Origin of the sequence: Pseudosporangium ferrugineum (genome assembly GCF_003002065.1) — a bacterium.
Classification (GTDB): Bacteria; Actinomycetota; Actinomycetes; order Mycobacteriales; family Micromonosporaceae; genus Actinoplanes; species Actinoplanes ferrugineus_A.
This window is the reverse complement of the sequence record NZ_PVZG01000018.1, coordinates 1-114,176: the sequence shown is the minus strand read 5'-3', so window position 1 is coordinate 114,176 and position 114,176 is coordinate 1. Positions and strand designations below refer to the sequence as shown.

Sequence of the window (114,176 nt, the reverse complement as noted above, 5' to 3'; positions counted from 1 at the left end):
TTCTTCGCCGAGCCCACGATCGCCACCCTGGCCGGGCTCGTCGACCGGGAGCTGGCCGCCGTCGACCCGGACGTGCTGGCCGGGATCGCCGGGCTGTCCGACGAGGAGGCGGCCCGGCTGCTGGAGGCGGAGAGCCGCGACTGAGCGGCGGAGAGGGGATGCGATGGACGACGAGGACGACGACCGGGTCTTCCAGGTGGTGGTCAACCACGAGGAGCAGTACGCGCTGTGGCCGGCTCACCTGCCGCTGCCGGCCGGATGGCGGGCGAGCGGGTGCACCGGCCGTCGCGAGGAGTGCCTGGAGTACGTGGCCGAGGTGTGGACGGATCTGCGCCCGCGGAGCCTGCGCTGACGCGGACGTATCGAGCGGGAGGAAGCGATGTCGGAGACCGGTGAGCTGTCCCCGGTGAAGCGGGCACTGCTGGAGCAGCGGCTGCGGCGGGGCAGGGCGATCCCGCCGGTGCCCCGGGGCGGCCCGCTGCGGCTGTCGCACCAGCAGGAGGGGCTGTGGTTCCTGCACCAGCTCGGCGCGGGACAGGAGGTCTACCACATCCCCGCCGCCTGGCGCCTGCGCGGACCGCTGGACCTGGCGGCGCTGCGGGCGGCGCTGGGCACGGTGATCGGGCGGCACGAGGCGCTGCGGACCCGGTTCGGCGGTGACGGCGGGCGGCCGTACCAGATCATCGATCCGCCGCCTGCCGAGCCGGAGCTGCCGGTGGTGCCGGTGGCGGACGAGCGGGAGCTGGCCGCGGCGCTCGGCGCCGAGGCGGTCCGAGCGTTCGACCTGACCGCCGGGCCGGTCTTCCGGGCGCTCGTGCTGCGCCTCGGCGAGCAGGACCACGTCCTCGCGGTCACCGTGCACCACATCGTCGCCGACGGATTGTCGCTGGAGGTGCTCGTCACCGAGCTGTCCCGGCTGTACCGGGCGTCCGCACCGCCCGCCCTGCCGCGGCTCGTCGTGCAACCCGCCGACGTGGCGGCGTGGCAGCGCAGCCAGCCGATCGGCTCCCGGCTGCAGCACTGGCGCGAACACCTCGCCGGGGCGTCCACACTGGACCTGCTGCCGGACCGGCCGCGCCCGGCGGAGCGCACCGGGGCGGGGGCGACGGTCACCGTACGCCTGCCGGACGGTCTCGGCCCGGCCGCCCGCGAGCTGGCCCGGACCGAGCGCGCCTCGCTCTTCGAGGTCCTGCTGGCCGCGCTGACGGCAACCCTGTCCCGGTACGCCCGGCAGGACGACATCGTGCTCGGCTCCGTGCTGGGCGGGCGCAGCCGCGCGGAGATGGAACCGCTCATCGGCTACTTCGCCGACCCGGCCGTGCTGCGGGTGAGCACCGCCGGGAACCCGACCTTCCGCCGGCTGGTGGCCCGCAGCGGGGCGACGCTGCGCGACGCGATGGCCCACCACGTGCCCTTCACCCTCGTCGTCGACGCGGTCCGGCCGGAGCGGGATCCCGGCCGGAATCCGCTGTTCCAGGTGAGTTTCTCCCTCCAGTCCGCGGGCCGGCCGGGCCTGGACCTGGCCGGCCTGCGGGTGGAACCGGTCCCGTACGCCACCACGCACGCCCGCTTCGACCTGTCCATCGCCGCGGTCGAGGGCGACGACGGCTCGCTGAGCATCTCGATCGAGCACTCCACCGAGCTGTTCGACGCCGGGACCGTACGCCTGCTCGCCGAACGGATCGGCCTGGTGCTCGCCCAGGGCCTCGCCGACCCGGACGTCCGCATCACCGCGCTGACCCTGGTGACGCCGGCCGAGGCGGAGCGGATGCTCGAGGACTGGAACCCCGCGCCCGGGCCCGCTCCGGAGCCCGCGATGCTCGGCACGTGCGGCGGCCGGCCGGGCGATCCGGCGCTGGTGTTCGAGGGCCGGACCGTCACCTACCGCAGGCTGTCCGGGCGGGCCGCCGCGCTGGCCCGGCTGCTGCGCGACTCGTACGGCGTCACCGCGGACACCGTGGTCGGCGTCCTGCTCGACCGCGGCGCCGACCTGCCCGTGGCCCAGCTCGGCGTGCTCTGGGCCGGCGGGGCGTGGATGCCGCTGGACGTCTCGCACCCGCCCCGGCGCTGGGAATGGCAGTGCGCCGACGCCGGCGTACGCGTGGTGCTCACGACCCGGGCCGCCGCGGCCGGGCTGCCCGCCGGCGTCACCGCCCTCTGCCTCGACGAGCTCGACCTGCCGGCGGCCACCCGGCCGGTCGTCGCCACCCGGCCGGACCACCTGGCGTACGTCATGTACACGTCCGGCTCCACCGGCCGGCCCAAGGGCGTGCTCGTGCCGCACCGCGGCGCCGCCGACTTCGTGGCGTCCTCGCGCGAGCTGTTCCGGATGGTGCCCGGCGACCGGGTATTGCAGTTCGCCAACCCGTGCTTCGACGTCAGCGTCTTCGACGTCTTCGCCACCCTCGCCGCCGGGGCCACCATGGTCGGCGCGCCCCGGGAGGTGCTGCTCGACCCCGACGCTCTCACCGGGCTGCTGCGCGAGGAACGGGTGACCGTCGCGCACCTGCCGCCCGCCGTCCTGGCTCGCCTCGACCACACCGCCGACCTGCCGGACCTGCGGATGCTGATCGTGGGCGGGGAGGCGTACCCGGCGGCGCTCGCCGACCGCTGGTGCCGGCCGGGACGCGAGTTCCACAACAGCTACGGGCCCACCGAAACCACTGTGGACTGTCTCGACCACCGGCACCGGCCGGGGTCGGCCACCGTGGCGCTGGGCCGGGCGATGGCCAACCACCGCGCCTACATCCTCGACACCAACCTCCAACCACAACCACCCGGCATCCCCGGCGAACTCCACATCACCGGCACCGGACTCGCCCGCGGCTACCTCAACAAACCACACCTCACCGCCGACCGCTTCATCCCCGACCCCCACCACCCCACCCCCGGCACCCGCATGTACCGCACCGGCGACCTCGCCCGCTGGACCACCCACGGCACCCTCGAATTCCTCGGCCGCACCGACCGCCAAATCAAAATCCGCGGCATCCGCATCGAACCCGCCGAAATCGAACAAGCCCTCAACGACCACCCCCACATCCGCCAAACCCACGTCACCACCCACCAACACCAACTCATCGCCTACACCGTCACCACCCAACCCACCACCGACCACCACCTCCGCACCTGGCTCCTCGAACGCCTCCCCACCCACCTGGTGCCCGTGATCGTCACGCTGGACGCGCTGCCGGTCACCGCGAACGGCAAGATCGACGTACGCGCGCTGCCGCCGGCCGGGACCACCCGCGCGACGCCGGCCGAACCGCCGGGCACCGACACCGAGCGGGCCGTCGCCCGCATCTGGGCCGACCTGCTGCCCGGCGCCGCGCCGGCCGCGCGCGACGACACCTTCTTCACCCTGGGCGGCAACTCGCTGCAGGCCGTGCAGGTCGTGTCCCGCCTCCGCGACGCCCTCGGCGCCCACGTCGACCTGCGCACGCTCTACGCCGCCGATCTGCGCGCCCTCGCGGCGGAGGTGGACGACGCCCGGAGCCGGATCGAGACGGAACTCGCCGGACTGTCCGAGGAGGAGCTGGACCGGCTGCTGGCCGCGGAGACCCTAGGAGAGGACAGATGACCGATTCCCAGGTCCAGGACGCGCGGGAGGCCAAGCGCCGGGCGCTGGTGGAGCTGCGCCTGCGCCGCGCGGCCGGCGCCCGCCCGGCCGCCGCGCCGATCCCGGTCGTGCCGCGCGACGGCCGGCTGCCGCTGTCGTACCAGCAGGAGGGGCTCTGGTTCCTGCACCAGCTCGACCCGGCCTCCACCGTGTACGCCATGTCGTACGCCTGGCGCCTGCACGGCCCCCTCGACGTACCGGCGCTGCGAGCCGCCCTCACCGCCCTGGTACGCCGCCACGAGTCCCTGCGCACCCGCTTCGGCAGCGCCGGCGGGCGGCCGTACCAGATCATCGACCCGGCGCCCGCGGAGTTCCCCCTGCCGCTCGCCGACGGCCCGCCCGGCGCCGGGATCGCGCCGTTCGACCTGGAACGGGGGCCGCTGTTCCGGGCCGCCCTGCACCGCCTCGACGGCGGCGACCACGTGCTGACCCTGACCGCGCACCACATCGTCGCGGACGGCTGGTCCTTCGGCATCCTCACCCGCGAACTCGACCGGTTCTACCGCGCGGGCGGCGACGATCCGGCGCCCCCGCCCGCGGTCCAGCCGGCCGACGTCGCCGCGTGGCAGCGCGGCGGCGTGCTCGCCGGGCAGCTCGGCTACTGGCAGCGGCGGCTCGCCGGGCTGACCGAGCTGGCCCTGCCCACGACCCGGCCGCGGCCGGCCGTACGGACCTGGCAGGGCGCGAGCCTCACCGCGGAGCTGCCGCCCGGCGACGCCCGCGACGTCGCCGAGTTCGCCCGCACCGAACGCGTGTCGTTCCTGGCCGTCCTCTACGCCGCCTTCGCGGCGGTGCTCGCGCGCTGCACCGGGCAGGAGGACCTGGCCATCGGCTCGGTCTTCGGCGGGCGGACCCGGGCCGAGCTCGAGCCGCTCGTCGGCTACTTCGCCAGCACGGTGGTGCTGCGCACCGGCCTCGGCGGCGACCCCACGTTCGCCGAGATCGTCCGGCGCGGCAACGAGACCGTCCTGGAGGCGATCGAGCACCAGGACGTGCCGTTCGCGGCCGTGGTGGACGCGCTGAAGCCCGAACGCGACCCGGCCCGCAACCCGCTGTTCCAGGTCAGCCTCGCCTACCAGCCGGGCGGCACGGACGGGTTCCGCCTCGGCGGGCTGCGGACCGAGGCGCTGGCGGGCAGCACCAGCGCGTCCCGGTTCGACCTCGGCATCAGCGTCACCGAGTCCGCGGACGGCGGCCTGCGCGCCTCCGTCGAGTACGCCACCGAGCTGTTCGACGAGGACTTCGTGCGCGGGCTGGTGGAGCGCACGTTCCGGTTCCTGACCCGGGGCGTGGCGCAGCCCGGCGTACGGTTGTCCGGCCTGGAACTGGTCTCCCCGGACGAGGCCGCGACGCTGCTGCACGACTGGAACCCGCCGGCCGCCACCGCTCCCGCCGACGCGCTGCTCGGTGCCTGCGGGGGCGGCGACGCCGACCCGGCCGTGGTGGTTGCCGGCGGCCCCACCCTCACCTACGGGCAACTGACCGCGCGCGCCGCCGGGCTCGCCCGCCTGCTGCGGGACACCGCGGACGTCATCGCCGAGACCATCGTCGGGGTGCTGCTGGACCGCGGCGCCGACCTGCTCGTCGCGCAGCTCGGCGTGCTCCGGGCCGGCGGGGCGTGGATGCCGCTGGACGTGTCCCACCCGCGACAGCGCTGGGCGTGGCAGTGCGCCGACGCCGGCGTACGTCTCGTCCTCACCACCCGCGCCGCCGCGGCCGGGCTGCCCGCCGGGGTGACCGCGCTCTGCCTCGACGAGCTCGACCTGCCGGACGCGGACCCGCCGGACGTGACGACCCGCCCGGACAACCTGGCCTACGTCATGTACACCTCCGGGTCCACCGGGCACCCCAAGGGCGTCCAGATCCCGCACCGGGCCGCCGCCGAGTTCGCCTCGTCCGCGGCCGCCCTCTACTCCCTGCGCCCGGGCGACCGGGTCCTGCAGTTCGCCAACCCGTGCTTCGACGTCAGCATCTTCGACGTCTTCGCCACCCTCGCCGCCGGCGCCACCGTCGTGTGCGCCGCCCGCGAGGTGCTGCTCGACCCGGACGCTCTCACCGGCCTGCTGCGCCGGGAGCGGATCACCGTCGCGCCGATCCCGCCCGCCGTCCTCGGCCGCCTCGACCACACCGCCGACCTGCCGGACCTGCGGCTGCTGCTGGCCGCCGGCGAGGCGTGCCCCGCCGAGCTGGTCAGCCGGTGGAGCGGGCCCGGCCGCGAGTTCCACAACGGCTACGGCCCGACCGAGGTGACCGTGCTCTGCACCGACCACCTCTGCACGCCCGGACCCGGGCCGGTGCCGATCGGCCGGGCGATGGCCAACCACCGCGCCTACATCCTCGACACCAACCTCCAACCACAACCACCCGGCATCCCCGGCGAACTCCACATCACCGGCACCGGACTCGCCCGCGGCTACCTCAACAAACCACACCTCACCGCCGACCGCTTCATCCCCGACCCCCACCACCCCACCCCCGGCACCCGCATGTACCGCACCGGCGACCTCGCCCGCTGGACCACCCACGGCACCCTCGAATTCCTCGGCCGCACCGACCGCCAAATCAAAATCCGCGGCATCCGCATCGAACCCGCCGAAATCGAACAAGCCCTCAACGACCACCCCCACATCCGCCAAACCCACGTCACCACCCACCAACACCAACTCATCGCCTACACCGTCACCACCCAACCCACCACCGACCACCACCTCCGCACCTGGCTCCTCGAACGCCTCCCCACCCACCTCATCCCGGCGGTCCTGATCACCATGGACGCGTTCCCGGTCAACCCCAACGGGAAGATCGACGTGCCGGCGCTGCCGCGGCCGGCCCCGCCGGGGCGGGACGCGACGGCACCCCCGAGGACCGGCACCGAGCGGACCATCGCCGCCGCGTGGGCCGCCGTGCTGCCGGAGGTCACCGCCGCCGGGGCGGACGACAACTTCTTCGCGCTCGGCGGCAACTCGCTCCAGGCGTTGCAGGTCATCGCCCGGATCCGGGACACGCTGGGGGTCCGGCTCGGCGTGCGCACCCTCTATGCGAACCCGACGCTGCGGGAGCTGGCCGCGGTCGTGGACGGTGCGGCTCCCGCGCGTACGGCCGGGGAGGCGCTGGTACCGCTGCGCGGGTCCGGCACGCTCACGCCGCTGTTCTGCGTCCACGCGATCGGCGGCTCGGCCGGGCCGTACACCCCGCTGACCGCGCTGCTCGACCCGGAGCGCCCGGTCTGGGGCCTGGAGGCGCCGGGTCTGCACGGCGAGGAGCAGCCGCACCGCATCGAGGACCTGGCCGCCCGGTACGCCACCACCATCCGCGCCGTACGCCCGGACGGGCCGGTCCACCTGCTGGGCTGGTCCGCGGGCGGCCTGATCGCGCTGGAGATCGCCCGCCTGCTCGGGCCGGACACCGCGTCGCTGACCATGCTGGACACCGTGCCGCCGCGTCCCGGACCCGCCCCCGGGCACGCCGCGCTGCTCGCCCACTTCGCGGCGGACCTCGCCGCGCAGGCCGGCACCCCGCCTCCCGTCCTCGACGCGGACGCCCTGGCGGCGCTGCCGGAGGACGAGCGGACCGCCACGGCGCTCGCCGCGCTGGAGGAGGTCGGCCTCGTCCCGGCCGCCCTGCGCGCCGAGCTGACCGACCGGCTGCGGGTCTTCGCGGCGATCGCCGAGGCCATGGCGGCCTACCGGCCGGAACCGTACGGCGGCGCCGTCACGCTGCTGGGGCCGGCCGGGGTACGCGCCGAACGGCTCGCCGGCTGGTCCGCGTGGGGCCTGCCCGGCCTGGCGTACGGGACGGTGCCCGGCACCCACTACACGATGCTGCGGCCGCCGCATCTGCCCGTGCTCGCCGCCGAGCTGGCCACCCGGCTCGCCGCCCGCTGACACGACGAAGCCCGGCGGCCTCAGGGGCCGCCGGGCTTTCCCGTGCGCTCAGACCAGCGCCGGTTCCTCGGTGGACCAGTGGTGGCCGCCGGCGGCGAACCGGGTCTGGCGGCGTACCCCGGGCGGCGTCACGCCGGCCCGCACCCGGGCGAGGGCGATCGTGCCCCGGTAGAGGTCCACCTTCACCTCCCCGGTGGCGGGCTCGGCCAGCAGGTCGGCGCCCAGGATCGCGGCCCGCGCCGCCGGGTCGTCCAGCCGGCCCTCGTACGCGGCCCGCCCGAGCCGCCGCGACAGCGTGCCCATCAGGTCGACCGCCGCCTTGTCGAGCATCACCTGATACAGGCCGGCCACGGCGGCACCGAGGATCTCCAGGCCGGGCGCCTCGTACACGCCGCGGCACTTGGTGCCGTTGACCCGGTTCTCCACCACGCTGCGCAGGGCGACACCGTTGCGGCCGCCGAGCTGGTTGAGGCGGGTCAGGACGGCCAGGGCGGACAACGGCACGTCGTCGAGCGCCACCGGCCGGCCGGCCTCGAACCGGATGCGCACGCTCTCGCCCGGTTCCCGTGCCGCGCTCGGCCAGGTGCTCATCAGCGGCGTCACCGTGGACACCGGGGTGTCGAGCTCCTCCAGCTCGCCGCCGTCGTGGGAGAAGCCGGCCAGGGTGCCGTCCACCGAATAGTCGACGTAGTCGCCGAAGATCGCCGGCAGGCCACGTTGCCGCAGGTAGCCGGCCATCTCCCGGCGACCGGGGAACTGCTCGCGCAGCCACTCGTGCCGCCACGGCGAGAAGACGGTGAGGTCGGGGGCGTGCGCGGCGGCGTACCGGTGGAAGCGGCCCTCGTCGTTGCCGCCGCCCACGCACCCGTGCACCAGCACCGTGCAGCCGGCGTCGCGCAGCGGCTGGGCCAGCCCGGTGACCAGGGTGTGCCGGGAGCCGCTGGTGGTGTTCCAGTAGCCGCCGTCGTGGGTGGCCTGCCACCGGGCCAGGTTCACGGCCAGCTCGGCGGTCTCGGCGCGCAGGTCGACCACGCGGGCGGCCGGCCCGCTGCGGCCGAGCACCCGGGCCAGCTCCGCGGGCGGGAACGGCACCCGCTGCCCGAGGTCGGCCACGAACGGCACGACGTCCACGCCCTGCTCCGCGAGCCACACCCCGACCGCCGTGCAGGACAGTCCCCCGGACATCAGCACACCGACCCGGCGATGCCGCAGCTCGGCCAGTTTCATGACGCACTCCCACCTGTGAAGACGACGTGTCGCGCCGATTCTTCGCCGCCGCCGGGCCCGCGGCGTCCGGCCCGCGTCGAGCCGGCGGTACGCCACCGGGCGAGCCCGGGTAACCGCCGCGACGAGCCCCGGTACGCCGGTACAGTCGTTCTCCAGTGGACGTTCATCCCGGTCACCGAGGCTGATCCCAGCCCTTCACCCCGCTACGGTTTGGAGACCGGTGACGATGGTGGTGCGTGTACTGATCTGCGACAAATACGAGGTCGTACGGACCGGCTTGCGGGCCCTGCTCGCCCCGGAGCCGGACATAGAGGTAGTGGACACCACCGACAGCGGGCTGCACGCCGTCATGCTCGCGCGTACGCACAGCCTCGACGTGGTGGTGACGGGCCTGGAATTGCTCAGCCTCAGCGGCCTCGAGCTCGTCCGCCGGCTCGCCGAGCAGGACGCCGCGCCCGCGCCCCGGGTCGTCGTCTACGCGGCCGGCGACACCGAGGAGTCGGTGGCGGACGTGCTGCACGCCGGGGCCAGCGGCTTCCTGGTGCGCGACGCCGGCCGGGTGGAGCTGGCGGCGGCGATCCGCGCGGTGGCCAACGGCGAGGCGATGCTGGCGCCGGCCGTGGCGCAGCGGCTGGTGAACTGGTTCCGCAGCCGCGACGTCCGGCCGGAGCCGGCGCTGCACCGCGAGGCCGAGTCGCTGACGCCGCGCGAACGGGAGGTTCTGCTGCTGCTCGCCGGAGGGCTCCAGCCGGAGGAGATCGCCGGCCGGCTGTTCATCGGGGTGACGACCGTCCGTACGCACATCTACCGGCTGCGCGGCAAGCTGGGCCTGCGCGATCGCGCCCAGCTCGTCTCCTTCGCCTACCGGGCCGGCTTCATGAGCCCGGCCTGAGCCGTCACCGGCCGCGGACGGCGGGCAGCGCCAGCGACAGCGCCCGCTCGCCGTCCAGGAACATCAGGCCCCGGCGGGCGAACTCGCCGAACGCCTCGCGCACCGCGGGCACCGGCAGCCGGCCGCCGAGCCGCCGGTGCACGCCGGCCGCGGTCGCCGGGCGGTCGCTGCAGGCCAGGTACACCTCCGCCGCCGCGCCGCCGAACGCGTAGGTGCCCTCCTGCCCGGCGATCCGCTCGTCGTAGATCTGCAGCAGGCCGGGCGCGGACCAGTACGTGAGCGCGGGCCGTGCGCCCCCGTCCCAGCCGGCCCGCCAGTCGCCGACCGCGGTTGCCAGCTCCGCGTACGTCGCCGGCGGCAGCGCCTCGACCGGGTCGTACTCGAACATGTACGCCACCCGATCCAGGTCGACCGCCTCGGGGTACACGTACCGGTAGCTCAGCTCGGGCACCCGGGAGCGCAACGGGAAGGCCTCGCGCTCGGTGAACAACGGGCTGAAGCGTTCGAGCCACACCCGCCCGGCGGCGTCCGGCGGCTTGAGGTGGCGCAGGTGCGGCAGCAGCCGGGCCTGCGCGGCGTAGTCGTCGGCGGTCTCGCCGGGGAAGCCCCACAGGATGTTCCACGACACGTCGATGCCGTAATACGCGGCCCAGCGCAGCGTGTTGACGTTCTGCGCGGCGGTGATCCCCTTGCGCATCAGCTTGAGCACGTGCGTGCTGAGCGACTCGATCCCGGGTTGCACGCGGGTCAGCCCGGCCAGCGCGAACAGCTTCAGCTGCCGCCGGGTGAGGTTGGCCTTCACCTCGTAGAAGAACTCGTAGCCGGTCTCTCGCTCGACGAGGACCGGCAGCAGCGAGGTGAGGTACGCCGGGTCGATGATGTTGTCCACGGCCTCGAACCGGAAGCTGCGGTGCCGCCGGGCCTGCTCGCCGAGCTCGTCCAGCACCCGCTGCGGCGACTTGGCGCGGAACCGCATGCTGGTGCCGTTGAGCCCGCAGAACGTGCAGTGGTGCTTCTCGCCCCACCAGCAGCCCCGGGCCGACTCGAACGGGATCCACACGTTGCGCCGGCCCGCGGGCGGCAGGATGCCGAGCCGCTCGGCGCGGGCGAAGTACTCCGAGTAGTCGGGGATCGGCAGGTCGTCCAGGCTCGGCCGGGGCGGGTCCGGGGGTGTCGCGCGCACGGTGCCGCCGTCGCGGCGCGCCACCCCGGGCACCTCCGCCGGGTCGGTGCCGGCGGCGAGCGCGGCGAGCAGGCGCGGGAAGGCGGTGTCGCCCTCGCCGATCACCGCCAGGTCCACGCAGTCGACCGAGCGGACCAGCTCCAGCCCCATCTCGTCGTCGAAGTTGGCCCCGCCGAACACCGTGACCAGGTGCGGGAAGCGCTGCTTGAGCCGCCGGGCGAGCGCGAACGAGGCGGCGTTCTGGTAGTAGGTCGAGCTGAAGGCGGCGACCCGGGCGTGCTCCCAGTGCGGCTCGTCGGCGAGCGCGTCCAGGTAGTCGGGGATCACCTGCTCGCGCGTGTGCAGGAGCCGCTTGCGCAGCCGCTCCGGATTGTCGTCCACATAGGCCAGTTCCGCGGCGAACCGGTCGACGAAGGCGCCGTCCGGGTCGGGGGCCGCGTCGCCGAAGGCCGCGACCGAGAAGAGCCAGTCGCCGAGCATCCGGCCCCGCGGCTCCGAGAACCGGGTGTAGTAGTCCGGCCCGATCAGCGCGGCCAGGTCGAGGTTGGCATGCAGGGTGGCGGCCGGGAAGCCGTGCCGCTCGGCGATCGCCTTGAGCAACCCGATCTGGATCGACGGCCGGTACACGGCCATGAACGGCATCGAGACCAGCACCACCGGCCAGGACGCGTGCCGCTGCGGCGCGGCGGCGCCCGGGCCCGGTGGGACGGCCATGCTCAGTGCTCCTCGCCGGGCGGCTTGATGCTCTCCACGACCGGCGGGTTCCAGGTCTCGCCGGGGGTGAAGTCGTCGGCGAACTGGCCGCGGATGTCGCCCCACTCCGCATCCGGCCCGGGCGCCGCGACCGACACGCCGGCCTCGGCCGATCGGCCACTGTGGACAGTGAGATCGGCGGCAACCGGCACCCCGAACAGCGCGGCGGCGGCGAGCGCGCTGCTGAGCAGGCGGCGTTCGCCGCTGGTGAGCTGGGGCGCGAACGCGCGGATCTTCTCGGCAAGGCTTTCCGCGTCGGCGGTGCGCGGCTCTTCTGCGGTCATGATGGCTCCTCCCCCGCAAGTCGACACTCATGCTCGTCACTGCCGAGACCGGGTGTCAAGGCTCGCTACTGTCGGTCTTCCTACCCCGCCGCGTCGCCCGGCGGGGCCGCGAGTTTGGCCCGGATCTCGTCCGCCTCCGGATGCCGCAGCGGGGCCAGGCAGTCCAGCGCCTCGCGCCATGCGTCATGAGCACCGGCGACGTCGCCCCGGGCGGATTCGAGATCCCCGATCCGGTGCAGCGCGCTCGCCTCGTAGACGCGGTCGCCGAGGACCCGGCGGATGCGCACCGCCTGGCGGTAACAGGCGATCGCCTCGTCCCGATCACCGAGAAGATTGTGGATGTAGCCGAGGCTGTCCCAGGTGTGCGCCTCGCCGTCCTCGTCGCCGATCCGCTGATGCAGCGGCAGCGCCTGCCGGCACCACTCCAGCGCCAGGCCGGGGTTGCCGAGATGGGCGTGGAACCAGCCGACCGCGTTGCGCGCGTCCGCCTCCCCGACCGGCTGCCCGGCCGCCCGGAACAGGAACACCGCCTGCTCGGCGTGGCCGAGCGCCGCCCGCTCCCGGCCGAACCCCTGACAGATCCAGGCCAGATTCAGATGGGTACGCGCCTGACCGTCGGAATCCTGGACCTCCCGGTACAGCCGCAGCGCCTGCCCCAGGTGCCCGACCGCGCCGGGGCGGCGCACCTGGATGTACGCGCGGGCGAGCCCCCGGTGCGCGGTGGCGCGTACCCACCGGTCGCCCAGCCGCTCCGCCGCGCGCAGCCCGGCCCGCTGCGTGGCGACCAGGGCGTCCCAGTGCCCGCTGCGGTGCAGGTACGTCATCAGCGCCCAGGCCAGCCGCCAGGTGTGGCCGGCGAAGTCCTCGGCCTCCGCGAGGTCGACGGCGGCGAGCAGCATCGGGCGCTCCCCGGCCAGCCACGCCATCGCCGCGTCCCGGTCGGCCAGCCGGGTGACGGTCACCTCGGCGTTGACGTCCACCGTCGGCGCCCGCTCCCGGTGCGGGTTGAGCAGCCGGTCCGCGGCGTGGGCCGTGCGTACCCAGTGGTCCAGCAGCCGGTGCTGGGCGGCGCGGCGCTCCTCCGGGGGGTCGACCGCGTGGGTGAGCTCGGTGGCGTACCAGCGCAGCAGGTCGTGGCAGCCGTAGCGGCCGGACAGCGACTCGGTCATCAGGTGGGCCCCGACCAGGGTGCGCAGCAGTACGCGGGCCCGCGCGAGGCTCACCCCGGCCAGGCTGGCCGCCGCCTCGGCGGTGAGCTCCGGCCCCGGCGCCAGCCCGGACAGCCGGAACAGCCGGGCCGCCTCCGGCCCCAGCACCCGGTACGACCAGGAGAAGACCGCGCGTACGTCGGTCGCCGGGTCGTCGTCGGCGAGCGCGTCCAGGCTGCCGCTCTCCTCCCGCAGCTGCCGGGCCAGCGCGGTGAGCGGGAAGTCCGGCTGGGTGGCCGCCCGGGCCGCCATCACGGCCAGCGCCAGCGGCAGCCGCGAGCAGAGCCCGATCAGCTCGTCCACGGCCTCGGGCGCCGCCGCCGTCCGCGCCCGGCCCAGCCGCCGGGCGAGCAGCGCCCGCGCGTCGGCGAGCGAGGGCACGTCCAGCGTGACCGGCTGGGCGTCGTCGGTGGCCACCAGGCTGGTCAGCCGGCTGCGGCTGGTCACCAGCACCAGGCAGCCGGCCGAGCCGGGCAGCAGCGGCCGGACCTGCTCGGCGTCGCGGGCGTTGTCGAGCACCACCAGCACCCGGCGGTCGGCGAGCACGCTGCGGAACAGCGCGGTCAGCGCGTCGAGCCCGGCCGGAAGCCGCTCCGGCGGAATCCCGAAGGCGTCGAGGAAGCCACGGACGGCGTCGGCCGGGTCCATCACCGTGCCGCCCGGGTCGAAGCCGCGCAGATTCACGTAGAGCTGCCCGTCGGGGAAGCGGTGCCGGACCTGCTGACCGAAGTGGACGGCCAGTGTCGTCTTGCCGACACCGGCGGTGCCGGAGAGCACGACGAGCGGCATGCCGGCCGACGGCGGCCCGCCCGCGAGCTCGGCCAGCCGGCGCAGCTGCTGGCTGCGGCCCGTGAAGGCACCGCTCCCGGCGGGCAGCTGGGCCGGGACCGGATGCGCGGCGGGCTCCGGGTGCCGGCCACCGGTCCGTACGGGCTCCACGGTGTCGCCGCCGAGCACGGTCGCGAACGCGGCGGTGAGCTCCGGGCCGGGATCCACGCCCAGCTCGTCGGCGAGCCGCCGGCGCACCTCCCGGTACGCGGTGAAGGCCTGCCCGCGCCGTCCCGCCGCGTGATAGCCCAGGATCAGCCGCGCGTGCGCCGCCTCGTCCAGCGGCTGCTCGGCGACCGCCGCCTCCAGCGGGGCCAGCGCCTCCGCCGCCGCGCCGGAGGCGATCAGCGCCTGGCCGTACCCGGCGAGCGCGGCCCGCCGCTCCTCGACCACGGCGACGATCTTCGGGTGGCCGGCCAGCGCCGCGACGTCGGCCAGCGGGACGCCGCGCCACAGCCCGAGCGCCGCGCCGAGGGTGCGGGCCGCGCCGCGGTGATCGCCGGCCTGGTGCAGGTCGGTGGCCTCGGCGACCAGCGCCCGGAAGCGCATCAGATCGACCCGCTCGGCGGGCACGCTGAGCGCGTAGCCGTCGCCGACGCTGGGCAGCACGGTGCTGGGCGAGCGGGGCAGGCGGTCCGGTTCGAGCCGGTGCCGCAGGTTCTTCACCGAGGTCTGCAGCACGTTGGCAGCGGTCGGCGGCGGCGCGTCGCCCCACAGCGCGTCCACCAGCTCGGCCCGGGTCAGCGGCCGGCCGCCGGCGAGCGCCAGCAGCCCGAGCACCGCCCGCTGCCCGGCCCGCCCCAGGTCGACGTCGGTGCCGTCGCGGGCCGCCCGGACCGGACCGAGCACGTCGACCGTCAGAACCGCTTCCGGATTCACGCGCCTGAATGATTCAGGGGACGGCCACCGGTGTCCAGCCCATACCCGCCATTGTCCGGGCGGCGACGCAGAGGTTGCGCTTTCCCGCAACGCCGAGGCGCGGCAGCCGGGCCGGCGCGGCCCGCCGCCCGGGTGCCGCACTCAGGTCCCCGAGCCGCGGGCCGATCAGATGGTCACGGCTCGCCCGCGGCATCCCCGCCGCGGGCCGGCAGCCGCTGAGGAGAGCTCGTGGGCAAGAACCGGACCGAGGCCGCCGAGCAGGTCGCCGACCTGCTGCGCACCGCGCGCCGGGCGCTGGGCCTCAGCCTCGCGTTCATGACCCGGATGGACGGCGACACCCAGCACCTGGAAGTGGTCGAATCGGCGCTGCCGATGATCTTCCGCGACGGCATGACGCAGCCGCAGCAGACCTCGTTCTGCCAAGCGGTCATGGACGGCGCACTGCCGCCGGTCATGCCGGACGTCCGGGACTTCCCCGTGGCGATGCGGCTGCCCGCGGCCCGGATGCCGCGGGTACGCAGCTTCGTCTCCGTGCCGGTCGTGCTCAGCGACGGCACGGTGTACGGCACCTTCTGCGCCGCCGGGTTCACCGCCGACAAGCAGCTCACCCGGCGCGACCAGGCGCTGATGGAGGTGCTGTCGCACGCCGCGGCCATGATCATCGAGCCGGACGTGCGGCGGCGCGCCCGCGACGCCGAGATCGCCGGCCGCATCCTGCCGGTGATCGACGAGGGCGGCCCGGCCGTCCTGCTCCAGCCCCTCGTCGACCTGACCACCGGCCGCCGGGTCGGCGCCGAGGCGCTGAGCCGCTTCCCCGCGGCCTGGAACCTGCCGCCGGACCGCTGCTTCGCCGACGCGCACCTGATCGGCGAGGGCCACCGCCTCGAGCTGCTCGCGCTCCGCCGGGCCGCGGACCACCTCGACCGGGTCCCCGGGTACGTGGCGATGAACGTGTCGCCCGCGACGTTCCTCACCCCGGAGTGCGCCGCCCTGCTCGGGCGGCTGCCGCTGGACCGGGTGGTGCTGGAGCTCTCCGAGCACGAGGTCGTCGAGGACTACGACCTGCTGAAGGCCGCCCTGGCCCCGCTGCGCGCCCGCGGGCTGCGGCTGGCGATCGACGACGTCGGCGCCGGATACTCGTCGCTGCGCCACATCGTCATCACCGCGCCGGACGTCATCAAGCTCGACCGGGGCATCGTCACCGGCCTGGCCGGCGACCCGGTGCTGACCGTGGTCACCCGGGCGCTGGTGGACCTCGCCCGCGGGGTCGGCGCGGTCGTGGTGGCCGAGGGCGTGGAGACCGCCGCCGACGCCGCCGCGCTGGCGGGATCGGGCGTCGACCTCGGCCAGGGCTGGCACTTCGGGCGCGCGACCGCGCCGGAGGAGCTGCGGGACAGCTACCCCGTGGCCGCGGCGCCCGCCCCGGCCCGGACGGCGGCCCCGCTGCCCGGCCCGGTCAGGGCGCCGGCTCCGGTGCCCGCATCCGCCACGCGTCGGTGACGAGCTCCTCCAGCCGCTCCACCGTCACCTCGGCCAGCCGCACCATGACCAGCGGCAGGCCGTCGTAGCCGGGCGTGGTGAAGAAGAGCCGGGGCTCGCCCAGCAGCAGGGCCTGCTTCTCCGCCTCGTCGCCGACGTAGAGCACGGCGATGTCCGTACGGATCACCCGCGGCTTGCCGGGCAGGCGTTCGGGATAGGACCAGACGAATCCCTTGCCACCCACCCGGAAGTCGAACCCGTCGCTGTCGATCTCCACCACGTCGGCCAGGCTCAGCGCCAGCCGGCGTACGTCCTCGGCATCGGCCACCGGTCCCCTCCTGAAACTATCCGGATTGCTATGCTCACCGCATGAGTCGGCCTATCGCCCGGATGATGATGCCCTGCGGTCGGGGCCGACCATCCGTGGGACGTTAGCGCCACGCCCAGGAAGCCCCGGGAACACCGGGGCTTCTCCCATGTCGGAGCCCCGGCCCATGAGCTGGAGGTTCCGCGATGAGCTCTTCTCGCCGATACACCGTGATGACCGCGATCCCCTACGTCAACGGGCGTCCGCATGTGGGTCATGCGCTCGAACTCGTGCAAGCCGACGTCCTGGCACGCCACCGGCGACAGTGCGGCGACGAAGTGCGGTTCCAGACCGGCACCGATGACAATGCGCTCAAGAATGTGCAGGGAGCCGAGGCCGAGGGGATAACGCCGCAGGAATACGTGGCGCGTGTCGCCGAGCGTTTCGCCGGCCTTCGCGAACCGCTCGACCTGTCGTTCGACGACTTCATCAACACCAGTTCCGATCCTCGCCACCGGCCCGGCGTCGACAAGCTCTGGGCAGCGTGCGCCGCGCGTGGAGACTTCTACAAGAAGGCGTACTCGGGTCTGTACTGCGTGGGCTGTGAACGGTTCTACACCGCCGATGAACTCACGCCGGACGGGCATTGCGAGGAACACGGGACAGCGCCGGAACCGGTGGAGGAGAGCAACTGGTTCTTCCGGCTGAGCAGATACCAGGACGCGCTCGAGGAGCTGATCTCCAGCGACCGGCTCCGCATCGAACCGGCCACCCGCAAGCGGGAGGTGCTCTCCTTCATCCGGGCCGGCCTGGAGGACTTCAGCGTGTCCCGCAGCGTCGCCCGGGCGCGCGGGTGGGGAATCCCGGTGCCCGGCGACCCCGGTCAGGTCATCTACGTGTGGTACGACGCCCTGGCGAACTACATCACCGCGCCGGGGTACGGCACGGACGACCCGCAGTTCACGTACTGGTGGGACGAGAGCGAGCGCGTACACGTCATCGGCAAGGGAATCATCCGGTTCCACGCGGTGTACTGGCCGGCGATGCTGCTCTCGGCCGGGGTGAGCCTGCCCGGGACGATCTTCGTGCACGAGTACCTCACCGCCGGCGGAGAGAAGATCAGCAAGTCCGCGGGCAACGCCGAGGATCCCGCCGACCTCGCCACCCGGTACGGCACGGACGCCCTGCGCTGGTGGATGCTGTGCGAGGTCGCCCGGTTCGGGGACACGGACTACACCGCGCCCCGGCTGGTCAACCGGGCGAACGAGGATCTCGCCAACAACCTCGGCAACTTCGTGAACCGCACGGCGTCGATGATCCACCGCTACCGCAACGGCGTCGTCCCGTCCTCCGAGGCCGGCACGACGGAAGTTGCGGCGCTGCGCCAGGTCCGCTCAGGACCGTCCTTAGGGCCGTGTCACCACTCGCGTGGCGTGACCGGTGAGGGCTTGCGGCCGGCCGTAGGGGCGCGCAACAGGCGCTCCGCCCGGCGGTGCAGGTCGGGGTCGCCGCCGCGGGACGCCGCCCGCAACCGCTCCCGCAGGTCGGGCGGGATGCGGGCGACGTCGCGGGTGAGGTTCTTGCGGCTCTTCCAGCCGCACAGGTGCCGCAGCGCGCCCGCGTCGACCCGCGGATCGCCCGGGTGGGCCCGCAGCGCGGCGACGAGTTCGCCGATCGGCGTCTCGGTCAGCGCGTACTCCGGCAAAGCCTCATAGATGGGAAAACCCGAGTAGCGGCCGGTGCCGGAGCCGTACCAGACGAGGAGGGCGGCGGTCCGCTCGGCCGGGTCGGGCAGGGCCTCGATCAACCGCTGCCGGACCAGCTGGGAGACGCCGTGGGGCAGGACCCCGTTGCCGCTCGCGGCGGCCACGGCGAGGTCGAGCAGATCGCGTACGGCCGGGGGCGCCGCGGCGAGCCACCCGTCGCGCGCGAGTTTCTCCCGGGCGCGTTCCTCGTCGCGGGCGGGCGGGCCCTCGATGCCGTACGCGGCAAGCCACCGCAGCATCCGCGCACCGTCCCTGAGCTGGGCGTCGCCGTCCCAGCCCGGCCAGCGCACCGAGTCGGGGTAGTGGAACCCGATCACCGCGAGCCGCTCGCCACCGGGGCCGTCGAAGGCGAAGCCGAGATCGCCGAGGCACATGCAGGCGCCGTCGGTGACCCGCTCCACCGCCAGGGCCTCGCGCAGCTCCCGCAGGGCCGCCGGGTCCGTCAGGTCCGCGATCACCTCGCCGCCCTTGGTGACGCGCACCCGGGAGGCGCCGCTCAGCAGCTCGTCGAGCGCGTTCGCCGTGACCACCGCACCATCCTTCGTAGACGAAAGCCGATCGAATGCCGATCCAGTGCCGATCTTTCCGCGCTCGGGACGCCCGGATGTGCAGAAACTTCGATGCCAATTTCGCTTTGCGGGTTTCGCTGACCCCCTCCGTCACTGCATGCTGATCGAGGGGGCACTATGAGTGAACATAATCTGCCACCACACGTCCTGGCCGAGATCGTCAGTCCGCTGCGGGACTCGCGCCTCATGGGCGTCGGCGAGCTGGCCCAGCTGGCGACCAGCGCCGACCTCGCCGTGGCCGCCGATGCGATGCTCGCCCTGCAACACCTGGCCGAGGACGACAGCCGCAGCGTCGCCGCCGCGGCCGCCGCGGCGCTCGGGCGTACGGCGGTGCGGGTCAGCCCCGACCGGGTCGACTTCGGACAGGTGCCGCCCGGAACCCCGAAACTCGCCGCGGACGTGCTGGTCAACGGCCCGCCGCTGGCCGTCGCCACCGCCGCCGTCACCGCCTCCGGGCCTGGGCTGCGCGCCGGGCTCACCGGCAACCGCCTGCGCATCGAGTGGCAGCCGCAGACCGACTGGCTCGACGGCTCGGTCACCGTACGCGGCGCCGCCGGCTGGGCCGAGGTCCGCGTCACCGGCCAGGTCATCGCCGTCGGCGCTACCCTGCGGGCCGCCCTGGAGGAGCAGCTCGAGGCGGAGGCGGGCCTCACCGGCTACCCCGCCTCCCGGGTGACCGTGCTGGCGCCGCCCGCACGACGCCGGGCGGGCACCACCGTCCTCATCGGCGGCCTGACCGCGCTGGTCCTGCTCGGCGGCGCCGGTGCCGCCGTCGCCCTGACCGGCGGCCTGCCCCGGGACCGTACGCCGGCCGCTCAGCTCGCCGCCCCCACGGACCCCGCGCCGCGGTCCGCGCCCGCACCCCGGGCCCTGACCACGGTCGTGCCGCCGGCGACCGGCGTGGACCGGGTGCCGCTGGCGCTGCGCGCGGCGAGCATGAGCCGGCCCGCGGTCGTCGGCACGATCCGGGTGGGCAACGAGCCGGAGGGCGTCGCGGTCTCGCCGGACGGGCGCACCGTGTACGTCGCCAACCAGGCCTCCCGCGTGCTGTCGATCGTGGACGCGAGCAGCCGCCGGGTGACCCCGGTGACCCTGCGCAACACCCCGCGCTTCGTCACGACCTCGCGCGACGGCCGCCTCGTCTTCGTGTCGATGTACGAGAACGACAAGTCCGGCAGCGGCGTGGCCGTGGTCGACGCGAGAACCCGCAAGGTGGTGCGGTACCTGGCCACGGGCGTGCAGCCGTACACGCTGGCGGTCGGGCCCGACGACCGGCTGTGGGTGCCGATCCACGGCGAGGGCCGGGTGGAGATCTACGAGACCGGCGGGCGGCAGCGGGCGGACGCGCGGGTCACGGTGCCGCCGAACCCGCACGCCGCGGCGTTCTCGGGGAGCCTGCGGCGGGCGTTCACCGCCAACCACGAGTCGAACGCGGTGGCGGTGATCGACATGCGCACCGATCGGCTGCTGCGGTCCGTGCCGGTCAGCAGGTCCCCGCACAGCGTCGCCGTGTCGCCGGACGGCAGGACCGTGCTGGTGGCGGGGTACGAGGCGGACACCGCGGACCTCATCGACGCGTCGACGCTGCGGCGTACCGGGCCGTTCAAGGTCGGCAAGGACCCGCAGAGCGTCGCCTTCGCCGGGGACGGGCGGCACGCGTACGTGGTCAACGAGGGCAGCGGCTCGGTGTCGGTGCTGGACGCGCGGACCGGCGCGGTCACCTCGACGGTCCGGGTGGGGCGCAGCCCGCGTACGGTCGCGGTCTCCCCCGACGGCCGCCTGGCGTACGTGTCCAACGGCGACGACGACACCCTGTCGGTGCTGCGGGTGGCCGAATGACCACCGCCGGCTGGATCGCCCTGGCGATCACCGTGTCCGGGGCGCTGGCCTACGGCGCGGCCTCGATCCTCCAGGCGGTCGCCGCGCGGCGCAGCCACGGCACGGTGGAGACCCTGCGCCACCCGCTCTACCTCGCCGGCATCGGCTGCGACATCTTCGCCTGGGTCGGCTCGATGGTCGCCCTGCGGGAACTCGCCGTCTACGTGGTCGAGGCGGTCCTGGCCGGCTCGCTGGCCGTCACCGTCGTCGCGGCCCGCATCGTCCTCCGCTCCCACCTGCGCCGGCGCGACGTGGCGGCGGTCGTGGTGGTCATCGGCGCCCTCACCACCCTGGCCATGTCGGCCGGCCCGCAGCGCGACGTGGCGACCTCCCGGGAACTGCGCCTCGGCTTCTGCGTGGCGGCGGTCACGGTGGCCCTGCTCGGCTGGGCCGCCTGCAAGAAGGGCTCGCCGGGGGTCACCGCCGCCCTCGGCGGCCTCTGCCTCGGCGGCGCCGCCCTGACCGGGCGGGCGCTGCCGTCGGGCGCCATGGACATCGTCACCGAACCGCTCACGGCCGCGCTCATCACCTTCGCCGTGACCGGCATGATCCTGTACGCCCACGCGCTGCAGATCGGCCAGGTCGGCCCGGTGACCGCGGTGCACTGGACCGCCGAGGTCGTCGCCCCGTCCGCCGTCGCCCTGCTGCTGCTCGGGGACACCGTACGGGCGGACTGGCAGCTGCCGGCGATGATCGCGGGCGCCCTCACCATCGGCGCGGCGGTCCTGCTCGCCACGGCACCCGCCACCGGCGCGGCACACCAGCTCGAGGCCGCACCGGAACGCCAGGCCCTGCCCGGGGCGCCGCAGCCAGCCGCCCACCGGAGCGCCGAGCGGATCATCTGGTGGGGTCCGCCGCCGATCTGGATCCCGCCGGGCCGCCGAGCCACTGCCGCCGCTGCCCTGCCCGCGCCGCCCCGCGCCGCGCTGACCTGGAGCCCGCCGGCCGCCGAGCCGGGCTGGGCCGCGCCGCGGCCGTCGCAGGCCGGCCCGGCCGAGCTGACCCCGCCGGAGCCGGTCCGCTGGACCCCGCCGGAGCCGGCCCAGAGCCCCGTCCCCTCGGCCCACCGCGGCCCCTGGCACGACCTGTAGGTCAGCGCGCGGCGGTCACCGGCTCACCCGGCTCGCCCGGCCCGGCAGGTACCGGACCGGCCGGGTCCGGGCCGGCCGGAACCGGGCCGGCCGCGGTGGTGCGCAGCTGTTCGAGGCGGACCAGGGCGATGCCGGCGATGATGAAGGTCCCGCCGACGCCCTGCATGATCGTCGGCAGCTCGCCGAGGACCAGCCAGGCGATCAGGACCGCGAACAGCACCTCGGTCAGGCCCGCGAACGAGGAGAGGGCCGCGCCGAGCAGCCGGGCGGCGGCGATGCCGGTCACGTACGCGATCACCGCCGCGATCAGCGAGAGGCCCGCCACCGGGGCCAGCCAGCTCATGGTGTGGCCGGCGAACTCGACGGTGCCGAACGTCGCCCGCATGGGCAGCACGCCGACCACGCCGAGGGCGAGCAGGACCGCCGCGCCGAAGGCCATGCCGCCGCAGGCCAGGGCGATCGACGGGAGCTCCGGGTCGACCCGGGACGAGATGATGAAGTAGGTGGCCAGGCCCACCGCGGCGACCAGGCCCCAGATCAGGCCCACCGGGTCGATGGTGGCGCCGCCGGCGATGTTCAGCACGAGGATCAGGCCGACGACCGCGACCGCGGCGCCGGCGAGGGTCAGCCCGCGGGGGCGTTCGCCGTGCCGGACCCACATCCAGAGCACCACCAGGACGATGCCCGAATACTCCAGGAGCAGCGCCACGCCGACCGGCAGGTAGCGGACCGCGTTGAAGAAGCCGACCTGGGCGCCGCCGACCGCCAGCAGCCCGAACAGGCCGATCTGACCCGCCGAGCGGCTCAGCACGTGCCACCGGCCGCGCAGGGCCAGCACCGCGGGCACCGCGATGACGAGCGCGGCGATGCCGACCCGGGCGGCCACCGCGGCGTCCGCCGACCAGCCCGCGTCGATCAGCGAGCGGGCGAAGGTGCCCGAGGTCCCGAAGGTGGCCGCGGACAGCAGGGCCAGCCCGAGTCCCGCGCCGGTCGGCCGTGGCGATCCCATGACACCTCCAGGGGTAATGAGTGAAGAGGTAATATGCCCATGACGCTAACCCGGCGCATGTCAGGAGTCAACGTGGCCTTCGCCCATGACACAGAGGTGGCCCTGGTCGCGGCCGCCGCGCTGGTCAACACCGCCGGCCGGGACGGGGAGCGGCTGCCCGACGTGGCGGCGCTGGAGGCGTTCGTGCGGGCGTACGAATGGAGCGGGCGGCGGGAGGGCAGCGAGGCCGAGCTGCGCGCCGTGCAGCGACTCCGGCCCCGGCTGCGCAGGGTCTGGGAGGCGGACGAGGACGAGGTCGTCACCGTCGTCAACACGCTGCTGCGCGAGTCGCACGCGCTCCCCCAGCTCGTCCGGCACGACCACTGGCCCTACCACCTGCACGCGACGCCGGCCGACGCGCCGCTGGCCACCCGGATGGCCGTCGAGGCCGCGATGGCGTTCGTCGACGTGGTGCGCGACGGACAGCTCGACCGGCTGCGCATCTGCGAGGCCCCGGACTGCGACGACGTCGTGGTGGACCTCAGCAAGAACAGGTCCAAGCGGTTCTGCGACACGAGCTGCGGCAACCGTACGGCGGTGAGCGCGTACCGGGCCCGCAAAGCCGCCGCCCGGCAGTGAACCGGATCGATATCCTGGCCCGGTGTGCGCCGACGGAGGCGCACCGATGTCAGGGGGTAAGCCGATGTCCAGCCCGATCTCCCGCCGGACCCTGCTGCGCGTGACCGCGGGGAGCGCCGCGGCGGTCGCCACCGCGGCGCACGCCGGAGCGGCCGGTGCCACCGCGGCCCGGGTGCCGTCGGTCGTCCGCGAGCTCGAGGACAAGATCCGCGAGGGCATGGACCGGTACGCCATCCCCGGCGTCGCGCTCGGCCTGTACTACCGCGGCACCGGGTACGTCCGCGGCTTCGGCGTCACCGACGTCCGCGATCCGTCCCCCGTGGACGGCGACACCGTCTTCCGGGTCGCCTCCACCTCCAAGACCTTCACCGGTACGGCCGTCATGCGGCTCGTCGAGAGCGGCCGCCTCGACCTCGACCGCACCGTCCGCAGCTACCTGCCGGACTTCCGCACCGCCGACCCGGCCGCGTCGGCGCGGGTGACCGTGCGCCAGGTGCTCAACCACAGCGCCGGCTGGCTCGGCGACTTCTTCCTGGACACCGGCTCCGGCGACGACGCGCTCGCCCGGTACGTGACGGCGATGTCGGGGGTGCCGCAGCTCACCCCGCCGGGGACGGTGTTCGCGTACAACAACGCCGCGCTCGCGCTGGCCGGGCGGCTGATCGAGGTCGCCACCGGTACGACGTACGAGCGGGCGGTCCGCACCCTGATCACCGACCCGCTGCGGCTGCGGCACAGCGCGTTCTTCCTGGACGAGCTCCCCGGTGCGACCGTCGCGGTGCCGCACGACGTGGACGCGGACGGCACCCCCGTCGCCCGGCCCGGCTACTGGGACCTGCCGCGCAGCATCAACGCGGCCGGCGGCCTGATCTCCAGCGCCCGCGACCAGCTGCGCTGGGCCCGCTTCCACCTCGGCGACGGCCGGCCGCTGCTCACCCGGCGGTCGCTGCACGCGATGCGCTCGCGCCCCGGGCCGGGCGGCACGCTGCTGGTCGAGCTGGACGGCATGGGCGTGACGTGGATGCTGCGCCCGACCGCCGAGGGCCCGCGGGTGGTGCAGCACGGCGGCGACTGGTCCGGGCAGCACTCGGGCTTCCTCATGGTGCCGGAACGCGGCTTCGGGCTCACCGTCCTGACCAACTCCGAGACCGGCCCCGCCCTGATCGCCGAGCTGTTCGCGGACGACTGGGCACTGCGCCGCTTCGCCGGCGTGAGCAACCTGCCGGCCACGCCCCACCCGGTTCCCGCCGGCATCCTCGCCGGCTACCAGGGCCGGTACACGGCCACCGTGATCGACCAGGACGGCACGACCGGCGCGGCGTCGCTCGACCTGGTCCCCGACGCGGGACAGCTCAGCGTGCGGGTCGAGGACCAGGAGGCACTGCGCCTGGCCTTCTACCGACCCGACTACGTCCGGGTGTTCGAACCCCGCGGCGCCGACACCCACGTCCGCGCCGACTTCGTCCGCAACCCGGACGGCGCGGTGGGCTGGCTCCGCTTCAGCGGCCGGCTGTTCCGCCGCGACACGGCCCCGTCCACCCGCTCGGCGGGAACCCGCCCGCTGCCGCTCAAGCCGGCCACGCTGCCCCACCCGGCGCGCTAGCCGGGCGGCCGGCCGCTACGAAGGCTAGGCGACAGGGACGCCGTCATTTCGGCGGCGGCGTCTCAGGACCACCGCGATGGCGGCGGCGAGTCCGGCGAGGGCCAGGACGACGGTGGCCGCGATCAGGACTCGCTGCCAGGTGATCCAGTGGTTGGCCGGCTCGTCCGGGTCGCCGAGGGGGTTCGATGCCACCGGGGCGGTTGTTGCCGTCACGGCCGCGCCCGCGTCGACCAGGCCGTGGCCGAAGTCGTCGTCGCGGCCGGGCGGGCCCAGATCCTTGGCGGTCCGCAGCAGCCGGTCGATCGTCGTCGGGGCGTCGAGGGCGGGGTCGCGGGCGCGGATCAGGGCGACCACGCCGGTGACCAGCGCGGCCGCCGCGCGGTCGCCGCCGAGGGTCACCGGGGCGCCGTAGCCGCCGGGGGCCGACGGGTCGAGGGTGACGGGGCGGCTGCCGGGGCCGCTCGTGACCGGGTCGCCGCCGGGGGCGCGTACGGTGACCCGGTTGTCGGGGGTGGCCCCCGCGGCGAGCTTGCCGCCGCGGTCCAGGCCGCCCACGAGGATCACGCCCTTGCGCTGCGCGGCCGGGAGTTGGGCGCCGTCCTTCAGGGCCAGCACGACCACGACGTCGTGGGCCAGCGCGTAGCGGATGCCGTCGAAGCCGGAGCCGAGCCCGGAGAAGACGGCCTGGCTCAGGTCGATCACGTCCACGCCGTCGTCGACGAGCCAGCGCAGGCAGGCGTCGGTGTCCTCGGCGAGGCCCGGGCAGATGACCGGGCGCACCTTCGCGCCGGGCGCCACCCCGAGCAGGCCGGCACCGCCACCCGCCACCATCAGGCCCATCTCGGCGGTGGCCAGCGGATCGGGCACGGGGTAGTCGGCCGGCGCCTCCACCACCCCGCCGAGCAGCCCGCCCTTGCGGCGCATCACCGGCAGGACCCGGCCGTCGAGGTCGGGGTGGGCGGCCGGGAACGCGTTGGTGAGCAGGCCGATGGTGGCGCCGTCGCCGCGGGTCACCCGGTGCGCCTCGGGGACGTGCAGCTCGTCGAGGTACCACTGCTGGTCGCGGGGACCCGCCGAGGCGGGTGTCGCGGGCAGGACCGCCACGCCCAGCGTCGCGAGGACGGCGACGAGCGCCCGGGCGTACCGGATCACAGCGTGACCATCTGCGGCCAGGAGTCGCCGAGCTCGCCCATCACCTTCTTGGCGTCGACCATCTTGCCGATGACTCCCATGACGTGCTGTACGGCCTGGTCGAGCGCCTCGTACATGGCCGTCACGGCGATCTGGACCAGCTCGCCGCTCTTGCCGATGGCCTCCAGCGCGCCGACGATCGTGGCCGCGTCGACGAGGGCCGCGCCCAGCGCCCCGCCGATGTCGAACAGGGGCTTGAACAGCGACAGGATGTACGAGGCGTTCGCGGCGGCGAGGTCGGACAGCCAGCCGGCCAGCTCCCCGGCCGCCCCGGCGAACCCGTCGATGCCCTTGACCTGGATCGGCACGCGCTGGTCGTACGCCTGCTTCGCCGGACCGGACCAGTTGTTGAGGTTGATGGTGTACTGCGCGGCCGTGTCCGACATGCCGGTCACCGGCGCGTGCACCTCGGCCAGCCAGTCGAAGGCGCGGGTGATCAGCGAGACGACCGGCACGGCCTCGTCGAGGATCTTCTTGACCAGCTCGAGGATCCGCTCGACCTCGGCCTTCAGCCGCTCCATGGCGTCGTGCACCTTGTCGCCGTAGATCTCCGCGGCGGCGATCGCGGCCGGGCCGCCCAGCCACTTCAGCTTGCCCATCTTCGACAGGGTGCCGTTGACCGTACTGATCAGCTTGTTCAGCTCGTCGCCGACCCTGGAATGCTGCTGCGAGACCTGCTCGGTGGACTGCCGCAGCAGCTTCTCCGACTCAGTGACCTGGTTCTTGTCGCCGGGCGGTGGCGCCATCGGGGTGTCTCCGTCTCACTTGCCGTAGATCTTCGACAGGTCCATGGCGGACTTGCCGTCCACGGCCTCGTAGTCGTCGTGGGCGCGCCGCAGCGCCTCGTTGATCTGGAAGAACTCCTCCGCGGCCTCGCCGGCGAGCTTGCCCATCAACCGCCAGACGCCGTCGTAGGCGCTCTTGGCCATCTGCGCGGTGACCGGGTTGTTGGTGAAGAACGCGGTGGTCTGCAGCTCCAGGCCGTCGAGGTCGGCCTTCACCTGCTTCATGTCGTCGGACAGCCTGGTCCATTTGGCCGCCTCGTCGAGCAGCGCGTCCTTGACGACCTGCAGCTCCTCGGATCTGCCCGGCATTCAGCACCCCTTCCGTACGCTGCTGCTCCTCATGCGGCGCCCGCTCTCGCCGCCGCGCGGAAGGCGGCCATCGCCTCCTGCGCGATCGTGCCGTTGGTCGCCATCGCGGGGATGCGGGAGGCGAGCACCCGCACGTCGGCGACCTGCCCGTCGCTCACCACCACGGTCACGAAGCCGCCGGGCCCGGACACCGTCGCATCGGGAGCCGGCGCCGGCACCGCGGCCGGGCTGTCGCCGTAGCGCAGCAGCATCTCGTTCTGCTCAAGCTGGCGCTCGAGCTCGTACCGGAGGTCCCCGGGCTCGACCGGGCGTGGGCGCAGGGCCTCGAGCTCGGCGTCGACCTCGCGCTCCAGCACGGCCCGGTCCGTGCCGGCCCAGGCCTCGTCGATCGCCGCCGACCCCGAGGTCAGGGCCCGCAGAACCGCCGCACCGTACGCCGCGGCGAGCGCCTCACCCAGCTCGCCGCCGGAGATCCGCTCGGCCCAGCGCGGGTCGACGGACACGTCCCGCACCTGCCGGCGACCGTCCACGGTGACCGTGACGGTGCGGGTGGGATCGCTCGCTTCGTACCGCCCGCCGGGCCGGCTCGCCGCCTTGGCCACCGCGCTCAGCGCCCGCAGCTCCACGCTGATGCGCCGGAGCTCGCCGAGCGCCCCGTCCGCGCGCACCGCGGACTCGTACGCCGCGCCGGGATACGCCACGATGACCACCCCCGTCCCCGTGCCGGGCGGGACGCCGCCCGCCCCGCGAAGCCAGAGGGTACGCAATCCCGCCCGGCCGCGCTGCCCCGTGCAACCCGGCCCGGCCCCTCGGCGGTGGGCCGGGCCCGGCCCGCCGGGCAGCGCGGCCCTTCCGGCGCCTCGGGCGCGGGGCGACCGGCGACGGCGGCCGGCCCCGGCACCTCGGACGCGGGGCGGCCGGGCGACGGGTCAGTGGGCGCGGCGCAGGCAGATCAGCTTGCCGCCGGCATCGACGCCGGCGATCTGCCAGCCCTGGCTCTCCAGCACCTCGGCGGCGGAGAGCAGCACGTCCACCCGGGGCAGGTCGCTCGGATGGATCTTGGTGTCGGCGAAGTACGAGGAGAAGGCGATCACCAGGTAGATCAGGCGGAAGGGGTACGCCTCGAGCGATACCCGGCCGGAAAGGATGTCGTCGGCCTCGAAGACCCGAGGTGGGCGCGGCTGCATCGCCCCACTATGTCAGCCGCCCGCAGGAACAACGGCTCCCGGTCTGACCGTCCGTCCCCTCACCTGCTGTGCGACGCCGCCCGGCCCCCGTGTGTACCGTGACGCGGCACTGGGGTGAGGGGCCGACGGAGCAAGCGTGTGGGATGACGATGAACTGACCGCGGCGGTGAAGGCGGCCTCCGCGGGCGACGAGGAGGGCTTCGCGGCGCTGTGGCGGTCGCTGCAGCCGGCCGTGCTGCGCTACCTGCGGGTCGTCGCCGGCGACGCGGCCGAGGACGTCGCCTCGGAGACGTGGTTGCAGGCCGCCCGCGACCTGCACCGGTTCAGCGGCGACGGGGCCGCCTTCCGGGGCTGGCTGTTCCGCATCGCCCGGCACCGCGGCATCGACGAGCGGCGGCGGGCCGGGCGGCGCCGGGAGGATCCGGCCGAGTCGTTCGCCGACGGTGTCACCCGCGCGGGTGATGCGGCGATCGAGGCCTTCGAGCATTCCGGCACCGAGTGGGCGCTGAACGTCATCGCCACCCTGCCGCCGGATCAGGCCGAGGCGGTCATGCTGCGCGTGGTCGCCGGCCTGGACGTGGCGACGACCGCCCGGGTGCTCGGCAAGCGGGCCGGCGCCGTACGCGTCGCGACCCTGCGTGGCCTGCGAAAACTGGCCAACGATCCGCGGGTACGGGAGCACGGCGACGTCACCCGTGCGTGGGAGGTGTAACGCGGTGGGAGGCTGGCGCGCTCTTCGGGATGCGATGCGTGAACGGCGAACGTCCCGGCTCGGGCCGGCGGAGGCCGACCGGCTGCTGGCCGGCGACCCCGGCGGTCCGGGACACCGCGGGCTGGCCGCGCTGCTCGACGCCGCCAAGGCACCCGCTTCCCCCCGGGAGCTGGCCGGCGAGCGAGCCGCGGTGGCCGGGTTCGTGGCGGCGTATCGGGACACCGAGCCGTCCAGCCCGCCGGAAGGAAGACGCCGTGCACGCATCCCGTCGCCCGCCAGGGTGGCCGCTGTGAAGGTGGCGGCCGGAGTGGCCGTCCTGGCGGGCGGCGGTGTCGCCCTGGCGGCGGAGACGGGGCATCTCCCCGCCGGGGCGCAGCAGCACGCCCACCGGCTGTTCTCCGCGGTGGGCGTGCCCGCGCCCGCTCCGACGGCGGCACGCCCCTCCCCGGCCGCGCCGTCGCCCGCGCGCCCGACGCCCAGCGCCCCGCCGCGGAGCGTGCCGGCCACGGCGGCGACCGTGCCTCCGAACGTGACCGGGCTGTGCCGGGCCTGGGAGGCCCAGCAGCGGCCGAGCGGGGCGGCCATCAACCCGGCCCTGGTCGCGGCGGCCGGGGGCGAGGAGCGCGTCGCCGAGCTCTGCGCGGCCGAGCTCGGCGGGACGACTCCGCCGGGCCGGACGAAGGAGACTCCGGGCGGCAGACCCGATCAGCCCGGCCGGCCGGACAAGCCCGGCAAGCCCGCTGACACCGGCAAACCAGATGACACCGGCAAGCCGGATGACACCGGCAAGCCCGGCGACACCGGCAAACCCGATCACCCGGGGAAGCCCGCCACGCCGCCGGGTCAGGGGCGGAACCGGACGCCGGGACCGCGGAAGTGACCGATCCGGTATTCGTGGACCGCACCGGCCGGCGGCGGCGCTTCGTCGCGCTGGCCGGCTCCGCGGGCGCGCTCGTGCTCGTGCTCGCCGTACTCGCCCTGGTCGCGGGCTTCACCGGTGCGGGGCCGGGACCGGTTCCCGGCTGGGCGGAGTACCGCGTGGAACGGGTGCGGCCCGCCAAGGCCCCGTCCGTCCCGGTCCGCCCGCGTACCCGCCCGGCACCGCCCACCTCCCCGCCGGCGGCCACCGCCGCATCTACGCGGAGCCGTGCCGCCGGCATCGGCAACGCACCGTCCCCGTCCGCTTCCCCCTCGACCGGTGCCGCCGTGAACAGCCACCGGCGGGTCCCGACCCACACGCCGACCGCCCGTCCCGGGAAGAAGCACTGACGTGGGACGGCGCGTCATGCGGCGCGAGCCGCGGGTCCACTGGCTCCTGCTCACCCTGGCGATGGGCGTGCTCCTCGCGGAGCTGTGCCTCAACGGCTTCGTCACTCACGTGGGCGGCGAGGGCTCCGGGCCGGCACCGAGCCCGGACCCCCGCCCAGCGCCGACGGCCGTCGTGGCCGGGGCGGCCGTCCAGCGGCTCGGGCCCGGCGTCGCGGTCAGCAGCCGCGGGATGCCGGCGAAGACGATCGCGCTGACCTTCGACGACGGCCCCGACCCGCGGTGGACCCCGCGGATCCTCGACGTGCTGGCCCGGCACCGGGCGCACGCCACGTTCTTCCAGGTCGGTTCGCACGTCAACGAGCACCCCGGGCTGGCCCGCCGGGTGCTCGCCGAGGGCCACGAGATCGGATCGCACACCTTCACCCACGTGAACGTGGCCACCGCGCCCAGCCGGCGCCTCGACGCCGAGCTCACCCTGACCGGCAACGCGATCGCCGCCGCCACCGGGCGCCGGCCGGTGCTGGTGCGCCCGCCGTATTCGTCGGAGCCGGAGGCCGTGACGGCCGCCGACCACCGCGCCCACCTGCGCATCGCGGCGGCCGGATACCTGATCGTCCTCACCGACCTGGACACCGGCGACTGGCGCCGGCCCGGCGCGGAGGCCATCGCCGCCGCGGCCCGGCCGGAGGGCACGGCCGGCGCGGTCGTGATGATGCACGACTCCGGCGGGGACCGGGCGCAGACCGTGGCCGCGCTCGATCTGCTCATCCCCGCCCTGAAGGCGCGGGGCTACCGCTTCGTCACGGTCTCCGAGGGCCTCGGGATGCCGGCGATGCCGGTGGCCGGCGCCACCGAGCGGTGGCGCGGGCAGGCCTTCCGGGTCGCCCAGCTCGCCGGCGGGTGGCTGGCCGGCGCGCTCACCGTGCTGCTGCTCGTCGCCGTGGTGCTCGCCGGCCTGCGGCTGGCGGCCCAGCTGGTCACCGCCCGGGTGCACCTGCGCCGGCTGCGCCGGGAGAGCCGGCCGCTGGAGTACGTCGGGCCGGTGTCGGTGATCGTGCCCGCGTACAACGAGGCGGCCAACATCGCGGCGACCGTCCGGTCCCTGGTCGGCAGCGACTACCCGGCGCTCGAGGTCATCGTCGTCGACGACGGCTCCACCGACGGCACCGCCGACCTGGTCGAGCGGCTGGGCCTGCTCGGGGTCTACGTGCTGCGCCAGGCCAACGCCGGCAAGCCCGCGGCGCTGAACCACGGCATCGCGTACGCGCAGCACGACATCCTCGTCCTGGTGGACGGCGACACGGTCTTCGAGCCGGACGCGGTCGGCCGCCTCGTGCAACCCCTACGGGATCCGCTGGTCGGGGCGGTGTCGGGCAACACCAAGGTGGCGAACCGCGGCGGCCTGCTGGGGCGCTGGCAGCACCTGGAGTACGTGATCGGCTTCAACCTGGACCGGCGCATGTTCGACGTCGCGGAGTGCATGCCGACGGTGCCGGGTGCCATCGGCGCCTTCCGCCGCGCCGCCGTCGAGGACGTCGGGGGCGTCTCGGCGGACACCCTCGCCGAGGACACCGACTTCACCATGGCCGTGCTGCGGGACGGCTGGCGCGTGGTGTACGAGCCCGGCGCGGTCGCCTGGGCCGAGGCACCGTCGACGTTGCGCCAGCTGTGGCGCCAGCGGTACCGCTGGTGCTACGGCACCATGCAGGCGATGTGGAAGCACCGCCGGGCGCTGCGGGAACGGGGCCGCGCGGGCCGCCTCGGCCGCCGGGGCCTCGCGTACCTGCTGCTCTTCCAGGTGCTGCTGCCGCTCACCGCGCCCATGGTGGACGTGTACGCCCTCTACGGCCTGTTCTTCCTCGACCCGCTGACGGTCGCCGCCACCTGGCTGGGCTTCACCGCGGTCCAGGTGGCGACGGCGGCGTACGCCCTGCACCTCGACGGCGAACGCTGGACGCCGCTGTGGAGCCTGCCGCTCCAGCAGATCGTCTACCGGCAGCTGATGTACCTGGTGGTGGTCCAGTCGACCGTGATGGCGCTGCTCGGCGGGCGGCTGCGGTGGCACCGGATGGCGCGTACCGGCGCCGCCACCGCGCACGCCGCCGGCGACCGGGACCGGAACGATCCGCCGTGGTTGCAGCCGCAGGGCCGCCGCCGGGAGGCCGACCTGCCCACCCAGGTCCTGCCGGCGATCGCGGCGCGCCGGGCCGGCCGCGGCCATGCCGGCACGTCCGCGGGCAGCCCGAACTCGCGCTGGCCGACCAACTGATCAGGGGACCGTCCTCGGCGGCGGCACGATGCCGGAGCCGTCCGGGCTAATCGGCAACCGGCTCGACCCGGAGCGTCGTGGACGTCGCCGGGGGTCCGGCCATCGCCTCGCCGTACGGTGAATCGGCGTACTTGTCGCGGTAGACGCGGTCGACGGCGGCCTCGACCGCGGGGTCCTCGGGTGGCACGAAGCGCACCCGCTGCTCCCCCGCGCTGGTCTCCAGCGCGCCGGTGCCGTGCCGGCGGGCGCGGCGGTACCAGAGGCCGTCGTCGCCCTTCCACGACCGGACGTAGAGCGCGTCACCGGCGGCGACGATCCAGATCGGCACGCGGACCGGCTCGCGGCCCGGCGCCGGCACGATCACCCGGACCTCCCGGGTGCGGGCGAGTTCGTCGAAGAGGTCGGGGCTCCACGTCATCCCGGCACCGTAGCGCGATCAGGCGCCGGGACCACCGGCCGGGCCGGGGCCTCGACCCCGGCGCGGGCCGGTCACGCCAGGGCGCGGTCCGGCGGGAGCTTCGGCTCGCTGTTGAGCTCCTGCATCTGCTGCGTGAGGTGGCTCTGCAGCGCGGCCTGGTAGCTGCGCGCGAGCTGACCCAGGCGCTCGATCTCGTCGAGGAGCGCGGCCCGCTTGGTGCCGAGGGTGTTCATCGCCTCGGAGTGGTTGCGGCGCGCGTCACCCTCGATCGTGCCGGCGCGCAGCTGGGCGTCGCTGGTGACCTGCTCGGCCTTGTCGCGGGCCTCGGAGAGCAGGGCGTCCGACTCCTGCTGGGCGTCGCGGAGGTGGTCGTCCGCCGTCCGCTGGGCCATCATCAGCACCCGGGCGTTGCGGTCGTCGTCGCCGGGGGGCGGCGGCGGGGCGGCCATCGGCGTGCTGCGGGCCTGCTCGAGCTGGGCCTGCAGGTTGCGGGCGTTCTGCTCGGCCCGGGCCCGCGCCTCCTGCAACCGCTCCAGCTTCGCGGCGACCTCGGCGAACTCGCCGTCGAGCACCATCGTGGACGCTGCCGAGGGCGGACCGCCCGGCCCGCGGCGCTGGATCTGGTCGTGCAGCGCCCCGTTCTCCTCGAGCAGCCGGATGAGTTCCTGCTCGACCTCGTCGAGGAAGGCGTCGACCTCCTCCTCGTCGTACCCCCGCTTCCCTATGGGTGGCTTCTTGAAGGCCATGTTGTGAACGTCGGCCGGAGTCAGCGGCATTGCGCTCCCTAGAGCATGTCGGCGACTGTGTCGAGAGTCGATCCTATGCCGCGGGGCAAAACCGCTCGCGCGGGTGCTCCGGGGCCACCCGGAACGACCGTTCGGTGACCGTGGGTGAGCGGGCTTTACCCCGGACGGGGGTGATCCATTACCGTGGCGGCCATGAGCACCGCGACCGAGCCGCCCGAGTGGATCCGGTGGCCGGTGCGGGTGCTGGCGATCATCTTCGTGCTCCCGTTCCGGCTCGCGTGGGAGCTGCTGCGCGTCCTCGGCCGCTTCCTGGCCCGGTGGGTCGGGCGCCCGGTCGCGTGGTTGTGGCACCGCCTGGTGGTCGTACCCGTGACGTTTCTCTGGCGTTGGCTCGTCGTCGTGCCGCTGTCGTGGCTGGTGCACCGGCTGGTGGTCGTGCCCCTGAGCTGGCTGTGGCGGCAGCGCGGCTACCTGGTCCGGCCCGTGCTGTTCCTGCTGCGCCGGCTGATCGTGATCCCGGTGACCTGGTTCTTCACCGTCACCGCCCCGCTGTGGCGGACGCTGGGCCGGGTGCTGGTGTGGACCGTCGAGACGTTGGCCGGCGCGGTCGCCGCGGTGGCCCGGGCGATCTACCACTGGGTGCTGCTGCCCGGCTGGCGCGGCGCGGGCTGGCTGTTGGCGCGCTGTTACCGGTGGCTGCTGCGCCCGGCCGGCCGGGCGATCGCCTGGGTGTGGCGCTGGACCGTCGTCCCGGTGTGGCGCCTGGTCGCGGGCGCCGGCCGCTGGGTGCGCGACACGGTGGTCCGCCCGACCGGTGTCCTGGCCCGCGCCGTGCTCGACTCGGTCGGCCTGCGCCGCTGACCCCGCACCGCACCCCGCGGTCGCGGTGATCCGCAGCGGCCCGGCTTCACCGCCGCCCAGGCCCGGCGGCGGGCCCGCCGGTCGGCTCCGTCGATGGTGACCAGCGTGCCGGTCGAGGACGACGAGACGCGCACCTGCCCGTACGCGTTCATCAGCAGGGCCCCGCGTCCCCGGTCCAGGGGGCCGGACGTCGGTGGGGCGCGGCAGCGGCGGGCCGTCGACCACCAGGCGCTCGACCGCGGACCGGAAGATCGCGACCAGTTCGGCGGCGATGCCCACCGGGAGCAGGAGACAACGCCGGAAGGCCCGCGGCCCGGGTCACGGGATTAGGAAGGGCCGGGGCCGGGGACCACCCGGGGATGACCGACGTGACGGAACTGACCCCGGACCGGCTCGAACTCGGCGAGGGCTCGCGGTGGATCGGCGACCGGCTCGTGCTCGTCGACATCCCGGCCGGGCGGCTGCTGGCGGCCCCCGCGCCCGGCGGGACGGCCGGCGGGACGCCCGGCGGGACGGCCGGCGGGACGCCCGGCGGGACGGCCGGCGGGACGCCCGGCGGCGCGGCCGGCGGCCAGGCGGCGCTGACCGAACTGGCCCGGCTCCCCGAACCGCTCGCCGCGGTGGCGCCGGTCGCCGGCCGGCCCGGCGCCTTCCTGGCCGCCGCGGGCACCGGCTTCGCCCTCATCGAGGGGGACACCGTACGCCCGGTGGCGCGCCCGGAGCCGGTGACCGCGCGCGACTGGCGGATGAACGACGCCGTCGCCGACCGCGCCGGGCGGCTGTGGGCGGGCAGCATGGCCTGCGACCAGTCCCCGGGCTGCGGCGCGCTCTACCGCCTCGACCCCGACGGCAGCGTCCGCACGGTGCTCACCGGCCTCACCATCGCCAACGGGCCCGCGTTCAGCCCGGACGGCCGCACGATGTACCTGTCCGACACCCCGCTGGGCCACGTCGACAGCTTCGACGTGGACCCGGACACCGGCGAACTCAGCGGGCGCCGCTCCTTCGTCCGCCTCGACCCGGCGCACGGCGCCCCGGACGGGCTGACCACCGACGCCGACGGCTACCTGTGGGTGGCGCTCTTCGGCGGCGGCGCGGTCCACCGCTACCGCCCCGACGGGCTGCTCGACCGGCGGATCCCGGTGCCCGCCCGGCAGCCGACCAGCGTCTGCCTGATCGGCACCACCCTCGTGGTGACCAGCGGCCGGGGCGGCCTCGACGACCCCGGCCCGGCCGACGGCGCGGTGCTGGTCACGGCCGCGGGGGCGCGGGGCGGGCCGGCCCTTCCCGTACGGATGGCCGGCGGTTGACCGGTGGGTGCGCGGCGGGGGCCGGCCGCCGCGCACCGGTCACCGGTGCGGCGCTCACACGGTGGCGAGCGCCTGGGTGGGTGTCAGCCGGGAGGCGCGCACCGACGGGTAGACGCCGGCGACCACGCCCACCACGATCGCGCCGCCGATCCCGGCCAGGACCGCCTGCAGCGGCACCACGATGGGCCAGCCGTGGTACGTCGCGTACCCGACCGTCGTGAGCAGGCCCAGCGCCGTGCCGGCCACCCCGCCCAGGGTCGCCAGCGCCACCGCCTCGGTGAGGAACTGGCCGCGGATCTGGCCGCGGTTGGCGCCCAGCGCGCGGCGCAGGCCGATCTCCGAGCGGCGCTCCAGCACCGAGATCACCATCGTGTTGGCCACCCCGATGCCGCCGACCAGCAGCGCCACCGCCGCCAGCGCCAGCAGCAGCGACGAGAAGTTGTTCTCGCTCGCCCGCTTGGCGGCCAGCGCGTCCGAGGGCCGGGTGACCGTCACCTGGCCCGGCCGCTCCGGGAAGATCGTCGCGGGCAGCACCGCGCGTACGGCCTCGAGCTGCGACTCCTCGACCTGCAGGTAGATGACGGTCGGGTGGCCGTCGAAGCGCAGCGACCCCCGGGCCGCCTCCCAGCCGACCAGCACCGACCGGTCGATGTCCGGCGACAGCGGCGTGGTGGCGAGGATGCCGACGACGGTGAACCAGGTGTCGCGGATCATCACCTGCGGGGGCGGGCCGCCGGGCGGCAGGCCGGAGAAGCCCAGCCGGGCCGCCGCCACCGAGCCGAGGACGACGGTCGGGAACTTGCCGGTGACCGGCGAGAGCCACTTCCCGTACCGGATCCGCGCGTTGATCGCCGCGGGCAGGTCGAGGCGGGCCGCGAGCACGGTCAGCCCCAGGCCGTCGTTCGGGTCCGTTCGGTCGGAGCGGCGCACCACCGTGTGGGTGTTGGCGACCGCGCTCGCCACCGTGACCGGGCCGATGCGCTGCACCATGGCGACCGACTCCTCGGGCAGCAGGGCCGGCGGTTCCTGGTCCGGCAGCGGCATGGCCTGGAGCACGTTGGCGCCGAGCGCGGACAACTCGCGCATCAGCGACGCCTGGCTCGACGCCGGGATGCCGGTGACCACGATCATCGTCGCGATGCCGATGGAGATGCCGAGCGCGGACAGCGCGGCGCGCAGTTTGCGCGTACGCAATCCGACCAGCCCCAGGCCGAGCAGGTCCGCCGGGGCGAGCCGGACCGGCCGGGTGACCTCGAAGCGGCTCATCGGGCGGTCACCGCCGCCACCGCGCTGACGGTGCCCACCGCGGGCGCCGAGACCGTGGCCACGGCGCGGACGCTGTCGGCGACCAGCCGCCCGTCGCGGATCTCGACCCGGCGGGGCAGCGACGCGGCGATGTCCCGGTCGTGCGTGATCAGCGCGATGGTGGTCCCCTCCGCGTGCAGCCGGTGCAGCAGGTCGAGCACGGCGTGCCCGGTGGCGGTGTCCAGCGCGCCGGTCGGCTCGTCGGCGAGCACCAGGGCCGGCCGGTTGACCAGCGCGCGGGCGATCGCCACCCGCTGGCGTTCGCCGCCGGAGAGCTCGTGCGGCCGGTGCCCGACGCGGTGCGCCAGCCCGACGCGGGCCAGCGCCTCGGTGGCCAGCGTCCGGCGCTGCCGGCGGGGCACCCCGGCGTAGAGCAGGCCGGTGGCGACGTTCTCCGCGGCGGTGAGGCCGTCGGTGAGGTGGAACTGCTGGAAGACGAAGCCGAGCAGCCGCCCGCGCAGTGCCGACAGCTTGCGGTCGGAGAGCTCCGCGGTGTCGTGCCCGCCGATGTGGACGGTGCCGGTCGTCGGCCGGTCGAGGGTGCCCATGAGGTGCAGCAGGGTGGACTTGCCCGACCCGGACGGGCCCACGATGGCGAGCAGCTCGCCCGCGGCGATGTCGAGGGTCACCCCGGCGAGCGCGGTGACGCCGCCCGGGTACACCTTCCCGGCGTTGCGCAGGGACAGGACCGCGTCGTCGCTCATGAGGTGGTCACCACCTCGGTGCCCTCCTTCAGGCCCGGCCCGCTGACCTCGACCAGGCCCTTGGCGAACATGCCGGTCTCCACCGGCACCAGGCCGCCGCCGCGCACCTGCACGGCGTACCCGCCCTCACTCAGCGCCAGCAGCGCCCCGATCGGCGCGACCAGCACGTCCTTGTGGGTCTCGGCGACGAAGTTCACCTCGACGTCGGCCGAGTCCAGCCGGGCGACGGTCTTCGGGTCGTCGACCGCGACGGTCACCGTCAGCTTGGGCGCCTCGTCGCCGGCCTGCCCTTCCTGGGCCTTGACCGTGGTGCCGACCGCGGTGACCTTGCCCGGGACGGTGCGGTCGCCGGGCAGCGCGACGGTCACCCGGTCGCCCCGCTCGATCGAGCCGGACTCATTGACGTCGGCCGGCACGGTGATCACCTTGGCGGTCGGGGTGACCGCCATCAGCGGGCCGTCGGCCGGGGCGCCGAGCTGCACCGCGACGGAGTCGACGCGGACCGCGCCGCTGAGCACCATGACGTCGCCGACGGTGATCCGGCCGGTGACGGGCAGCCCGGCGTCGGTCTGCCAGCGCCTGATCGCGGAGATCAGGCCGGAGGTGAGGACGCCCTCGCCCTCGCGTACGGTCGCCCTCTTGGTGACGGTCCGTGTCTCGTTCTCGGCCCCGGCCCCGGCCGGCGGCGGGGTGGCGGGCGGGGAGGCCGGCGGCGGGGCGGGCTCCGTCCGGGTCTGGGTCACCCGCTCCCCCGGCGACGGCTGGTTCCCGATCGAATAACCCAGCGCGCGGAGGTTCTTCGCCACGATCCGCACGTCCCGGCCGGTCATGTTGCGCGTGGCGAGCGTCCGGAAGAGCGGCATGCTCCCGTAGAACAGCGGCACGGGCCGGTCGTCGACGCGCAACAGCTGCTCTCCGCGGCGGATGAAGGAGCCCGGCTTGGGCAGCCAGGTGACCGTGCCGCCGCCGGTGCCGGTCAGCGGTTGCGCGGTGCCGTACCCGAGCGTGCCCTGCAGCGAATCGCTGGCGGACATGTCCTGCCGGGTGAGCGCCACGCTCTGCACCTCGATCGGCCCGTCCGCCGGTTTCGTCGCCGCGTCGCCGGTGCCGCGCAGCCACACCACCCCGCCCGCCGCGGCGGCAATCACCAGCACGACCACCAGAGCGGACAACAGACGACGCCGGCGGCGGGACGGAACGCCCGGCCCGCCGTCGGGAGGCGCCGGGATGACCGGGATGAGTTCGGTCGGCGCGTCGGACCTTGCAACCATGCCGCGCATCCTGGTCGCCGAATATCAGGAACCTGTCAGGTATCGCCTCTGCCATGGGAGTGGTGGCCGATCCGACCTATAGTCGCCGACGTGTGTGCCCATGTATTGGTCGCGGAGGACGACAGGCGGCAGGCCGAGGTGCTCCGCCGCTACCTCGAGGCCGCCGGACACGAGGCGACGGTCGTGCACGACGGCCGCAGCGCCCTCGAGCAGGCCCGCCGCAATCCGCCGGACCTGCTGGTCCTCGACGTGATGATGCCGCAGCTCGACGGCCTCAACGTGTGCCGCATGCTCCGGCAGGACTCCGACCTGCTGGTGCTCATGCTCACCGCCCGATCGACCGAGGACGATCTGCTGCTCGGCCTCGAGCTGGGCGCCGACGACTACCTGACGAAGCCGTACAGCCCGCGGGAGCTGATGGCCCGGGTCCGTACGCTGCTGCGCCGCGCGCCGCAGACGACCCGGCAGGTGAGCCAGGTCCGGCGGATCGGCCCGCTGGCCGTCGATCCGGCGCGCCACGAGGTGAGCGCCGGCGGCAATCCGGTGGACTGCACGCCCGGCGAGTTCGCGATCCTCTCCGCGATGGCCGACCACCCGGGCCGCGTCTTCACCCGGGCGCAACTGCTCGAGCACACCCGGGGCATCGACCGCAGCTCCACCGAGCGCACCATCGACGTGCACGTGATGAACCTGCGTCGCAAGATCGAGGCCGATCCGCGCCGGCCCGCGCTGCTGGTGACCGTGTACGGCGTCGGCTACAAACTGACCGGCGGCCCGGAGTGAGCCGCCGCGCCGACGCCCGCCGGGTGCCGCTGCACCGCAGCCTCATCACCCGGCTGCTCGCCACGTCGGTGCTGGTCGCCGTCGCGGCGATCGTGGCGACGGCGTGGCTCGCCACCCAGTCCACCACCCGGGCGATCCAGCAGGAGCAGGGCCGCTCGCTCGCCGACGACAAGAGCGTCTACGACTCGCTGGTCGCGTACGCCGCCACCCATCCGGACTGGTCCGAGGTGGACGCCCTGGTCAAGCAGCGCGCCGCGAAGCTCAACCGGCGCATCACGCTGATGACCGAGGACCGTCAGGTGATCACCGAGTCCGCGCCGGGCCCGTCGCTGCGGGCGGCGCGCCCGTCGGCCACCGTGGACCCGCTGGCGCTGGATCTCGCCCTCACCGGCGGCACGGACCGCATCGATCCACGCGCCGTCGGCCCGTACTCGCTGCCCAAGAAGGAACGCGACCAGCTCCGCAAGATTGCCGAGGTCCAGGTCGAGTGCCTGAGCCGGTCGGGCGTCGAGGGCGAGATCGTGGACACGCCGAGCGGCCGCCCGACGGTGCGCACCATCACCGTCGACCCGAAGGACTTCGAGACCTACTGCCAGGAGTACGTCGCACAGGAGCCGACGCGAACCGAACGCAAGGCCCTGGCCGACCTGTCCCGGCGGACCGCACCGTGCCTGGGCGCGCAGGCACCGGCGGAGGTCGCCCTGCGCCCGGACTTCACGCTGGAGCCGAAGACGCTGCCGCGCGCGGACTACGCGTACGACAGCGCCACCAAGGCCCGCATCAAGGGCTGCATCGAGAAGGCCCGCAAGGCGCAGCTCCGGCCGTACGTGGCACCTCCCGCGCTGCTGTTCGTCACCGACCCGGACCAGGAGTCCGACCAGCCGGTATTCAATCTGTCCCGCACCAACGCGCTGCGGATCGCCCTGGTGACCGGCGCGGTGCTGATCGTCACCGTGCTGATCACGATCCTCGCCGGGCGCCGCCTGGTCGGCCCGCTGCGGGCGCTCACCCAGGCGGCCGACGACCCCGCCGACCAGCACGCCCGGGTGCCGGTGGCCACCAACGACGAGATCGGCTACCTGGCGCGGGCGCTCAACGACCTCGCCGACCGCCGGGAACGCTCGGAGAGCCTGCGCCGGGCCATGGTCAGCGACGTCGCGCACGAGCTGCGTACGCCGCTGACCAACATCCGCAGCTGGCTGGAGGCGGCGCAGGACGGCCTGACCGCGACGAATCCCGCGCTTCTCGACCTGCTGCACGAGGAGGCCGTGCTGCTCCAGCACATCATCGACGACCTGAGCGACCTGGCGGCGGCGGACGCCGGCAACCTGCGCGTGCACCCGGAGCAGGTGTATCTGGTGGACATCCTGGCGCAGGTCGCCGAGGCGCACCGCAGCGCGGCCGAGACGGCGGGCGTGCGGCTGGACACCGACGTGGCCGGCGACCCGCAGGTGCTGGCGGACCCCGTACGCCTGCGCCAGCTCGTCGGCAACCTGGTGTCCAACGGCATCCGATACACGCCGTCGGGCGGCTCGGTGTCGGTGGAGGCGGCCCAGTCTGACGACGGCCTGACCATCGCCGTGCGGGACACCGGCATCGGCATCGCCGCCGAGGACCTGCCGAAGATCTTCGACCGCTTCTGGCGCTCGGACAGCTCCCGCACCCGGGCCACCGGCGGCAGCGGGCTCGGCCTGTCGATCGTGCGCCAGCTGGTGGAGGCGCACGGCGGCGACATCACCGTGTCCAGCCGCCCGAACACCGGCACGATCTTCACCATCCGGCTCCCGTCCCCCGCGCCCCGGCCGGCGCCCGTCGCGCCGCCGGTCGCCGCCGCCGGCTGACCGTCAGCCCGGCCCGGACCCATACGTACGCCGAAGCCGAGCGGCGCGGCGATCGGGTGGTCAGCGCGCCCGGGTGGGCACCAGCGAGGACGCCGCGAAGCGCAGCAGCGGCCAGTAGATGCGGGTGGCGTCGGCGACCGGGCTGAAGTGCGAGGACGCGTTGTCGCCCAGGTACGTCGTGTCGATCGTGACCTCCTCGATCGGGTGCCCGAGGCGGGACGCGTACAGCAGGACGTTCATCTCGTACTCGAAGCGTTCGCCGGGCACGGACCGCAACCAGCCGAGCAGGTCCGCCGGGTAGCCGCGCAGCCCGGTCTGGGTGTCCGCGACCGGGCGGCCGGTCGCGGCGCGGAACAGCACCCGGGTCGCGGTGTTGCCGAACCGGCTGCGCAGCGGCATCCGGGCGAAGTGGCGGACGCCGAGCACGGTGTGGCCGGTGGCGCGGGTGCGGCCGGCGACCCGCAACACATCGGCGGCGCTGTGCTGGCCGTCGGCGTCGGCGCAGACCACGTCCTGGCCGGGGAACGCCCCGGCGATGTGCCCGAAGCCCGTCTTGAGCGCCACGCCCTTGCCCCGGTTCGCCGGGTGGCGCAGCACCGTGCAGCCGAGCCCGGCGGCGGCCTCCAGGACCGGCGCGGAGGCGGGCGCGCTGCCGTCGTCGACCACCAAGACGCCGGCCACCCCGCCGGTCGCACACAGGCTTCCCGCCAGGGTGAGCAGGTGGGATCCCGGCTGGTACGCCGGCAGCAACACGACGGTCATCTGCGCTCCTTCGCCCGTACCGCGGCGGTACGGGTGCGCGGGTCCTATACCCGCCCGTCGAGCGCGGAACGCGTGCTCGTCACCCGTTCGAGCAATTCCGCGGAACCCGGGGCCGTCACCGGCGCCGGGCGGCGCAGCACCCGCTCGGCGCGCCGCAGCCAGCCGATCATGCGGCGTTCCCGGCGCAGCAGGGTGCCGGGCTCCCGCGCGCCGAGCAGGGCCATCCGGGACGCCAGGTACGCCAGCCGCTCCCCGCGCCGCGAGAAGTCGTCGTCCCCGCCGCCGGCCGGCACGTCGACCAGGTCCGCGCCGCGCCGGCCGAGCACCTTGGCGGTGAGGAACCGGATGCGGGGCAGGTGCCAGGCGTGCGACACGAGGCCCAGCGGCTCGCGCCCCGGCGGCAGCAGGCCCTCCTCGGCGACGTGCAGGACGTTCTCGAGGGTGCTGCGGGAGCGGGTCTCGGCGTGCAGGTCGGCCCACCGGTCGAGGCCCGCGGCGAGCGCCTCACGCAGCATCAGGTCGCCCTCGCGGCTGCCCGCCGGCGGTCGCGCCGCGCCCTCGGCGGCCTCCGCCCAGCCGCCGCTGAAGACGATCCGGGCGGGCCTGCCCTCGGCGCCGGCCCGGAGGAACTCGTCGCCGTGCCGCGCGACGTAGCCGGCCGCCGCGTGCACCCGCGCGGCGCTGCCGGGGGTGAGCACGTACCCGTCGCCGGAGCGGGTGACGCCGCGCCCGAACACGAGGAGCACGGTGGCGGTCGGAGGCGTCATGACCCTGAAGACCGTACCCGGTTCCGCTGAGGGCCGACGCCGGTGGCGGCGATCCCGGCGCCGGCCGTCCCGGGGTCCGATCATGGGCTCCGCCGTGGCCCTGGCCTGACCGCGACGCAGGACCGGGCCGGAGCTCGTGCTCCGGCCCGGCCCCACGGAGAGGCCTTACGGTGCCGGGTACTCGTTGATGTAGACCGGCTGGCCGGTGTTGCTGTTGTCCGCCGGGCCGCCCACGCCGTTGACGACGTGGTCGATCGTGCCCGCGCTGAGGTTCACCGTCATGATGTGGTGCAGCTTGACGCCCGGGCGGTTCGGGACCTCGAAGCCGTTCTCGGTGTGGATCGACGGGTTGTTCTGGTTGAACACGTAGACGCCCGCGCCGTACAGGTTGTGGGTGCGGACCTTGTTGCCGACCTTGTAGCCGGCGAAGCCCTCGACCTTGCCGTTCATCCAGTCGGCCTGCGTCGGCGGGTCGTACGGGAGCTCGTTCTGGTAGAGGATCGTCGTGCCCTTGTCGCCGTTCCAGGTCGTGTTGTAGCGCTGGAAGTGCTCGACGAACAGGCCGGTCGCGGTGACGTTGTCGCCGTTGATGACCGCGCCCTGCCGGCCGGTGTTGGTACGCCAGCGCTCGTTGTCGCCGTTGACGCCGCCGGTGAAGCCCTCGACGCCGTGGTCCGCGCGCCACACCCAGGTGTGGTCGATGAGCACGTTGTCGCTGTTGACCTCGAGTGCGGTGTCGGTCTTGCCGATGTGCGGGCCGCCGACGCGGAAGTACACGTCGGACAGCGTCGTCGGGTTGCTCGCCGAGCTGAGCTTCAGCCCGTGCTTGTTGCCGACCCGCAGCAGCGTCTGCGACTCCTTGGTGCCGGCGTCGATGGTGACGCCCGCGACGACCACGCCGGGCACGTCGGCGACGGTCAGCGGGGTGGCGCCGTTGACCGCGGTCAGCGTCGCGTGGCCGATGCCGAGCACCACCGTGTTCGGGCGCCGGATGTTGATGCTGTGGTCGACGTTGTACACACCCGGGGTGAGCAGCAGGTGCTTGCCGAGCGTGACGGCGGCGTTGATCTTCCACACCGGGTCGGACGGCTTGGCCACGAAGAAGTCACCGAGCGGCAGCGTACGGCCGGCGGTGAGGTCCTCGTCCCAGGACGTGCCGCTGGTGCCGCGGTGCGCGGACGGCACCCGGACGTTGTACTTGCCCTTGGCGTCCACGAACAGGTACGGCTTCTCCCGGCTGACCGGGGTCTTCTCGATCGTCGTGTACGGCGGGACCGGGAAGGTCGCGTCGTCCGGCGCGCCCTCGACGCCGGAGAAGACCTGGTTCCACACGCCGTTGGACCAGCTCTTCACCGTGCTGTTGCGGGTGAGCCACTGCTGCTGCGAGCCGCTGACCACGTCGGGCATGTTCGAGTCGGCGATGAAACCGCCGCTGGCGTACTGCGGGCCGGCGGTGCAGTAGTCCATCAGCGACAGGTTGCCGCCCTTGATGTCGAGCCGGCGCAGCGACACGGCCTGCGAGACGGCCCAGAAGTTCGCCGAGGAGCGGCAGCCGTCCTGGCCGGCGCCGTTCACGTTGATCGTGAGGTTGGAGAGCGTACGCCAGAAGTTGACCAGCGCGAGGCAGTTGCTGGTGCCACCGTCGGCGAGGCAGCGGTTGTAGACCTCCACCTTGCCGTTGATGACGACGTCCTTCGGCGAGGCGCCGAGGCCGGAGATCTCGGTGTAGTAGCCCACCTTGATCTGCAGCGGCTTCTCCGCCGTGCCGTACGTGCCGGGCTTGAAGAGGTAGGCGTACCGCTCGGTGCCCATCTCGTTGTCGACCTGCTTGGCGTAGGTGGCGTCCAGGGTGGCCTGGATCTGCTCGACCGGCATGCCCGGGTCGAAGACGGTGACGCTGGCTCCGAGGCCCGGCGCGGTGCCGCCGTGGTAGGACGGCGCCGCGGAGGCGGACGTACCCGTCAGCGTGCCGGCGGTCGCCAGCAGGAGACCGACGGCGAATATCCGGCTGAGGCGCCGGCGCCCGGAGGGGCGTGTCGACATGCGGGGTGGTCCTTTCCGTAACGGGGCTGCAATGAACCAGGTCACAGAAAGCGATAGACGCCGTCGGATGTCAAGTGGTGGAGCGCTCTCTTGCCCCCGCATTCAGGGCCTCACCCGGACAACTTGCCCGAGTTCCGGAACCCGCCGGGCCGAACGGACGATCAGCGGCCGAGCACGATGGTCCGCCCCTCCTTCACCTGCGCGGCCCGGTAGCTGACCTGGTCGATCGGGCTGCCCAGGGCGTCCGCCAGCGTCACCGTGCCGCCGGTGTTGCCCAGCGCGACCCCGGCGGCGGCGACCTGGGTGACCGCGCCGGCGGCCAGCGTCCCGGACAGCGACTGCGAACGGCCGTTGCGGTCACGCAGCGTCCACCCGGTCAGGTCGATGCCGGCGGCCGTGGTGTTGAGCAGGGTCAGCAGCTCGTGACCGTCGTCGGCGCCGACCGGGTCGGGCAGGGCGGCCACGATCAGCACGTCACCCGCGGCGAGCCGCGGCGGCGTCGTGGGCGTACCGGGCGCGGCGGGGTCCGGGTCGATGATGAAGTCCTCCGGCCAGGCCGTCATCCGGATGCGCTGCCCGGCGGCCTCGACGACGTCGTGCAGGTTGCCCGTCTCCAGCCGGTCGAGCAGGAACAGCGAGTCGTCCCGGTTGACCGGGTCCGAGCGCAGCCAGGCGCCGAAGCCGTCGAAGCCGGTGGCGCCGGTGGCCAGATAGGGCACGATCCGGCGGAACAGCTTGGGCCAGATCGCCAGCCGCCGCAGGTCGGCCAGGCCGGTCACGGTGGCGGCGCCGGCCGGGTCCGCCGTCGAGGTCGTCCAGATCCCGGCGCCGTCGGCGCGGGCCTTGCGGGACATGGTGGCGAGATGGGTACGCAGGGACGCCGGCAACGTCGCGTAGAACGCCGGATACGCCAGCCCCGCCGCGAGCAGCAGCGCGTTGGCCGACCCGTCCGCGCCGGCCTCGTCGAGGAACACGGTGCTCCCGTCCGGCGCGGCCGGCTCGCCGAGGTAGACGAAGCCGATCATGCGGCCGTTGGCGTCGATGCCGTTGGAGAGCACGTGCCCGCGGACGCTGTCCTGATCGGCGGCGCGCACGTTGTTGGGCAGGTCGTCGAAGAACTCCACGCCGGTGAAGCCGAGCAGGCGCAGCAGCTCGTCGCGGGCCGCGTTCGCCCCGGCCAGGTCCTGGTGGGTCTCGGCGAAGTGGGTCTCCAGCGCGTCGATCGCCTCCAGGCGTACGGAGATCCCCCGGGCGCCGAGGTCCGGGGGCGTGCCGGACGGCCGGGCCAGCCCCTCCACCAGCCCGGGGGTGTCCGGGGCGAACTTCACCGTGTCGCCGTCCGGCTCCGGGCCCTGCCGGGGCAGGTCCGGATAGCGGATCACGAATCGTCCGGTCAGCACCGTGTATGTCATGGCGACCTCACCTCCCGGGCCCGACCGCCGGGCCCGGCCTGGCCGCACCGTAGGCCCGCGGGCACCGCCGCCGGAACGCGTGCGTCGGTTAGGCGTCCGACGGTCCGGCCGAACGGGCCCACCCGGATCGTCCGGCCGGGCCCGCCCCGGTCACGATCGGCCGGGCCCACACCGGTCCGGGCCGGCCGGCCCTGCCCCGGTCACGATCGGCCGGGCCTACGCCGGTCCGGGCCGGCCGGCCCGCATCGTGGTCACGATCGGCCGAACTCGTGGGACAGGACGTAGCCGGAGACGCGGGTGCCGATGGAGACGCCCCGGACGTCGGCGCTGCGGAAGTGCACGCCACCCCAGATGCGCGCCTCGACCACCTCGGCGAGCGCCTGCGAGAAGCCGCCGAACGACCGCGTGGCCCCCGCGTCGGCGCTGTACGCGCTGAACGGCACGTCGTCGCGCCCGAAGAACCGGCGCAGCGCGGCCATGATCGCACTCGTCGAGCAGGTGTGCCCCGAGGTGTAGTCCGGGAACGGCGGGGTGACCAGCAGCGGCGTCCACGACGGATCCGCGCCGGTGTCCGGGTTGCCGTCGGTGTCGCCCAGCTGCACCGCGGTGATCGGGCGCCAGAAGTTCCACCGCCTCTTCTCGGCGAAGCAGACGATCAGCGCGTCGGCGTTGGCCACGTCCGCCATCGCGAACATCCGCGCGGTCCGCAACGGGCTGAGCCGCTGCGAGGTCGCCAGCTGCCGCTTGATCTCCCACTCGGTGAGGCGCCGGTCGTGCCACCAGACGGCCGCCCGGGTCTGGTCGGCGGTGCGCACGGTGCTGGTGGCCGAGCCCAGCGCCCGCACCTCGTTCACGTCCCGGGCGTACCCGGCGCTGGTCAGGGCGGGCGGGCCGGGCACGCCGAACGGCGCGACGCCGGGGATGACGAACGGTTCCAGGTCGCCGACCCAGGCCCCGTCCTGCGCGAAGGCCGGCGGGGTGGGCCGCCACTGCCCGGGTGCCGTGCCCACGTTCCAGGTGGCGTCGCCGAAGGCACCGTCGTCGCTGCGCGCGGCGATCATCGCGGCCGCCGTGGCCTCGCCGACCGCGATGCCGTCGCTCTTCGCCCGGCCATCCGGGATCGCGGCGAGGGCCTCGTCGTAGCGGGCGCGCAGGGTCGCGTCCTGCGCGGGGAAGAGCGACGCGAGCACCCGGTGGGCCGAGGTCGCCACGGCGGCGTCGGCCGAGGAGCCGGGCCGGGCATGCGGGGCGATCAGGTACGGCTGGTACGGCGTGCCCGCCACCGCGTTGATCGCGTCGTAGACCGCCCCCTGCACCATGGCGAAGCTGCGCGCGGTCACGTACGGCGGCTGGCGTGCCACCTCGTAGATGGCGTCCTGGGCGTACGTGTTCCAGGTGACGACGGCGTTGGGGCCGGCGTACCCGGCGTGGGCGGCGGCGGGCGTGAACACCGCCGGCAGCGCCAGGGTCAGGGTGGCCACCACGGCCGCCCGCAATCCTGCTCTCATCGTCTGTCCCCCCGTACGGTGATCGGCATCCCAGCCTGGTCCGCGGGCCGGAGCGCGGGCAAGGTATCGACATGGGCGTATGTCGCCGGTATCGGCTTCTGCGCCGCTTGCCTCTTTGCCCACGGGCGCCCGGCACTGGCGGGACGCGGCCGTTCCAGGCAGCATGGCTGCGTGTCCCACCCCTCCCCGCTCCTGGCACCCCGGCAGCGCGCCCGGGCGCTCGCCGAATCCGGTGACCTCACCCAGGCCCGTGCGCTGCTGGAGCACGCCGTGGACCTGGGGCGGGCCAACCTCGGCGAGGACGACCCCGAGGTGCTCGCGACGGCGCAGCAGCTGGCGGCCGTGCACCGGCAGGCGGGTGATCCGTCGGGCGCGCGGCGGGTGCTCGAGGAGGCGTACGCGGCCGGGCAGTGGCGGCTGGGCGACACCGATCCGGTGATGCTCGGCATCTCCTTCGACCTGGGCGTGGTCGCGGAGGAGATGGAGAACCGGCACGAGGCGCGGCGGGCGTTCGGCCGGGTCGCGGCGCACGGGCCGGGGGTGCTCGGCACCGGCCACTGGGCCGTGACGCGGGCGCGGGCCTATCTGGGCGAGGAGCCTCCTACCGTACGCATGGAGCTGCCGGTCCCGCCGCCGCAGCCGGCGCCGCCGCCGGCCGCCACGCCGCCCCGCCAGTTCGTGCAGGCCGAACCCGATCCGGTGCCCATTCCCGCGCAGCGACAACCCGAGCCGTATTTCCCGCCGCGGACCGCCCCGGTGCCGCCGCCGCACGCCGCACCGCCGCCGGCCGCCGCGCCGCCGCACGCAGCACAGCCGCCGGCCGCCGCACTGCCGCACGCCGCGCCGCCGCACGCAGCACCGCCGCATGCCGCGCCGTTCCCGGCCGCGTCGCATCAGGTCGCGTCGCTGCCGGCGCTGTCGCCGCCGGACGCCGGGCCGCGGTCGTCGGCGCGGGGGCCGGCCCTGTTCGCGGCCATCGCCGCGGTGATCGGCGTGGTCATCGCGGTGGTGGCGCTGGTGGTCGTGCTGGCCCGGCCGGACGGCGGCGGCGACGGCTCCGATGTGCCAACTCTGAGCGGTCCCGCCCCCACGGACGTCCGCCTGCGCGACTACGGATCGTCGGTCCAGGTCTTCTGGTCCGACCCCGCCAACGGCCGCGCGTCCTTCATGGTCACCGGCGGGCGGCCGGGCGAGCAGCTCAAGCCGATGGGTCAGATCGGACCCACCACGACCTCGTTCAACCTCAACGGGCTCAACGCCGACCTGGACTACTGCTTCGCCGTGGTGGCCGTCTACAGCACCACCCGGTTCGCCACCTCGCCGCAGGCGTGCACGAGCCGGAGCGGCCGGACCGCGGGCCCCGCGAAGAGCCGAAGATGATCACTCTCGGCGATCACAACTATTCACAACCGTGACTTGCCGAGTGCGCACGGGGATCCACCGCGCCCTATGATGGCCTGCGTCCTTGTGGACAGGCGGGCGACGACGGGGAGGATCCGGGGCTGTGACCAGTGCAGATGCGTCCGGTGAGGACGCCGTGACGGTCCGGCGCCGACGGCCGTGGCGCAGCCGCGGTGGCCTGGTGACGATCGGCACCGTCCTCAGCCTCGTCACGGGCCTCGGCCTCACCGTGCTGGGTCTCGGCGCGGCCGACCAGGCGGTCGCCAGCTTCGACGCCGCCTCGTGGGTGTGGAGCCGGGCCAAGGGCGAGGTCGCCCGGGTCAACGGCGTCACCGCCCGGGTGGACACCCGCGTGGACCTGCCGCGCGCCCGCGGCCACCAGGTCCAGGTCGCCCAGAACGACCGCTTCGTCATCCTGCGCGACGTGCAGACCGGCGTGGTCAGCACGATGGACCTGACCTCCCTCAAGGAGGCGGCCGAGACCTTCACCACCACCTCCGGCCTGGGCGTGCGCGTCGCGCTCGACGAGGACTCGGCGTTCGTCATCGACACCGTGCAGGGCGAGGTGCGCCAGCTCGACCCGCGCACCCTCGAGCCGATCGGCGAGTCGCTGCGCTATCCGCCCGGCATCGCCGGCGGGCTCTTCGACGGCGAGGGCACGCTCTGGATCGCCGTGCCGAGCCAGGGCACCGTCTCGGCGATCACGGCCGCGCCGCTGCCGGATGCGTCGCCCGGCGAGAGCGCCTCCCGCACGCCGGCGGGCCCGGCGCAGGTGCGCACCGAGACGGTGGCCGAGCCCAACCACGACCTCACCATCTCCACGCTGGAGAGCGGCGTCGCCGTGCTCGACCGCACCACCAACGTGCTGACCACGATCCGCGACAAGGCGAAGACCTCGGTCACCCTGCCGCTCGACGGCCCCGGGTCGCTGCCGGAGCACACCGAGGGCGCCGTCGTGCCGGTCACCGTCCCCGATGCCCGCCACGTGCTCGGCGTCAGCGGCGACCGGACCGTCGCCGACTTCCCGGTCCCCGGCGAGGGGCCCGAGCTCCAGGCGGCCGTCGCCTGGGAGGGCTACTTCTACGTGGCCGACGAGGCGACCGGCACCGTGCACGTCTTCGACCGGGACGGGCGCGCGCAGAAGGGCATCCGTTTCCAGCGGCCCGGCGGCCCCCTCGAGCTCGAGGTGCGCGAGAACTACCTGTTCATCAACGCGCCCGGCTCGGCCACCGCCCGTGTCGTCGACGACGCGCACCGGGTCCGGGTGGTCGACAAGTACGCCGACGACGTCCTCGGTGGCGACCCGCCGCCCCTCCCGCCGGATCCGCCGCCACCGCCGAAGCCGAAGAAGCCGCCGGTGGCCAAGCCCGGCGCCCCGCGCAACGTCCGGGCCGCGGCCGGCAACGCGCAGGTCCGCGTCTCCTGGCGGTCCGCCCCCGACAACGGCGCCGCCATCACCCGCTACGTGGTCGAGGGCGCGGACAAGACGTTCCAGGTCGGCGCCAACCAGCGCTCGCTGGAGGTAACCGGCCTCACGAACGGCGAGACGTACCGGTTCGAGGTGCACGCGGTCAACAAGAAGGGCGACGGCCCGTCGCGCACCAGCAACGCGGCCAAGCCCACCGCCGAGGTACCGGACCCGCCGACCGCCGTGACCGCCGAGGCGAAGCCGGACGGCACGGTCGTGGTCAGCTGGCCCGCCGCCAACGGCCAGGGCATCGACATCGAGCGCTACGCGGTCACCGCCATCAGCGAGGGCGGCAGCTCCCCGATCGGCGAGGCCAAGGACGGCACGTCGCTCACCATCGGCAAGGGCGAGCTCGAGTACGGCAAGCAGTACGCGTTCACGGTCGTCAGCATCAACGAGCGCGGCGCCGGCTCGAAGGCGTCGCCGGTGAGCGCGAGCGTCGTCCCGTTCGCCAGGCCCGGACGGCCGGAGAGCGTCGACGCGGCGACCGTCGGCGACCGCCCCGGCACGGTCCGGGTCACGTGGGCTGCTCCGGCGGAGAACGGCAGGCCGATCACCAAGTACGTGGTCGCCGCCGGCGGGCGCTCCACCGACGTCACCGACGGCACCGGGGTCACCCTCGACGGCTTCGGCGAGGGCGAGACGGTCTCCGTCGAGGTCCGGGCGGTGAACGAGGCCGGCGAGAGCGAGGCGGGCTCGGCGACGGCGCGCACGGTCGCCAAGCCGGAGATCACCGTCACCGGCTCCTCGGCCACGTTCAACACCGCCACGATCACCTTCACCGTGGACGCCGGCGGCGGCAGCGCGACGTGCTCCGTCGACGCCTCCGGTGACGGCGGTTCCGCCTCCGGCAGCTGCTCGAGCCTCAAGGTCGGCGGCCTCAAGCCCAGCACGTCGTACACGTTCACCGTCACCGCGAAGAACGCGGCCGGCTCGGTCTCCAAGCAGCGCGCCCAGCGCACCGACGCCCTGTACGGCACCGCCACCTGCAACAACGGCGAGAACGGCGACACCGCCGACTACTGCGACAAGGACGTCTCCGGCCGCAACGGCAACGAGATCTTCAGCGTGACCGAGCAGGACAACGACAAGCAGGTCGGCTGGGCGAAACCCGGCACCCGGCTGGAGGCGTACTGCAGGAAAAAGGGCCAGAGCATCGACTCGTACATCTACAACCACCACAAGGAATCGAGCTGGTGGATCCAGGTCAACTACGAGGGCCGCAACTACATCCCGTTCGCGTGGTTCAACCTCGACGGCGGCGACGACGTGAACGACCTGCCCCCCTGCTGAGGACACGCCCGTGAGCACCGAACCCCTCCCGCCCCAGCACGTGCAGGGCTTCGCCGGCATCGCCGCGCAGCTCGCCGACCGGATCGGCACGGTCGTGCTGGGCAAGCCCGACGTCGTACGGCTGGCCCTGACCGCGTTCTTCGCCCAGGGCCACGTGCTGCTGGAGGACGTGCCCGGCGTCGGCAAGACCACGCTGGCCCGGGCCATGGCGGCGGCCGTACGCGGCCAGTGGCGCCGCATCCAGTTCACGCCCGACCTGCTGCCCTCGGACGTCTCCGGCGTCACGATCTTCAACCAGGCGAGCCGCGGCTTCGAGTTCCACCCCGGCCCGGTCTTCGCCAACATCGTCATCGCCGACGAGATCAACCGGGCCTCGCCCAAGACCCAGTCGGCGCTGCTGGAGGTCATGGAGGAGCGGCGGGTCACCGTGGACGGCGTACCGCACCCGGTGCCGCAGCCGTTCCTCGTCGTGGCGACGCAGAACCCGGTCGAGATGGACGGCACGTACCGGCTGCCCGAGGCGCAGCTCGACCGCTTCCTGGTGAAGCTCTCCGTCGGCTACCCGGCCGAGGACGTCGAGGTCGAGGTGCTGCGCGGCGCCGCCCTGCGCTCCCCCGACGCCCTCGAACCGGTCACCGACACGGCCACCGTCGGCGAGATGGTGCGGATGGCGTCCCGGGTGCACATCGCCGACCCGCTCTACACGTACGCGGTCCGCCTCGCCGCCGCCACCCGCGACCACCCGCAGGTCCGCGTCGGGGTGAGCCCCCGCGGGGTGATCGCCCTGACCCGCGCCGCCTCGGCCTGGGCCCTCATCAACGGCCGCGGCTACGTCCTCCCGGAGGACCTGAAGACGCTGCTCGAGCCGGTCTTCGCGCACCGCGTCCTGCTCTCGGCGGACGCCCAGCTGCGCGGCGTCACGGCCGCCGAGGTGCTGCACGACGCGGTCCGCTCGGTCCCGGTCCCGCTGCCGGACAACCAGCGCGTCGAAGCGTGACCCTCCCCGGCCCCCTCACCGCCCGCGGCGCCGGGGTCGTGCTCGCCGCGGTGCTCCTGCTCGGGCTCGGATTCCGGTTCGGCTATCCCGACCTGGCCCTGCTCGGCACGGCCGCCGCCGTCGCCGCCCTGTGCGGCGTCGCGTTCGGGCTGTGGCGGCCCAGGCTGGGCGTCGATCGGGTCGCCGACCCCGACCGGGTGGCCCGGGGCGAACCCGCCACCATGACCCTCACCGTGCGCAACACCAGCCGGCTGCGGGCCGCCAACCTGGTGGCGGCCGACCGCTGCGGCCGGGCCGACGTGCCGGTGCCCCTGCTGCGGCTGCGCCCCGGCCGGGACACCACCGTCACCTATCCGGTGCCGACCACCCGGCGCGGCGTCGTGCCGGTCGGGCCGCTGCGGATCACCCGGCACGATCCGCTGGGCCTGCTCACCCTCTCCCGGGCGTACGGTGGCACCGCGACGGTCTGGGTGCACCCGCGCATCCACCTGCTGCGGGCCGTGCCGGCCGGAATGGCCCGCAGCCTCGACGGGCGCATCGACAAGGTGCCGCACGGCACGATCACCTTCGACTCGCTGCGGGAGTACGTCGTCGGCGACGAGCTGCGCCGGGTGCACTGGCGCAGCTCCGCCAAGGTCGGCGAGCTGATGGTCCGCGAGCAGCTCGACACCAGCGAGCCGACGATCCTGGTGCTGCTCGACGACCGCGCCGCCGCCCATCCGGGGATGCGCGACGGCACTGCGGAGTCCTTCGAGACGGCGTGCGAGGCGGCCGCGTCGATCGTCGCCGCCGCCGTCCGCGAGGACCTGCCGGTCGCCCTGCACCTGGTGTCCGGGCCGGTGCGGGGGCCGTTCCTGGACGTGCTGACCGAGGCGGAACCGCGCGACGGCGACCTCGCCGCGACCGTACGCAGCCTGCGGCAGAACAGGCTGGGCGACACCCTCGTCTTCCTGACCGGGCCCGGCGGCCGCACCGACCTGGGCGCGGTGAGCGCGCTGCGCGGCCCGTACCCGGTGGTGATCGCCGGGCTGTTCGGCGACCAGGACGCGGCCCCGGTGTCCGCGGGCGGCGCCATGATCGTCGTCGAGGCCGAGGACGGCGAGCAGTTCGCCGCCGCCTGGGACGGGGTACGCGGATGGTGAGGCGCCTGCGGGCGGCGGTCGTACCCGTGGTCCTGATGGTCCTGATCGCCCTCTCCGGGGTCGTGCTCGGCCGCATCTACGCCGACGACCTGCTCCTGCGACTGGTGGCCGGCGCGGCGCTGGGATCGGTCGGGGCAGGCCTCGCCGCCCGGCGGCTGCCGTCGTGGACGGTCGCGCCGATCTCCGTCCTGCTGCTCGCCGGGTACACGACCGCGGCGCTGCGGATCGCGGCCGACCGGGCCGGGGCCACCGAACCGCTCGGCCAGATCGTCGCCGACGCGCTCACCAACGGCATCCCCCGGCTGCTCACCGCCATGATCCCGGTCGAGTCCACGCCGGACACCGTGGTCGTGCCGGTGGTCGCGGCCTGGCTCGCCGGACTCGCCGGCACCGAGGTGGCCGTGCGCGCCGGCCGGGTGCTGCTCGGCTGCCTGCCCGCGACGGCCCTGTACGGCGGCGCCCTCTACGTCGTCGGGCCGAACGCGGACAGCGCGGGCTGGGCGACGCTCGCCTTCGCCGGCGCGGTGATCGCCGGCCTGGCGGTGAGCGTACGGACGCCCGGCGGTCCCGCCCTCAGGGACGTGCCACCGGAGACGCGGACGGCGGTGCGGGGGCGCGCGCTCGCCGGTTCCGCGGCCGGACTGGCGATCCTCGTGGCCCTGATCGCGGCGGTCGGCCCGTGGATCGGCGCCCAGGTGTCGGCCACCCCGGTCGACCCCCGCCGGTACGTCGCACCGCCACAGGTGGACAGCCTCGACGAGAGCCCGCTGAACCGGATCTCCGGCTGGGCGCTCACGCCGGAGCAGCGGCTGCTCGAGGTGGGACCCAGCGCGCCGGGCCGGGGCAAGGTACGGCTGCGGCTGGCGGTGCTGCCCGACTACGACGGCATCACGTGGCGGGTGGGTGCGACGTACCGCAACGCCGGCCGGGTGCTGCCGGCGCCGGCGCTGCTGCCCGACGTGCCGGTCGCCCGGGTGACCCAGGAGATCACCGTCGGCGAGCTGGCCGGGCGGCTGCTGCCCGTGGTGCCCACCCCGACCGGCGTCCAGGGCACCCGGGTCGCGTACGACCCCGCCACCGGCACGGTCATCCGGCCGGAGCCGCTGCGGGCGGGGCTGCGCTACACCGTCACGTCCGACACCCAGGAGCCCGACTACAACCTGCTGCCCGGCGCCGACTCGCCGAGCGGCGACCCGGTGGCGCGGTTCCTCACCGTGGGCGCGGGTGCCCCCGATCAGATCCAGCGCCTCGCCGACCAGCTGGCCGACGGCAACGGCGGCGCGTACGACCGGGCGGCGGCGATCGAGGAGTTCCTGGCCGAGCACTACCGCGAGGTGCCGGACGCGCCGAGCGGTCACGCGTACCCGAATCTGTCGTTCTTCCTGTTCGGCCCCCGCGACCAGGGCGGCCAGCGCGGCACCTCGGAGCAGTTCGCGGCGTCGTTCGCGCTGCTCGCCCGGCTCACCGGCCTGCCGTCCCGGGTCGTCGTGGGCTTCGACGCCCCGCGCGCGGGCGGCCCGGTGACCGGCGGTGACGCCGTCGCCTGGCCGGAGGTGCTCTTCGACGACCTGGGCTGGGTGCCGTTCGACCCGCTGCCCAAGAGCGACGAGCCGCCCCGCCCGGTCGAGGACGACTTCACCCCCAAGCCGTCCACCGCCCCGCCGAGCTCGGACCCTCCGGACGCGACGGACCTGCCGAGCGCGTCGGCCCCGCCCGCGGTGGCCGCTCCCCCGGCAGCGTCCCGCACCGGCCTGTCCACGGTGCTGGTCGCGTCCGGCGCCGGCGGGTCGGTGCTCCTGCTCCTGGCCGGGCTCGCGGGGACGATCGTCGTGCTGCGCCGGGGCCTGCGCCGCCGGCGGCTCACCACGGGCGCGCCGGCGCAGCGGATCACCGGGGCGTGGCTCGAGTTCACCGACGCCCTGCGGCTGGCCGGCCGCCCGGTGCCGGACCACCTCGCGGCCACGGAGGCGGCGGCGTTCGCGGCGACGGCACCGCCGCTGCGCCGGGCGGCCCCGCCGGAGGACTTCGCGCTGCCCCCGCTCGGCGACCTGGTCACGGCGGTGAACACGGTGGCCTTCGCCCCGGGCGCGGCGACCGGCGAGCAGGCCGACCGGGCCGGCGAACAGGCCGTCACGTACGCGGAAGCGCTCCGCGCCGGCAGATCCTGGTGGCGCCGCCTGCGCTGGACCCTGCACCCGGGCCCTCTCCGCTGGCACCGCGTCCCGAAGAAGCCGGACGCCGCACCGCCGCCCCCGGACCCGGCGCCGGAACAGGCCCCGGCGTCGCCTTCCGTGTGGGCCCCGCCGCCCGCCGCGGCCGAACCACCCCCGGCGGCCTTCTCCGAGCCGCCCGCCGGAGCCTGAGCGATCCGCCGGCGACCCCGATCACCGGATCGCGATCAGCCATTTCCCCAGGGCCCCGCCTCGCTCGAACGCGGTGTGGGCGTCGGCGGCCCCGGCGAGCGGGAACCGGCCGGCGACGACCGGGCGCAGCTTGCATCATGCGCGACACGATCCGCCGGGACCGGTCACGCCGGCCAGCAAATGAGAAGGGACCGTCGCCGGTCGGCTCAGTAATAGGCTGACCGCCATGCGGATCGACGCCGAGGAGAACCGGGCCCGGATAATCGCCGCGGCCCGCGACCTGATCGCCGAAGCCGGTCCGGACGTGCCGATGGCCCGGGTAGCGCGGCGCGCCGGCGTCGGCAAGGCCACGCTCTACCGGCGCTTCCCGACCCGCAAGGACCTGGTCGCGCAGACGTACGCCGACCGGCACGCCCAGTGCTCCGCGTCCTGGCACGAGGCGGCCCGCGACCCGGACCCGGCCCGCGCCTTCCGGGAGACGATCCTGCGATTGTGCGCGGCCCAGGTGGTCGACCGCGGATACACCACGGCGGTGCTCAGCGGCCAGGGCCTCGACATCGACCGGGCAGACTACGACCGGGCGCTGTCACTGCTGCTCGACCGGGCAAGGGCCGCGGGCGCATTGCGACCCGGGATCGGCGCGGCCGACCTGTGGCTCCTGCTGGCCGGCAACGCCGGGGTGATCGCCGTCGCCGGACCGGGCGCGCCGGCCGCATCACGCCGCTTCGCGGAACACATGCTCCGCTCCTTCGCCCCGGACCCGGCCGGACACCCCCGTCCGGCCTCAAGCGGCTAGCCCACCTGCCGCCGCGCCCCGGCGACGAACATCCCCGTGTTCAGCTGCCACCGGCTCGCACCCACCCCAGGAATCAACTCGGCGAACGTGCCCTGCCGAACCCCCACGGACCGGCCGCGCCGCGGGGCACCGACCACGCGCGACGGAGACCGGTCACCGCATTCTTCCGCCGGGCTGGTGGGTTGCCCGGCCGGGCAGAGTGTGGGCTCGGGGCGGTGGGGCGTGCAACCTCGGAGGTCGTCCCGATGATCAAAGGGGCATGACAAACCACGTACCCAGAACGGCCAGGCGCAGAGTCGTGGCCGCGGTGGCGGCGCTCGCCGTCGGCGGTGCCGTGCTCGGGCAGGTGTATCTCGCCGGGCCGGAGGCCGATGCGGCGCAGGAGCCGGACCGGTCCGCCGACGCCGGCACGGCCGTCGTGCCGGTTGCCGGCACGCGCCCCGGACCTCGGACGGTGACCCTGGTGACCGGCGACCGGGTGACCGTCGCCGGTCCGGACGCGACCCGCCCGTCCATCGAACCCGGGCCGGGGCGCGCGAAGGTCTCCTTCGCCACCTCGGTGGTCGGGGGGCACCTGCGGGTGGTCCCCTCGGACGCCGCCCGGCTGATTCAGAGCGGCCGGGTGGACGAGCGGCTGTTCGACGTGACCGAGCTGATCCGGGCCGGCTACACCGATGCGGAACGTCGCACCGTGCCGCTGATCGTCCGTTACAAGGATGAGGACGACGCCCGCGAGGCCATCGATCGCGGCGGGGCGAAGATCACCCGCAGGCTGCCCGTGGTCCGGGGGGCGGCGGTGAGCGCGCCGAAGCCGCGTACCCAGAAGACCTGGAGCGAGCTGACGGCCGAGCCCGGCGTACAGAAAATCTGGCTGGACGGCGTCCGCCGGCGGACGCTCGATGCGAGCGTCCCGCAGATCGGCGCGCCGGCCGCGTGGGCCGCCGGTCTCACCGGCAAGGGCATGACCGTCGCCGTCATCGACGGCGCGGCCGACACCACGCACCCGGACCTGGCCGGCCGGGTCACGCTGCGCAACTTCGTCGAGGGTACGGACGCGCCGGTCGGCGGTGACGTGCACGGCACCCACGTGGCGTCGACGATCGCGGGCAGCGGCGCGGCGTCCGGCGGGAAGTTCAAGGGTGTGGCGCCGGAGGCGACGGTGCTGTCCGCCATGGCCTGCGGCGAGGTGAACTGCCCCGAGTCGGCCCTGCTGGCCGCGATGCAGTGGGCCGCCGTCGAGCAGAAGGCCCGGGTGATCAACATGAGCGTCGGCGGGCTCGACCGGCCCGGCCTCGACCCGGTCGAGGAGTCGGTGAACCGGCTCACCGCGGAGACCGGCGCGCTGTTCGTGGTCGCCGCCGGCAACAACGGGCCCGTCGCCGGCGAGATCGATTCGCCGGGCAGCGCCGACGCCGCGCTGACCGTCGGGGCGGTCGACAAGGAGGACGCGATCGCCGACTTCTCCAGCCGCGGGCCGCGCAACGGCGACAGGGCGATCAAACCGGACATCACCGCGCCGGGCGTCGACATCGTGGCGGCGAAGGCCGCCGGCTCCGACCGGGAGGTGCCGCCGGGCACCCCGGACGGCTACATCCCGCTGCGGGGCACGTCGATGGCCACCCCGCACGTCAGCGGCGCGGCGCTGCTGCTCGCCCAGGCCCACCCCGGCTGGCGGGCCGACCGGTTGAAGCGCACCCTCATGGCCACGGCCCGGCCGAACGACGACCTCGGCCCGTTCGAGCAGGGCGCCGGCCGCGTCGACGTGGCCGCCGCGCTGAGCGGAACCCTGACCGCCGAGCCGCCGTCGGTGTCGTACGGGCAGCTGCGGTGGCCGCACGACGAGGACGCCTCGATCGCGAAGAAGGTCACCTACCACAACGACGGTCCGCAGGCCGTCGAGCTGACCCTGGCACTCGCCGGCTCCGACGTGTTCACCCTCGGTGCGGGCCGGCTGGACGTACCGGCCGGCGGGACCGCGGAGGTCACCGTCACCGCGAAGCTGCCGAGGACCGCGGAGAACACCACGTACACCGGCCGGCTCACCGCCACCGCCGGCGACCGGACCGTGGTCACGCCGCTCGCGGTGGACAAGGAGCCGGAGCGGTACACCGTCACCGTGCGGCACATCGACGCCGCCGGGAAGGCGGCGAAGAAGTACCGGTTCCGGGTGTTCGACCCGAAGGGTGAGGTCACCGACCTGCCCAGCACGCTGTACGACCCGTCCGGCACGCTCACCATGCGGCTGCCCAAGGGCCGGTTCACGATGGCCTCCTACGTCGACAGCTCGGGCGGCGACGGCGGCGGCGACCCGGATCCCAGCGGGCGCGGCGCCGACCAGGCCGTCATCTTCCACCCGCTGGTGGACGTCGACCGCGACGTGGACCTGACGTTCGACGCGCGGCGCGCCAAGCCCGTCGCGCAGCGGGTTCCCGGCGAGTCGGCCGTCGCCCGGGGCGTGAACCTGAGCCTGGAGATGAAGGTCGACGGCGCACCGGTGGAGCTCGGCGTCGTCCAGGAGACCTTCGAGGGCCTGGCCGTGGACATGCTCGGCTCCGGCGCCGGCGTCACCGACCTCACCGGCGTCGTGACCAGCGGATGGACCCGGTCGGGCGACGCGGAGAGCAGCCCGTACGCCTATTTCGTGGCCGACCGCGTGCCGGCGGAGAAGCTGCTCGCCGGCTACGACCGCAAGTACGCCGAGAGCGAGTTCGCCACCGAGACGCAGGAGATCCACGGGCCGGCCGGGACGGCGGCACGTCAGTGGCTCTTCCCGACCGGACCGGCCGGCGAATCGTTCGGCGCCTCCCGCAGCAACCTGCGCTCCGGGCGGGTCAACCACTACAGCGTCGCCGGTGGTTTCCGCTGGTCCTCCCAGCTCGGGCTGGACACCGACGGCACCGGAACCTTCGGCGGCCTGTCGTTCTTCCAGGGACCGCGCGCGTACCCGGCCGGGAAGCGAACCCGCCAGGTCTGGGGTCAGGCCCCGTACGGTCAGGTGTTCAACCCCGCCAGCCAGTGGGTCACCCGGGCTTCGGACACCCTCTCCCTGACGATGTCGCCGTTCGGTGACGCCGCCGGCCACGCCGGGATCTACGAGAAGACGACGGCCCGGACGAAACTGTTCCGCGACGACACGCTGCTGGACGACGCGGAGGGCCTCACGACAGGCGCCGACGGCCTGCCGGACGCGGCCGCCACGTACCGCGTGGAGCAGACCACCGAGGGCGGCATCGACGGCTTGTCCACCCGGACCGCGACGAAGCTGACCTTCCGGTCGTCCCGGCCGTCCGGCGCGGACCAGGCCGTCCCGCCGGTGATCGCCGTCCACTTCGGCGTCCCGAAGGCCGGCAAGCTGCCGGTCGACGTGCGGGACGCCACCGGCGAACCGGTCAGGACCCGCCGGCTGGCCGTCGAATACTCGGCCGACGACGGGAAGACGTGGAAGACCGCCCCGGTGACCGGCGGCTCCGCGACGGTGAAACTCCCGGCCGGCACCGCATTCGTCTCGCTGAGAGCACACGCCACCTCAGCGGCGGGCAGCACGGCCGAACAGACCGTGATCAGGGCGTACCGGCCGGCGTGACGCCGGGGGAAGGCCGCATGGACACGGAAACCGGGGGCCCGGCCCGGCCATGCGGCCTTCCCACCGAGGCAGCCTGCCGCGCATCGCCAACGGTCTACGTCCATCGGCGAGGAGACGCGGTCACGCCCACTCGCGCTGTTCGTTGTGCTCTTCCTTGCGACGTAGAGCGGTGTTCAAGTCGATGCCGTAGCGGTTGGCGACGGCGCATACGAAGATCATGATGTCGGCGAGTTCCTCGTCGACGGTGCCGACGATCGATGTGGTGCCGACTGACAGGTCTTCGGATTTGCGTACGGCTTTGAAGAGTTCGCCGACCTCTTCACCCAGGAGGAGGCACTGGGCGATGACCCCGCGATCGGCGAATCCGCGCTCCTTCTCCATGTCGGCGACGTAGCGCTGGATATCGGACAGTGTCGCCGCGGGTGGCAACGGAATCATGTGGGCCAACCTCGGGGAAGACGTCAGGGCGACGGGGAGGGTAACAGTTCCGCCAGACCGTGGGGAGCTGGCCGATTCGCCCGGATTTCGGCGTAACCTGCGCGCAGGGCGACCGTGAGCTGCCGCGCGGCTGCTCTTACGGCTGTTCGGTCTGCCCCCTCGGCTGGGGTGCGATGGAGACGGCATCGAACCGCACGAGTGGGAACGTCCCAGCTCCAGGACCCTGTCACGCGGCCGTTGATGACGATGGCCGGCAATGCCTCGCCGATCTGGTTGAACGCCGAGTCTTCGTCGAGGGCGCCGAGATAGCGCTTGCGAGTCTCGGCGTAGGCCTTGAGGGCGACGTCTTCGTGGGCCAGGAAATGCACCTGAGCGGGTGACTGCTCGTTTCGCTGCCGGGTGAACTCCTCGAATCGGGCCCTGGGGAGGTACAGCGTCGAGTCCGCCCACGGTGTCGACACCGCCGTCAGCGGGCGTCCGGCCTGGTCCAGGGCTGTCACCACGGCGGTTCGTGACAACCCGGACCACCAAGTGGCGTCGCGCAGGGAGGCCGGCCCGTAGCGGTCGAAGTAGGCCTCGATCAGGCGGGTGGTGGCGGTATCCCGATCGAGGCTGAGGTGAAGGTCAGGGTGGCTGGTAGCAGTCAGCGCGAACGTTCGGTGTTCTCTGTTCCAGCCGCCGCTGCGGTTGCGGTACGTCAGCTCGCCGCACTCCCAGGCCAGTTTCAGTGCGAGCCGGGCGGCGGGCACTGGGGTGCCCGCCTGGGCGAGTCGTTCCTCGATCTGCCGGTGCGTGAGATGACTGCGCTCGGCAAGCAGACTCTTGATCCGGGCGATCAGTGCCGTGACCAGCCGATCGGAGACGCCGGCATTCGTCAGCTGCCGCAGGGCGTCGCGTTGCCGGTAGTGCAGGGTGGCACTGTGCGCGGCGCCGGCCAGAGCCACCGGCATGGTGTGCAGTGTCTTGCGCATGCACCGCAGAGTGACGAGTTCGCGGTGCGTTCGGTCGTCCCACAGGCTCAGCGCCACCGCGGGCTGTGTGGCGCGGGCGAGAACGGTGGCGAAGGGTGACGGTAGCCGGGCCGCGTGCAGGCCCAGTGTGGCAGCGGCGACAGCGGAGGCACTGGTGAACCGCCGGTCGCTGTGCAGACCTTGCCGATGAAGGAGCCATTGCCACAGAGCATCGGCGTTTTCTGCGTCGAGGTGATGGACCTCCACAACCTGAGGCAGGGCGGCTGGCACGCCGGGACGCTAGCACGATGGCGTGCCGGGCTGTCAGCCCTGGGGCCCCCACGCACTCTCCACGAAGTCCCGCAGTCGCTCGTAGGACTGCTGCGTCTCGGCCCATTCCCGCTCGTCGCCCCACCAGTGCCGGTCGTTGTGGTGGATGTGGAACTTCGCCCAGTCGTGGTCCCAGTCCGGCTGCAGGTGAGTGCCGTGGATGCGGTGTAAAGCGGCTTGCTCGTACACCTGTGTGCCCGGCAGGGGGACAAACCGGAACAGTGATACCCGAGCGAGGTCAGGCCGCAGCTCCGACAGCAGTGAGATTGTCTCAGCTGTGGTCTCCCGGTTCTCGCCTGGATAACCGTGGATGATGAAGACCTTCGCGGCGATACCGGCCCCGGCGGTGATACGTACTGCCCGTCGGATCTGCTCGCGTTTCGTGTTCTTGCGCATCGCCTTGAGCAGGGTCTCACTGCCGGACTCCATGCCGTACTTCACCTCGATACACCCGGCCGTTGCCATGGCGCCGAGCAGGGCTGAGTCGACGGTGTCGACACGCGACAACGCTGACCACCGCAAGTCAAGATCGGCGATGCTCTCGCAGATGTCCGCAACCTTGCGCTTGTTGACGATGAAGTTGTCGTCGACGATCGCGAAGCCCTCGATGCCGTGGGCGGCTTGCAGATGGCTCAGCTCATGGCGGGCACTTGCCCCGCTCCGGTATTGGATGCGCGTCTGGCCGGCCGCGCAGAAGGCGCAGGGGAACGGGCATCCTCGGCTGAACATGACGTGGGCCATGCGTAGGTCGGTGCCGGCCAGGCGGTCGGGCAGGATGAAATCTTCGACCGGCAACAGATGCCGAGCGGGTAGAGGCAACTGATCGATGTCGCGCAGAAGCGGCCGGGTGGGCTCACGGTGCACCGTCTCGCCATCGCACCAGAGCACGCCGGGCACTCCGCCGAATCGGCGGGTGCCAGCTCGTTCCAGAATGTCGAGGATGGTCTCTTCCGATTCACCGGCGGCCACCACGTGCGCGCCGAAGTCGAGCAGGCTCTGCTCGGGGTAGAAATTGGCGTGTACGCCGCCCACCATGACGAGGGCATCAGCGCGGGTCCGGGCTCGGCGACGGGCATCGAGCATGAGACCGTAGGTCGCCGAGGAGGCCAGGGAGAATCCGACCGCATCGCAGTCGGAGAGATCGAGCGCGTCGGCCCCCGGAGCGACCTTGCCGATGCGCACATCATGGCCGGCAGCTTCCATGACCGCGGCAAGATAGAGCACTCCGAACGGCGGGAACTCCTTGCGGCCTTGGCGGAACCGCGCCATGTCGTAGACCTCGGGGTAGAGCAAGGTGACCTTCATGCCGCGTCCGTCGCCCGATCGAGAATGACGTCGGCCAGCCGCCGGGCGACCGCTTCGGCAGGATGAGAGCCGACGTCGTAGGTCAGCACGCGACGCCCTTGTCGGCGGAGGTCGTCGGCGGCCGTCAGGAATGCGTTTCGCTCGCGTTCGTTGGCCGCGACATCGGCGCTGTGGAACCGGCTGTAATGGCCACGCCGTGCCGCTCGCTGGGCGCACAATGCCGGCTCGCCGCAGAGGATGATCGTCAGATCCGCGGCAGGGAGCTGGGAGTAGACCGCCCGGCGCAGCTCCGAGCGCACCCCGTCGGCGAGGTCGAACACCATCGACGAGGCCACATAGCGATCGCAGACCACGATCGCCCCGTCGGCCACCGCAGGTCGGATCACGGTGCGTTCGTGGTGATAGCGGTCCGCCGCGACCAGCAGCGCCAGCTCGTTCCCTCGAAAATCGAACGTCCCACGCCGCGCAAGTTCCCCGATACCGGTGGACGAAGGGGTGCAGGTGAGCAGCGGCTCGTGGCCGCGCTCACGGAGCTGGTCGCAGACCAGGCGGGCCGTGGTGGACTTGCCCGCCCCGCTCTGCCCATCCAAGGTGATGAACATGCCGAACCCAAACGCCATCAACACAGAGTGACTTAGCAAGCACCCTTTGTGAAGTCGGTTGGTGCCTACGTGCCCATGGCGCGAGCCGCGGCGAAGGCGGATGCCGGCCGTCGCGGCCCCGGTTGGCCCCGAGCACGGACTTACGGGAGTCAGGGACGGATACGGCCGGCGTCGGCGTGCACTTTCGCCATGCCCAGCCTCTCCGCCACCGCCGCCACCTTTGCCAGCAGCTCGCCGGCCTCGGCCCGCTGCCGCGTCCCGCCCTCGCGGAGCAGGACCCGCGCCTGGTCGTAGCGGATGCGGGCCAGCGTCGGCGGGGAGTCCTGGGCGAGCGTCGCCGCCGCCCGGAGGTCCTCGCGGGCCTGGGCCGGGTCGTCCTCGGCGAGGGCCAGCACGCCGCTGTAGCGGGCCACCGGGCCGAGCAGGACCGTCGGCCAGCCGGCCAGGACGAGTTCGTCGCGGCGGTGGCGGAGCAGGGGGGCCAGGCGCGGGGCGAGGGCCGCGGCGGTCGGGTCGGACGGTAGTCGCTCGCGGAGGGTGGCCACCGCCTCGGCCAGCACGGCCGTGGTCGGCACCGACCAGCCGTGCGGGGGCCAGCCGGACAGGTCGCCGTGGACGGTCACGAAGGCGGCCAGGCGGTCCGCGGCCTCGGCGTACCGGCCGGTGTCGCAGCAGGCCAGGATGAGGGCCGCCGGCCAGATCGGGAAGTGGGCGTCGCCCTCGATCGCGCCGGCCAGGTTCTCGGTGAAGAGGTCCTCGGTGCGGCCGAGTTCGCGCAGCAGCCAGTAGACCTGGCCCTGCCACGTCTGCTTCAGCGTGTCGGCCGGCACGGCGAGCTGGGGGCGTACCTCCTCGACCGCCTGGCGGCCGGGGCCGAAGAGCCAGCCGGCCGCCGCCGGGAACGTGCCCCGCCACAGGTGCAGCATCGTGTCCAGGACGTCCTGCAACCAGCGGCCCTGCGGGCGGGGGTGCTCGGCGACGGTCTTGCGGTGGTCCTTCACCGCCGCGTGCACGTACGGCAGGTCGCCCAGCCGGACGTGGTCGATGATCAGGGCGACCAGGGCCTCGCTCTCGAAGTACGGCGACCGCGCGGCGATCGCCGCCTCGCGGAGCCGGTGCGAGACCTCCCGCAGCTCCCGGGGCGGCGCGTGGTCGTACAGGCCCCAGCGGCACTCGTTGAGGACCTCGCAGCGCACGGCCGGATCGTGGTTGCCGTCGAGGGCCAGCAGGGTACGGCGGGCGAGTTCGGGGCCGCCCTCCACGGTGGCGCCGGCCGGCCGCACGTGGGCCGCCACGGCCATCGACGTCTTGTGCGCGAGGTGCGCCTGGAGTTGCAGGCGGAGGGCGCCGGCCGCTTCCCCGCGTACGGAATCGAGGTGGTGCAGTGAATGCCGCAGCAGGTAGACCACCTGCTCGTCCACGACGCCCGGGTCGAACCACTGCCGCGCCATCCGGATCGCCGCCTGGGCCTGGAGCTCCGGATGCCCCTCCGCGGCGTCGTACGCGTTGCGGTACTGCCGGACCGCCTCCCCGGCCTGGCCCAGGTCGGCGCGGGCGTCACCCAGCGTCACCATGAGTTCGGCCGCGAGCGCCGCCGGGCAGTCGAGCCGCAGCCCCGCCTCGGCCCAGTCGGCCGCCGCCTGCGCCGAGTAGCCGTGCCGCTCGGCGCGCGCCGCGGCCAGCATCGCCCGCGCCGCCCGGTCCGCCGGGAGCAGCCGCCGGGCCAGCCGCGCCTGGCGGGCCATCTGCACGGCGAGCGGCGCGGTGAGCCGTTCGCCGTCGGCCACCCGCGCGGCCAGCGCCTCGAACCGTTGCCGCGCCTCGGCCGCCGGGGCGTCCGCCGGCGCCGCCGCCGGGGCCGGGGCCGGGCCGGTCAGGTCCACCCCGGGGGGCGTGAACCACGGCGTGCGGCCGGCGCCGTGCGGTCCGATGAGGACGATGCCGAGCGGCTGACCGGCCAGCCCCTCCCGCAGCTCGCCGAGCACCTCGCCGGCGATCGGGCTGAGCAGGTGCGCGTCGTCGAAGACCAGCACCAGCGGACCGGCCCGCAGCACCGGCCGCAGCAGCGCCTCCAGCAGGCCGATCAGCCCGGCGAGATCCCGCGGGCTCTCCGGCCGGGCCGCCGTCGTGGTCACCGCCGGGGAGACGAACTCCACGACCAGCTTCCGTACGCCCGGAGCCACCGTCCCCAGCCCCAGATCCCGCCGCGAGTGGGCCCACAGCGCCCCGGCGAGGGCCCGCCACGGGGACAGCTCGTCGAGATGCCGGCAGCGGACGGCGAGCACGGCGGTGGCCCGGACGGCGGCGCGCGCCACGACGTCCTCGATCAGCGGTGCCGTGCTCCCGTTCCCGGCGTGCCGCACGGTCAGCGTCGCCGGGCCGTCCGCGGCGAGCCGCCCGAGCAGGTCCTCGAACGCCTCGACGGCCTCCGGTGCCGGGCTCCGCGCCGGCGCCGGCGCCTCGGGAATCAGCGGCCGGTGCACGTCGACGCCGTCCTCGTGCAGGCCGATGAGGTCGAACGCCCGCGAGGTGGTGGCGAGGTCCACCCCCGACCGGCGGCCCTGCTCGACCAGATCCTCGGCCGCCGCCGCGCCGTCGCGGCGCAGCACGTCCAGCACCCGGAGCAGCCAGAGCGCGTCCGCCCGGCCGAGGCGGTGGGTCACCGGCCGGGACGCCCAGTCCGCGGCCCGGTCGTACCAGCCGCGGGTCAGGGCGGCCCGGGCCATGCCGTCGACGAGTTTCTCCCGTACGCGGGTGAGCCCCGCGCGGAAGGTGCGCAGCGGCTCACCGGTGGACCACTCGGGGCCGAACTCGGCGAAGGGCTCGGCGGGCCAGAGGGCGGCGGTGGCCGCGTACCGGCGCTCGGCCTCGGCGTGCTCTCCCGCGCCGAGCAGGCCCAGCACGTCCCGCGCCGCCCGCTCGAACCGGTACGCGTCCACCACGTCGGCGAGGTCCCGTTCCGGCCCGGCGACCAGCTGGTAGCCGCGCGACTGCCGCGCCGAGGTGATGTCCAGCCCGTGCTCGCGCAGGATCCGCCGCAGCCGGGCGATGACCGGGGCGAGCAGCGCCTCCCGCGCGGTCGCGTGCCCGGGGTCCCACACCGGGTCGAGGAACGCCTCCGGGCGCAGCGGGCCGCGGGCGGCGACGAGCACCGCGAGCGCCTTCTTCTCCTGGGACCGCCGCAGCTGGGCCCGGCCGTCGGCGACGATCTGCACCTCGCCGAGGACCCGGATGCTCAGGCCGGCCACGGTCAGGCCACGGGCCCACCCGATCCGGCCGCGTCCCGTCTGCGCCGGGCTCGCCGCCGCGCCGCGCAAGGTCCGTGCAATGTCCCGCTGGGAGAGTGCAATGAACATTTTTCCACTTGGCATTGAGCCCGACAGCGCCGGGCCATCGCCTGGCGGCGGGCAGTGCCGGCCTCGCCACGTCGAAAAAGGTTCAATGTCCGCCGGGTTGAGTGAGCCGTGGGGAAGGACATGCCGAGCACGGTACCGGCGAACGTCACCGAGCGGGAGCACAGGTTGTCGTACCAGCAGGAGCTCGCGAGGGCGACCGACCGGGCGATCAGGGTCGCCGGCGGCCGCCGGATCATCGTCGACGACAGCTGGGAAGTCGAGATCAGCGCCCGGTCCTGGAGCAGCATGCTGGCGATCATCAAGAAGATCGCACTGACCCACCTCGGATACGCCGACATGAGGTCGATCGAGAACGTGGCGGCGAGATATCTCGACTGATCTCCTTTCGGCGTCCCGGGTGGTGGCCCGCACCGGCACGGGCCACCACCCGGGCCCGGGTGAGTAAGCCGGAGCGGACCGGGGTAGACCTCGGTGATGCGAATCGGTTTGCGCCTCACCACGGCCGCGGTCCTGGCGATCGCGGTGCTCGTGCCGTTCGCGCTGCTCGCGGTGCTGGTCGTCGGCGACTGGGCCCCGCTGCACGACGCGGACGCCGCGGTCACCGACGCCCTCCACACGTGGGCGGTGGCGCATCCGGGCGGCCGGAACGTGGCGGTGTGGCTCACCAACCTCTTCGCGCCCATGCCGCTGCGGGCCGCCACACTCGTGCTCGTGCTCTGGCTGCTGCACCGGCGGGCCCGGCAGCCGGCGCTCTGGGTGGTCACCACGATGGTCGTCGGCGGGGTGCTGGGTGCGGTGCTGAAGCTGCTCGTCGGGCGGCACCGGCCGGACCTGCTCGACCCGGTCGCGCGGGCGGCCGGCTACTCGTTCCCGTCCGGGCACGCCCTCAACGCGGCCCTCGCCGCCGGCGTCTTCGTGCTCGTCCTGCTGCCCGTCGTCCGCCGCCGGTGGCTGCTGTGGGGCGGCGCGGCCCTGATGGCCGTGCTGACCGGCGTCACCCGGATCGTCCTCGGCGTGCACTGGACCAGCGACGTGGTGGCCGGCTGGCTGCTGGGCGTGGCGGTGGTGGCCGCGACGGCGACGGCGTTCACCCGTCGCGGGCTGGACGACGTCCTGGAGGCGGGCGTCGAGCCGGGGCTCGCCGAGGCGGAACCGGACAGTTCCGCCCCGATGCCCGCACACCGATCCGGCGATGCGTAACGCGAACGCGCATCGGGTAAAGGCGCCGCCATGTCCGATGTCGCGGTTCGGGTCGTCAAGCGGGTGTTGTTCCCGGTAGCGCTGCTGTTCGGGGTCATGGTGGGGCTCGGCCTGCTCATCACCAAGGTCATGGCGCACGTGTGGCCGTTCACCGTCGAGGACTCGGTGAACCGGGAGCTGGAGCGGGACCGTACGGCCGAAGGCAACGCCGTGTCCCTGGTCTTCAGCACGCTGGCCAACACGCCGGTCATCATCGCGGTCACCGCGCTCGCCGCCCTCGTGCTGCGGCTGACGCTCAAGCGGTGGCGGGAGCCGATCTTCCTGTGCGTGGCGGTCACCGCGCAGGCGCTCGTCTTCTTCCTCACCACGCTCGTGATCGACCGGACCCGGCCCGCCGTGGATCACCTGGATGCCTCGCCGCCGACGTCGAGCTTCCCCTCCGGGCACACCTCCGCCGCGGTCGCGCTCTACCTGGGACTCGCTGTCCTGCTGGTACGCCTGACGAACCGTACGGGCCTGAAGGCGCTCTGCTGGCTCCTGGTGCTCGTGCCGGTGTGCGTGGCCGTGGCCCGGATGTACCGCGGCATGCACCACCCGACGGACGTCCTGGCGTCGTTCCTCAACGGCGGCACCTGCGTCGCCGTGACCGCGCGGGCGTTCCTCGACGAGGGCGTACGCCGGGTGCGGCGGGCGATCGGATCGCGGCGGCTCGCCCACTCCTGAGTGGTTACGGCCGCCACTGCACCAGGGCGGCCGTCGCGTCGTCGCGCAGCTCACCGTTCTCGTACGAGACGATCGCGTGGATCAGCCGCCGCATCACCTCGGGCGCCGCGATCCCCAGCCGCATCGTCTCGCCGATGAACGCGCTCAGCCGGTCGAGGCCGAACAGCTCGCCGTCGGCCGACCGGGCCTCGGTGATGCCGTCGGTGTAGAGCACGAGCGTGTCGCCCGGTTCCAGCATCACCTCGGTGACCCCGGGCGGCCGCGGCAGCATGTGGCCGAGGCCCAGCGGCAGCGCGGTCGGCGTGGGCAGCGCGGTCATCGTGCTGCCCCGGCGCAGGTGCAGCTCGGCCGGGTGCCCGGCGGCGATCCGGCGGTAGCTGCCGGTCGTGGTGTCGAGTTCGGCCAGGACGGCGGTGACGAACGCCCCCGGGAACTGCGAGCGGATCCACTTGTCGATCGACCGGTACGTGTCCGCCAGCCCCAGCCCCGACCGCCGCGCGTTGCGGTACGTGTTCAGCGTCAGCGTGGTCAGCGCGCTCGCACTGATCCCGTGCCCGACCGTGTCGAAGAGGGCCACATGCACGATGTCGCCGTTCGCGGCGTAGTCGAACGCGTCGCCGCCCACGTCGTAGCACGGCTCCAGCACCGCCGTGACCAGAGCGTCGTTCGCCGCGAAGGTCAGTGGGGGCAGCTGGTTCCAGATGATCTCGGCCGCGAGCTGCATGGGCAGCCGCCGCCGGGTCCGCTCCACCGCGTCGCCGTAGAAGCGCCGGCTGGCGATCAGCTCGGCGACCAGTGCCGCGATGACGACGAGGTCGCGGTGCAGGCGCTCGTCCGGTTCCTCCTCCAGCCACACCTCGAGCACGCCGAGGCGTTCGGCGCCGTGCAGCAGCGGCAGCCACATGCGCGAGTCGGCCTGGGTGGTCACCGCGGTGCAGAACGCCTGCCCGGCGAGGGTGTCGTCCACCTTGCGCGGTTCGTGGTCGCCGGGCGTGCCGTGCAGTGGCCAGAGCGAGATCTGCTCGTAGTCGATCATGAGGGCGGTGAGCCGGTCGGCGCCGAGCAGCGGCGCGACGCCCGCGAGCGCCGGCGGCAGATCCTCCGGGCGGCTGCGGTGCCGCAGGTCCAGCAGCCGGCGCACCGCTTCCATCGGATCGACCATGCCGGGCTTCCTACCCCCAACACCCGTGCCGCCAACCCACCGCACCCAAAGGTAGGGTTACCTAACTTCGAGAGCGAGGTGGGTGCGTGGCGGAACCGACGCTGGCCGAGGTGCTGGGCGGGCGCAGGGCCGCGCTCGACGCCACCGTGCCGCCGGTGCTCTTCGTCGCCGGCTGGCTCATCGGCGGCCGGTCACTCGGTGCGGGTGCCGCGGCCGCGCTGGCCGCCGCCCTGCTGGTGGCGGTGCTGCGGCTGCGGCAGGGCGAGCGGCCCCGCGCCGTGCTCGTCGGGCTGCTCGGGGTGTGCGTCGCCGCGCTGATCGCGATGCGTACCGGCCGGGCCGAGGACTTCTTCCTGCTCCAGATCGTCAGCAACGCGGCGAGCGCGCTGGCCTGGGCGGTGAGCATCGTGATCCGGTGGCCGCTGCTCGGCGTCGTGGTGGGCGCGGTGCTCGGGCAGCGTACGCGGTGGCGACGCGATCCCGCGCTGCTGCGGGCGTACGGACGAGGCAGTTGGGTCTGGGTTTTGCAGTACGTGCTGCGCCTGGCGGTGTTCGTGCCGCTGTGGGCCGCCCACCAGGTCGTCGCGCTCGGTGTGGCCCGGGTAGCGCTGACCTGGCCGCTGGTCGCCGCGTGCCTGGCGGTGAGCTGGTGGGTGATCCGCCGCGACCTGCCCGCGGACCACCCCGGCCTGCGCCACCCGCGCACCGGGACACCCCCGCGGTCAGCCCCGGCCGACGCCGACCATCTCGGGTGAGTCGAGGTCGCCGCCGAAGCCCTCGCGGTGCATCACGCCCCAGACCGCCTTGCGTCCCCGCCACGCGCCGAGCGCGCCCCAGGCCTGCCACACCGCCAGCACCTGCCGGTAGCCGAAGTTCTCCACGAGCGCCGCCGCCACCCCGCGGGCGATGTCCGACCAGCGCGGATAGCGGTGGAACGAGACCTCCTCGATGAACAGGGACACCAGGCTGACGAGCAGGCCGTATCCGTACGCGACCAGCACGAACCGCCACGCGAACCCGACGTCGACCGCGCCCGCCCACAGGCCCAGCGGCAGCAGCACGACGGCGGCCAGCTCGACGAACGGCGCCAGCAGCTCGAACAGCACGTAGTACGGCAGGGCGAGCAGGCCGATGCGCCCGTAGCGGGGGTTGAGGATCATGCCGCGGTGCTTGCTCAGGATCTCCGCTATGCCCCGGTGCCAGCGCCGCCGCTGCCGGCCCAGCACCCGCAGCCGGGACGGCGCCTCGCTCCAGCTGACCGGCTCCGCGACGAAGATGACCCGGTAGTCCGCGTGCCGGCGGCGCAGGTGGTGGTGCAGGCGCACGACGAGTTCGGCGTCCTCGCCGATGGTGTCCGGGTCCATGCCGCCCACCTCGACGACCAGGTCCCGCCGGAAGATGCCGAAGGCGCCCGAGATCACCACCAGGCCGCCGAGGCGGGACCAGCCCGTCCGGCCCATCAGGAAGGCCCGCAGGTACTCGACGACCTGCACCCGCAGCAGCCACGGCTTCGGCATGCGCACGTCGACCACGCGGCCCCCGACGACCTTGCAGCCGTTGGCGATCCGCACGACCCCGCCGCAGGCGGCCACCCGCAGCGGATCGTCACCGAACGGCTTGGCGACCGACAGCAGCGCGTCCGGGTCCAGCACCGAGTCCGCGTCGACCATGCAGACCAGCGGGTGCCGGGCCAGGTTGATGCCGACGTTGAGGGCGTCGGCCTTGCCGCCGTTGGTCTTGCGGACCACGGTCAGCGTCTCCGGGTTCGCCCGCGCCACGTGCACCGACAACACCTGGGACCGGTACGGGATCTCCGACGGCACCACCCGCGGCACCGCGACGAGGTCGAACTGGGCCCGCAGCCGCTCGAACGTGTCGTCGCTGGACCCGTCGTCGACGACCACGACCTCGTAGCGCGGATAGCGCAGCGCGGTCATCGCCTGCACCGCCGCGACGATGCCGGCCCCCTCGTTGTGCGCGGGGACGATCACCGACACCGGCAGGGTCAGCGGGCTGCGGAACATGTCGTCGGCGCCGGCGAACGGCATCCGCCGCAGGTGCTCCCGGAACTCCAGCCCGGCGAGCACGATCAGGGCCAGATAGCCGCTGTTGAGCGCGATGAAGTACGCGAAGATCGCGAAGTCGGTATAGCGCAGCACGTCGCGCACGACGTCGGTCACCGGGCCGCTCCGACCCGCTCCTCGTGCAGGACCCGGGCCAGGGCGAGCGCCTCCTCGGCGTGCAGGGCTGCCGTCGACCGCTGGGCGTGCGCCCCCGCCCCGCCGGCCTCGGCGCGCGACCGGTCGGCCTCGACGGTGTCCCGCAGCGCGTCGAGTCCCGCCGGGCCCAGCCGGCGCAGCGCGTGCGCGGCCTCGTGCGCCACCTGGTAGGTCTCGTCGTCGAGCAGGGCCACGAGCGTCGGCACCGCGGACGGGGAGCCGAGGTCGCCCAGGGCGCGGGCCGCGGCGGCGCGCAGCAGGGTGGGACGGGAGCTGTGCACGGCGGCGGAGAGGGGTTCGAGGGCTCCGCGCGTACCCATCTTGCCCAGGTTGGTCGCCGCCGCCACCCGCACGTCGACGCTGGTGTCCTCGCGCAGCAGCCGGGCGATGCGGTCGACCGAGCCGGTGGCGCCGAGCAGGCCGAGCGCGTCGAGGCAGACGGCGCGCACCCGGGCCTGCGGGTGGTCCAGCGCGGCGGAGAGCGTCACCTCGGCCTCCGCGCCGAGCTGGGCCAGGGTGTGGCTGGCCAGCAGCGCCGGGATCGAGTCCGACCGGTCCAGGCCGGCGATGATGCTCCAGGCCGCGGCCGGGTCACCGATGCGGCCGAGCGACCGTACGGCCACCACGCGCACCTCGGCGTGCCGGTCGGTGAGCAGCCGGCACAGCTCCGGCACGGCCTGCCGCAGCTCGAGGTCGCCGAGCACCTGGGCGGCCCGGGCCCGGACCACCGGACTGCGCGAGCGCAACCGGCCGAGGGCGGTGCGGGCCGTACCCCGGCGCAGGAACACCGAGACCAGCCCGGCGTGGGCCTCCCCGCGGAGCTTGCCGAGCAGGGCGAGCGCGTGCGGCTCGGCGGCCCGCCACGCCTGCTCGGGGATCGCGACCAGCTCGTCGCCGCCCTCCTCGCCGTTGTCGGCCACGAAGGCGAGCAGCGCCGGGCGCGACCGGGCGGCGAGCTCGGCACGCTTGCGTTCGCGGGTACGGCGGACCAGCCGGACGGCGACGATGCCGGCGGCGGTCACCGCGACGATCCCGGCCAGGATCACGATGACCACGGTGAACAGGTGCAGCATCACCGCGCCACCCGGGCGAGCGCCGACTCCACCCGTTCCAGCAGCTCGCGCGGGCTGAACGGCTTGACGATGTAGTCGGTGGCGCCGGCCGCGTACCCCTGCTCCAGGTCCTGCGGGCGGGCCCGGGCGGTGAGCATGATGATCGGTACGTCCGCCCGCAGCGGCCCGGCGCGCAGCTCCCGGCAGACGTCGAGGCCCGACATGCGCGGCATCCGCACGTCGAGCAGCACCAGATCGGGCGGCCGGGACCGGGCCTGCCGCAGCGCGGCCGCCCCGTCGGACACCCCGACCACGTCCAGGCCGGCCTTGTGCAGCTTGTACGCCACGAGGTGACGAATGTCCGGGTCGTCCTCGACGAGGAGAATGGTGCTCATCGTCCCCCCGGGATGCCGAGCCAGCGCTGATCTGCCCAACATATCCGTTATGTGAGCAACGCTCCCGGGAACGGGGAGCAAAGCCGCAACCGGTTGGCCGAGCACTCAACCCGCCCGGGGGCCCACCCGATAGGGGCGGCGTGAATGTGACCAGGTGGTTCGCGGGGGCCGGCCGCCGCGGCGCCGCCCTCGCCGCCGTGACCCTCGCCCTCGGGCTGGGCACCGGCGGCGCCGCCACCGCGGGCCTCGCCGCGGCCGAGCGCGACGCCACCACCACGGCACTGACCGCGCGTACGGCCACCGTCCGCGACGCCCTCGCCGCCACCTTCCAGCGGTACGCCGACACCCTCCACGACCTGTCCGCGGCGGCCACCACCACCGAGCCCCTCTCCCCCCTCGTGGCGGGGCTCACCGGCGACCGGCTCCCCGGCGCGCACCGGGTCGTGGTGTCCGACGCCGGCGGCCGGATCCTCGCTCAGCACAGCCTCGACGGCAGCACCCCGCCCCCGCGGGCGACGCTCGACCCGCCGCTCGGGCTCGCCCGTACGCTCGAGATCGCCCGGACCGGCGGACGCGTCGTCGCCGGCCCGCCGCACGTCCTCCCCGCCGACCTCGACCTGCCCCCGGCGCAGCGCGGCGCGGCGTTCGACGTCGTCGCCCCCGTCCGCGGCGCCACCTTCCGCGGCTGGGTCGTCGTCGCCGTACGCGCGCCCGTCCTGCTCCGCGAATCCCTCCGCGGCGCCGGCGTCACCGGCGTCACCACCGTGCTGACCGCGTCCTCCGCCGACGGCGTGGCCCACGAGGTCGCCCGGTGGTCCGAACCCGGCGCCACCCCCGGCGACCGGCAGGGCACCGCCGAGCTCGCCTTCGCCGGGCGGTCGTGGCAGGTCGCCGTACGCCCGTCCACCGCGCTGATCGGGCCGGCGCTCGACGCCGCCGCCCCGCTGGCGATGCTGGGTGCGACGGTGCTCAGCCTCACGCTCGCCGCCGCGGTCCTCGCCGCCGGGGCCGGCCGCAACCGGGCCGCTGCCCGCAGCCGCCGCGACGCCGCCACCCGCCGGGCCGCCCAGGAGCGGGCCGCCGCCGCCGAACAGGCGCTCCGGGAACGCGAGACCGAACTGGCCGGCTTCACCGCCGCCGCCGGGGAACACCTCCAGACCCCGCTGCAGAGCGTCGCCGGGTTCGCCGACCTGCTCCTCGAGGACGCCGGTCCGCAGCTCGACGACGTCTCCCGGGGCTTCCTGGAGCGCATCGGCCGGCGTACCCGGGGCATGCTGACGCTGGTCGACGGGCTGATCACCTACTCGTCGGCGGCCGGCGCCGCGCCCAGGCCCCAGGCGGTCGACGCGACCACCCTGACCCTCGGCGTGGTCGCCGACCGCCTCGACGGGCTCGAGGGCCGCCGCCCGGGCATCGAGGTCGGCGACCTGCCACCGGTCCTGGCCGACGCGGACCTCCTCGGCGAGGTGCTGGGCCACCTGATCGACAACGCGGCCCGCTTCGTCCGGCCCGGCACCGCGGCCCGGATCAGCGTCGACGCCCGCGAGCACGGCCCGGGCTGGTGGCGCATCGAGGTCGCGGACCGCGGCATCGGCGTACCGGAGGACCACCGCGACCGCATCTTCGCCCCGTTCCACCGGGCGCCGTCCGCCGAGGGCTTCCCGGGCACGGGCCTGGGCCTGGCCCTGTGCCGCCGGATCGTCACCCTGCACGGCGGCGAGATCGGCGTGGACCCCCACCCGGGCGGCGGCAGCATCTTCTGGTTCACGATCCCGGCGTCCGCGGTGGCCCCGGACCCCGGCACCGAACTCCTCGCCCCCGACCCCGCCTGACAAGCCTTCGCTAGTGTAGAACGATGGGCCTCCCGCTCGGCGGCCGTCTGCCGGTCGTGGTTCTCCTGGAGCTCCAGCCGGCGCTGCTGCTGCTCGGCGGCCAGGAGGCGGTCGCGGCTGCCGATGGTGTCCAGCATGGTGTCGATCGTGCGGCCCAGGGCGGCGATGTCGTCCGTACCGGCGGAGGCGACCCGCAGCTCGTAGTCGCCGGAGGCCACGATCTGCTCGGTGGTCTGCCGCAGCGGGCGGACCCGGCGGCGTACGGCACGGCGGCCCGACCAGGCGGTCAGGACGCCCATCAGCACGGCGGCGACCGCGACGAAGGCGAACAGCTTGCCGGCCGTGCTCGTGGCGGCGGCGTGGATCGGGCGGGCACGTACCGATTCGAGCACCAGTTCGTGGCCGTCGACGGTGGGGATGGTCGCGTTCAGGGCGATCCGGCCGGCGCTGAGCACCGTCGTCCGCACGTCCACCGCCCCCACCAGGCTGCGGACCGGCGCCTGCTCGACGCCGGCGCTGCGCCGTTGCGCCACCACGGCGGTGCTCAGGTTGATGTCCTCGCTGAACCGCGCCAGCCGCTCGGCGGAGAGCCGTTGCAGCAGCAGGAAGCCGCCGGCGGAACGACCCTCGCCGCTGGTCGGATAGACGGGGAGGCCGCAGAACAGGTACGTCGCACCGGCGGACACCATGCCGCACCGGGCACTGCCGGGCTCGCCCGTGGGGTCGTACAGGCGGCTCAGCACGGCGGGGTCGGCGAGCTGGGGCGGGGGCGCCGCGAAGGTGGCGCCGCCGGTGAGGCCGCCCGCCACGAGCCGGCCGCCGGCGCCCACGCCGAGGATGCCGTCGACGTTGTCCGCGCCCTCGTCGGCGTCCGGCGGGAAGTCCTCGGCGAAGCCGGCCGCGTCGGCGCGGGCGAGATCGGTGAAGGTGTCGTCCCAGACCGCGTTGGTGGCGCCGAAGGCGGTCAGCAGCCGGGCCTGGGTGTCCAGGCCCATCCGGATCCGGTCGGCGTCCTGGGCCACCTGGCGCGCCTCCAGGGCGTCGAAGGCCCCGGTCGTCACCTGCTGCATGAACAGGAACGCGGCACCGCAGCCGGCCAGCGCGGCGACGGCCGGGATCAGGTGTCTGAGTTTTCCTCGCACGGTGACCTTGTTCGGCGTCGCACGCCGGTGACCTGAGCGGGCGACCGGCGCCCATGACGCGGCTCACGCCTAAGCTCGCTCGTATGGTGTCCCAGGCGAGCAGGCTGAAGAACGTCCGGTACGACATCCGCGGCCCGGTGCTGCGGCGCGCGCAGGAGCTGGAGAACGCGGGCCACCGCATCCTCAAGCTCAACCTGGGCAACCCGGCGCCCTGGGGACTGAACACGCCGGAGCCGATCGTCGCGGACATGGTGCACAACCTGCCCTCGGCCGAGGGCTACAGCGACGCCCGCGGCATCTACTCGGCCCGGGTCGCGGTGGCGCAGTATTACCAGACCCTCGGCGTCGAGAGCGTGCAGCCGGACGACGTCTTCCTCGGCAACGGGGTCTCCGAGCTCATCGTCATGAGCCTCCAGGCGCTGCTCAACACGGGCGACGAGGTGCTGGTGCCGAGCCCGGACTACCCGCTCTGGACCGGCGCGGTGACGCTGTGCGGCGGCCGGCCGGTGCACTACGACTGCGACGAGGCGCAGGGCTGGCAGCCCGACCTCGAGCATGTGGCGGCGCAGATCACCCCGAACACCCGGGCACTGGTGATCATCAACCCGAACAACCCGACCGGCGCGGTGTACTCGCGGGAGACGCTGCTGGGCCTGCTCGAGATCGCCCGCCGGCACGACCTGCTGGTCCTCTCCGACGAGATCTACGACAAGATCCTGTACGACGGCGCCCGGCACATCTGCGCGGCCTCGCTCGCGCCGGATCTGCTCGTGCTGACCATGGGCGGGCTGTCGAAGACGTACCGGGCGGCGGGCTTCCGGTCCGGCTGGCTGGCGATCAGCGGCCCGACCACCCACGCGAGCGAGTACCTGGAGGGCCTCCAGCTGCTGGCCAACATGCGGCTCTGCCCGAACGTGCCCGCCCAGCACGCGGTGCAGACCGCGCTCGGCGGCTTCCAGAGCATCAACACGCTGATCCGTCCCGGCGGACGCCTCTACGAGCAGCGCAACCACGCCTGGGCCAAGATCAACGAGATCCCCGGGGTGGACTGCGTGAAGCCCGAGGGCGCGCTGTACCTCTTCGCCCGCCTCGACCCGGCGGTGCACAAGATCCGTGACGACCAGCGGCTCATCATCGACCTGCTGGAGCAGCAGCTGATGCTGCTCTCCCACGGCACCGGGTTCAACCTGCCCACCCCGGACCACCTCCGGATGGTCTTCCTGGCACCGGTGGACGTGCTCGACGACGCCACCGACCGGCTGCGCCGCTTCCTGGAGACGTACCGGCAGTAGTCGCGGTCCTACCGCAGCGGCAGCCGGACGGTGACCGTGGTGCCGGCGCCCTCGGTGGAGTCGACCGCGATGCGCCCGCCGTGGTTGTCCACGATCGTGCGGACGATCGCCAGGCCCAGGCCGGTGCCGGGGATGGCGCGGTGGATCGCGTTGGTGGCCCGGAAGAAGCGGGCGAACAGCGACTGCTGCTCGGCCGGCGGGATGCCCATGCCGGTGTCGGCGACGGACAGGCGCACCTCGTCGCCGTCGCGGTGGGCGGCGAGGGTGACCGCACCGTCGGCCGGGGTGAACTTGACCGCGTTGGACAGCAGGTTCATCAGGACCCGGTCGAGCTGGTCCGGGTCCGCGTCGAGCAGCAACGGCCGCTCCACCTCGGTACGCACCACGACCCGCCCCTTCGCCGCGGCCGGGGCGATGGCCGCGACGGCCTGCTCGGCGAGGACCACGAGGTCGACCGGCCGGCGCGACGGGTGGAACGCGCCGGACTCGATCTTGGAGAGGATCAGCATGTCCTCGATCAGCTCGCGCAGCCGCCGGGAGTTGCGGCCGATCACCTCCAGCATCCGCCTCTGCTGCGGCCCGAGCTCGCCGGCCTCCCCGTCGAGCAGCAGCTCCACGTAGCCCGCGATGCTGGTCAGCGGCGTGCGCAGCTCGTGCGAGACGGTCGACATGAAGTCCGTCTTCGCCGTGTCCAGCTCCTGGAGGCGGGCGACCAGGTGCTGCTCGCGCTCGAACAGGCGGGCGTGGTGCACGCCGCGGCCGAGGTCGGCGGCGACCGACTCGGCGAGCCGCATCTCGACCGAGGTCCAGGCGGGCCCGGTGTCGCGGATCAGGGTGAGCGCGCCCAGGCACTCGTCGCCGCCGCTGACGGCCACGGTGAGCGCGGGACCGGCGCCGGCCGCCGCGCACGCCAGTAGCTCGGCCTCCGGCGGCGCCGCCCGGTCGTCCGGGGCGTCCTCCCCGGACGCCCACACACCCCCGCTGCGCAGCCAGGAGACGTCACAATCGGCCAGTTCCTTCAGTACGCCGCCGACGTGCTCGTCGCGCAGGCTGGCCAGGGCCGGCACCTCGGTCTGCCCCGGCGCCATCCGCACCAGCACGTGGTCGGCACCGATGATCGTGGCGAGGCCGCTCACCGCCTCCTGGATCGCCTCCTCGACCTTGAGGTGCGCGCGGATGCGGTAGCCGAGCTCGCGCACCTCGGCGCGCCGGGCGGCGTCGCGCTTCTCGCCCCCGCGGATGCGGTCGCCCTCCTCGGCCATCTCGTTGACCGCCTGCGCCACCGCCCGGATCTCGGTGGGGCCGTCGGTCGCGTCGGCGCGGATGTCGAGCTCCCCGGAGCGCCGCCGGCCGATGATGGCCACCACCCGGTCCAGCGGCCCGGTGATCCGGCGGGTGGACACGACCGCGGCGAGGATCGCGGTGACCGCCGCCAGCAGGGTCAGCACGATCACCACGGCGGTCGTCACCGTGCTCAGCCGGGAGCTGCGTTTTTGCAGGTCGACGGCCCGCGCGGCCAGTTCGGCGTCGAGGGCCCGGTTCTCGGCGGTGAAGTCCTGGAAGAGCGGCTTGCCCTGTGCCACGTAACCGACCGCCGTCTCGCTGCGCGGCGCCGCCAGGCGTTGCTCCTCGGCCAGCGCCCACCAGGCATCCGCGCGGGCCAGCTGCCGCGCGACGGCGCCCGACTCCCGGCTGCTCGCGGTCCCCCGCAGCCTCGCACCGACCACCGCGTAGTCGCTGCGCGCCTCGTGATACGCGTCCAGGAGCTGCCCGTCACCGGTGAGCAGATATCCGCGCAGGCCGCGCTGCGCGTCGGCGAGCAGGCTGCGCAGTTCGGAGTTGGTCAGCTCCAGCGGCTGGACGTGGGTGCTCAGCTCGTCGACCACCCGGTGCTGCATGAGCAGGGCGGTCGTCTCGGCGGCCCCGCAGGACACGATGAGCACGACGAGGGCGCCGAACGCCCGGGTGAGCAGACGGCCGACGGACCGGTCCCGGGGCGTGGCCATCCGGTCTCGTCAGGCCCGGGCCCGGCTCAGCAGGGCCTGTATGCGGGTCACGAGCTCGCGGGGGCTGAACGGCTTCGTGACGTAGTCGTCGGCGCCCGCGCTGAAGCCGCCCTCGACGTCCTGCTCCTGCACCCGGGCGGTCAGCATGATGATCAGCATTCCGGCGGTGGCCGGGTCCGCGCGCAGCATCCGGCACACGTCGATCCCGGACAGGCCCGGCATGGAGACGTCGAGCACCGCGAGGGCGGGACGCCGGGTACGGGCCTGCTCCACGGCGGCCTGCCCGTCCTCCACGGCCACCACCTCGAGGCCGGCCTGCTCGAGCTTGAACGCGACGAGGTCACGGATGTCCGCGTCGTCGTCGGCGACCAGGACCACCGTCACGGTTCGTTCCTCCCATGCATCCGCTTCCACCAGCACGATATCCGTTTAGTCCGCTCTGCGACGGTCGCTCGCCGCAACCGCATGGCAACTGCCGCGCAGCGCTGCTGCAGCCCCGCCCGGGTGTGCTGGACCACAGCACCCGCCCCGACCGACCGGCAGGAGGACCCGATGACCGCGCTCGATCCCGACGACGTCCGTACCGAGGCGCTGTTCGTCTCCGACCTGCAGAGCTCGCAGCAGCCGACGCCGGAGGTGATCCGGGCCGCCGTCGACGCGGCGGTCGGCCGGCTCGGCGAGCACGGCTGCGCGGCGCTGGTCGCCCAGGAGTTCGGCGAGCACCCCGACTGCGCGCTCGGCCGCATGCAGTGGGCCCGGCGGGCGGTGCGCAGCGCGTACTAAGCCTTAGCGTCAGCGGATGACGTAGGCGGCCGGCGCCGGGGCGACGTGGGACGGCGCCCGGTACTGCATCATGTCCCGCACGTTCTTCTGCACCGCGACGGCCGCGAACATCGTCATGGCGAACGCCAGGCCGTAGAAGCCCTTCTCGCTCAGCGCCATGCCGCTGTTCCACAGGCCGACCGCCAGCATGATCGCGGCGAGGCCGACCACGGACCAGGACAGGCCCAGATACAGCGCGGACACCGGCAGCCCCTCGGTCCGGTCCCGTACGGCCTTCTGCAGCGACACCGCGGCGAACAGGCCGAGGACGAGCACGGCACCGTAGAAGCCCTTCTCGCTCGCGGTCATCGTGGCGTTCCACAGCCCGGCGGCGAACGACACGACGCCGAGCAGGAGGACGGTCCACGACGCGCCGACGAACGCGGCGGTGGGCTTGACGGCGGAAGGCGACGGCTGGGTCATGATGGTCTCCGTACTTGGGGGGTGGTCCGACCCGGAGAAGTCTGCCGGGCTCCCGGTCCGCGACCGTGAGTAGTCGTACTCAATCCGGCTGGGTAGCCCTCGAACCGCCTGAACGGCTGCCCAGGGCCGCCGTCACGACCGACGTGCGGCGGACGAATTCCGATTACCTTCAGTGACGTGTCTCAGCATCGGACCGTCACCGACCGCCGGTGGCCCTGGGTGGTGGTCGCCGCCGCGCTGCTGACCCTGGCCGCCACGGTGCCGCTGCTGCTGCGACACGACGCCGGCACGCCGCAGGCCACCGTGCGGCTGCCGGTCGTCTCCATCCCGCCGCCCGCGGTGGCCGTCGCGCCGGCGCCGTCAGCCGCACGCCATCCGCTGCGAGCGGTCGCCCGGGCCCGCAAGCCCTCCCCGTCCCCGCCGCCCACCTCCGGGGCACCGCCGGTGCTGCTCGGCCCCGCCGGCGCGGCCGCCCTCCCCCAGCTGCTCACCTCGTACTGCCGGGCCACCGTCGGGCGCCTCACCCTGGCCGTGTCGACCGCCGGCGGCTGGGCCTGCGGCCGGGTGGCCCGCGACCCGGTGCCGATCGACATGGACGCGATGTGCCGCTGGCGCTACGGCGCGAACGCCTGGGCCGAGCTGCGCGACGACACGGACGCGACGGGGTGGCGCTGCTACCGCGACGGACCGTAGGCTCACGCCATGCTCGCGCGACTGATGTGGTGGCCCGCCGACCCGGCGGCCACACCCACCCGCGCGTAACCCACCACCGCGGCCGCCTCGACGAGGCGGCCGTCGTCATATGGCCCGGTCCTCGTCCGGCGGCCCCAGCCGAGATCGAGGAACCCATGGAACCCTTCGCCCTGCTGCACCGCGACGGCGCCGGCCACGCCGAGATCCTCCGCGGTGACCTGGTCACCGTCCCCGGGCTCGCGGACATCCCGCTCCCGGACGGGCCCGGACCGCGCACCCTCGCGCTGATCCCGTACCGGCAGCTCAGCGAGCGGGGGTTCGCCTGCGTGGACGACGGCGCGCCGCTGGAATGCCTGCGGATCGGCTCGGTCGAGACGGTGCCGCTCGACGAACTCGTCGCCTCGCTGCCCGCCGCGCCGCTGCGCCTGACCGGACAGGGCTTCGACCTCGGCGACGAGGCGTACGGCGACATCGTCGAGACCGTGCTGCGCGACGAGATCGGGCACGGCGAGGGCGCCAACTTCGTCATCCACCGGGTCTTCGAGGCGACCGTCGGCGGCGATCCCGTCGACGCGGCCCGGGCGGCGTTCCGCAACCTGCTCACCGGTGAGCGCGGCGCGTACTGGACGTTCCTGGTGCACACCGGCACCCGTACGCTCGTCGGCGCCACCCCGGAACGGCACGTCAGCGTCGCCGACGGCATCACCATGATGAACCCGATCAGCGGCACGTTCCGCCACGACGGCGAGCGCGACCTGGCGGCGTTCCTCGCCGACCGCAAGGAGATCGACGAGCTCTACATGGTGCTCGACGAGGAGCTCAAGATGATGGCCGCGGTCGCCGAGCACGGCGGGCAGGTCGTGGGGCCGTACCTCAAGCGGATGGCGCACCTCACCCACACCGAGTACCTGCTGGCCGGGCGCGGCTCGCTCGACGTCCGCGACGTGCTGCGCGCGACCATGTTCGCGCCGACGGTGACCGGCAGCCCGGTGGAGAACGCCTGCCGGGTGATCGCCCGGCACGAGCGGCGCGGACGCGGCTACTACGCCGGGGTGCTGGCCCTGCTCGGCCACGACGACGAGGGCCGCCAGACGCTCGACGCGCCCATCCTCATCCGCACTGCGGAGATCTCCCCCGCCGGCGAGCTGCGGGTGCCGGTCGGCGCCACGCTGGTGCGCCACTCGACCGCCGCGGGCGAGGTCGCCGAGACCCACACCAAGGCCGCGGGCGTGCTGGCCGCGCTGGGTGCCACCCGGTCCGACACCCCGACCGTACGCCCGGAGCCCGACGGTCCCGAGATCCTCGCCGCCCTCGCCGCCCGCAACGACGGCCTCGCCCGGTTCTGGCTGGACCAGCGCCGCCCGGGCGCCCTGACCGTCCCGGCCCTCGACGGCCGTACGGCGGTGGTGGTCGACGGCGAGGACACCTTCACCGCGATGCTCGCCCACCAGCTGCGGGCGCTGGGCCTCGCCGTGACCGTGGTGCCGTGGACCGTCACCGCCGTACCCGGGTCCGACCTGGTGATCGTGGGACCGGGACCCGGCGACCCGGCCTCGGCCGACGCCAAGATGGTCCGGCTCCGCGGCCTGGTGTCCGGCCTGCTCGCCCGGCGCCGGCCGCTGCTGGGCGTGTGCCTCGGCCATCAGATCCTCGCCGCCACCCTGGGCCTGCCGCTGCGCCGCCGCGAGGCCACGTACCAGGGCGTGGCCCGCGACATCGACCTCTTCGGTACGCCGAGACGCGTCGGCTTCTACTCCAGCTTCACCGCCCTGGCGGCGCCGCTGCCCGGCGTCGAACTCGCGGCCGACCCCGACGGCAGCGTGCACGCCCTGCGTGGCGACGGCTTCGCCGGCGTCCAGTTCCACCCCGAATCCGTGCTGAGCGCCGACGGCGTCGACGTCCTCACGGAGCTTCTTCCGCCACTTCTCTCCCGGGTGATTAGTCCGGCCGTGAGCGGGTAGCGCTAAGCACGTCGGTGGTTCAAGCGGATCGAGAGCCTCCGCTTGGACCACCGGCCCTCTACACTCGGCCTCCGGTGGACAGCGTGTCCCGAGCAGGCCGCCGGTATACCGACGGTCTCTCCGGGGCACCCCCGGGGGCGAAACAGTGAGCCACGCAGCGCATCGCCGGCGCGCCGCCGCGCTCCGCGCGGGAAAGCGCAGGCACGACCGGGCATCGTCGGGGCACGCTGTCCCACCGGTACGGGTGTCCACGGCGCTCGCCGACGCCTTCCACGCTGACCGCGCTGACGACCACTCGTACCCCGGCCCCGGTCCTGCGGCGGTCGCCGGACCGGCACCGGGCGGCGCTGCTCCGCCGCCCGCACCTGCCGCAGGGCGCGCCGACGTCACCGGCGCTGGCGAACCTGGTCGCGTACCGGCTGGACCGGCGGCTGACCGGGCTGGCCGACCGCTTCGGCGTCCGCTACACCCGCTACGCGGACGACCTGGCGTTCTCGGGCGCCCTGCACCGCCGCGGCGAGGCGGGCCGGCTCGTCGCCGCGGTGACCGCGGTGGTGACCGACGAGGGTTTCCGCGTGCACCCCGCCAAGACCCGGATCCGCGGCCGCGGCGACCGGCAGCAGCTCGCGGGCCTCGTGGTGAACGAGCACCCGGCCGTGGCCCGCGAGGACTACGACCGGCTCCGGGCCGTCCTGCACGACGCCGCCCGCCACGGCACGGAGGCGGCCAACCGCGAGCACGCCGACTTCGCCGCGTACCTCCGGGGCCGGGTCGCCTGGGTCTCGCACCGCCACCCGGGCCGGGCCGCCAAGCTGCACGCCCTGCTGACCGCCGCCCTGGCCGCCGCCCCGCCCCGATGATTGCCGGCGGGCGGGGGTGGGCATTGTCGCTTTCATGGTGCTTCCCGGACCCGACCCCGACAGCTACCCGCCGATCGACCCGGCCGAACCGGTCCCGGACGACCCGGGCGAACTGTCCCCGGACACCCCCGAGACCCTGCCCCCGGCCCCGATCGAGCCGCTCCCGGGCCCGGACGACCCGGACAGCATCCCCGGCACCGAACCGGAACCCGAACCCGCCTGACCGCCCGGCCGCGGCCCGCAGCCACGCCAGGGCCGCCGGCCGCGGTCACACCAGGTCGTGCTCGGCGGGAGCGGTGCTCAGCAGCCAGGCCAGCGGCATGGTCGCCCGCACGTCGTAGTGCCCGCCATCGAGGTGGTACATGGTCACGGTCTGCGCCGGGTCCTGGTCGACGGTCCAGTACTGCGGGATGCCGGCGACCGCGTATTCACGGCGCTTCGTGACGGTGTCGGTGCCTTCGGAACCCGGCGAGACGATCTCGACGACCAGAAGGACGTCGGCGACCGGCAGCCAGACACCGTCCGCCTGAGCCTTGGCCCACACGATCAGATCCGGGATGCGCCCACCGACACCGCCGTCAGGCCCCTGAATGCGGAGACCGACGGCCTGGGCGACCCGCTCCGGCGCGATGCCACCGGTGGCGAGCCAGACCATGAGACGGGTCGCGATGATCGCATGGGCGTACCCCGGCGGCGGCATGACGGAGAGGACTCCCTCTGGGCTCATCTCGTACCGGTGGTGTTCATCCGCGGCCATCATCGCGGTCAGATCGTCAAGCGTCACGACCGGTGGCATCGATCTGCCGACAGCCTCTGCGCTCATGCTCCGGATCGTACCCGCCCGCAGGCCGGCGTCGCTCCCGCGGCGTTGCGCTTATGGCAAAACTGTTTGCGCAGGTCCCGGGGACGCGGCAGGGTGGCGCGCGGAGGTGGTCGTGGTGGGCGGTCGACGGGGGACGGCGGTGACGGCGGCGCCGGGATGCGACCGCCGGGCGGGCCGGTTCCGCCCGGGTTCTCGCCACCGTGACCACAGCTGATCAGACAGCCCTGACAATGGCAGGGATCCGCGTGCCGTGCGGCGCGTGGCCGAACGGCGCCCAGTCGCCGGTCCACCAGGAGATTTAGCTGTGAGCAGTCAACCCGTGGGAGCTTCGGACAAGCTCGATGGTGCCGTACTGAAGATCGCCGGGGTGGTCGTCCTCGGCGCGATCATGTCGATCCTCGACGTGACCGTGGTGAGCGTCGCGCTGCCCACCTTCCAGACCGCGTTCGACGCCTCGTACGCCGAGGTCGCCTGGACCATGACCGGCTACACGCTGGCCCTGGCCACTGTGATTCCGCTCACCGGCTGGGCCGCCGACCGGTTCGGCACCAAGCGGCTCTACATGGCCGCCCTGCTGCTGTTCACCCTCGGGTCGGGGCTGTGCGCCACCGCCGACTCGATCGGGCAGCTGATCGGCTACCGGGTGCTGCAGGGCCTCGGCGGCGGCATGCTGATGCCGCTCGGCATGACGATCATGACGCGCGCCTCCGGGCCGCACCGGATCGGCCGGCTGATGGCGGTGCTCGGCATCCCGATGCTGCTCGGCCCGATCGGCGGCCCGATCCTCGGCGGCTGGCTCATCGACATCGCGAGCTGGCACTGGATCTTCCTGATCAACCTGCCGATCGGCGCGATCGCGCTGGTCTACGCGCAGTGGGCGCTGGCGAAGGACAACCCGGAGCCGTCGGAGTCCTTCGACTTCCTCGGCATGCTGATGCTCTCCCCCGGCCTCGCCCTGTTCCTGTTCGGCGTGTCGTCGCTGCCCGAGACCGGTTCGATGTCGGCCACCAAGGTGTGGCTGCCGATGCTCGGCGGCGGCCTGCTGGTGATCGGCTTCATCCTCTACTCGTTCAAGCCCAAGCACCCGCTGCTCGACCTGCGGCTGCTGCGCAACCGCAACCTGTCGGTCGCCTCCATCACGATGGCGGTCTTCATGGTCGCGTTCATGGGCGCCGGCCTGCTGTTCCCCAGCTACTTCCTTCAGGTACGCGGTGAGTCGACGCTGCACGCCGGCCTGCTGATGGCCCCGCAGGGCATCGGCGCGATGGTCACCATGCCGATCGCGGGCATGCTGGCCGACCGGATCCCGGTGGGGCGTACGGTGCCGTTCGCGCTGGTGCTGATCGCGGCGGGCTTCTTCGCGTTCACCCAGGTCGGCACCGACACGTCGTACCTGCTGCTGTGCGGGGCGCTGTTCGTGATGGGCCTCGGCATGGGCGGCACGATGATGCCGATCATGACCTCGGCGCTGAAGACGCTGACGCACCACGAGGTGGCCCGCGGTTCGACGCTGCTGAACATCCTCCAGCAGATCGCCGGCTCGGTCGGCTCGGCGCTGATGTCGGTCATCCTGACCAGCAAGCTCAACAACTCCCCGGCCATTCCGGGCGTCACCGACCCGAGCGGCGCGCCGGTCTCCGAGGCCGGGGCGGCGATCGCGGTGCAGCAGAACCCGGCCCTGGCCCAGCAGTTCCCGGATCAGAACATCCTGCAGCGCGGCCTGGAGTTCGTCGCCAACGCGTTCGGCACCACGTTCTGGGTGGGCTTCTTCCTGGTCGTGGTGACGTTCATCCCGGCGTTCTTCCTGCCCCGCCGGCGCCAGCAGGCGCCGCTGACCGACGGCGTAGCGGGCGAGCCCGCGGCCACCCCGGTCGTCCTGCACTGAACCGGGCCCGTGCCGTCCGGGAAGTCCCGGGCGGCACGGGCGGGGACGCCTGCGCCGGGCCGTCCCGGGAGCCCGGCGGCACGGGCGCGGAACGCTTGTGCCGGGCCGGCCGGTGCCGTCCGGGGAGTCCCGGGCGGCACGGGCGCGGGACGCCTCCGTCGGGCCGACCTGTGCCGTCCGGGGAGTCCCGGGCGGCACGGGCGCGGGGACGTCAGTACGGCAGGTCGGCGTCTGTGAAGATGTGAAGGTTCACCAGGGTTCTGGTGGCGTTGTTGTTGGTGGCGCACACGGTGTAGCTGCCCGGACCGGCGAAGGTGCCGTACGAGCTGCGGCCCTCGTAGGCGAAGCCGGCGATGGTGCCACTCGGCGTGCCGAACACGACGGACCCGTTGCGGAGGACCTTGAACCGGGCCCCGGACGCGGTGGCCTGCCCGTCGGCGCGAACCTGGTAGTAGGCGTAGTCACTCGCGGTGAGGCAATGCTGCTCGCCGGGGCGCAGGGTGCCACCCCAGCCCTGCGCGGAGGCAAACGCCGCCTGCGGCGCGGCGACCAGGGCGACGCCGGCGAAGGCCGTGGCGAGTGCGGCGAAGCGCACGCGGCGGGCGAGCGGGCGGTGGGTCGTGGTGCGGATCATGATTGGCTCCTCGGTGAGGCTGAACTTCCTGACCCCGCCGACGCTAGGCGCGCGACATTTCCATAAAAAAGACCATTCACCACCCACTTCCCTCTCACCCTGCCCACCCCGGCCGCGGCTCAGGTGGTCGTCGGGCTCGCGCGAGCAGGCAAGCGGACAGTCGTCGCGCTTCCGCCGACGCGCGGGCGCGTGAGGGGCGAGACTGGCCTCATGAGCACGCGGTTCGCCGAACGGGTGGCCGGCGCGCGGCGGCGGGACTTCGTCGGCCGCGCGGCCGAACTCGCCGGGTTCGCGCGGCTCCTGACCGGCGACGACGGCGCCCTGGTCTGGATATCGGGCCCCGGCGGGGTGGGCAAGACCTCGCTGCTGCACCGGTTCGCGGACCTCGCCGGGAACGCCGGACGCACGGTCGTCTGGCTCGACGAGCGCGTGCCCGAGGGCGACCGCCTCGTGGTGCTGGCCGACGAGGAGGTCGAGACCGAGCTGCTGGCGGCGCTGCCCGCCGACGCCGTGGTCGCGGTGGCCACCCGGGCCGGGCCGCCGGTGCGGTATCGCGCCGACCCGGGCTGGTCGAGTGTGCTGCACCCGATGCCGCTGACGAACCTCGACCCGGCGGAGAGCGCGCTGCTGCTGACCCGGCGGGGCGTACCCGCCGCGGCGCACGCCGACGCGCTCGCCTTCACGCACGGCCATCCTCTCGCGCTGGCGCTGATCGCCGACGTCCGCGCCCCGCGGCACCGGCCCGCCGCGCCGGCCGGCGGCCCGGAGGTGGTGTCCACGCTGCTGGCCGCGCTTCTCGACGCCATTCCGGGCCCGGCGCATCGGCTGGCCCTCGACGCGGTGTCGCAGGTCGCCGTGGCGACCGAGCCGCTGCTCGCCGCGCTGCTGGACCTGCCGGAGGCGCACGAGCAGTTCGAGTGGCTGCGCGGGCTGTCGATCATGTCCGCCGGTCCGTACGGCCTGGTCCTGCACGACCTCGCCCGCGAGGTGGTCGCCCGGGACCTGCGGTGGCGGCACCCGGAACTGCACGCCGCCGTGCACCATCGGGCCGGCGGCTACTACCGGCACCGGTTCGCCGGCGCGGGCCCCGACGAGCAGCGCCGGATCCTGCTGGACTTCGCCTTCCTGCACCGCGAGAACCCGGTGATCGGGGCGTTCCTGCGCCAGCGGCCGAGCGGTGAGCTGCGGGTGGTGCCCGCGGCCACGCACCGATGGCCGGCACTGCGCGAGATGGTACGGCGACACGAGGGCACCGCCTCGGCGGAGCTGTTCGACCACTGGTGCGCCGGCCAGCCGGAGGCGGTGCACGCGGTCGTCGACGCGCGGGACACCACGGTGGGCCTGGCCGTACTCCTGACCCTGCACGCGCCCGGCCCCCGGGACCCGGCGGCCGTGGCGGCGTGGCGCCGGGCCGCACCCGCCGCCGGCGAGGCGGTCTCGCTGCTGCGCTTCTGGCTCGACGCCGAGGCGTACCAGCAGCCCTCCCCCGTGCAGGCGCTCATCGCGCTGCACGCCGTACGCCACTTCCTGGTGACCCCGGGTCTCGGCTACTCGCTGATCTACCACGCCGATCCGGACCTGTGGGCACCCATGTGCGAGTACGCCGGTTTCCCCCGCGCCGAGGACGCGGACTTCACCGTGGACGGCCACCGCTTCGCCGGGTTCGGCCACGACTGGCGCCGTACGCCCCGGCTGGCCTGGCTGAGCCGGCTCGCCGCCCGGGAGACGTCCGGCGGGCCGGGCACCGCGGAGGCTCCGGCGGCGCCCGGCCCACCGGACCGGGCCGCCTTCGCCGCCGCGGTCCGCGCCGCCCTGCGGGATCTCGGCCGCCCCGACCGCCTGGCGACGAACCCGCTGCTCGCCGGGCGGCTCCTCGACCGCGCCCGGGCCGGGCGTACGGCGGAGGGGCTGCGCGCACTCGTCGAGGAGGCGGCGGGAAGCCTGGCCGGCCCGCCCCGGGACCGGCCGGCGCACCGGGCGCTGCACCACACCTATCTGCGGCCGGCCGGGACGCAGCAGGCCGCGGCGGACCTGCTGCGCCTGCCGATGAGCACCTACCGCCGGCACCTGGCGGCGGGCGTGGACCGGTTGACCGAGATCCTCTGGCACTGGGAATCCACCACGGAACCCTGACCCCGGGTCGCGGGGACGGCGCTACGCGGCGCTGTCCAGCCGGAGGGTCAGGCTCGCGATCCGCCAGCTGTCCCCGTCGCGGACGAGCGTGAACGTGTAGCCGCCGGTCGCGACCAGCCTCGGGCCGTCGTCGGAGGTCAGCATCAGGTACGCCCGCACCACGGCCGTCCCGGCGTCCATCCGGTCGACGAGGACGGTGCCGAGGTGGTGCCGCCGCCGGTCGGTCTGCGCGGCCGCCGCCCCGCGGACGAAGTCGAGGATCGCCGCGCGCCCGGTGACCGGTCCGGGGCCGCCCTCGAACGTCCGCTCGCGTCCTCCGTCAGGACGCTCTCCAGGGCCGCGTAGTCGTGCCGGTCCAGGGCGAGGGCGTAACGCGCCGGCGTCTGCTGGACGGCGAACAGCTCCGCGCTCATATCGCGAGCACGATCTTGCCCTGGAGGTGGCCGCGGGCGGCTCGTTCGTGCGCCTTCCGGGCGTCCGCGAGCGCGTACGTGCTGTCGAGGCGGACCCGGAGCGTGCCCGCCTCGAGCAGGCTGCCGAGCTCGGCGAGCTGCGCGCCGTTCGCGCGTACCTGGGTGGCCGTGACCGTGATCTTCTTCTCCGCCGCCTCTGCGGGGTCGATCTCGGCGAAGTAGACTGGGTACAGGGCCCCGCCGGGCCGCAGCGTCCGCAGGAAGCGCCGGCTGCCGGGACCGCCGACGGTGTCGAGGACGAGATCGACGTCGTGCGCGACCTCCTCGGGGCGGCTTGTCGTGTAGTCGATGAACTCGTCGGCGCCCAGCTCGCGCAGGAACGACTCGTGGCCGCCGGAGGCCACCGCGATCACGCGGGCGCCCTTCCACTTCGCCAGCTGCACCGCGAAGTGCCCCACCCCGCCCGCGGCGCCGTTGACCAGCACCGTCACGCCGGGCCCGAGCGGCATCGGGCGATGCCGGGCCGCCTGGAACGGCGACGGGTGGTCGTGGCCGAGCTCGATCAGGTACTGCCATGCGGTGAGCCCGGCCATGGGCACCCCCGCGGCGTGGACGTGGTCGATGGCGGCGGGCTTGCGGGCGAGGTCGGACGCCCGGGCCACGACGTACTCGGCGTACGCGTCGGCGCCGGGATCGGGGAAGCGCAGCAGGCCGAAGACCTCGTCGCCGGCGGCGAAGCCGTCCACCCCGGCGCCGGCCGCCTCGACGACCCCGGACACGTCGGTGCCCGGGATCAGCGGCAGGTGGAAGGTGGGCCTCAGCTCGGGCGGCACGTCGGGCATGCCCTCCCGGAAGTACCAGTCGGGCGGGTTGACGCCCGCCGCGTGGACCCGGACGAGCACCTCGTCCGGTTTCGGCTCGGGCACCGGCACCTCGTCGTAGCGCAGCACCTCGGGGCCGCCGTGTTCGTGCAGCCGTACGGCCTTCATCGTGGGCATGGGCCATCCTCCCGGTCATCGGTTAAGCTCTCCGGAGCAGTGCTCCGAATATATCTGGAGCAGTGCTCCGAATGTCAAGGGGGTGCCCGTGCGCGCTGATGCCCGGAAGAACTACGACCAGCTCCTCGCGGTCGCCGACGGGGTCGTGACCGAGCAGGGCGCCACCGCGTCGCTGCGCGACATCGCCCGCCAGGCCGGCGTCGGCCTCGGCACGCTGTACCGCCACTTCCCCACCCGGGAGGCCCTGCTCGAGGCGCTGCTGCGGACCGGCTTCGACGACTTCACCGCGCGGGCCCGGGCCCTCGAGACGGCGGACTCCCCCGGCGACGCGCTGGCGTCCTGGCTGCGCGACGTCGTGGCGTTCACCCGCAGCTACCGGGATGTGGTGGCATCGATGGTGGCCGCCATCGACAACCCGGAGTCCGCCCTGCACGCGTCCTGCGCCGGGGTGCGCGCGGCGGGCGCGCGGCTCCTCGCCCGCGCCCAGGCAGCGGGCGCCGCGCGGCGGGACATGGACGGCACCGACCTGTTCGCGCTGGCCGGGGCGCTCGCCTGGCTCGGCGACCAGCCCGCGCTCGCGTCCCGCTCGGACCACCTCTTCGACCTCGTCGCGAGCGCGATCCTGACGGTCCCGGCGCCTCGGAGCGCCTGAACGACCCGCGTCCGTCACCGGGCGGCGGGGACGCCGCCGTGGGCGTACGTTGCAGGGATGGAGTACCGCACCCTGGGGCGCAGTGGCTGCGCCGTCTCGAGTCTCTGCCTGGGCACCATGACCTTCGGCGCCGAGTCCGACGAGAAGGTCTCGCACGCTCAGCTCGACCGCTTCGCCGAGGCGGGGGGCACCCTGGTCGACACCGCCGACGTGTACGCCGGAGGCGAGTCCGAGCGGACCATCGGGCGCTGGTTCGCGGACCGGCCGGCCGGCCTCACCGAGCGGATCGTGCTGGCCACCAAGGGCCGGTTCCGGACCGCGGAGGACGCGAACGGGCTGGGGCTGTCCGCGCGGCACCTCACCCGGGCCCTCGACGCCTCGCTGGACCGGCTCGGGCTGGACAGCGTCGACCTCTACCAGGCGCACTCGTGGGATCCGGTGACGCCGCTCGAGGAGACGCTCCGCACCCTGGACGGCTTCGTACGGGCCGGGAAGATCCGCTACTACGGGTTCTCCAACTTCACCGGCTGGCAGCTCACCAAGGCCGTGCACCTGGCGCGGGCGCTGGGCCTCGCCGCGCCGATCACCCTGCAGCCGCAGTACAGCCTGCTGGTACGGGAGATCGAGCGGGAGATCGTCCCCGCCGCGCTCGACGCCGGGCTGGGGCTGCTGCCGTGGAGCCCGCTCGGCGGCGGCTGGCTCTCCGGGAAGTACCGGCGCGACCAGCGGCCGTCGGGGGCGACCCGGCTGGGCGAGAACCCCGAGCGCGGCATGGAGGCGTGGGAGCGGCGCGGGACCGAGCGCGCGTGGACCGTCATCGACGCCGTGCAGCGGATCGCGGAGGCGCGCGGCAGTTCCATGGCCGAGGTGGCGCTGGCGTGGGTCACCGACCGCCCCGGCGTCGCGTCGACGATTCTCGGCGCCCGTACGGTCGAGCAGCTCGACACCAACCTGCGCGCCGCCGGCCTGCACCTCGACGAGGCCGAGACCACGGCCCTCGACACGGCGAGCGACCCCGGGGCGCCCGACTATCCGTACGGGAACCTCGGAATCGACCAGCGCAGCCGGGCCGTCGGTGCGGGAACGTAGGAGGTGCCACCTTCTTCGAACTCAAAAGGGGCCGATCCTGACCCACCGCGTTTGACGGCGCGCCGCCACGGGGTACAGGCGACGCGCCGTCAGCCGTCGTACGGGGGGAGCCCGCCATGGTCGAGCCGCACATCACTCTGGACCCGAGCAGCCTGAGCCCGGTCGCGGAGAAGCTCCGGGGCCCGCTCGAGGAGCAGCTCACGTCCGCGTTGCAGGCCGCCACCGACCGCATCGCCCACGACTACTCCGGCGAGCCCGTGGAGGAGGTCGCCACCGAGCTGCTCGACGAGACGAAGTCCGGCCTGCACCAGGACATCGCCGCCGGCTTCGTGCCCGACCAGCGCGAACTCCACCGGGTGGCGGAGGCCATCGTCCGCGAGGCGTGACGCCGGAGCTGACCGAGCGAGACGGTCCGTCACGCCGGCCGCGCCGGGAACTCATCGACGGCACCACCGGCCGCTGACCCGCCCGCGGCCGGGCTCCCGGCTCAGGTCATCCGGATCAGGGCGGCGCGGACGCGGTGCAGGTCGCGGCGGCGGCGTTCCAGGGTCATTGCCAGGCCGACCAGGAGCAGGCCCGCCGCGGCCAGGGGGATCCAGCGGGGCAGGAGGTCCCAGACCAGGATCAGTTCGTGCAGGGCCACCAGGGTCAGGACCGCGCCGCCGGCGACGACCGGGGCCTGTAGCCGGGCGTGGGCCCCGGCGAGCAGGACCGCCAGCGCCGCCGTGCCGAGCAGGAGCCGGCGCAGGGGGTCGCCTTCGCCGCCGAGGACCGAGGCCAGGGTGGGCAGCAGGCCGGCCGCCAGCGCCGGGCCGTAGCCGATCCAGCTCGGCACCGGTCCGGTCCGGCGGGCGAGCCGGCCGGCCAGCAGGGCCACGGCCGCCGCCGGGATCGTGTACGCCTCCACGACCGCGACCTGTTCCGCGGCGAGCAGCAGCCACCACCCGCCCAACTCGGCCGACGCCGCCGCGACCACGTGCGCGCGCCGCCCGCCCGCGCCCCGGACCAGGGCGCGCAGACCGAGGGCGAGCCCCCAGAAGGTGCACACGGCGGCCGCGTAGCGGACGGAGCCGGCGGTCAGCAGCAGCGCGACGAGGGCACCGCCGTGCGCCGCCGCCTGCACGACCCGGCTCTCCACCGGGCGCCGCAGCAGCACCCCGACGGCCAGCACGACCGCCGCGGCGGCCAGCACGACGAACGCCGTGACCTCGACCGGCAGCGCCGCCGCGCGCCCCGCGGTGTACGCCACCACGAACGCCGACGAGGCCGCCGCCAGCCAGCCGGTGATCCGCGCGGCGAGCTCCCGGCCGCCGGCGCCAGCGACCGCACCGGCGACCACCGTGGCGCCGAACCCGGCCAGCGTCGCCGCGTCCGTGGCCACGGCTCCCGCCAGCGCCGCGCCGAGCAGCCCGGCCGCCACCGGCACCAGCCCCGCGGCCCGCCGGGCGGTACCCCACAGCGCCGCCGCGAGCAGGCCGCCGAGCCCGGTGAGCAGCGCCGCCGCGGGTACGCCGGGCCACGGGACGCGCAGGGCGGCCGTACCGAGAACGACGGTGACCGCGACCACCGGCGTGACGGACCAGGCCGCCGCGCCCCAGCCCCGCAGCAGGCGCGCGCCGATCCCGGCGGCAGCCGCGACGATCGCCGTCGCGGCGACGTCGGCCCAGCTCACGTGGCCGCTCCAGCGGGCGCCGGCGTGCAGCCACGGACCGGCGAAGACCGTGAGCAGGCCGTCCGCCACCCCGGCCAGCCAACCGGCGCCGAGCAGCGCCGCGACGGTCCCGGCCCACCACGCGCTCGTCCGGTCGTAGGCCGGCACCGCCGCCGCGATCAGCGCGAGGCCGGTGGCGGCGTGGACGGCCGGCACGTCGCCCGCGGCCAGCGCGCCGAGCGGGGCGGACCCGGTCACGAGCAGCGCCGCCGCCGTCGCCCACGGCCGGTCGCGGCGGATCGGGTACAGCGCCGCGACCAGGATCGCGGCCGAGGCCAGCACCACCCGGCTCTGCGCGGCGGGCGACCAGGCCAGCGCCGCCGCGCCCTGCCAGCCGGCCGCCGCGAACGACACGAGACCGGTGGCGAGGGCCGCACCCCCGATCCATCGCGGCCCTCGCCACGCGGTCACTCCCCCGAGGCCCGCCACCGCGGCCAGCGTCGCGGCGGCCACCCCGGGCTCGGCCCAGGCGACCACGACCGCATGCGCGGTGAGCAGCACGGCGACGCCGGCCGCCCCGCGCATGCCGCGCGCCACGAACAGCAGGGCGGCGACCGCCACGGCCAGGTCGATCGGGGCCGCCGCCCACCACGCCAGCCCGAGCCCGGCGGGCAGCGCGAGCGCCAGCACCGCGGCACCCACCAGCGCCACCGCCCGGTACGGCAGCAGCACCGCCGCCCCCGCGGTCAGCACGACGATCACCACCGGCAGCCGCCAGTCCGCGTCGCCGGTGACCACGGCCGCCGCCGTGGCGAGCGCGGTCACCAGGGCCGCCGGGGCGAGGACGACGAGGGCGCCGAGCCGCGGGCCGACGCGTACCGGAGCGGGCAGCAGCCGGACCACCACGGCCGCGACCGCCACCACCAGCGCGATCAGCACCGGGGCGAGGCGGGAACCGCCGGCGACGGCGACCAGGCGGCCGGCCGCCACCACGGACGCCACGACGACGAGGGCTCCGGCGCCGGCCCGCGCGGCCCCCACCGGCGAACCCAGCGCCCCGGCGAGCACCACGAGGGCGGCGACGACCAGCGCGGACGCGGCCACGGCGGCCTCCGCGGTGGTGCCGGACACCGCGAGCGCGACCAGGGCGAAGATCCCGGAGACGAACACGGCCAGGCCGCCCAGCGCGTACGCGGCGATCCCCAGCGGGCTCAGCGTGGACCGGCGCAGGTGGATCACGGCCAGGTCGACCAGGGCCACGGCGCTGAGGGTGTACGCCCACCCCGCGGCGTCCGGGTGGAACGGCGCGACCAGCAGCGGCAGCACCGGCTGGGCGACGAGCAGCGCGGCGAAGCGGGGCCCGATGAGCCCGGTGACGTGCTCGTAGCCGGCGGCGACGGCGGCGGTCACCGCGCACACCGCCCCCGCGTATCCCCACGCCGAGTAGTCCGCGATGCCGAACAGGTTGACGTACCAGGCCGCGTACCCGTCGAGCAGGACCAGCAGCAGCCCGACGGCGGCGAACGTCTCCGCGGTCGCGCTCAGCCGCCGGCGCAGCGCGGCGAGCGGCGCGGCCAGCGCCACCACGGTGACGGCCGCGAGCAGCCCGGCCCGGCCCCGCACCCCGAACTGCGACCAGGCCACCGCGGTGAAGACGATCGCGGCCACGGCGAGCAGCAGCCCGCCGAGCGTGAACAGGGTGTTCTGCACGAGCCGGGTCGAGGTCTCGGTCATGACCCGCGCCGACGCCTCGGCGGTCGCCGTGGTCACCGGCGCGGTCATCGCGGGAGCGTGCGACGGCCGGGGTGCGGCCTTCACCGCGGCGGCGACGGCGGCCCGCACCCGGGCCGCGGCGGCCTCCCGCCCGACCCAGGCCCGCCGCAACGCCGCGTCGGCGGCGGTCACGGCCTCCCGGGCGGTGGCGAGCCGGGCGGTCAGCACCGGAATCTCGGCGTCGAGGCGGACCACCTCGGCGGCGTCGGGGTCCGGGCCGCGGCCACAGCCGGGGCAGCCGGCGGCCAGGGAGGCTTCGGTACGGCAGAACGGGCACGGATACGAGGTCACGCGATGATCCTCGCGGCCGGCCCGCCCCCGATCCTGAGTTGCCGTACTCAGGAGTAGCTAGGCAGCCGTCCCCCGCACAGGTGACAGAACCGTCCGAGACCCTCCGATTCCGCACATACCAGGTGTAAGTGCACGCAAGCGGAACGGAGTTCGTATGCGCCTCCCTGAGATCGTGCCCGTGGTCGCCGGCTCGGTCGCCTCGGCCTACCTGGCCACCCACTCGGCGGTCGTCGCGGTCACCGTCGCGGCCGCCGTCACCCTCCTGACGATCACCGCGGACCACGACGGCTCGTTAACGGGTGGCCACTGCCGGTGCGCGATCACCGGCACAGAGGAAGAACGGTCCTGATGCACGACGACCCTCGGTTCGGATTCGACGAGACCTACCTGAAGGAGTACCGGCCCCTGGTCGCGTTCGCCCAGCGGCTCGGGGCGAGCCCGGGCGACGCGGAGGACGCCGCCCAGGAGGCGTTCCTGTCGCTGCACATCGCCTGGTCCCGGGTCGGCAACCCGGCGGGGTGGCTGCGCACCGTGGTGGCTCGCGAGGTCCGGCAGAGCCGGCGTACCCCTCGCCGCTGGCCCCTGACCGGGGCCGAACGAAGCCGGCACGACGCGGAGCCGGACTGGCGTGACGACGCGCTCGACCTGCTCCGGCGCCTGCCCTGGCCGGAGCGGGCGGCGATGGCCTGGGAGATGGACGGCTACAGCGTCGCCGAGACGGCGGAACTCACCGGCATGACCGAGGTCGAGGTCCGCAGAGCCCGCCGGCGGGGCAGCGCCAAACTCAAACGGCTGATCAAGGAGCACTGACCATGGACGCCAGCACGGAAACGGACGCCGTCCTGCGCGCCGTCCGGGAACGCCAGCACCAGGAGCTGGAGGCCCGGATCGACGTGGCGGCCCGCCTGGACGACTTCAAGGCCCGGCTCGACACCGGATGGTGGGACGACCTGCAAGGGTGCCGGGGACGGCTGATCACCGAGGCGGCCGGCCGGCTGAGCCCGTCGCCGGGGGACGCGGCCGGATACCGGGGCACCGCGGAGCGGCTCGTGGACAGATCCTTCCGGGAGGCCCTGGACCACCTGCCCGAGCTGCACCGGCTCCCGCCCGCGAAGCGCGAGCAGTGGCTGCTGGTCAGGACGCTCGAGCAGGTGCTCGACGAGGTGCGGGAACGGACCTCGGCGCTGATCCCCCGGACGAAGCGGGCCTGATGCCGGGCGGGCGCCTGCGCGTGTCGCGGCTGAGACTCCAGATCAGGCTGGCGCACCTCGTCGCCACCCTTCGCGCCATGGGACTCGTCCTGCTCATCGCCGGGGTCCTGGTCGTCATGGCCGTTCCCCGGATCTGGACCGGGCAGCGGCACGTTCCGCGCCCGGATCCGCTGCCGAGCCTCAGCGCTTCCCCTACCCTGCGCGTGACACCGCAGAGGAGCAGCCGGCCGCCGGCACCCACCACCCGGGCGACGACCCGTCCCGCCGGCCCGGGGCAGGGGGCGGAAGCGCCGGCGCCGACGCCGTCCCGGACGCCGCCCACGACGCGGACGTCGCCGGCACGGCCGGTCGTGGAGTCGCCGCGTCCGGACCCCGTGAGGCTGACGCTCGGGCTCGAGGCGTCGCCGGACTACGGGGACGTGCGGTGCGGGCAGGGCCGGGTGGTGCGGTTCACCGGCACGGTCGAGGTGGACCGGACCACCACCGTCACCACCAGCTGGGATCCGGCGGAGGTGAGCAGTGACCCGATCAGCAAGGAGGTCACCCCCGCCCGCAAGCGCACGGTGACCCGGCAGATTCCGCTCACCGGCAAGCCCGGCGACCACGTCCACGGCACGATGACCCTCATCGCGTCCGCACCCGGCGCCGGGCAGCGGTCCCGGACGGTCGATTACTCCTTGACCTGCACCTGAGCCGCCCAAGACGTCCAGCGCTGCACCCGGATGCGCAGGTACGGGCCGGGCGGCGGGGTCGTGCGGTACTGCGGGTAGCGGGCGATCAGGGCCGGCTCCGGTTCGTCGGTCACCGTGGCCACGCCGTCCGCGCGGACCCACCAGAGGGCCGACCAGTCCTCGTCGTAGTGGTCGGCCAGCACGCTCACGCGCGGGTCGTGGGCGATGTTGGTCAGCCGCCGCAGGCCGCGGTGGCGTTTGGGCTTGCCGTCGACGGCGGTGTGGATCACGTCTTCGACCAGGGCGAACACGATCGGCACGAGGTGCGGGGCGCCGTCGGGGGTGACGGTGGCGAGGCGGGCCACGCGGGCCGCGGCGAAGCGTGCGGCGGCCGGGTCCATGGGCCGAGTCTAGGGGCGGTGCAGGGTGAGGATGAGGTCGACGACCAGGGCGGTCCAGCCGGTCTGGTGCCACGCGCCCAGGCCGGCGCCGTTGTCGCCGTGGAAGTATTCCGGGAAGGCGATCAGGTCCTTCCAGTCCGGGTGGTTCTGGAAGAGGTCGCTGGCGCCGTAGATGGGGCGGCGGCCCCAGGAGTCGGGGACGAACAGGGAGATCAGGCGGCGGGAGAGGTCGTCGGCCACGCGGCTCAGGGGCATCTTGGTCTGGGCGCCCGTCGGGTATTCGACCATCAGGTCGTCGCCGAAGAAGGCGGCGAATTCGCGGAGGGCCTCGATCAGGAGGTAGTTGACCGGCATCCAGACCGGGCCGCGCCAGTTGGAGTTGCCGCCGAACAGGCCGCTGGTGCTCTCCGCCGGCTCGTAGCCGACCGTGAAGTCCGAGCCGCCGAGCGACACCCTGAACGGCTTCTCCAGGTGCGAGCGGGAGAGGGTTCTCAGGCCGTACGGGGACAGGAATTCCTCGGGGTCGAGCATCCGGGCCAGGATCCGCACCAGCTGGTCCTGGCCCACCATGGACAGCAGCCGCTGCTGGCGGCCGTCCGGGGAGAGCCGCCGGGCGCTGATCACGTCGGCGTAGTCGCTCTGGTTGGCGAGCAGCCAGCGCAGCCGGGCGCCGAGCTCGGGGAGGCGGTGCAGGGTGCCCGCGCTGAGCCGGGTGGTCGCCGCGAGCGGGAGCAGGCCGACGATCGAGCGGGCCTTGAGCGGCATCCGGTGGCCGTCGGGCAGGCGCAGCACGTCGTAGAAGAAGCAGTCCTCGTCGTCCCAGAGCCCCTGCCGGTACGCCGCCTCCGCGATGTACGCGAAATGCTCGAAGAACTTCGTCGCCATGTCCTCGTACGTGCGGTCGTGCAGCGCGAGGCGGATCGACATGTCGAGGAGGTTCAGGGCGTACATGGCCATCCAGCCGGTGCCGTCGGACTGCTCGAGCACGCCGGCGACGGGCAGGGCCGCCGAGCGGTCGAACGGGCCCACGTTGTCCAGGCCGAGGAAGCCGCCCTCGAAGACGTTGTTGCCGCCGACGTCCTTGCGGTTGACCCACCAGGTGAAGTTCAGCAGCAGCTTCTGCATGACGCGGGCGAGGAAGTCGTGGTCGCGCCCGCCGTCGATCTCGAAGACGCGCAGCGCCGCCCACGCGTGCACCGGCGGGTTCACGTCACCGAACGCCCACTCGTACGCGGGAATCTGGCCGTTGGGGTGCATGTACCACTCGCGGAGCAACAGCAGCAGCTGCGACTTGGCGAACCCCGGATCGACCCGGGCGATCGAGACGCAGTGGAACGCCAGGTCCCAGGCCGCGTACCAGGGGTACTCCCACGGGTCCGGCATCGAGATGACGTCGAAGCTGTTCATGTGCCACCAGGCGTGGTTGCGCCCGTAACGCCGTCCCGGTGGCGGCGGCGCGGAGCCGGGGTCGCCGTGCAGCCACTGCTTGACGTCGAAGTGGTAGAACTGCTTGCCCCACATCAGCCCGGCGATGCCCTGCCGGGCGACGGCCGCCTCCTCCGCGGAGGCCGCCGCCGGGATCACGTCGGCGAAGTACGCGTCCGCCTCCGACCGGCGGGCCCCGACCACCGCGGCGAAGCCGTCGCCGAGGTCGGGCCGGGCCGGCTCGTCGGTCTCGGTGAGGCGCAGCCGGATCTGCCGGCTCTCCCCCGGCCCGAGGGTGATCTCGTAGTGCAGCGCGCCCTTGGTGCCGACGCCGGCCGGGTTGACGGTGGGCGCGCCGCCCACGATGAAGTCGTTGATGCCGTCCTTGGGGAACATGCTCGTGCCGGGCAGCCCCCACAGCCGCTGCGAGTTGGTCTCGTTGTCGCACATCAGCGCTTCCGGCTCGCCCTCGCCGGCCAGCGTGAGGTGGCCCAGGCTGCGGTGCTCCCCGGCGAGCCGGCCCGGCGTACCGGTCAGGACCGGCACCGCGCGGTTCGGCAGGCCCCACGACCAGGTGTTGCGGAACCAGAGGGTGGGCAGGACGTGCAGGGTCGCCTCGTCCGGCCCGCGGTTGGCAACCGTGATCACCATGCACAGGTCGCGCGGCGCGGCCTTCGCGTAGTCGACGGTCACCGCCCAGAACCGGTCGTCGTCGAAGACGCCGGTGTCGACCAGCTCGTACTCGGGCTCCTCGCGGGAGCGGCGGCCGTTGACCGCGACCAGTTCGTCGTACGGAAAGGGGCTCTGCGGGTAGTGGTAGCGCCAGGTCATCCACGAGTGCGTGGGCGTGGAGTCCTGGTACCACCAGTACTCCTTGGCGTCCTCGCCGTGGTTGCCGCCGTCGCCGCCGAGGCCGAACATCCGCTCCTTGAGGATCGGGTCGCGGCCGTTCCAGAGCGCCAGCGCGAAGCAGAACGTCTGCCGGTCGTCGCAGACTCCGGCCATGCCGTCGTCGTTCCACCGGTACGCCCGGGAGCGCGCGTGATCGTGCGGGAAGTAGTCCCAGGCGGTGCCGTGCTCGCTGTAGTCCTCCCGCACCGTGCCCCAGGCCCGCTCGGCCACGTACGGCCCCCAGGCCCGCCAGGGCTGCTCGCCGGAGTCGGCCTGCGCCAGCCGCTCGCGCTCCGCCGCCCCGCCGTCGCTCACCCCCACCCCCGCACCCTAGCCGACGTCAGCCTCCGGCCCATTTCTCCAGGTCGAGGTCGCTGAGCACGCGGGGCGCGAACATGCCCAGCACGGCGAGCACGGCGACGGTGGTGAACAGCAGGCGCAGCCCGAGCGTCTCGCCGCGTCCGCCGACCTTGACCGCCATCCGGTTCGGCACGCCGACCATGCGCCACATCCGCCGCCCGATCGGGATCGGCCAGAGGATCGGCACGCCGTTCTTGGTGATCATGTCGCCGAAGAGGTGCACCACGCAGCCCACCCCGGCCGCGAAGCCGAGCATCGGATAGCCGCGGTCGCCCGGCAGGTTCGCGGCCGTGAACCAGGCGATCACGCCGGAGGCCAGGGTCACGATGAGCCAGCCGGCCCGCTCGGCCCACCGGTCGAACAGCCCGCGCAGCGCGAGGCCGGCCATGAGGAAGACGATCGCGACGACCGCCCATTTTCCGTACGTGGCGGCGAGCGTGGTCGTGCCCCACCCGACGAGACCGGCGAACGGGAGGGTGTGCGTGAACGTCCGGTGGCCGTTGTTGCGGCGCGGATCCTTGCTCAGCTTGGTCGCCGTGTAGACGCCGAGCGAGACCTTCTCGACCACCTCGGCGACGAACAGCGAGAACACGCCGAACGTCCGGGCCACCGTGGCGCCGCCCTGGTTGCGGGTCACCTTGCCGGACAGGTCCAGGTCGGGGAAGAGCGCCCCGCCCGCGCAGACCGTGGTACCGACCGCCACGGCGAGCGGACTCTGGGCGTACCCGGCGAAATGGTCCAGAGCCCAGCTTCCGGCCAGCCAGACGGACGCGCCCGACAGCGCGTGCGACGGACCCATCATGGTCGTGCCCACCCCTCCCCCGTTGGCCGTTCACTGTCGCATCGGGGCAGGGGGCGGGCAACGACCGCCACGTCTACAGTAGAGTGTTCAAGATCACCGATGGTCCGGGGCGACCCACGGCGCGGCGTGCCGGCGGTAGTGCGGGTGCCGGTATCCGGGGCCCAGCCGGGCATGCCGCATCAGGCCGATGACCAGGAACGCGAGCGGAATCGCGGGCCAGAAGAAGTGCGCGCCCGAGAGCGCCCACAGCCCGGTCAGCACCACCACCACGAACGCCACGTAGCCGGCGTGGCGGCGCAGGTCCCGGCGTGTCGCGGCGCGGGCCTGCGGCGTCTCCAGCAGCGCCCGCCGCCCGCCGCCGGGCAGGTCGGCGGTGAGCGGGGCGAGTTCGTCGCGGAACTTGGCCGCGTACACGCCGCCGAGCCGCTCCTCGCCCTCCTCCAGCGTCAACCGGCCCTCGGTCATGGCGGCCCGCAGGATCACGGCCACCTGCTCGCGCTCGGCGTCCGAGGTGCGGACCCGGGCGCCGGTGGCGGGCCGGGCGAGTTCGTTCGGATACATGCTGACCTCCTGGGGCGTGGCGGTTGCTGCATCCCAGCGTGGCCGGTCCGGCGCCGGGCCGCGTCGCCCCGGCGGAGCATCGGCGTACGCGGCGAGCGGCGCACCCGCCGGCACCGGCGTACGCCCCGGGGAGTACGCCGGCCGGCCCGGCTGCCTCCCGGGGGCGCAGAAGATCACCCCTCGCAGGAGGGACATACACTCTGCCCCGTGCGGCGGGTGACCATGGATCCTTTGCTCGCCGCCGCTTTCACGGCGCTGGCGTTCGTGCCGTGGATGGCCACGATGGGTTCGCAGTTCGGCGACCTTCCGCAGCGGCCGGCCGACGCTTTCGCGCTGGTGCTCGTGCTCGCGCAGACGGTGCCGCTCGCCGTGCGCACCCGGTGGCCCGCCGCCTGCCTGGCCGTCGTCGGCACCTCCTGGGCCCTGTACCAGGCGTTCGCCTATCCGCCACAGTTCAGCACGGTGACCGTCTACCTCGCGATCTATTCGGTCGCGGCGCACCAGCGGCGCTTCCGGGCAGCCATCGCGATCACCCTGGTGGCGGCGTACGCGGTGCTGGCGCTGATCGTGCACCGGCTCGGCTCGCCCAGCGATCCGGCCGACCTGGCCGGCTTCGCGCTGATGCTCTCCCCGTTGTGGGTGCTCGGCGCGTACGTCCGGCGGCACCGCGCCGACGAGGTGGCCCGCAGGCAGCGCGCCGAGGCCGCCGCCACCGCCGAGGAACGCGCCCGCATCGCCCGTGAGCTGCACGACGTGGTCACCCATCACGTCACCGCGATCGTCGTGCAGGCCGACGCGGCCCGGATGGTGGCCGCACCGGAGGTCGCCGGCCCGGCACTGGCGACCATCGAGGACACCGGCCGGCGAGCCCTGTCCGAGCTGCGCGCGCTGCTCGATGTCCTGGAGGAGCCGCGCAGCATCCGGGACCTCGTCGAGCGCAACGCGCAACCGGCGACGCTGGTGGAGGACGCCGACCTGCGCTCCCTGCCCGCCACCGTGCAGCTCGTCGCCTACCGGGTGGTCCAGGAGGGTCTGACCAATGCGGCCAAGTACGCCGCCGGGCAGCGCACCGCGGTCCGGGTCAGCCGGGGCGAGGATGACGTGCGGGTCGAGGTGACCAATCCGGCGGGGACGGCGATCGGCGGTCTCTCCGGCGGCCGTGGACTCTCGGGGCTGCGGGACCGGGTCGGCGCGCTGGGCGGCTCGGTGAGCGCGGCGCCGTTGCCGGACGGTGGCTTCCGGCTGCATGCGAGGATTCCGACGTGACGATCCGGGTGCTGATCTGCGAGGACCAGGAACTTATCCGGGCCGGCTATGTCATGGTGCTCAACGCCCAGCCGGACATGGTGGTCGTCGGTGAGGCGGCCGACGGACCCCAGGCGCTCGAGGCCGCCGCCCGGCTCCGGCCGGACGTCGTGATCATGGACATCCAGATGCCGTTGATGGACGGCATCGAGGTCACCCGGCGCATCGCCGGCCCGGGGGTGCCGGATGCCCCGAAGGTGCTCGTGGTCACGACCTTCAACATCGACGAGTACGTCTATCGCGCGCTGCGAGCCGGGGCCAGTGGGTTCCTGCTCAAGGACACCCCGCTGGCCGAGCTCGTCCAGGGCGTGCGGACCGTGACCCAGGGCGACGCGCTGCTGTCACCCGCCGTGACGAAAGCCCTGATCGGCCGTTTCGCCGACCGCCTCCGGCCCACGGTGCCCACGGGTCCCGGCCCGTTCGACGTCCTGGCCCCCCGCGAACTCGAGGTGTTGCGGCTGATGGCCCGCGGCCTCGCCAACGCCGAGATCGCCGAGGAGCTGGCGATCACGCTGCAGACCGTGAAGACGTACGTCTCGCGCATTCTCACCAAGCTCGACCTCCGCGACCGGGTGCAGGCTGTCGTGCTGGCCCACCGCGGCGGCCTGATGAACGACGAGCCCTGAGCGCCACCTGCCCCGGCGCCGGGCCAGGGCGAGCATCGCGCCTCCGGCGAGGCCCCCGACCAGGACGGCGAAGACGCTGGCCTCGGGACCGAAGGCGCCACCGCTGACGAGCACGGGTCCCTGCGTCACGCCCCGCAGCAGGCCTCCGGCAGTGCCGTCCGAGCCCGACACGGTGGCGCCGAAGATGCCGGACTGGGCGAAGTTCCAGCCCAGATGAAAGCCGATCGGCAGCCACAGCCGGCGGGTGAGCGCGAAGCAGCCCGCGGTCAGCAGACCCATCTCGACCGCGATGGCGAACGCGCCCCACACCGTCGCCTCCGGATTGACCAGGTGCACCGCGCCGAACACCGCGCTGGAGGCGATCGCCGCCACGAGGGTGCCCGCGCGCTCCTCGACGATCCGGAACAGCACACCGCGGAACAGCAGCTCCTCACAGGTGGCGATGCCGATCATCAGTCCCGCGGTGGCCGCCATGTCGGATACCGAGCCCCAGGAGGCGCGGTAGCCGTCGCAGATGAAGATCAGCAGGATGCTGAGCGCGAAGAGCCCGATCCCGAGGGCCACGCCACGAGCCGTCTGGGGCACGAGCGCTCTCAGCGCGATCTCCGGCGTCGCCCGCCGCTCCAGCCGGCCCACCACCTTGCCGTACAGCAGGAGGGCGGTCGCCGCCGTCGCGACGCCGACGGCCAGCCCGCCGGCCGGGGTGACCGCGGCGGTCACGTTGAGCCCGGCGAAACCGACGTCGAGCACCGCGAAGAACGCCAGCAGGACCAGCAACCGGACCCCGATCGGCCAGGGCCGGCGATGCAGACCGATCCGGCTCGTTTCCTGTGTGTCCCTGACTGCCATTCGCGCTCCCTCGAGGTTCGCGGCGCCCAGGCGCACCGACGTGGAGGAAAGCTACGGAAAATCCCGTCGGCGGCCATCACCCCGGGGCGGACGCCGGCTGTCCCTCTCACGAGGGACAATCGCCGGGCACGTCGAGGCCGGCACCGGCGTACGCCCGCGGGAGTACGCCACCCGGCGCGGCTGCCTCCCGGGGCGTAGACGATCACCCCTCCGCACGGCGATGCCCGGCCGCGCGGGGGTGCCGTAGCGTCGGAACCGTGCGACACCCCCGCAGCCACCAGCGCGCCTGGCCGTCGCCGCATTCGTTGCGGCCGCCGGGGTCCTGGCAGTCTCCGCGGCCCTGGGGGTCGGCTCAGCGGAGAGCGCGGGCGGCGGTCGTCATCGCGCTGGGCTTCCACGTCCTCGGCGACTGGAAGCACGCCACGGCCCTCGATCGCCCGGCCGGCATCGTCGCGGCGGCGCTGCTGCTGCTCGGGCCGCTGACGCTCATCCTGCGCGACCGGGTGCCGGTGGCCGTGCTCGCGGCGGCGGGCACGGCGAGCCTCGGCGTCGGCGTCCTGCTCCCGCCGTCCGGGACCTACGCCGTCGCGCCCGCCATGGCCCTGTACGCCGCCGTGAAGGCCGGCCGGGCACGTCCCGCGGCCGCCGTCACCGCCGCCCTGTACGCCGCGTACCTCACGGTCACCCGGTTCCTGGCCGGCCCGCTCGGGGTGCCCGAGGACGTCCGGCCGGACCTGCGCGACGCCCTGACCCTCGCGCTCGCGGCGGCCCTCATGATGTTCCTCGGCGGCGCGGCCCGGGCCCGGTCGGCGTACCTGGCCGAGCTGACCAAGGTGCACGCCGCCCGGGCCCGCGCGAAGGAGGAGCAGGAACGGCGCCAGGCCTCCGACGAGCGGTTGCGCATCGCCCGCGAGCTGCACGACGTGCTCGGCCACCACCTGTCGCTGATCAACGTGCAGGCCGGGGTGGGGCTGCACCTCATGGACAACCGGCCGGAACAGGCCCGTGAGGCCCTCACCGCGATCAAGACGGCCAGCGCGGAGGCGCTCCGCGAGGTGCGCGCGGTGCTCGGCGTGCTCCGCCCCGACGAGGAGGCCGCGCCGCGGCAGCCGGCGCTCGGCCTGGACCGCCTCGACGACCTGACCGCGGACGCCGGCCTGCCGGTGCGCACCGCCACGACCGGACCCAGGCGGCCCCTGCCGGCGGAGGTGGACCGGGCCGCGTACCGGATCGTCCAGGAGGCCCTGACCAACGTCCGCCGCCACGCCGCGGCGAGCACCGCCGACATCGCGATCGAGTACGCCCCGGGCGAGCTGCGCCTGCGCATCCGCAACGACGGCGCCGCCACGGACGAACCGGACGGCACCGGGTCGGGCATCGCCGGCATGCGCGCCCGCGCGGAGAGCCTGGGCGGAACGCTGAGCGCGGGCCCGCTGCCGGAGGGCGGTTACCTCGTGGCGACCACCCTGCCCACCCCGGCGACCACCGAGGGAGAACCGTGATCACCGTCCTGCTGGCCGACGATCAGGCGCTGGTGCGGGCGGGCTTCCGGGCCCTGCTCGACGCCGAACCGGACATCGAGGTGGTCGCCGAGGCGGGCGACGGGCTCGCGGCCGTACGCCTGACCACCGAGACCCGCCCCGACGTGGTCCTCATGGACATCCGCATGCCCGGCGTCGACGGGCTCGAGGCGACCCGCCGCATCGCCGCCGACCCCGGCCTCGCCGCCACCCGGGTCGTCATCCTCACCACGTTCGAGCTCGACGAGTACGTGTTCGAGGCCCTCCGTACGGGAGCCTCCGGTTTCCTGGTCAAGGACACCGAGCCGGTCGAGCTGCTGCGCGGCATCCGGGCGGTCGCGGCCGGCGACGCGCTGCTGTCGCCCAGCGTGACCAGGCGGGTGATCGGCGAGTTCGCCGCCCCCGGCGGGCGGGGCCGGCCGGTCACCCCGCCGGACGGGGTGACCCGCACGCTGGCGCAGCTCACCGACCGGGAGCGGGAGGTGATGGTGCTGGTCGGCGAGGGGCTGTCCAACGACGAGATCGCGGCCCGGCTGCTGATCAGCCCGGCGACGGCGAAGACCCACGTGAGCCGGACGATGGTCAAGCTCGGCGCGCGCGACCGGGCGCAGCTGGTGGTGCTCGCGTACGAGGCCGGCCTGATCCGGCCCGGCTGGCTCGGCTGACCGCTACCGGGGCGGGACGCCGTCGATCGACTCGCCGGGCTGGGCGAACCAGGCCGGGGCGCCGTCGTCGAGGGCGGTGCGGATGCGCTGGAGGGCGAACGGGGTCAGCTCGGGCAGGTCGTCCAGCGCGAACCAGCCGACCGCGATCGACTCGGCGTCGTTGACCCGCGCCTCACCGCCGATCGCCCGGCAGCGGAACCACGTGTTGACCATGTGGCAGTGGTCGCCGTTCGGATAGGTGACCTCGTGCAGCGCGATCCCGGCCAGGCGCTCGACCTTGACCTGCACGGCGGTCTCCTCCAGCACCTCCCGGACCAGCGCCTCGGCGGGCTGTTCGCCCGGATCGATCAGCCCGGCGATGAGCGCCCAGCGGTGGTTGTCGCTGCGCTGCCCGAGCAGGACCTCCCCGCGGTCGTTGAGCACGACGGCGCTGACGGTCGGGAACATGACCAGGTCGTGGCCCACCTTGGCGCGCAGGTTCGTCACGTAGTCGGATGCCGGCACGAGCTGCACCCTACCGCCACGGCTTTTGTTATGGTTTTGTCGGCCGTCGGGCGCGCAACGCCTCCGCGACGGACCAGGCCTGGAACGGACAGCCCGTGGCGCCGTGCGGCGCGTCGCCGTCGGCCGTCTCCGAGACCGAACCCAGGCCGTACTCGCCGAGGTGGCCGTCGGCGTCGGACAGGGTCTGCTCCGCCGACACCCCGAGCCGGGCCCACGCGGTGACGTACGCCCCCGTCAGCCAGGGCCACACCGTGCCCGAGTGGTACGCCGAGTCCCGCTCCGCCGGCGTGCCGCGATGACTGCCGCGGTAACCGGGCGACCCGGGCGCGAGACTGCGCGGGCCCAGCGGGGTCATCAGCGCCGCACCTATCGTCTGCAGGGCCGCCGGCTCCGGGCGCAGCGGCGCGTACGGCAGCGACCAGGCCAGCAGCTGGTTGGGGCGCAGCCCGTCGCCGCCCGGACCGTCGACCACGTCGTGGAGCAGCCCGCCGCCGGCCGGGAACCGCCGCGCGAACGACGCCAGCGCCGCCGGATGGGCCCGGGTGGCCGCCCCCGCGTTCGTCCGCGCCTGCCAGGCAAGCTTGATCACCATGGCCAGGCCGTTGACCCACAGGGCGTTGACCTCGACCGGCTTTCCCGTACGCGGTGTCACCGGCACCCCGTCGACCCGGGCGTCCATCCAGGTCAGCGCCGCGCCCTCGGCGCCCGCGCGCAGCAGCCCGTCGGCGGGATCCACGCCGATGCCGAAGCGGGTGCCGGCCAGGTGGGCGTCGACCACCGACCGCAGCGCCGGCAGCAGCTCGGCGGCCAGGTCGGTGTCCCCGGTCAGCGCCACATGCCGCCCGACCGCGTGCAGGAACCACAGCGTGCCGTCGACGGTGTTGTACTCGACGCGGCCGGTGTCCGCGGTGTTCGCCAGCATGCCCCGCGACAACGTGGCCGCGTAACCCCGCAGCAGCGACCGGCCCAGCGACTCCCGCCCGGTCGCCAGGAACAACCCCTCGTAACTGATCATGGTGTCCCGCGACCAGGCACCGAACCACGGATACCCGGCGACCACGTCCGGGCCGGCGGGCGTCCGGACCACGAACGCGTCGGCCGCCAGCGCCAGCGTCGCCTGGGCGTCGTCGGCCGGTGCGGCCGCTGCCACGACGGCCCTGTTCCTGGTACGCGCGGCCGCGACGACGTCCTCGGCGGGCTCCGGGACCTCGGCGAGCTCCCCCGCCCACGCCGACACGGCCGCGATGGCTCCGGCCTGGCGCAGATGGGTCTGGAAGCTGCCCGCGTACCAGAGATCCTCGGTGGGGGTGAGCCCGCGCGCCGCCTCCTCGCGATGCCGCACCCCGCGGAACCACTCACCGGCGCCGCGGAACTCCGGCCCGCGCAACCGGTACGCCCCCTCGACGACGCACCCGCCGTCGACCTCCTCGACGACCGGCGCGGGCCCGCCCGCCGTCCGCTCCCCGTGCACGTCCCGCCACGTGCAGAGCACTTCGAGACGCAGGCTGACCGGCCCGCCGGTGAGCAGCCGGTGCACCACCGCGAGGCCGCCGGCCCCGTGCGCCATCGCCAGCTCCCGCTCCAGCACCACGTCGCCGACCCGCCACCGCCACCGCGGCAACCCGTCGACCAGCTCGAACCCGGACAGCAGCGCATACCCCCGAGGCACGACGGCGCCGTCGGCCCACTCGTGCGTGCCGAGCCGCACGACGGCCCCCGAGGCGAGGGTGACGACCGGATCGAGCGAGACCAGCCCCAGATGCCGCTGCGCCGGTGTCGCCCCGGCCACGACCAGCAACCCGTGGTAGCGCCGCGTCCGCAGCCCGCTGACGGTCCCCATGGCGTAACCGCCCAGGCCGTCGGCGACCAGCCACTCACGCGCGGCGCCCTCCTCGAGACGCCCGCACACCTGGGACCCGAACGCGATGCGCCGCATGCTGCTCCCGTTCCGAGGCCGGGAATGGACGCCCGGCCTCTGCCCGCACGCTATCCGCCACACCCCCGCGCTGCGGGAACACGCCGCCGAGCACACGGGAAGAGTGACCCCCGGATTGCTGGAGCGTCGTTTCTCAAGCATTCTCTAGGACGTGAGGCCCTGGTGGAGCCGTACCGGGACAGGCCGGTCGCTGTCGTGCAGTTGGTGATTCGTACGCCCGAGCACGGCGCGCCGTGACCGCCGGCGCCCCGCCGGGGCGCGCACGCGCGCTGCTGCGGGACCGGGTGTTCCGGCATTACTGGTCCGCGCACGTCGTCTCGCTGGTCGGCGACCAGATCTCGCTGATCGCGATCCCGCTCCTGGCCGTGCTGACGATCGGCGCCGGAGCGGCCGAGATGGGCTACCTGACCGCCGCGGCGCTGGTGCCGAACCTGTTCCTGTCGCTGCTCGCCGGGGCGTGGGTGGACCGGCGGCCGTACAAGCGCAAGGTGATGATCGGTGCCGACCTGGGGCGGGCCGCGCTGCTCATGATCGTGCCGGCGCTGGCGTTCGCCGGGGTGCTGGACCTCTGGCACCTCTGCCTGCTGTCGTTCGCCATCGGCACGCTCACCGTCTTCTACGAGGTCGCCGACGGCAGCCTGTTCGCGTCCGTGGTCCGCCGGCCGGACTACATCGCCGCCAACTCCCTGACCAACGGCGCCCGGGCCATGTCGTTCGTGGCGGGCCCCAGCGTGGGCGGCGTCCTCGTGCAGGCGATCAGCGCGCCGTTCGCGCTGGTGGCGGACGCGCTGTCGTACGTCGGATCGGCCCTGCTGCTGACCCGGATCGCCGCGCCGGAGAATGCCGGCTCCGGACCGGAGGGCGTCAGCCGCGGCATCGGCTCCGGCCTGGCGTTCATCGCCCGGTCCGCGATCCTGCGGCAGCTGCTGCTCGGTCTCACCGTGATCAACCTCTTCAACTTCGTCTTCCACACGCTGCTGATCCTCTACGTGACGACCGTGCTGGGCATTTCGCCCGGCCTGCTCGGGGCCCTGTTCGGCATCGCGGCCATCGGCGGACTGGCCGGCGCGGCGGTCACCGGCCCGCTCACCCGGCGGTTCGGCATCGGCCCGGTCGTGGTCCTCGGGTACGTGGCGTTCCCGCTCCCGCTGATCCTGATCCCGCTCGCCGACGGCCCCCGGCCGGCGGTGCTCGGCATGCTGCTCGCCGCGGAGTTCCTCTCCTCGCTCGGCGTGATGATCCTCGACATCGGGGTCGGCTCGCTGCAGACGGCGGCCACCCCGCTGCACCGTCTGTCGCTGGTCAAGGGCGCCCAGCGCACGGTCAACTACGGGGTACGCCCGGTCGGTGCACTGCTCGGCGGACTGCTCGGCGAGTTGCTGGGCGTGCACGCGGCGCTGTGGATCGGCACGGCCGGCGCCGTGACCGGCGTGCTGTTCGTCCTCGTCTCCCCCGTCCCGCGCCTGCGCGACCTGCCCGACGCCTGACCGGGCTCCGCCACCGCGAGCCGCCCGGACCCGCAAGCAGCCGGGCCGGACGGCATCACTCCCGGAGCACCCGGCACGGCGCCCGCAGCACCCGGCACCAAGCCCGCAGCACCCGGCACCCGGCACCCGGCACCCGGCACCCGGCACCAAGCGTGGAGCACGCGGCACGGCTGCTGGCGACGCGATGCGGGATGCTCCTATGGATGTCAAGCGGCGAGTTCAAGATCGTTTGTGGTGATGAGTTGGTAGAGCTCACGGGCGACATACCGCTTGAGGCATCGAAT

General features: G+C 74.2%; 94 protein-coding genes and 3 pseudogenes (1 of these 97 running past the window's edge). 51 read left to right on the top strand and 46 right to left on the bottom strand.

Features of this window, described 5'->3' with window-relative positions; translation table 11 throughout:
* The 4 genes in view from CLV70_RS30610 to CLV70_RS30595 are tightly spaced (at most 27 nt apart) and all read left to right on the top strand, a layout consistent with a single transcriptional unit that may run on beyond the window.
* Nucleotides 1-144 carry the end of a non-ribosomal peptide synthetase gene (locus CLV70_RS30610; protein ID WP_106130094.1) on the top strand. It extends 3,135 nt beyond the left edge of the window, so the window shows 144 of its 3,279 coding nt (coding positions 3,136-3,279); the start codon falls outside the window, past its left edge; it ends in the stop codon at nt 142-144.
* Nucleotides 145-163: 19 nt separating this feature from the next.
* On the top strand, nt 164-352 hold the full coding sequence (locus CLV70_RS30605) for an MbtH family protein (protein WP_106130093.1): 189 nt from the start codon (nt 164-166) through the stop codon (nt 350-352).
* A gap of 27 nt (nt 353-379) precedes the next feature.
* Nucleotides 380-3,580, top strand: a complete 3,201-nt coding sequence (locus CLV70_RS30600; protein ID WP_106130092.1) for a non-ribosomal peptide synthetase — start codon at nt 380-382, stop codon at nt 3,578-3,580.
* Nucleotides 3,577-7,503 carry a non-ribosomal peptide synthetase gene (locus tag CLV70_RS30595; protein WP_106130091.1) on the top strand — a complete coding sequence of 1,309 codons (3,927 nt, stop codon included), beginning with the start codon at nt 3,577-3,579 and terminating at the stop codon, nt 7,501-7,503. Before CLV70_RS30600 ends, CLV70_RS30595 begins: the two co-directional genes overlap by 4 nt.
* Nucleotides 7,504-7,551: 48 nt before the next feature.
* Here the strand turns inward: CLV70_RS30595 and CLV70_RS30590 are convergent, their stop codons facing one another.
* Nucleotides 7,552-8,730 (bottom strand): argininosuccinate synthase domain-containing protein, encoded by a 1,179-nt coding sequence (locus tag CLV70_RS30590; protein ID WP_106130090.1) that lies wholly within the window; start codon nt 8,728-8,730, stop codon nt 7,552-7,554.
* Nucleotides 8,731-8,956: 226 nt separating this feature from the next.
* On the opposite strand from CLV70_RS30590, the gene CLV70_RS41835 reads away from it, so the two are divergent.
* Nucleotides 8,957-9,622 (top strand): response regulator, encoded by a 666-nt coding sequence (locus CLV70_RS41835; protein WP_106130116.1) that lies wholly within the window; start codon nt 8,957-8,959, stop codon nt 9,620-9,622.
* Between the two features lie 4 nt (nt 9,623-9,626).
* Here CLV70_RS41835 and CLV70_RS30580 read toward each other — a convergent pair whose 3' ends face one another.
* From CLV70_RS30580 to CLV70_RS30570, 3 genes are all read right to left on the bottom strand, one after another.
* The gene (locus CLV70_RS30580) at nt 9,627-11,519 is read right to left on the bottom strand and encodes a RiPP maturation radical SAM C-methyltransferase (RefSeq protein WP_106130089.1); all 1,893 of its coding nucleotides are present in this window, start codon (nt 11,517-11,519) and stop codon (nt 9,627-9,629) included.
* A 2-nt stretch (nt 11,520-11,521) separates the two neighbouring features.
* Nucleotides 11,522-11,842 (bottom strand): hypothetical protein, encoded by a 321-nt coding sequence (locus tag CLV70_RS30575; RefSeq protein ID WP_106130088.1) that lies wholly within the window; start codon nt 11,840-11,842, stop codon nt 11,522-11,524.
* An 80-nt stretch (nt 11,843-11,922) separates the two neighbouring features.
* Nucleotides 11,923-14,757 carry an AfsR/SARP family transcriptional regulator gene (locus tag CLV70_RS30570; protein WP_158277855.1) on the bottom strand — a complete coding sequence of 945 codons (2,835 nt, stop codon included), beginning with the start codon at nt 14,755-14,757 and terminating at the stop codon, nt 11,923-11,925.
* A 228-nt stretch (nt 14,758-14,985) separates the two neighbouring features.
* Here CLV70_RS30570 and CLV70_RS30565 point away from each other — a divergent pair, with 228 nt between their 5' ends.
* Nucleotides 14,986-16,257 (top strand): EAL domain-containing protein, encoded by a 1,272-nt coding sequence (locus CLV70_RS30565; RefSeq protein ID WP_106130086.1) that lies wholly within the window; start codon nt 14,986-14,988, stop codon nt 16,255-16,257.
* On the opposite strand, the gene CLV70_RS30560 is transcribed toward CLV70_RS30565, so the two are convergent.
* A complete protein-coding gene (locus tag CLV70_RS30560) occupies nt 16,214-16,564 on the bottom strand; it encodes an MmcQ/YjbR family DNA-binding protein (RefSeq protein WP_106130085.1) in 351 nt (116 codons plus the stop codon). The genes CLV70_RS30565 and CLV70_RS30560 overlap by 44 nt on opposite strands.
* Nucleotides 16,565-16,749: 185 nt before the next feature.
* Here CLV70_RS30560 and metG point away from each other — a divergent pair, with 185 nt between their 5' ends.
* The 3 genes from metG (at nt 16,750) to CLV70_RS30540 (ending at nt 21,847) form a co-directional block, all read left to right on the top strand.
* On the top strand, nt 16,750-18,258 hold the full coding sequence (gene metG, locus CLV70_RS30555; RefSeq protein WP_211303943.1) for a methionine--tRNA ligase: 1,509 nt from the start codon (nt 16,750-16,752) through the stop codon (nt 18,256-18,258).
* Between the two features lie 737 nt (nt 18,259-18,995).
* A complete protein-coding gene (locus CLV70_RS30545) occupies nt 18,996-20,717 on the top strand; it encodes a YncE family protein (RefSeq protein ID WP_106130083.1) in 1,722 nt (573 codons plus the stop codon).
* Nucleotides 20,714-21,847 (top strand): hypothetical protein, encoded by a 1,134-nt coding sequence (locus tag CLV70_RS30540; RefSeq protein ID WP_106130082.1) that lies wholly within the window; start codon nt 20,714-20,716, stop codon nt 21,845-21,847. The genes CLV70_RS30545 and CLV70_RS30540 overlap by 4 nt, the downstream gene beginning before the upstream one ends.
* Nucleotide 21,848: 1 nt before the next feature.
* Here CLV70_RS30540 and CLV70_RS30535 read toward each other — a convergent pair whose 3' ends face one another.
* Nucleotides 21,849-22,856, bottom strand: coding sequence for an EamA family transporter (locus CLV70_RS30535; protein ID WP_106130081.1), 1,008 nt, complete (start codon nt 22,854-22,856; stop codon nt 21,849-21,851).
* Between the two features lie 72 nt (nt 22,857-22,928).
* Here CLV70_RS30535 and CLV70_RS30530 point away from each other — a divergent pair, with 72 nt between their 5' ends.
* Both CLV70_RS30530 and CLV70_RS30525 read left to right on the top strand, forming a co-directional pair.
* Nucleotides 22,929-23,474, top strand: coding sequence for a CGNR zinc finger domain-containing protein (locus CLV70_RS30530; RefSeq protein WP_106130080.1), 546 nt, complete (start codon nt 22,929-22,931; stop codon nt 23,472-23,474).
* A 64-nt stretch (nt 23,475-23,538) separates the two neighbouring features.
* On the top strand, nt 23,539-25,077 hold the full coding sequence (locus CLV70_RS30525; RefSeq protein WP_106130079.1) for a serine hydrolase domain-containing protein: 1,539 nt from the start codon (nt 23,539-23,541) through the stop codon (nt 25,075-25,077).
* A gap of 24 nt (nt 25,078-25,101) precedes the next feature.
* Here CLV70_RS30525 and CLV70_RS30520 read toward each other — a convergent pair whose 3' ends face one another.
* The 5 genes from CLV70_RS30520 to CLV70_RS30500 all read right to left on the bottom strand — a co-directional run bounded on the left by CLV70_RS30520 (nt 25,102) and on the right by CLV70_RS30500 (nt 28,549).
* Entirely contained in the window at nt 25,102-26,229 is a 1,128-nt protein-coding gene (locus tag CLV70_RS30520; RefSeq protein WP_106130078.1) for a S8 family serine peptidase, read from the bottom strand.
* Nucleotides 26,226-27,014, bottom strand: a complete 789-nt coding sequence (locus CLV70_RS30515) for a hypothetical protein (RefSeq protein WP_106130077.1) — start codon at nt 27,012-27,014, stop codon at nt 26,226-26,228. Before CLV70_RS30515 ends, CLV70_RS30520 begins: the two co-directional genes overlap by 4 nt.
* Nucleotides 27,015-27,029: 15 nt before the next feature.
* Nucleotides 27,030-27,362, bottom strand: a complete 333-nt coding sequence (locus tag CLV70_RS30510; RefSeq protein WP_106130076.1) for a hypothetical protein — start codon at nt 27,360-27,362, stop codon at nt 27,030-27,032.
* A gap of 29 nt (nt 27,363-27,391) precedes the next feature.
* Complete coding sequence (locus CLV70_RS30505) at nt 27,392-28,063, bottom strand: YbaB/EbfC family nucleoid-associated protein (protein WP_146164214.1); 672 nt, start codon at nt 28,061-28,063, stop codon at nt 27,392-27,394.
* 228 nt (nt 28,064-28,291) lie between these two features.
* Complete coding sequence (locus CLV70_RS30500; protein ID WP_106130074.1) at nt 28,292-28,549, bottom strand: hypothetical protein; 258 nt, start codon at nt 28,547-28,549, stop codon at nt 28,292-28,294.
* Nucleotides 28,550-28,685: 136 nt separating this feature from the next.
* Here CLV70_RS30500 and CLV70_RS30495 point away from each other — a divergent pair, with 136 nt between their 5' ends.
* From CLV70_RS30495 to CLV70_RS30480, 4 genes are read left to right on the top strand one after another with little or no spacing between them, the layout of a single operon-like run.
* The gene (locus tag CLV70_RS30495) at nt 28,686-29,261 is read left to right on the top strand and encodes an RNA polymerase sigma factor (RefSeq protein ID WP_106130073.1); all 576 of its coding nucleotides are present in this window, start codon (nt 28,686-28,688) and stop codon (nt 29,259-29,261) included.
* A 34-nt stretch (nt 29,262-29,295) separates the two neighbouring features.
* The gene (locus tag CLV70_RS30490) at nt 29,296-30,141 is read left to right on the top strand and encodes a hypothetical protein (protein WP_106130072.1); all 846 of its coding nucleotides are present in this window, start codon (nt 29,296-29,298) and stop codon (nt 30,139-30,141) included.
* A complete protein-coding gene (locus tag CLV70_RS30485; protein ID WP_106130071.1) occupies nt 30,138-30,530 on the top strand; it encodes a hypothetical protein in 393 nt (130 codons plus the stop codon). The genes CLV70_RS30490 and CLV70_RS30485 overlap by 4 nt, the downstream gene beginning before the upstream one ends.
* A 1-nt stretch (nt 30,531) precedes the next feature.
* Nucleotides 30,532-32,799, top strand: coding sequence for a bifunctional polysaccharide deacetylase/glycosyltransferase family 2 protein (locus CLV70_RS30480; protein WP_211303942.1), 2,268 nt, complete (start codon nt 30,532-30,534; stop codon nt 32,797-32,799).
* 46 nt (nt 32,800-32,845) lie between these two features.
* On the opposite strand, the gene CLV70_RS30475 is transcribed toward CLV70_RS30480, so the two are convergent.
* Both CLV70_RS30475 and CLV70_RS41830 read right to left on the bottom strand, forming a co-directional pair.
* Nucleotides 32,846-33,217: a DUF2255 family protein gene (locus CLV70_RS30475; RefSeq protein WP_106130070.1), complete on the bottom strand. Its 372-nt coding sequence runs from the start codon at nt 33,215-33,217 to the stop codon at nt 32,846-32,848.
* A 71-nt stretch (nt 33,218-33,288) separates the two neighbouring features.
* A complete protein-coding gene (locus CLV70_RS41830; protein ID WP_106130069.1) occupies nt 33,289-33,993 on the bottom strand; it encodes a DivIVA domain-containing protein in 705 nt (234 codons plus the stop codon).
* A gap of 162 nt (nt 33,994-34,155) precedes the next feature.
* On the opposite strand from CLV70_RS41830, the gene CLV70_RS30465 reads away from it, so the two are divergent.
* Together CLV70_RS30465 and CLV70_RS30455 are read left to right on the top strand one after the other, a co-directional pair.
* Nucleotides 34,156-34,824: a hypothetical protein gene (locus tag CLV70_RS30465; protein ID WP_146164213.1), complete on the top strand. Its 669-nt coding sequence runs from the start codon at nt 34,156-34,158 to the stop codon at nt 34,822-34,824.
* Between the two features lie 359 nt (nt 34,825-35,183).
* On the top strand, nt 35,184-36,134 hold the full coding sequence (locus CLV70_RS30455; RefSeq protein WP_106130066.1) for an SMP-30/gluconolactonase/LRE family protein: 951 nt from the start codon (nt 35,184-35,186) through the stop codon (nt 36,132-36,134).
* A gap of 54 nt (nt 36,135-36,188) precedes the next feature.
* Here CLV70_RS30455 and CLV70_RS30450 read toward each other — a convergent pair whose 3' ends face one another.
* Genes CLV70_RS30450 through CLV70_RS30440 form a run of 3 tightly spaced genes read right to left on the bottom strand, consistent with a single transcriptional unit; the run spans nt 36,189 to nt 39,414 of the window.
* Nucleotides 36,189-37,400, bottom strand: coding sequence for an ABC transporter permease (locus CLV70_RS30450; protein ID WP_106130065.1), 1,212 nt, complete (start codon nt 37,398-37,400; stop codon nt 36,189-36,191).
* Entirely contained in the window at nt 37,397-38,143 is a 747-nt protein-coding gene (locus CLV70_RS30445; protein WP_106130064.1) for an ABC transporter ATP-binding protein, read from the bottom strand. The genes CLV70_RS30450 and CLV70_RS30445 overlap by 4 nt, the downstream gene beginning before the upstream one ends.
* A complete protein-coding gene (locus CLV70_RS30440; protein ID WP_106130063.1) occupies nt 38,140-39,414 on the bottom strand; it encodes an efflux RND transporter periplasmic adaptor subunit in 1,275 nt (424 codons plus the stop codon). Before CLV70_RS30440 ends, CLV70_RS30445 begins: the two co-directional genes overlap by 4 nt.
* Before the next feature lie 90 nt (nt 39,415-39,504).
* Between CLV70_RS30440 and CLV70_RS30435 the strand changes: the two genes are divergently transcribed.
* Nucleotides 39,505-40,197: a response regulator transcription factor gene (locus tag CLV70_RS30435; protein ID WP_106130062.1), complete on the top strand. Its 693-nt coding sequence runs from the start codon at nt 39,505-39,507 to the stop codon at nt 40,195-40,197.
* Complete coding sequence (locus CLV70_RS30430; protein WP_245908553.1) at nt 40,194-42,038, top strand: HAMP domain-containing sensor histidine kinase; 1,845 nt, start codon at nt 40,194-40,196, stop codon at nt 42,036-42,038. Before CLV70_RS30435 ends, CLV70_RS30430 begins: the two co-directional genes overlap by 4 nt.
* Before the next feature lie 60 nt (nt 42,039-42,098).
* On the opposite strand, the gene CLV70_RS30425 is transcribed toward CLV70_RS30430, so the two are convergent.
* The 5 genes from CLV70_RS30425 to CLV70_RS30405 form a co-directional block, all read right to left on the bottom strand.
* Nucleotides 42,099-42,800 (bottom strand): glycosyltransferase family 2 protein, encoded by a 702-nt coding sequence (locus CLV70_RS30425; protein WP_106130061.1) that lies wholly within the window; start codon nt 42,798-42,800, stop codon nt 42,099-42,101.
* A gap of 44 nt (nt 42,801-42,844) precedes the next feature.
* Nucleotides 42,845-43,567, bottom strand: a complete 723-nt coding sequence (locus CLV70_RS30420) for a YdcF family protein (protein ID WP_106130060.1) — start codon at nt 43,565-43,567, stop codon at nt 42,845-42,847.
* A gap of 165 nt (nt 43,568-43,732) precedes the next feature.
* Entirely contained in the window at nt 43,733-45,610 is a 1,878-nt protein-coding gene (locus CLV70_RS30415) for an adenylyl cyclase (RefSeq protein ID WP_106130059.1), read from the bottom strand.
* 161 nt (nt 45,611-45,771) lie between these two features.
* Complete coding sequence (locus tag CLV70_RS30410; RefSeq protein ID WP_106130058.1) at nt 45,772-47,022, bottom strand: lamin tail domain-containing protein; 1,251 nt, start codon at nt 47,020-47,022, stop codon at nt 45,772-45,774.
* 251 nt (nt 47,023-47,273) lie between these two features.
* Nucleotides 47,274-48,530, bottom strand: coding sequence for a vanadium-dependent haloperoxidase (locus CLV70_RS30405; protein ID WP_106130057.1), 1,257 nt, complete (start codon nt 48,528-48,530; stop codon nt 47,274-47,276).
* Nucleotides 48,531-48,701: 171 nt separating this feature from the next.
* Between CLV70_RS30405 and CLV70_RS41825 the strand changes: the two genes are divergently transcribed.
* The 7 genes from CLV70_RS41825 (at nt 48,702) to CLV70_RS30370 (ending at nt 61,573) form a co-directional block, all read left to right on the top strand.
* On the top strand, nt 48,702-49,910 hold the full coding sequence (locus CLV70_RS41825; RefSeq protein WP_158277854.1) for a fibronectin type III domain-containing protein: 1,209 nt from the start codon (nt 48,702-48,704) through the stop codon (nt 49,908-49,910).
* A gap of 124 nt (nt 49,911-50,034) precedes the next feature.
* Nucleotides 50,035-52,692, top strand: a complete 2,658-nt coding sequence (locus tag CLV70_RS30395) for a fibronectin type III domain-containing protein (RefSeq protein ID WP_106130056.1) — start codon at nt 50,035-50,037, stop codon at nt 52,690-52,692.
* 10 nt (nt 52,693-52,702) lie between these two features.
* Entirely contained in the window at nt 52,703-53,689 is a 987-nt protein-coding gene (locus tag CLV70_RS30390; RefSeq protein WP_106130055.1) for an AAA family ATPase, read from the top strand.
* The gene (locus CLV70_RS30385) at nt 53,686-54,831 is read left to right on the top strand and encodes a DUF58 domain-containing protein (RefSeq protein WP_106130054.1); all 1,146 of its coding nucleotides are present in this window, start codon (nt 53,686-53,688) and stop codon (nt 54,829-54,831) included. Before CLV70_RS30390 ends, CLV70_RS30385 begins: the two co-directional genes overlap by 4 nt.
* Entirely contained in the window at nt 54,825-57,194 is a 2,370-nt protein-coding gene (locus CLV70_RS30380) for a transglutaminase TgpA family protein (protein ID WP_146164211.1), read from the top strand. The genes CLV70_RS30385 and CLV70_RS30380 overlap by 7 nt, the downstream gene beginning before the upstream one ends.
* 226 nt (nt 57,195-57,420) lie before the next feature.
* Complete coding sequence (locus tag CLV70_RS30375) at nt 57,421-57,990, top strand: TetR/AcrR family transcriptional regulator (protein WP_106130053.1); 570 nt, start codon at nt 57,421-57,423, stop codon at nt 57,988-57,990.
* 259 nt (nt 57,991-58,249) lie between these two features.
* Entirely contained in the window at nt 58,250-61,573 is a 3,324-nt protein-coding gene (locus tag CLV70_RS30370; RefSeq protein WP_106130052.1) for a S8 family serine peptidase, read from the top strand.
* 120 nt (nt 61,574-61,693) lie between these two features.
* Here CLV70_RS30370 and CLV70_RS30365 read toward each other — a convergent pair whose 3' ends face one another.
* From CLV70_RS30365 to CLV70_RS39885, 5 genes are all read right to left on the bottom strand, one after another.
* Nucleotides 61,694-62,011: a MazG nucleotide pyrophosphohydrolase domain-containing protein gene (locus CLV70_RS30365; RefSeq protein WP_106130051.1), complete on the bottom strand. Its 318-nt coding sequence runs from the start codon at nt 62,009-62,011 to the stop codon at nt 61,694-61,696.
* Between the two features lie 23 nt (nt 62,012-62,034).
* A complete protein-coding gene (locus CLV70_RS30360; protein WP_106130050.1) occupies nt 62,035-63,252 on the bottom strand; it encodes a DNA glycosylase AlkZ-like family protein in 1,218 nt (405 codons plus the stop codon).
* Between the two features lie 33 nt (nt 63,253-63,285).
* The gene (locus CLV70_RS30355; protein ID WP_106130049.1) at nt 63,286-64,596 is read right to left on the bottom strand and encodes a B12-binding domain-containing radical SAM protein; all 1,311 of its coding nucleotides are present in this window, start codon (nt 64,594-64,596) and stop codon (nt 63,286-63,288) included.
* A complete protein-coding gene (gene tmk, locus CLV70_RS30350; protein ID WP_106130113.1) occupies nt 64,593-65,216 on the bottom strand; it encodes a dTMP kinase in 624 nt (207 codons plus the stop codon). The genes CLV70_RS30355 and tmk overlap by 4 nt, the downstream gene beginning before the upstream one ends.
* A 131-nt stretch (nt 65,217-65,347) precedes the next feature.
* Nucleotides 65,348-68,554, bottom strand: a complete 3,207-nt coding sequence (locus CLV70_RS39885) for an ATP-binding protein (protein ID WP_158277853.1) — start codon at nt 68,552-68,554, stop codon at nt 65,348-65,350.
* A gap of 120 nt (nt 68,555-68,674) precedes the next feature.
* Here CLV70_RS39885 and CLV70_RS30340 point away from each other — a divergent pair, with 120 nt between their 5' ends.
* The 3 genes from CLV70_RS30340 (at nt 68,675) to CLV70_RS30330 (ending at nt 70,477) form a co-directional block, all read left to right on the top strand.
* Nucleotides 68,675-68,932 carry a hypothetical protein gene (locus CLV70_RS30340; protein WP_146164210.1) on the top strand — a complete coding sequence of 86 codons (258 nt, stop codon included), beginning with the start codon at nt 68,675-68,677 and terminating at the stop codon, nt 68,930-68,932.
* Between the two features lie 96 nt (nt 68,933-69,028).
* A complete protein-coding gene (locus CLV70_RS30335; RefSeq protein WP_106130047.1) occupies nt 69,029-69,754 on the top strand; it encodes a phosphatase PAP2 family protein in 726 nt (241 codons plus the stop codon).
* A gap of 30 nt (nt 69,755-69,784) precedes the next feature.
* Nucleotides 69,785-70,477 (top strand): phosphatase PAP2 family protein, encoded by a 693-nt coding sequence (locus CLV70_RS30330; RefSeq protein WP_106130046.1) that lies wholly within the window; start codon nt 69,785-69,787, stop codon nt 70,475-70,477.
* 4 nt (nt 70,478-70,481) lie between these two features.
* Here the strand turns inward: CLV70_RS30330 and CLV70_RS30325 are convergent, their stop codons facing one another.
* A complete protein-coding gene (locus CLV70_RS30325) occupies nt 70,482-71,639 on the bottom strand; it encodes a PP2C family protein-serine/threonine phosphatase (RefSeq protein WP_106130045.1) in 1,158 nt (385 codons plus the stop codon).
* Nucleotides 71,640-71,725: 86 nt separating this feature from the next.
* Between CLV70_RS30325 and CLV70_RS30320 the strand changes: the two genes are divergently transcribed.
* Nucleotides 71,726-72,394 (top strand): DUF3159 domain-containing protein, encoded by a 669-nt coding sequence (locus tag CLV70_RS30320; RefSeq protein ID WP_106130044.1) that lies wholly within the window; start codon nt 71,726-71,728, stop codon nt 72,392-72,394.
* Here CLV70_RS30320 and CLV70_RS30315 read toward each other — a convergent pair.
* From CLV70_RS30315 to CLV70_RS30305, 3 genes are read right to left on the bottom strand one after another with little or no spacing between them, the layout of a single operon-like run.
* The gene (locus CLV70_RS30315; RefSeq protein WP_245908552.1) at nt 72,362-73,819 is read right to left on the bottom strand and encodes a glycosyltransferase family 2 protein; all 1,458 of its coding nucleotides are present in this window, start codon (nt 73,817-73,819) and stop codon (nt 72,362-72,364) included. The two genes, CLV70_RS30320 and CLV70_RS30315, sit on opposite strands and share 33 nt — an antisense overlap.
* Nucleotides 73,816-74,931 (bottom strand): HEAT repeat domain-containing protein, encoded by a 1,116-nt coding sequence (locus tag CLV70_RS30310; RefSeq protein WP_245908558.1) that lies wholly within the window; start codon nt 74,929-74,931, stop codon nt 73,816-73,818. The genes CLV70_RS30315 and CLV70_RS30310 overlap by 4 nt, the downstream gene beginning before the upstream one ends.
* Nucleotides 74,931-75,305, bottom strand: coding sequence for a response regulator transcription factor (locus tag CLV70_RS30305; RefSeq protein WP_106130042.1), 375 nt, complete (start codon nt 75,303-75,305; stop codon nt 74,931-74,933). Before CLV70_RS30305 ends, CLV70_RS30310 begins: the two co-directional genes overlap by 1 nt.
* A 140-nt stretch (nt 75,306-75,445) precedes the next feature.
* On the opposite strand from CLV70_RS30305, the gene CLV70_RS41345 reads away from it, so the two are divergent.
* Complete coding sequence (locus CLV70_RS41345; protein ID WP_158277852.1) at nt 75,446-77,137, top strand: sensor histidine kinase; 1,692 nt, start codon at nt 75,446-75,448, stop codon at nt 77,135-77,137.
* Between the two features lie 182 nt (nt 77,138-77,319).
* Here the strand turns inward: CLV70_RS41345 and CLV70_RS42155 are convergent.
* A pseudogene (locus tag CLV70_RS42155) lies at nt 77,320-78,132 on the bottom strand (CHASE4 domain-containing protein); the annotation flags it as partial.
* 230 nt (nt 78,133-78,362) lie between these two features.
* On the opposite strand from CLV70_RS42155, the gene CLV70_RS30290 reads away from it, so the two are divergent.
* Nucleotides 78,363-79,571 carry a pyridoxal phosphate-dependent aminotransferase gene (locus tag CLV70_RS30290; protein WP_106130039.1) on the top strand — a complete coding sequence of 403 codons (1,209 nt, stop codon included), beginning with the start codon at nt 78,363-78,365 and terminating at the stop codon, nt 79,569-79,571.
* An 8-nt stretch (nt 79,572-79,579) separates the two neighbouring features.
* Here CLV70_RS30290 and CLV70_RS30285 read toward each other — a convergent pair whose 3' ends face one another.
* Nucleotides 79,580-81,577, bottom strand: coding sequence for an ATP-binding protein (locus CLV70_RS30285; RefSeq protein WP_106130038.1), 1,998 nt, complete (start codon nt 81,575-81,577; stop codon nt 79,580-79,582).
* Nucleotides 81,578-81,586: 9 nt separating this feature from the next.
* Nucleotides 81,587-81,961, bottom strand: coding sequence for a response regulator transcription factor (locus tag CLV70_RS30280; protein ID WP_106130037.1), 375 nt, complete (start codon nt 81,959-81,961; stop codon nt 81,587-81,589).
* Between the two features lie 168 nt (nt 81,962-82,129).
* On the opposite strand from CLV70_RS30280, the gene CLV70_RS30275 reads away from it, so the two are divergent.
* Complete coding sequence (locus CLV70_RS30275) at nt 82,130-82,360, top strand: hypothetical protein (RefSeq protein ID WP_106130036.1); 231 nt, start codon at nt 82,130-82,132, stop codon at nt 82,358-82,360.
* A gap of 9 nt (nt 82,361-82,369) precedes the next feature.
* Here CLV70_RS30275 and yiaA read toward each other — a convergent pair whose 3' ends face one another.
* Nucleotides 82,370-82,822, bottom strand: a complete 453-nt coding sequence (gene yiaA, locus CLV70_RS30270; RefSeq protein ID WP_106130035.1) for an inner membrane protein YiaA — start codon at nt 82,820-82,822, stop codon at nt 82,370-82,372.
* 177 nt (nt 82,823-82,999) lie between these two features.
* Between yiaA and CLV70_RS30265 the strand changes: the two genes are divergently transcribed.
* The 4 genes from CLV70_RS30265 (at nt 83,000) to CLV70_RS30245 (ending at nt 86,559) form a co-directional block, all read left to right on the top strand.
* Nucleotides 83,000-83,515 (top strand): hypothetical protein, encoded by a 516-nt coding sequence (locus tag CLV70_RS30265; protein ID WP_106130034.1) that lies wholly within the window; start codon nt 83,000-83,002, stop codon nt 83,513-83,515.
* Nucleotides 83,516-83,670: 155 nt separating this feature from the next.
* Nucleotides 83,671-85,476, top strand: coding sequence for an anthranilate synthase family protein (locus CLV70_RS30255; protein WP_106130032.1), 1,806 nt, complete (start codon nt 83,671-83,673; stop codon nt 85,474-85,476).
* Nucleotides 85,477-85,637: 161 nt separating this feature from the next.
* Entirely contained in the window at nt 85,638-86,336 is a 699-nt protein-coding gene (locus CLV70_RS41820) for a reverse transcriptase domain-containing protein (protein WP_106130031.1), read from the top strand.
* Nucleotides 86,337-86,370: 34 nt separating this feature from the next.
* Nucleotides 86,371-86,559, top strand: a complete 189-nt coding sequence (locus CLV70_RS30245; RefSeq protein WP_106130030.1) for a hypothetical protein — start codon at nt 86,371-86,373, stop codon at nt 86,557-86,559.
* A 45-nt stretch (nt 86,560-86,604) separates the two neighbouring features.
* Here CLV70_RS30245 and CLV70_RS30240 read toward each other — a convergent pair whose 3' ends face one another.
* On the bottom strand, nt 86,605-87,159 hold the full coding sequence (locus CLV70_RS30240; RefSeq protein WP_245908549.1) for a Uma2 family endonuclease: 555 nt from the start codon (nt 87,157-87,159) through the stop codon (nt 86,605-86,607).
* A gap of 304 nt (nt 87,160-87,463) precedes the next feature.
* On the opposite strand from CLV70_RS30240, the gene CLV70_RS30235 reads away from it, so the two are divergent.
* Complete coding sequence (locus CLV70_RS30235; protein WP_106130028.1) at nt 87,464-89,044, top strand: DHA2 family efflux MFS transporter permease subunit; 1,581 nt, start codon at nt 87,464-87,466, stop codon at nt 89,042-89,044.
* Between the two features lie 211 nt (nt 89,045-89,255).
* Here the strand turns inward: CLV70_RS30235 and CLV70_RS30230 are convergent, their stop codons facing one another.
* Complete coding sequence (locus CLV70_RS30230) at nt 89,256-89,678, bottom strand: hypothetical protein (protein ID WP_106130027.1); 423 nt, start codon at nt 89,676-89,678, stop codon at nt 89,256-89,258.
* Between the two features lie 210 nt (nt 89,679-89,888).
* Here CLV70_RS30230 and CLV70_RS30225 point away from each other — a divergent pair, with 210 nt between their 5' ends.
* Nucleotides 89,889-91,811, top strand: coding sequence for an ATP-binding protein (locus CLV70_RS30225; protein WP_106130026.1), 1,923 nt, complete (start codon nt 89,889-89,891; stop codon nt 91,809-91,811).
* A gap of 21 nt (nt 91,812-91,832) precedes the next feature.
* On the opposite strand, the pseudogene CLV70_RS40540 reads toward CLV70_RS30225, so the two are convergent.
* A pseudogene (locus CLV70_RS40540) lies at nt 91,833-92,093 on the bottom strand (nuclear transport factor 2 family protein); the annotation flags it as partial.
* 127 nt (nt 92,094-92,220) lie between these two features.
* Nucleotides 92,221-93,222, bottom strand: coding sequence for an NADP-dependent oxidoreductase (locus CLV70_RS30215; RefSeq protein ID WP_245908548.1), 1,002 nt, complete (start codon nt 93,220-93,222; stop codon nt 92,221-92,223).
* 88 nt (nt 93,223-93,310) lie between these two features.
* Between CLV70_RS30215 and CLV70_RS30210 the strand changes: the two genes are divergently transcribed.
* The 3 genes from CLV70_RS30210 (at nt 93,311) to CLV70_RS30200 (ending at nt 95,349) form a co-directional block, all read left to right on the top strand.
* The gene (locus CLV70_RS30210) at nt 93,311-93,874 is read left to right on the top strand and encodes a TetR/AcrR family transcriptional regulator (protein WP_106130025.1); all 564 of its coding nucleotides are present in this window, start codon (nt 93,311-93,313) and stop codon (nt 93,872-93,874) included.
* Between the two features lie 57 nt (nt 93,875-93,931).
* Complete coding sequence (locus CLV70_RS30205) at nt 93,932-94,963, top strand: aldo/keto reductase (RefSeq protein WP_106130024.1); 1,032 nt, start codon at nt 93,932-93,934, stop codon at nt 94,961-94,963.
* A 116-nt stretch (nt 94,964-95,079) separates the two neighbouring features.
* Entirely contained in the window at nt 95,080-95,349 is a 270-nt protein-coding gene (locus tag CLV70_RS30200) for a hypothetical protein (RefSeq protein ID WP_106130023.1), read from the top strand.
* A 101-nt stretch (nt 95,350-95,450) separates the two neighbouring features.
* Here the strand turns inward: CLV70_RS30200 and CLV70_RS39880 are convergent, their stop codons facing one another.
* The gene (locus CLV70_RS39880) at nt 95,451-98,678 is read right to left on the bottom strand and encodes an SCO7613 C-terminal domain-containing membrane protein (RefSeq protein WP_106130022.1); all 3,228 of its coding nucleotides are present in this window, start codon (nt 98,676-98,678) and stop codon (nt 95,451-95,453) included.
* Nucleotides 98,679-98,832: 154 nt separating this feature from the next.
* On the opposite strand from CLV70_RS39880, the gene CLV70_RS30190 reads away from it, so the two are divergent.
* From CLV70_RS30190 to CLV70_RS30175, 4 genes are read left to right on the top strand one after another with little or no spacing between them, the layout of a single operon-like run.
* On the top strand, nt 98,833-99,027 hold the full coding sequence (locus tag CLV70_RS30190; protein WP_106130021.1) for a hypothetical protein: 195 nt from the start codon (nt 98,833-98,835) through the stop codon (nt 99,025-99,027).
* Complete coding sequence (locus CLV70_RS30185; protein WP_106130020.1) at nt 99,027-99,488, top strand: RNA polymerase sigma factor; 462 nt, start codon at nt 99,027-99,029, stop codon at nt 99,486-99,488. The genes CLV70_RS30190 and CLV70_RS30185 overlap by 1 nt, the downstream gene beginning before the upstream one ends.
* Nucleotides 99,489-99,490: 2 nt before the next feature.
* Nucleotides 99,491-99,889, top strand: coding sequence for a hypothetical protein (locus tag CLV70_RS30180; protein WP_106130019.1), 399 nt, complete (start codon nt 99,491-99,493; stop codon nt 99,887-99,889).
* Nucleotides 99,889-100,581: a hypothetical protein gene (locus CLV70_RS30175; protein ID WP_106130018.1), complete on the top strand. Its 693-nt coding sequence runs from the start codon at nt 99,889-99,891 to the stop codon at nt 100,579-100,581. Before CLV70_RS30180 ends, CLV70_RS30175 begins: the two co-directional genes overlap by 1 nt.
* Here CLV70_RS30175 and CLV70_RS30170 read toward each other — a convergent pair.
* The 4 genes from CLV70_RS30170 to CLV70_RS30155 all read right to left on the bottom strand — a co-directional run bounded on the left by CLV70_RS30170 (nt 100,560) and on the right by CLV70_RS30155 (nt 105,195).
* Complete coding sequence (locus tag CLV70_RS30170) at nt 100,560-100,961, bottom strand: TIGR03668 family PPOX class F420-dependent oxidoreductase (protein WP_106130017.1); 402 nt, start codon at nt 100,959-100,961, stop codon at nt 100,560-100,562. The two genes, CLV70_RS30175 and CLV70_RS30170, sit on opposite strands and share 22 nt — an antisense overlap.
* Nucleotides 100,962-100,970: 9 nt before the next feature.
* A complete protein-coding gene (locus CLV70_RS30165; RefSeq protein WP_245908547.1) occupies nt 100,971-103,598 on the bottom strand; it encodes an MGH1-like glycoside hydrolase domain-containing protein in 2,628 nt (875 codons plus the stop codon).
* A 19-nt stretch (nt 103,599-103,617) separates the two neighbouring features.
* Entirely contained in the window at nt 103,618-104,439 is an 822-nt protein-coding gene (locus tag CLV70_RS30160; protein ID WP_106130110.1) for a metal-dependent hydrolase, read from the bottom strand.
* Nucleotides 104,440-104,532: 93 nt separating this feature from the next.
* Nucleotides 104,533-105,195: a DUF1707 SHOCT-like domain-containing protein gene (locus tag CLV70_RS30155; protein WP_245908546.1), complete on the bottom strand. Its 663-nt coding sequence runs from the start codon at nt 105,193-105,195 to the stop codon at nt 104,533-104,535.
* A 12-nt stretch (nt 105,196-105,207) separates the two neighbouring features.
* On the opposite strand from CLV70_RS30155, the gene CLV70_RS30150 reads away from it, so the two are divergent.
* On the top strand, nt 105,208-106,266 hold the full coding sequence (locus tag CLV70_RS30150) for a sensor histidine kinase (RefSeq protein ID WP_211303941.1): 1,059 nt from the start codon (nt 105,208-105,210) through the stop codon (nt 106,264-106,266).
* Nucleotides 106,263-106,931 carry a response regulator gene (locus CLV70_RS30145; RefSeq protein ID WP_106130013.1) on the top strand — a complete coding sequence of 223 codons (669 nt, stop codon included), beginning with the start codon at nt 106,263-106,265 and terminating at the stop codon, nt 106,929-106,931. The genes CLV70_RS30150 and CLV70_RS30145 overlap by 4 nt, the downstream gene beginning before the upstream one ends.
* Nucleotides 106,932-107,141: 210 nt before the next feature.
* On the opposite strand, the pseudogene CLV70_RS41330 reads toward CLV70_RS30145, so the two are convergent.
* Nucleotides 107,142-107,405 (bottom strand): annotated as a pseudogene (locus tag CLV70_RS41330) (lysostaphin resistance A-like protein); the annotation flags it as partial.
* 632 nt (nt 107,406-108,037) lie between these two features.
* Here CLV70_RS41330 and CLV70_RS30135 point away from each other — a divergent pair.
* Nucleotides 108,038-109,282, top strand: a complete 1,245-nt coding sequence (locus CLV70_RS30135) for a sensor histidine kinase (RefSeq protein WP_245908545.1) — start codon at nt 108,038-108,040, stop codon at nt 109,280-109,282.
* On the top strand, nt 109,279-109,965 hold the full coding sequence (locus CLV70_RS30130) for a response regulator (protein ID WP_106130011.1): 687 nt from the start codon (nt 109,279-109,281) through the stop codon (nt 109,963-109,965). The genes CLV70_RS30135 and CLV70_RS30130 overlap by 4 nt, the downstream gene beginning before the upstream one ends.
* A 3-nt stretch (nt 109,966-109,968) precedes the next feature.
* On the opposite strand, the gene CLV70_RS30125 is transcribed toward CLV70_RS30130, so the two are convergent.
* Both CLV70_RS30125 and CLV70_RS30120 read right to left on the bottom strand, forming a co-directional pair.
* Nucleotides 109,969-110,469, bottom strand: a complete 501-nt coding sequence (locus CLV70_RS30125; RefSeq protein ID WP_106130109.1) for an NUDIX hydrolase — start codon at nt 110,467-110,469, stop codon at nt 109,969-109,971.
* Nucleotides 110,470-110,497: 28 nt separating this feature from the next.
* Entirely contained in the window at nt 110,498-112,405 is a 1,908-nt protein-coding gene (locus CLV70_RS30120) for an amylo-alpha-1,6-glucosidase (RefSeq protein WP_106130010.1), read from the bottom strand.
* Nucleotides 112,406-112,638: 233 nt separating this feature from the next.
* Between CLV70_RS30120 and CLV70_RS30115 the strand changes: the two genes are divergently transcribed.
* Nucleotides 112,639-113,892: an MFS transporter gene (locus CLV70_RS30115; RefSeq protein ID WP_106130009.1), complete on the top strand. Its 1,254-nt coding sequence runs from the start codon at nt 112,639-112,641 to the stop codon at nt 113,890-113,892.
* Nucleotides 113,893-114,176: the final 284 nt, after the last annotated feature.

What these genes read in the sequence shown, in the direction of transcription:
- CLV70_RS30605 (WP_106130093.1), top strand. Translation starts at nt 164, where the DNA reads ATGGACGACGAGGACGACGACCGGGTCTTCCAGGTGGTGGTCAACCAC.
- CLV70_RS30600 (WP_106130092.1), top strand. Translation starts at nt 380, where the DNA reads ATGTCGGAGACCGGTGAGCTGTCCCCGGTGAAGCGGGCACTGCTGGAG.
- CLV70_RS30595 (WP_106130091.1), top strand. Translation starts at nt 3,577, where the DNA reads ATGACCGATTCCCAGGTCCAGGACGCGCGGGAGGCCAAGCGCCGGGCG.
- CLV70_RS30590 (WP_106130090.1), bottom strand. Translation starts at nt 8,730, where the DNA reads ATGAAACTGGCCGAGCTGCGGCATCGCCGGGTCGGTGTGCTGATGTCC.
- CLV70_RS41835 (WP_106130116.1), top strand. Translation starts at nt 8,957, where the DNA reads ATGGTGGTGCGTGTACTGATCTGCGACAAATACGAGGTCGTACGGACC.
- CLV70_RS30580 (WP_106130089.1), bottom strand. Translation starts at nt 11,519, where the DNA reads ATGGCCGTCCCACCGGGCCCGGGCGCCGCCGCGCCGCAGCGGCACGCG.
- CLV70_RS30575 (WP_106130088.1), bottom strand. Translation starts at nt 11,842, where the DNA reads ATGACCGCAGAAGAGCCGCGCACCGCCGACGCGGAAAGCCTTGCCGAG.
- metG (WP_211303943.1), top strand. Translation starts at nt 16,750, where the DNA reads ATGAGCTCTTCTCGCCGATACACCGTGATGACCGCGATCCCCTACGTC.
- CLV70_RS30545 (WP_106130083.1), top strand. Translation starts at nt 18,996, where the DNA reads ATGAGTGAACATAATCTGCCACCACACGTCCTGGCCGAGATCGTCAGT.
- CLV70_RS30540 (WP_106130082.1), top strand. Translation starts at nt 20,714, where the DNA reads ATGACCACCGCCGGCTGGATCGCCCTGGCGATCACCGTGTCCGGGGCG.
- CLV70_RS30535 (WP_106130081.1), bottom strand. Translation starts at nt 22,856, where the DNA reads ATGGGATCGCCACGGCCGACCGGCGCGGGACTCGGGCTGGCCCTGCTG.
- CLV70_RS30525 (WP_106130079.1), top strand. Translation starts at nt 23,539, where the DNA reads ATGTCCAGCCCGATCTCCCGCCGGACCCTGCTGCGCGTGACCGCGGGG.
- CLV70_RS30515 (WP_106130077.1), bottom strand. Translation starts at nt 27,014, where the DNA reads ATGGCGCCACCGCCCGGCGACAAGAACCAGGTCACTGAGTCGGAGAAG.
- CLV70_RS30510 (WP_106130076.1), bottom strand. Translation starts at nt 27,362, where the DNA reads ATGCCGGGCAGATCCGAGGAGCTGCAGGTCGTCAAGGACGCGCTGCTC.
- CLV70_RS30500 (WP_106130074.1), bottom strand. Translation starts at nt 28,549, where the DNA reads ATGCAGCCGCGCCCACCTCGGGTCTTCGAGGCCGACGACATCCTTTCC.
- CLV70_RS30490 (WP_106130072.1), top strand. Translation starts at nt 29,296, where the DNA reads ATGCGTGAACGGCGAACGTCCCGGCTCGGGCCGGCGGAGGCCGACCGG.
- CLV70_RS30475 (WP_106130070.1), bottom strand. Translation starts at nt 33,217, where the DNA reads ATGACGTGGAGCCCCGACCTCTTCGACGAACTCGCCCGCACCCGGGAG.
- CLV70_RS41830 (WP_106130069.1), bottom strand. Translation starts at nt 33,993, where the DNA reads ATGCCGCTGACTCCGGCCGACGTTCACAACATGGCCTTCAAGAAGCCA.
- CLV70_RS30465 (WP_146164213.1), top strand. Translation starts at nt 34,156, where the DNA reads ATGAGCACCGCGACCGAGCCGCCCGAGTGGATCCGGTGGCCGGTGCGG.
- CLV70_RS30455 (WP_106130066.1), top strand. Translation starts at nt 35,184, where the DNA reads ATGACCGACGTGACGGAACTGACCCCGGACCGGCTCGAACTCGGCGAG.
- CLV70_RS30450 (WP_106130065.1), bottom strand. Translation starts at nt 37,400, where the DNA reads ATGAGCCGCTTCGAGGTCACCCGGCCGGTCCGGCTCGCCCCGGCGGAC.
- CLV70_RS30445 (WP_106130064.1), bottom strand. Translation starts at nt 38,143, where the DNA reads ATGAGCGACGACGCGGTCCTGTCCCTGCGCAACGCCGGGAAGGTGTAC.
- CLV70_RS30440 (WP_106130063.1), bottom strand. Translation starts at nt 39,414, where the DNA reads ATGGTTGCAAGGTCCGACGCGCCGACCGAACTCATCCCGGTCATCCCG.
- CLV70_RS30425 (WP_106130061.1), bottom strand. Translation starts at nt 42,800, where the DNA reads ATGACCGTCGTGTTGCTGCCGGCGTACCAGCCGGGATCCCACCTGCTC.
- CLV70_RS30420 (WP_106130060.1), bottom strand. Translation starts at nt 43,567, where the DNA reads ATGACGCCTCCGACCGCCACCGTGCTCCTCGTGTTCGGGCGCGGCGTC.
- CLV70_RS30415 (WP_106130059.1), bottom strand. Translation starts at nt 45,610, where the DNA reads ATGTCGACACGCCCCTCCGGGCGCCGGCGCCTCAGCCGGATATTCGCC.
- CLV70_RS30410 (WP_106130058.1), bottom strand. Translation starts at nt 47,022, where the DNA reads ATGACATACACGGTGCTGACCGGACGATTCGTGATCCGCTATCCGGAC.
- CLV70_RS30405 (WP_106130057.1), bottom strand. Translation starts at nt 48,530, where the DNA reads ATGAGAGCAGGATTGCGGGCGGCCGTGGTGGCCACCCTGACCCTGGCG.
- CLV70_RS30380 (WP_146164211.1), top strand. Translation starts at nt 54,825, where the DNA reads ATGGTGAGGCGCCTGCGGGCGGCGGTCGTACCCGTGGTCCTGATGGTC.
- CLV70_RS30375 (WP_106130053.1), top strand. Translation starts at nt 57,421, where the DNA reads ATGCGGATCGACGCCGAGGAGAACCGGGCCCGGATAATCGCCGCGGCC.
- CLV70_RS30370 (WP_106130052.1), top strand. Translation starts at nt 58,250, where the DNA reads ATGACAAACCACGTACCCAGAACGGCCAGGCGCAGAGTCGTGGCCGCG.
- CLV70_RS30365 (WP_106130051.1), bottom strand. Translation starts at nt 62,011, where the DNA reads ATGATTCCGTTGCCACCCGCGGCGACACTGTCCGATATCCAGCGCTAC.
- CLV70_RS30355 (WP_106130049.1), bottom strand. Translation starts at nt 64,596, where the DNA reads ATGAAGGTCACCTTGCTCTACCCCGAGGTCTACGACATGGCGCGGTTC.
- tmk (WP_106130113.1), bottom strand. Translation starts at nt 65,216, where the DNA reads ATGGCGTTTGGGTTCGGCATGTTCATCACCTTGGATGGGCAGAGCGGG.
- CLV70_RS39885 (WP_158277853.1), bottom strand. Translation starts at nt 68,554, where the DNA reads ATGTTCATTGCACTCTCCCAGCGGGACATTGCACGGACCTTGCGCGGC.
- CLV70_RS30340 (WP_146164210.1), top strand. Translation starts at nt 68,675, where the DNA reads ATGCCGAGCACGGTACCGGCGAACGTCACCGAGCGGGAGCACAGGTTG.
- CLV70_RS30335 (WP_106130047.1), top strand. Translation starts at nt 69,029, where the DNA reads ATGCGAATCGGTTTGCGCCTCACCACGGCCGCGGTCCTGGCGATCGCG.
- CLV70_RS30330 (WP_106130046.1), top strand. Translation starts at nt 69,785, where the DNA reads ATGTCCGATGTCGCGGTTCGGGTCGTCAAGCGGGTGTTGTTCCCGGTA.
- CLV70_RS30325 (WP_106130045.1), bottom strand. Translation starts at nt 71,639, where the DNA reads ATGGTCGATCCGATGGAAGCGGTGCGCCGGCTGCTGGACCTGCGGCAC.
- CLV70_RS30310 (WP_245908558.1), bottom strand. Translation starts at nt 74,931, where the DNA reads ATGCTGCACCTGTTCACCGTGGTCATCGTGATCCTGGCCGGGATCGTC.
- CLV70_RS30305 (WP_106130042.1), bottom strand. Translation starts at nt 75,305, where the DNA reads ATGAGCACCATTCTCCTCGTCGAGGACGACCCGGACATTCGTCACCTC.
- CLV70_RS30290 (WP_106130039.1), top strand. Translation starts at nt 78,363, where the DNA reads ATGGTGTCCCAGGCGAGCAGGCTGAAGAACGTCCGGTACGACATCCGC.
- CLV70_RS30285 (WP_106130038.1), bottom strand. Translation starts at nt 81,577, where the DNA reads ATGGCCACGCCCCGGGACCGGTCCGTCGGCCGTCTGCTCACCCGGGCG.
- CLV70_RS30275 (WP_106130036.1), top strand. Translation starts at nt 82,130, where the DNA reads ATGACCGCGCTCGATCCCGACGACGTCCGTACCGAGGCGCTGTTCGTC.
- yiaA (WP_106130035.1), bottom strand. Translation starts at nt 82,822, where the DNA reads ATGACCCAGCCGTCGCCTTCCGCCGTCAAGCCCACCGCCGCGTTCGTC.
- CLV70_RS30255 (WP_106130032.1), top strand. Translation starts at nt 83,671, where the DNA reads ATGGAACCCTTCGCCCTGCTGCACCGCGACGGCGCCGGCCACGCCGAG.
- CLV70_RS30245 (WP_106130030.1), top strand. Translation starts at nt 86,371, where the DNA reads ATGGTGCTTCCCGGACCCGACCCCGACAGCTACCCGCCGATCGACCCG.
- CLV70_RS30240 (WP_245908549.1), bottom strand. Translation starts at nt 87,159, where the DNA reads ATGAGCGCAGAGGCTGTCGGCAGATCGATGCCACCGGTCGTGACGCTT.
- CLV70_RS30230 (WP_106130027.1), bottom strand. Translation starts at nt 89,678, where the DNA reads ATGATCCGCACCACGACCCACCGCCCGCTCGCCCGCCGCGTGCGCTTC.
- CLV70_RS30225 (WP_106130026.1), top strand. Translation starts at nt 89,889, where the DNA reads ATGAGCACGCGGTTCGCCGAACGGGTGGCCGGCGCGCGGCGGCGGGAC.
- CLV70_RS30215 (WP_245908548.1), bottom strand. Translation starts at nt 93,222, where the DNA reads ATGCCCACGATGAAGGCCGTACGGCTGCACGAACACGGCGGCCCCGAG.
- CLV70_RS30205 (WP_106130024.1), top strand. Translation starts at nt 93,932, where the DNA reads ATGGAGTACCGCACCCTGGGGCGCAGTGGCTGCGCCGTCTCGAGTCTC.
- CLV70_RS30200 (WP_106130023.1), top strand. Translation starts at nt 95,080, where the DNA reads ATGGTCGAGCCGCACATCACTCTGGACCCGAGCAGCCTGAGCCCGGTC.
- CLV70_RS30190 (WP_106130021.1), top strand. Translation starts at nt 98,833, where the DNA reads ATGCGCCTCCCTGAGATCGTGCCCGTGGTCGCCGGCTCGGTCGCCTCG.
- CLV70_RS30185 (WP_106130020.1), top strand. Translation starts at nt 99,027, where the DNA reads ATGCACGACGACCCTCGGTTCGGATTCGACGAGACCTACCTGAAGGAG.
- CLV70_RS30180 (WP_106130019.1), top strand. Translation starts at nt 99,491, where the DNA reads ATGGACGCCAGCACGGAAACGGACGCCGTCCTGCGCGCCGTCCGGGAA.
- CLV70_RS30175 (WP_106130018.1), top strand. Translation starts at nt 99,889, where the DNA reads ATGCCGGGCGGGCGCCTGCGCGTGTCGCGGCTGAGACTCCAGATCAGG.
- CLV70_RS30170 (WP_106130017.1), bottom strand. Translation starts at nt 100,961, where the DNA reads ATGGACCCGGCCGCCGCACGCTTCGCCGCGGCCCGCGTGGCCCGCCTC.
- CLV70_RS30160 (WP_106130110.1), bottom strand. Translation starts at nt 104,439, where the DNA reads ATGATGGGTCCGTCGCACGCGCTGTCGGGCGCGTCCGTCTGGCTGGCC.
- CLV70_RS30155 (WP_245908546.1), bottom strand. Translation starts at nt 105,195, where the DNA reads ATGTCCCTCCTGCGAGGGGTGATCTTCTGCGCCCCCGGGAGGCAGCCG.
- CLV70_RS30120 (WP_106130010.1), bottom strand. Translation starts at nt 112,405, where the DNA reads ATGCGGCGCATCGCGTTCGGGTCCCAGGTGTGCGGGCGTCTCGAGGAG.